At 68.9% G+C, this 110,851-nt stretch carries 111 protein-coding genes, 1 tRNA gene and 1 pseudogene (2 of these 113 running past the window's edge); 60 read left to right on the forward strand and 53 right to left on the reverse strand.

Translation table 11 applies throughout. The features are described 5' to 3' along the window. Positions 1 to 100, forward strand: the 3' portion of a protein-coding gene (locus DL990_RS24860; protein WP_125800060.1) for an ABC transporter ATP-binding protein. 662 nt of this gene lie to the left of the window's left edge; the window shows 100 of its 762 coding nt (coding positions 663-762); its start codon lies off the left edge, out of view; it ends in the stop codon at positions 98 to 100. A 10-nt stretch (positions 101 to 110) separates the two neighbouring features. Further along, on the forward strand, positions 111 to 872 hold the full coding sequence (locus DL990_RS24865) for an ABC transporter permease (protein WP_125800061.1): 762 nt from the start codon (positions 111 to 113) through the stop codon (positions 870 to 872). Positions 873 to 954: 82 nt separating this feature from the next. Here DL990_RS24865 and DL990_RS24870 read toward each other — a convergent pair whose 3' ends face one another. Beyond that, positions 955 to 1,953 carry a S9 family peptidase gene (locus tag DL990_RS24870; protein WP_233620557.1) on the reverse strand — a complete coding sequence of 333 codons (999 nt, stop codon included), beginning with the start codon at positions 1,951 to 1,953 and terminating at the stop codon, positions 955 to 957. 51 nt (positions 1,954 to 2,004) lie between these two features. Between DL990_RS24870 and DL990_RS24875 the strand changes: the two genes are divergently transcribed. Next, positions 2,005 to 2,544, forward strand: coding sequence for a helix-turn-helix domain-containing protein (locus DL990_RS24875; protein WP_125789143.1), 540 nt, complete (start codon positions 2,005 to 2,007; stop codon positions 2,542 to 2,544). A gap of 63 nt (positions 2,545 to 2,607) precedes the next feature. Further along, positions 2,608 to 2,730 carry a hypothetical protein gene (locus tag DL990_RS42205; RefSeq protein WP_255431390.1) on the forward strand — a complete coding sequence of 41 codons (123 nt, stop codon included), beginning with the start codon at positions 2,608 to 2,610 and terminating at the stop codon, positions 2,728 to 2,730. A 90-nt stretch (positions 2,731 to 2,820) separates the two neighbouring features. Here the strand turns inward: DL990_RS42205 and DL990_RS24880 are convergent. Next, a tRNA-Leu gene (locus DL990_RS24880) sits at positions 2,821 to 2,897 on the reverse strand. A 173-nt stretch (positions 2,898 to 3,070) separates the two neighbouring features. Here DL990_RS24880 and DL990_RS24885 point away from each other — a divergent pair. Further along, positions 3,071 to 3,682 carry an ANTAR domain-containing response regulator gene (locus tag DL990_RS24885; protein WP_005157321.1) on the forward strand — a complete coding sequence of 204 codons (612 nt, stop codon included), beginning with the start codon at positions 3,071 to 3,073 and terminating at the stop codon, positions 3,680 to 3,682. A 2-nt stretch (positions 3,683 to 3,684) separates the two neighbouring features. On the opposite strand, the gene DL990_RS24890 is transcribed toward DL990_RS24885, so the two are convergent. Continuing rightward, positions 3,685 to 4,227, reverse strand: a complete 543-nt coding sequence (locus tag DL990_RS24890; RefSeq protein WP_233620558.1) for a hypothetical protein — start codon at positions 4,225 to 4,227, stop codon at positions 3,685 to 3,687. 1,267 nt (positions 4,228 to 5,494) lie between these two features. On the opposite strand from DL990_RS24890, the gene DL990_RS24895 reads away from it, so the two are divergent. The 3 genes from DL990_RS24895 (at position 5,495) to DL990_RS24905 (ending at position 7,692) form a co-directional block, all read left to right on the forward strand. After that, a complete protein-coding gene (locus tag DL990_RS24895) occupies positions 5,495 to 5,803 on the forward strand; it encodes a hypothetical protein (RefSeq protein WP_125789144.1) in 309 nt (102 codons plus the stop codon). A 34-nt stretch (positions 5,804 to 5,837) separates the two neighbouring features. Continuing rightward, complete coding sequence (locus tag DL990_RS24900; protein ID WP_125800063.1) at positions 5,838 to 7,085, forward strand: nucleotide sugar dehydrogenase; 1,248 nt, start codon at positions 5,838 to 5,840, stop codon at positions 7,083 to 7,085. Between the two features lie 70 nt (positions 7,086 to 7,155). Next, entirely contained in the window at positions 7,156 to 7,692 is a 537-nt protein-coding gene (locus tag DL990_RS24905; protein ID WP_125789146.1) for an EF-hand domain-containing protein, read from the forward strand. Positions 7,693 to 7,741: 49 nt separating this feature from the next. Here DL990_RS24905 and DL990_RS24910 read toward each other — a convergent pair whose 3' ends face one another. Genes DL990_RS24910 through DL990_RS24935 form a run of 6 tightly spaced genes read right to left on the reverse strand, consistent with a single transcriptional unit; the run spans position 7,742 to position 13,116 of the window. Further along, positions 7,742 to 8,143, reverse strand: a complete 402-nt coding sequence (locus DL990_RS24910; RefSeq protein WP_125789147.1) for a hypothetical protein — start codon at positions 8,141 to 8,143, stop codon at positions 7,742 to 7,744. Next, positions 8,076 to 9,020 carry a Gfo/Idh/MocA family protein gene (locus DL990_RS24915; RefSeq protein WP_125800064.1) on the reverse strand — a complete coding sequence of 315 codons (945 nt, stop codon included), beginning with the start codon at positions 9,018 to 9,020 and terminating at the stop codon, positions 8,076 to 8,078. The genes DL990_RS24910 and DL990_RS24915 overlap by 68 nt, the downstream gene beginning before the upstream one ends. Further along, positions 9,017 to 10,066, reverse strand: coding sequence for an Ldh family oxidoreductase (locus DL990_RS24920; RefSeq protein ID WP_125800065.1), 1,050 nt, complete (start codon positions 10,064 to 10,066; stop codon positions 9,017 to 9,019). Before DL990_RS24920 ends, DL990_RS24915 begins: the two co-directional genes overlap by 4 nt. Beyond that, positions 10,063 to 11,283 carry a M20/M25/M40 family metallo-hydrolase gene (locus tag DL990_RS24925; RefSeq protein WP_125800066.1) on the reverse strand — a complete coding sequence of 407 codons (1,221 nt, stop codon included), beginning with the start codon at positions 11,281 to 11,283 and terminating at the stop codon, positions 10,063 to 10,065. Before DL990_RS24925 ends, DL990_RS24920 begins: the two co-directional genes overlap by 4 nt. Next, positions 11,280 to 12,098: a sugar phosphate isomerase/epimerase gene (locus DL990_RS24930; protein ID WP_125800067.1), complete on the reverse strand. Its 819-nt coding sequence runs from the start codon at positions 12,096 to 12,098 to the stop codon at positions 11,280 to 11,282. The genes DL990_RS24925 and DL990_RS24930 overlap by 4 nt, the downstream gene beginning before the upstream one ends. Beyond that, positions 12,088 to 13,116 (reverse strand): Gfo/Idh/MocA family oxidoreductase, encoded by a 1,029-nt coding sequence (locus DL990_RS24935; RefSeq protein ID WP_125800068.1) that lies wholly within the window; start codon positions 13,114 to 13,116, stop codon positions 12,088 to 12,090. Before DL990_RS24935 ends, DL990_RS24930 begins: the two co-directional genes overlap by 11 nt. A 249-nt stretch (positions 13,117 to 13,365) precedes the next feature. On the opposite strand from DL990_RS24935, the gene DL990_RS24940 reads away from it, so the two are divergent. The 9 genes from DL990_RS24940 to DL990_RS24980 are packed head-to-tail and all read left to right on the forward strand — an operon-like array spanning position 13,366 to position 23,500. Continuing rightward, complete coding sequence (locus DL990_RS24940) at positions 13,366 to 14,430, forward strand: DegT/DnrJ/EryC1/StrS aminotransferase family protein (protein WP_233620559.1); 1,065 nt, start codon at positions 13,366 to 13,368, stop codon at positions 14,428 to 14,430. Continuing rightward, a complete protein-coding gene (locus DL990_RS24945; protein ID WP_125789153.1) occupies positions 14,427 to 15,548 on the forward strand; it encodes a DegT/DnrJ/EryC1/StrS aminotransferase family protein in 1,122 nt (373 codons plus the stop codon). Before DL990_RS24940 ends, DL990_RS24945 begins: the two co-directional genes overlap by 4 nt. Continuing rightward, positions 15,548 to 16,189, forward strand: a complete 642-nt coding sequence (locus tag DL990_RS24950; protein ID WP_125789154.1) for a class I SAM-dependent methyltransferase — start codon at positions 15,548 to 15,550, stop codon at positions 16,187 to 16,189. Before DL990_RS24945 ends, DL990_RS24950 begins: the two co-directional genes overlap by 1 nt. Next, positions 16,186 to 17,109 (forward strand): UbiA family prenyltransferase, encoded by a 924-nt coding sequence (locus DL990_RS24955; RefSeq protein ID WP_125800069.1) that lies wholly within the window; start codon positions 16,186 to 16,188, stop codon positions 17,107 to 17,109. The genes DL990_RS24950 and DL990_RS24955 overlap by 4 nt, the downstream gene beginning before the upstream one ends. Then, positions 17,106 to 18,398 (forward strand): NAD(P)/FAD-dependent oxidoreductase, encoded by a 1,293-nt coding sequence (locus tag DL990_RS24960; protein ID WP_125800070.1) that lies wholly within the window; start codon positions 17,106 to 17,108, stop codon positions 18,396 to 18,398. The genes DL990_RS24955 and DL990_RS24960 overlap by 4 nt, the downstream gene beginning before the upstream one ends. Beyond that, entirely contained in the window at positions 18,395 to 19,888 is a 1,494-nt protein-coding gene (locus tag DL990_RS24965; RefSeq protein WP_233620560.1) for a class I adenylate-forming enzyme family protein, read from the forward strand. Before DL990_RS24960 ends, DL990_RS24965 begins: the two co-directional genes overlap by 4 nt. Then, complete coding sequence (locus tag DL990_RS24970) at positions 19,879 to 20,670, forward strand: class I SAM-dependent methyltransferase (RefSeq protein ID WP_125800071.1); 792 nt, start codon at positions 19,879 to 19,881, stop codon at positions 20,668 to 20,670. The genes DL990_RS24965 and DL990_RS24970 overlap by 10 nt, the downstream gene beginning before the upstream one ends. Continuing rightward, positions 20,667 to 22,040, forward strand: a complete 1,374-nt coding sequence (locus tag DL990_RS24975) for a CoA transferase (RefSeq protein WP_125800072.1) — start codon at positions 20,667 to 20,669, stop codon at positions 22,038 to 22,040. Before DL990_RS24970 ends, DL990_RS24975 begins: the two co-directional genes overlap by 4 nt. Then, entirely contained in the window at positions 22,037 to 23,500 is a 1,464-nt protein-coding gene (locus DL990_RS24980) for a class I adenylate-forming enzyme family protein (protein WP_125800073.1), read from the forward strand. The genes DL990_RS24975 and DL990_RS24980 overlap by 4 nt, the downstream gene beginning before the upstream one ends. 361 nt (positions 23,501 to 23,861) lie before the next feature. Here DL990_RS24980 and DL990_RS24985 read toward each other — a convergent pair whose 3' ends face one another. After that, a complete protein-coding gene (locus DL990_RS24985; RefSeq protein WP_125789160.1) occupies positions 23,862 to 24,518 on the reverse strand; it encodes a response regulator transcription factor in 657 nt (218 codons plus the stop codon). 34 nt (positions 24,519 to 24,552) lie between these two features. Continuing rightward, on the reverse strand, positions 24,553 to 25,665 hold the full coding sequence (locus DL990_RS24990) for a sensor histidine kinase (protein ID WP_125800074.1): 1,113 nt from the start codon (positions 25,663 to 25,665) through the stop codon (positions 24,553 to 24,555). Between the two features lie 193 nt (positions 25,666 to 25,858). Here DL990_RS24990 and DL990_RS24995 point away from each other — a divergent pair, with 193 nt between their 5' ends. Next, on the forward strand, positions 25,859 to 26,206 hold the full coding sequence (locus tag DL990_RS24995; RefSeq protein WP_125800075.1) for a DUF6223 family protein: 348 nt from the start codon (positions 25,859 to 25,861) through the stop codon (positions 26,204 to 26,206). 149 nt (positions 26,207 to 26,355) lie between these two features. Here DL990_RS24995 and DL990_RS25000 read toward each other — a convergent pair whose 3' ends face one another. After that, positions 26,356 to 27,000, reverse strand: coding sequence for a carbonic anhydrase (locus DL990_RS25000; protein ID WP_125800076.1), 645 nt, complete (start codon positions 26,998 to 27,000; stop codon positions 26,356 to 26,358). A 146-nt stretch (positions 27,001 to 27,146) separates the two neighbouring features. Continuing rightward, positions 27,147 to 27,596 carry a MarR family winged helix-turn-helix transcriptional regulator gene (locus DL990_RS25005; protein ID WP_125800077.1) on the reverse strand — a complete coding sequence of 150 codons (450 nt, stop codon included), beginning with the start codon at positions 27,594 to 27,596 and terminating at the stop codon, positions 27,147 to 27,149. 81 nt (positions 27,597 to 27,677) lie between these two features. On the opposite strand from DL990_RS25005, the gene DL990_RS25010 reads away from it, so the two are divergent. Continuing rightward, positions 27,678 to 28,148 (forward strand): cupin domain-containing protein, encoded by a 471-nt coding sequence (locus tag DL990_RS25010; protein WP_125800078.1) that lies wholly within the window; start codon positions 27,678 to 27,680, stop codon positions 28,146 to 28,148. Positions 28,149 to 28,221: 73 nt separating this feature from the next. Here the strand turns inward: DL990_RS25010 and DL990_RS25015 are convergent, their stop codons facing one another. Next, the gene (locus tag DL990_RS25015; protein ID WP_125800079.1) at positions 28,222 to 28,755 is read right to left on the reverse strand and encodes a hypothetical protein; all 534 of its coding nucleotides are present in this window, start codon (positions 28,753 to 28,755) and stop codon (positions 28,222 to 28,224) included. A 153-nt stretch (positions 28,756 to 28,908) separates the two neighbouring features. Between DL990_RS25015 and DL990_RS25020 the strand changes: the two genes are divergently transcribed. Further along, entirely contained in the window at positions 28,909 to 31,194 is a 2,286-nt protein-coding gene (locus tag DL990_RS25020) for a LuxR C-terminal-related transcriptional regulator (protein ID WP_125800080.1), read from the forward strand. Here the strand turns inward: DL990_RS25020 and DL990_RS25025 are convergent, their stop codons facing one another. The 3 genes from DL990_RS25025 to DL990_RS25035 form a co-directional block, all read right to left on the reverse strand. Beyond that, positions 31,195 to 32,052, reverse strand: coding sequence for a dienelactone hydrolase family protein (locus DL990_RS25025; RefSeq protein ID WP_125800081.1), 858 nt, complete (start codon positions 32,050 to 32,052; stop codon positions 31,195 to 31,197). A 184-nt stretch (positions 32,053 to 32,236) separates the two neighbouring features. After that, the gene (locus tag DL990_RS25030; protein ID WP_125789169.1) at positions 32,237 to 33,427 is read right to left on the reverse strand and encodes an oxygenase MpaB family protein; all 1,191 of its coding nucleotides are present in this window, start codon (positions 33,425 to 33,427) and stop codon (positions 32,237 to 32,239) included. A gap of 134 nt (positions 33,428 to 33,561) precedes the next feature. Further along, a complete protein-coding gene (locus tag DL990_RS25035) occupies positions 33,562 to 35,118 on the reverse strand; it encodes a long-chain-fatty-acid--CoA ligase (protein ID WP_125800082.1) in 1,557 nt (518 codons plus the stop codon). A 158-nt stretch (positions 35,119 to 35,276) separates the two neighbouring features. Here DL990_RS25035 and DL990_RS25040 point away from each other — a divergent pair, with 158 nt between their 5' ends. Beyond that, a complete protein-coding gene (locus DL990_RS25040) occupies positions 35,277 to 36,443 on the forward strand; it encodes a TetR/AcrR family transcriptional regulator (protein WP_370309106.1) in 1,167 nt (388 codons plus the stop codon). Between the two features lie 9 nt (positions 36,444 to 36,452). On the opposite strand, the gene DL990_RS25045 is transcribed toward DL990_RS25040, so the two are convergent. Further along, on the reverse strand, positions 36,453 to 37,214 hold the full coding sequence (locus DL990_RS25045) for an IclR family transcriptional regulator (RefSeq protein WP_125800083.1): 762 nt from the start codon (positions 37,212 to 37,214) through the stop codon (positions 36,453 to 36,455). A 55-nt stretch (positions 37,215 to 37,269) separates the two neighbouring features. On the opposite strand from DL990_RS25045, the gene DL990_RS25050 reads away from it, so the two are divergent. The 7 genes from DL990_RS25050 (at position 37,270) to DL990_RS25080 (ending at position 43,929) form a co-directional block, all read left to right on the forward strand. Next, entirely contained in the window at positions 37,270 to 38,250 is a 981-nt protein-coding gene (locus tag DL990_RS25050) for a 2-dehydro-3-deoxygalactonokinase (RefSeq protein WP_125800084.1), read from the forward strand. Further along, on the forward strand, positions 38,247 to 38,843 hold the full coding sequence (locus DL990_RS25055; protein WP_125800085.1) for a 2-dehydro-3-deoxy-6-phosphogalactonate aldolase: 597 nt from the start codon (positions 38,247 to 38,249) through the stop codon (positions 38,841 to 38,843). The genes DL990_RS25050 and DL990_RS25055 overlap by 4 nt, the downstream gene beginning before the upstream one ends. Before the next feature lie 11 nt (positions 38,844 to 38,854). Continuing rightward, a complete protein-coding gene (gene dgoD / locus DL990_RS25060; RefSeq protein ID WP_125789174.1) occupies positions 38,855 to 40,003 on the forward strand; it encodes a galactonate dehydratase in 1,149 nt (382 codons plus the stop codon). Positions 40,004 to 40,008: 5 nt separating this feature from the next. Further along, positions 40,009 to 41,328, forward strand: coding sequence for an MFS transporter (locus DL990_RS25065; protein WP_199746582.1), 1,320 nt, complete (start codon positions 40,009 to 40,011; stop codon positions 41,326 to 41,328). A 100-nt stretch (positions 41,329 to 41,428) separates the two neighbouring features. Then, positions 41,429 to 42,865 (forward strand): MFS transporter, encoded by a 1,437-nt coding sequence (locus DL990_RS25070; protein WP_125789176.1) that lies wholly within the window; start codon positions 41,429 to 41,431, stop codon positions 42,863 to 42,865. Positions 42,866 to 43,002: 137 nt separating this feature from the next. Next, complete coding sequence (locus DL990_RS25075; protein WP_125800087.1) at positions 43,003 to 43,473, forward strand: carboxymuconolactone decarboxylase family protein; 471 nt, start codon at positions 43,003 to 43,005, stop codon at positions 43,471 to 43,473. Between the two features lie 21 nt (positions 43,474 to 43,494). Continuing rightward, positions 43,495 to 43,929: an ester cyclase gene (locus DL990_RS25080; protein ID WP_125789178.1), complete on the forward strand. Its 435-nt coding sequence runs from the start codon at positions 43,495 to 43,497 to the stop codon at positions 43,927 to 43,929. A 3-nt stretch (positions 43,930 to 43,932) separates the two neighbouring features. Here the strand turns inward: DL990_RS25080 and sigJ are convergent, their stop codons facing one another. The 4 genes from sigJ to DL990_RS25100 all read right to left on the reverse strand — a co-directional run bounded on the left by sigJ (position 43,933) and on the right by DL990_RS25100 (position 48,266). Further along, positions 43,933 to 44,859: an RNA polymerase sigma factor SigJ gene (gene sigJ, locus DL990_RS25085; protein ID WP_125800088.1), complete on the reverse strand. Its 927-nt coding sequence runs from the start codon at positions 44,857 to 44,859 to the stop codon at positions 43,933 to 43,935. Between the two features lie 110 nt (positions 44,860 to 44,969). Further along, positions 44,970 to 45,788, reverse strand: coding sequence for a hypothetical protein (locus DL990_RS25090; protein ID WP_233620561.1), 819 nt, complete (start codon positions 45,786 to 45,788; stop codon positions 44,970 to 44,972). 1,189 nt (positions 45,789 to 46,977) lie between these two features. Then, complete coding sequence (locus DL990_RS25095; protein WP_125800089.1) at positions 46,978 to 47,553, reverse strand: ankyrin repeat domain-containing protein; 576 nt, start codon at positions 47,551 to 47,553, stop codon at positions 46,978 to 46,980. A gap of 167 nt (positions 47,554 to 47,720) precedes the next feature. Beyond that, positions 47,721 to 48,266 carry a heme-binding protein gene (locus tag DL990_RS25100; RefSeq protein WP_125800090.1) on the reverse strand — a complete coding sequence of 182 codons (546 nt, stop codon included), beginning with the start codon at positions 48,264 to 48,266 and terminating at the stop codon, positions 47,721 to 47,723. A 184-nt stretch (positions 48,267 to 48,450) separates the two neighbouring features. Between DL990_RS25100 and DL990_RS25105 the strand changes: the two genes are divergently transcribed. The 3 genes from DL990_RS25105 to DL990_RS25115 are packed head-to-tail and all read left to right on the forward strand — an operon-like array spanning position 48,451 to position 51,147. Continuing rightward, the gene (locus DL990_RS25105) at positions 48,451 to 49,638 is read left to right on the forward strand and encodes a sensor histidine kinase (protein ID WP_125800091.1); all 1,188 of its coding nucleotides are present in this window, start codon (positions 48,451 to 48,453) and stop codon (positions 49,636 to 49,638) included. After that, on the forward strand, positions 49,635 to 50,261 hold the full coding sequence (locus DL990_RS25110; RefSeq protein WP_125800092.1) for a response regulator transcription factor: 627 nt from the start codon (positions 49,635 to 49,637) through the stop codon (positions 50,259 to 50,261). The genes DL990_RS25105 and DL990_RS25110 overlap by 4 nt, the downstream gene beginning before the upstream one ends. Before the next feature lie 10 nt (positions 50,262 to 50,271). Continuing rightward, complete coding sequence (locus DL990_RS25115; RefSeq protein WP_125800093.1) at positions 50,272 to 51,147, forward strand: alpha/beta fold hydrolase; 876 nt, start codon at positions 50,272 to 50,274, stop codon at positions 51,145 to 51,147. Between the two features lie 15 nt (positions 51,148 to 51,162). Here the strand turns inward: DL990_RS25115 and ddaH are convergent, their stop codons facing one another. The 6 genes from ddaH to DL990_RS25145 all read right to left on the reverse strand — a co-directional run bounded on the left by ddaH (position 51,163) and on the right by DL990_RS25145 (position 55,488). Continuing rightward, the gene (ddaH, locus tag DL990_RS25120; protein WP_125787412.1) at positions 51,163 to 51,963 is read right to left on the reverse strand and encodes a dimethylargininase; all 801 of its coding nucleotides are present in this window, start codon (positions 51,961 to 51,963) and stop codon (positions 51,163 to 51,165) included. A gap of 22 nt (positions 51,964 to 51,985) precedes the next feature. Next, complete coding sequence (locus tag DL990_RS25125) at positions 51,986 to 52,648, reverse strand: DUF6875 domain-containing protein (protein WP_125787413.1); 663 nt, start codon at positions 52,646 to 52,648, stop codon at positions 51,986 to 51,988. Beyond that, positions 52,645 to 54,024 (reverse strand): FAD-binding oxidoreductase, encoded by a 1,380-nt coding sequence (locus DL990_RS25130; RefSeq protein ID WP_125800094.1) that lies wholly within the window; start codon positions 54,022 to 54,024, stop codon positions 52,645 to 52,647. Before DL990_RS25130 ends, DL990_RS25125 begins: the two co-directional genes overlap by 4 nt. Further along, the gene (locus DL990_RS25135; protein ID WP_125800095.1) at positions 54,024 to 54,347 is read right to left on the reverse strand and encodes a hypothetical protein; all 324 of its coding nucleotides are present in this window, start codon (positions 54,345 to 54,347) and stop codon (positions 54,024 to 54,026) included. Before DL990_RS25135 ends, DL990_RS25130 begins: the two co-directional genes overlap by 1 nt. Then, entirely contained in the window at positions 54,340 to 54,741 is a 402-nt protein-coding gene (locus DL990_RS25140) for a cupin domain-containing protein (RefSeq protein WP_199746583.1), read from the reverse strand. Before DL990_RS25140 ends, DL990_RS25135 begins: the two co-directional genes overlap by 8 nt. A 108-nt stretch (positions 54,742 to 54,849) precedes the next feature. Next, positions 54,850 to 55,488: a response regulator transcription factor gene (locus DL990_RS25145; RefSeq protein WP_233599043.1), complete on the reverse strand. Its 639-nt coding sequence runs from the start codon at positions 55,486 to 55,488 to the stop codon at positions 54,850 to 54,852. Positions 55,489 to 56,094: 606 nt separating this feature from the next. Here DL990_RS25145 and DL990_RS25150 point away from each other — a divergent pair. The 4 genes from DL990_RS25150 to DL990_RS25165 are packed head-to-tail and all read left to right on the forward strand — an operon-like array spanning position 56,095 to position 61,256. Next, positions 56,095 to 57,372 (forward strand): SidA/IucD/PvdA family monooxygenase, encoded by a 1,278-nt coding sequence (locus DL990_RS25150; RefSeq protein ID WP_125800096.1) that lies wholly within the window; start codon positions 56,095 to 56,097, stop codon positions 57,370 to 57,372. Continuing rightward, positions 57,372 to 58,898: a class I tRNA ligase family protein gene (locus tag DL990_RS25155; protein WP_125800097.1), complete on the forward strand. Its 1,527-nt coding sequence runs from the start codon at positions 57,372 to 57,374 to the stop codon at positions 58,896 to 58,898. The genes DL990_RS25150 and DL990_RS25155 overlap by 1 nt, the downstream gene beginning before the upstream one ends. After that, positions 58,898 to 59,932, forward strand: a complete 1,035-nt coding sequence (locus DL990_RS25160; protein WP_125787419.1) for an FAD-binding oxidoreductase — start codon at positions 58,898 to 58,900, stop codon at positions 59,930 to 59,932. Before DL990_RS25155 ends, DL990_RS25160 begins: the two co-directional genes overlap by 1 nt. Before the next feature lie 16 nt (positions 59,933 to 59,948). Beyond that, positions 59,949 to 61,256 (forward strand): NAD(P)/FAD-dependent oxidoreductase, encoded by a 1,308-nt coding sequence (locus DL990_RS25165; RefSeq protein ID WP_125800098.1) that lies wholly within the window; start codon positions 59,949 to 59,951, stop codon positions 61,254 to 61,256. A gap of 226 nt (positions 61,257 to 61,482) precedes the next feature. Here the strand turns inward: DL990_RS25165 and DL990_RS25170 are convergent, their stop codons facing one another. From DL990_RS25170 to DL990_RS25190, 5 genes are all read right to left on the reverse strand, one after another. Continuing rightward, complete coding sequence (locus DL990_RS25170; RefSeq protein WP_125800099.1) at positions 61,483 to 62,739, reverse strand: ATP-grasp domain-containing protein; 1,257 nt, start codon at positions 62,737 to 62,739, stop codon at positions 61,483 to 61,485. Further along, a complete protein-coding gene (locus DL990_RS25175) occupies positions 62,732 to 63,991 on the reverse strand; it encodes an acyl-CoA dehydrogenase family protein (RefSeq protein ID WP_125800100.1) in 1,260 nt (419 codons plus the stop codon). Before DL990_RS25175 ends, DL990_RS25170 begins: the two co-directional genes overlap by 8 nt. Beyond that, positions 63,988 to 65,304: an acetyl-CoA carboxylase biotin carboxylase subunit family protein gene (locus DL990_RS25180; protein WP_125800101.1), complete on the reverse strand. Its 1,317-nt coding sequence runs from the start codon at positions 65,302 to 65,304 to the stop codon at positions 63,988 to 63,990. The genes DL990_RS25175 and DL990_RS25180 overlap by 4 nt, the downstream gene beginning before the upstream one ends. Next, entirely contained in the window at positions 65,301 to 66,560 is a 1,260-nt protein-coding gene (locus DL990_RS25185; protein WP_125787424.1) for an MFS transporter, read from the reverse strand. Before DL990_RS25185 ends, DL990_RS25180 begins: the two co-directional genes overlap by 4 nt. A gap of 543 nt (positions 66,561 to 67,103) precedes the next feature. Then, positions 67,104 to 68,156: an aldo/keto reductase gene (locus DL990_RS25190; protein WP_125800102.1), complete on the reverse strand. Its 1,053-nt coding sequence runs from the start codon at positions 68,154 to 68,156 to the stop codon at positions 67,104 to 67,106. Between the two features lie 117 nt (positions 68,157 to 68,273). Here DL990_RS25190 and DL990_RS25195 point away from each other — a divergent pair, with 117 nt between their 5' ends. Continuing rightward, positions 68,274 to 69,113: a helix-turn-helix transcriptional regulator gene (locus DL990_RS25195; RefSeq protein WP_125787426.1), complete on the forward strand. Its 840-nt coding sequence runs from the start codon at positions 68,274 to 68,276 to the stop codon at positions 69,111 to 69,113. A 60-nt stretch (positions 69,114 to 69,173) separates the two neighbouring features. Here the strand turns inward: DL990_RS25195 and DL990_RS25200 are convergent, their stop codons facing one another. Then, complete coding sequence (locus DL990_RS25200; RefSeq protein WP_125800103.1) at positions 69,174 to 70,298, reverse strand: S1 family peptidase; 1,125 nt, start codon at positions 70,296 to 70,298, stop codon at positions 69,174 to 69,176. A gap of 208 nt (positions 70,299 to 70,506) precedes the next feature. On the opposite strand from DL990_RS25200, the gene DL990_RS25205 reads away from it, so the two are divergent. The 5 genes from DL990_RS25205 to DL990_RS25225 are packed head-to-tail and all read left to right on the forward strand — an operon-like array spanning position 70,507 to position 76,189. Further along, positions 70,507 to 72,156: a fatty acyl-AMP ligase gene (locus tag DL990_RS25205; protein WP_199746584.1), complete on the forward strand. Its 1,650-nt coding sequence runs from the start codon at positions 70,507 to 70,509 to the stop codon at positions 72,154 to 72,156. Continuing rightward, positions 72,149 to 72,412 (forward strand): acyl carrier protein, encoded by a 264-nt coding sequence (locus DL990_RS25210; protein WP_199746585.1) that lies wholly within the window; start codon positions 72,149 to 72,151, stop codon positions 72,410 to 72,412. The genes DL990_RS25205 and DL990_RS25210 overlap by 8 nt, the downstream gene beginning before the upstream one ends. A gap of 5 nt (positions 72,413 to 72,417) precedes the next feature. After that, positions 72,418 to 72,729, forward strand: coding sequence for a hypothetical protein (locus tag DL990_RS25215; protein WP_034311561.1), 312 nt, complete (start codon positions 72,418 to 72,420; stop codon positions 72,727 to 72,729). Then, a complete protein-coding gene (locus DL990_RS42325) occupies positions 72,729 to 75,767 on the forward strand; it encodes a WXG100 family type VII secretion target (RefSeq protein WP_125800105.1) in 3,039 nt (1,012 codons plus the stop codon). The genes DL990_RS25215 and DL990_RS42325 overlap by 1 nt, the downstream gene beginning before the upstream one ends. Before the next feature lie 20 nt (positions 75,768 to 75,787). Beyond that, a complete protein-coding gene (locus tag DL990_RS25225) occupies positions 75,788 to 76,189 on the forward strand; it encodes a hypothetical protein (RefSeq protein ID WP_125787430.1) in 402 nt (133 codons plus the stop codon). A 67-nt stretch (positions 76,190 to 76,256) separates the two neighbouring features. Here the strand turns inward: DL990_RS25225 and DL990_RS25230 are convergent, their stop codons facing one another. Next, positions 76,257 to 77,081 carry an arylamine N-acetyltransferase gene (locus DL990_RS25230; protein WP_125800106.1) on the reverse strand — a complete coding sequence of 275 codons (825 nt, stop codon included), beginning with the start codon at positions 77,079 to 77,081 and terminating at the stop codon, positions 76,257 to 76,259. Between the two features lie 79 nt (positions 77,082 to 77,160). On the opposite strand from DL990_RS25230, the gene DL990_RS25235 reads away from it, so the two are divergent. Continuing rightward, the gene (locus tag DL990_RS25235) at positions 77,161 to 77,754 is read left to right on the forward strand and encodes a TetR/AcrR family transcriptional regulator (RefSeq protein ID WP_125800107.1); all 594 of its coding nucleotides are present in this window, start codon (positions 77,161 to 77,163) and stop codon (positions 77,752 to 77,754) included. Between the two features lie 12 nt (positions 77,755 to 77,766). Here DL990_RS25235 and DL990_RS25240 read toward each other — a convergent pair whose 3' ends face one another. Together DL990_RS25240 and DL990_RS25245 are read right to left on the reverse strand one after the other, a co-directional pair. After that, the gene (locus DL990_RS25240; protein ID WP_233620562.1) at positions 77,767 to 78,828 is read right to left on the reverse strand and encodes a hypothetical protein; all 1,062 of its coding nucleotides are present in this window, start codon (positions 78,826 to 78,828) and stop codon (positions 77,767 to 77,769) included. Between the two features lie 81 nt (positions 78,829 to 78,909). Then, positions 78,910 to 79,866: a zinc-dependent alcohol dehydrogenase family protein gene (locus tag DL990_RS25245; protein ID WP_125800108.1), complete on the reverse strand. Its 957-nt coding sequence runs from the start codon at positions 79,864 to 79,866 to the stop codon at positions 78,910 to 78,912. Between the two features lie 76 nt (positions 79,867 to 79,942). On the opposite strand from DL990_RS25245, the gene DL990_RS25250 reads away from it, so the two are divergent. Then, positions 79,943 to 80,578, forward strand: a complete 636-nt coding sequence (locus tag DL990_RS25250; RefSeq protein WP_125800109.1) for a TetR/AcrR family transcriptional regulator — start codon at positions 79,943 to 79,945, stop codon at positions 80,576 to 80,578. A 1-nt stretch (position 80,579) separates the two neighbouring features. Here the strand turns inward: DL990_RS25250 and DL990_RS25255 are convergent, their stop codons facing one another. Beyond that, the gene (locus tag DL990_RS25255; protein ID WP_125800110.1) at positions 80,580 to 81,221 is read right to left on the reverse strand and encodes a TetR/AcrR family transcriptional regulator; all 642 of its coding nucleotides are present in this window, start codon (positions 81,219 to 81,221) and stop codon (positions 80,580 to 80,582) included. Between the two features lie 62 nt (positions 81,222 to 81,283). On the opposite strand from DL990_RS25255, the gene DL990_RS25260 reads away from it, so the two are divergent. Beyond that, on the forward strand, positions 81,284 to 81,646 hold the full coding sequence (locus tag DL990_RS25260) for a nitroreductase/quinone reductase family protein (protein WP_125787436.1): 363 nt from the start codon (positions 81,284 to 81,286) through the stop codon (positions 81,644 to 81,646). A 140-nt stretch (positions 81,647 to 81,786) separates the two neighbouring features. Here DL990_RS25260 and DL990_RS25265 read toward each other — a convergent pair whose 3' ends face one another. Further along, on the reverse strand, positions 81,787 to 82,701 hold the full coding sequence (locus DL990_RS25265) for a LysR family transcriptional regulator (RefSeq protein ID WP_125787437.1): 915 nt from the start codon (positions 82,699 to 82,701) through the stop codon (positions 81,787 to 81,789). A gap of 72 nt (positions 82,702 to 82,773) precedes the next feature. Between DL990_RS25265 and DL990_RS25270 the strand changes: the two genes are divergently transcribed. After that, positions 82,774 to 83,742, forward strand: a complete 969-nt coding sequence (locus DL990_RS25270; protein ID WP_125800111.1) for a DMT family transporter — start codon at positions 82,774 to 82,776, stop codon at positions 83,740 to 83,742. Here the strand turns inward: DL990_RS25270 and DL990_RS25275 are convergent. Together DL990_RS25275 and DL990_RS25280 are read right to left on the reverse strand one after the other, a co-directional pair. Next, entirely contained in the window at positions 83,656 to 84,129 is a 474-nt protein-coding gene (locus tag DL990_RS25275) for a universal stress protein (protein ID WP_125800112.1), read from the reverse strand. The two genes, DL990_RS25270 and DL990_RS25275, sit on opposite strands and share 87 nt — an antisense overlap. A gap of 7 nt (positions 84,130 to 84,136) precedes the next feature. Further along, complete coding sequence (locus DL990_RS25280; protein ID WP_125800113.1) at positions 84,137 to 85,714, reverse strand: MDR family MFS transporter; 1,578 nt, start codon at positions 85,712 to 85,714, stop codon at positions 84,137 to 84,139. Positions 85,715 to 85,794: 80 nt separating this feature from the next. Here DL990_RS25280 and DL990_RS25285 point away from each other — a divergent pair, with 80 nt between their 5' ends. Next, entirely contained in the window at positions 85,795 to 86,376 is a 582-nt protein-coding gene (locus DL990_RS25285; RefSeq protein ID WP_125787441.1) for a TetR/AcrR family transcriptional regulator, read from the forward strand. Here DL990_RS25285 and DL990_RS25290 read toward each other — a convergent pair. Next, positions 86,364 to 87,254, reverse strand: coding sequence for a LysR family transcriptional regulator (locus DL990_RS25290; protein ID WP_125800114.1), 891 nt, complete (start codon positions 87,252 to 87,254; stop codon positions 86,364 to 86,366). The genes DL990_RS25285 and DL990_RS25290 overlap by 13 nt on opposite strands. 100 nt (positions 87,255 to 87,354) lie before the next feature. On the opposite strand from DL990_RS25290, the gene DL990_RS25295 reads away from it, so the two are divergent. Beyond that, on the forward strand, positions 87,355 to 88,239 hold the full coding sequence (locus DL990_RS25295) for an NAD(P)H-binding protein (protein ID WP_125800115.1): 885 nt from the start codon (positions 87,355 to 87,357) through the stop codon (positions 88,237 to 88,239). Positions 88,240 to 88,316: 77 nt separating this feature from the next. Here DL990_RS25295 and DL990_RS42455 read toward each other — a convergent pair. From DL990_RS42455 to DL990_RS25315, 4 genes and pseudogenes are all read right to left on the reverse strand, one after another. Beyond that, a pseudogene (locus DL990_RS42455) lies at positions 88,317 to 88,505 on the reverse strand (glycosyltransferase); the annotation flags it as partial. 302 nt (positions 88,506 to 88,807) lie between these two features. Continuing rightward, a complete protein-coding gene (locus DL990_RS25305) occupies positions 88,808 to 89,473 on the reverse strand; it encodes a response regulator transcription factor (RefSeq protein ID WP_125787444.1) in 666 nt (221 codons plus the stop codon). Between the two features lie 239 nt (positions 89,474 to 89,712). Next, on the reverse strand, positions 89,713 to 90,360 hold the full coding sequence (locus tag DL990_RS25310) for a TetR/AcrR family transcriptional regulator (protein ID WP_125787445.1): 648 nt from the start codon (positions 90,358 to 90,360) through the stop codon (positions 89,713 to 89,715). A 53-nt stretch (positions 90,361 to 90,413) separates the two neighbouring features. Beyond that, positions 90,414 to 92,654, reverse strand: a complete 2,241-nt coding sequence (locus tag DL990_RS25315; RefSeq protein ID WP_199746586.1) for an NB-ARC domain-containing protein — start codon at positions 92,652 to 92,654, stop codon at positions 90,414 to 90,416. 93 nt (positions 92,655 to 92,747) lie between these two features. Between DL990_RS25315 and DL990_RS25320 the strand changes: the two genes are divergently transcribed. Continuing rightward, positions 92,748 to 93,392: a response regulator transcription factor gene (locus DL990_RS25320; protein WP_125800116.1), complete on the forward strand. Its 645-nt coding sequence runs from the start codon at positions 92,748 to 92,750 to the stop codon at positions 93,390 to 93,392. A gap of 9 nt (positions 93,393 to 93,401) precedes the next feature. On the opposite strand, the gene DL990_RS25325 is transcribed toward DL990_RS25320, so the two are convergent. Continuing rightward, positions 93,402 to 93,971, reverse strand: a complete 570-nt coding sequence (locus tag DL990_RS25325) for a LuxR C-terminal-related transcriptional regulator (RefSeq protein WP_125787544.1) — start codon at positions 93,969 to 93,971, stop codon at positions 93,402 to 93,404. 453 nt (positions 93,972 to 94,424) lie between these two features. Here DL990_RS25325 and DL990_RS25330 point away from each other — a divergent pair, with 453 nt between their 5' ends. From DL990_RS25330 to DL990_RS25355, 6 genes are all read left to right on the forward strand, one after another. Then, positions 94,425 to 94,952 carry a toxin-antitoxin system HicB family antitoxin gene (locus DL990_RS25330; protein ID WP_233620563.1) on the forward strand — a complete coding sequence of 176 codons (528 nt, stop codon included), beginning with the start codon at positions 94,425 to 94,427 and terminating at the stop codon, positions 94,950 to 94,952. 51 nt (positions 94,953 to 95,003) lie between these two features. After that, a complete protein-coding gene (locus tag DL990_RS25335; RefSeq protein ID WP_125787447.1) occupies positions 95,004 to 95,849 on the forward strand; it encodes a DUF4097 family beta strand repeat-containing protein in 846 nt (281 codons plus the stop codon). 32 nt (positions 95,850 to 95,881) lie between these two features. After that, positions 95,882 to 96,832, forward strand: coding sequence for an ATP-binding cassette domain-containing protein (locus DL990_RS25340; RefSeq protein WP_125787448.1), 951 nt, complete (start codon positions 95,882 to 95,884; stop codon positions 96,830 to 96,832). Further along, positions 96,829 to 97,620, forward strand: a complete 792-nt coding sequence (locus tag DL990_RS25345; RefSeq protein ID WP_125800117.1) for an ABC transporter permease — start codon at positions 96,829 to 96,831, stop codon at positions 97,618 to 97,620. The genes DL990_RS25340 and DL990_RS25345 overlap by 4 nt, the downstream gene beginning before the upstream one ends. A gap of 208 nt (positions 97,621 to 97,828) precedes the next feature. Continuing rightward, positions 97,829 to 99,082 carry an HNH endonuclease signature motif containing protein gene (locus tag DL990_RS25350; RefSeq protein WP_125800118.1) on the forward strand — a complete coding sequence of 418 codons (1,254 nt, stop codon included), beginning with the start codon at positions 97,829 to 97,831 and terminating at the stop codon, positions 99,080 to 99,082. A 389-nt stretch (positions 99,083 to 99,471) separates the two neighbouring features. Beyond that, complete coding sequence (locus tag DL990_RS25355) at positions 99,472 to 100,920, forward strand: alpha/beta hydrolase (protein WP_233620564.1); 1,449 nt, start codon at positions 99,472 to 99,474, stop codon at positions 100,918 to 100,920. On the opposite strand, the gene DL990_RS25360 is transcribed toward DL990_RS25355, so the two are convergent. The 3 genes from DL990_RS25360 to DL990_RS25370 are packed head-to-tail and all read right to left on the reverse strand — an operon-like array spanning position 100,875 to position 103,995. Next, a complete protein-coding gene (locus tag DL990_RS25360; protein ID WP_125800251.1) occupies positions 100,875 to 102,368 on the reverse strand; it encodes an alpha/beta hydrolase in 1,494 nt (497 codons plus the stop codon). The two genes, DL990_RS25355 and DL990_RS25360, sit on opposite strands and share 46 nt — an antisense overlap. Positions 102,369 to 102,370: 2 nt before the next feature. Next, positions 102,371 to 103,090: an ABC transporter permease gene (locus DL990_RS25365; protein WP_125787548.1), complete on the reverse strand. Its 720-nt coding sequence runs from the start codon at positions 103,088 to 103,090 to the stop codon at positions 102,371 to 102,373. 26 nt (positions 103,091 to 103,116) lie between these two features. Then, entirely contained in the window at positions 103,117 to 103,995 is an 879-nt protein-coding gene (locus tag DL990_RS25370; RefSeq protein WP_199746587.1) for an ABC transporter ATP-binding protein, read from the reverse strand. 119 nt (positions 103,996 to 104,114) lie between these two features. On the opposite strand from DL990_RS25370, the gene DL990_RS25375 reads away from it, so the two are divergent. Further along, entirely contained in the window at positions 104,115 to 105,218 is a 1,104-nt protein-coding gene (locus DL990_RS25375; RefSeq protein WP_125800253.1) for a sensor histidine kinase, read from the forward strand. Beyond that, positions 105,215 to 105,817: a response regulator transcription factor gene (locus DL990_RS25380; protein WP_125795204.1), complete on the forward strand. Its 603-nt coding sequence runs from the start codon at positions 105,215 to 105,217 to the stop codon at positions 105,815 to 105,817. The genes DL990_RS25375 and DL990_RS25380 overlap by 4 nt, the downstream gene beginning before the upstream one ends. On the opposite strand, the gene DL990_RS25385 is transcribed toward DL990_RS25380, so the two are convergent. Next, positions 105,814 to 106,386, reverse strand: a complete 573-nt coding sequence (locus DL990_RS25385; protein WP_125787452.1) for a helix-turn-helix domain-containing protein — start codon at positions 106,384 to 106,386, stop codon at positions 105,814 to 105,816. The two genes, DL990_RS25380 and DL990_RS25385, sit on opposite strands and share 4 nt — an antisense overlap. A 67-nt stretch (positions 106,387 to 106,453) precedes the next feature. Here DL990_RS25385 and DL990_RS25390 point away from each other — a divergent pair, with 67 nt between their 5' ends. The 4 genes from DL990_RS25390 to DL990_RS25405 all read left to right on the forward strand — a co-directional run bounded on the left by DL990_RS25390 (position 106,454) and on the right by DL990_RS25405 (position 109,335). Then, entirely contained in the window at positions 106,454 to 107,047 is a 594-nt protein-coding gene (locus DL990_RS25390; protein WP_125800119.1) for a bifunctional 2-polyprenyl-6-hydroxyphenol methylase/3-demethylubiquinol 3-O-methyltransferase UbiG, read from the forward strand. Further along, positions 107,044 to 107,508: a DinB family protein gene (locus DL990_RS25395; RefSeq protein ID WP_125800120.1), complete on the forward strand. Its 465-nt coding sequence runs from the start codon at positions 107,044 to 107,046 to the stop codon at positions 107,506 to 107,508. Before DL990_RS25390 ends, DL990_RS25395 begins: the two co-directional genes overlap by 4 nt. A gap of 13 nt (positions 107,509 to 107,521) precedes the next feature. Further along, positions 107,522 to 108,493, forward strand: coding sequence for an alpha/beta fold hydrolase (locus tag DL990_RS25400; protein WP_125800121.1), 972 nt, complete (start codon positions 107,522 to 107,524; stop codon positions 108,491 to 108,493). A gap of 362 nt (positions 108,494 to 108,855) precedes the next feature. Then, the gene (locus tag DL990_RS25405) at positions 108,856 to 109,335 is read left to right on the forward strand and encodes a DinB family protein (RefSeq protein ID WP_125787456.1); all 480 of its coding nucleotides are present in this window, start codon (positions 108,856 to 108,858) and stop codon (positions 109,333 to 109,335) included. Between the two features lie 50 nt (positions 109,336 to 109,385). Here the strand turns inward: DL990_RS25405 and DL990_RS25410 are convergent, their stop codons facing one another. Together DL990_RS25410 and DL990_RS25415 are read right to left on the reverse strand one after the other, a co-directional pair. After that, positions 109,386 to 110,546 (reverse strand): S1 family peptidase, encoded by a 1,161-nt coding sequence (locus DL990_RS25410; RefSeq protein ID WP_125800122.1) that lies wholly within the window; start codon positions 110,544 to 110,546, stop codon positions 109,386 to 109,388. Positions 110,547 to 110,764: 218 nt separating this feature from the next. Then, on the reverse strand, positions 110,765 to 110,851 hold the 3' portion of the coding sequence (locus tag DL990_RS25415; protein ID WP_125787458.1) for a TioE family transcriptional regulator. Its footprint extends 618 nt past the window's final position; the window shows 87 of its 705 coding nt (coding positions 619-705); its start codon lies off the right edge, out of view — the gene reads right to left on this strand; the stop codon is at positions 110,765 to 110,767.

A 110,851-nucleotide genomic window follows, 5' to 3' on the forward strand; every position in this document is an offset into this window, starting at 1 on the left:
CGAACTCAAGCGGCTGCTCCCACCCGCCAAGGTCGAATACGTCGAGAAACAGCCGTCCCTCGAGGACGTCTTCCTGACCATCGTCGGCGCGGACAAGTAAGGGGATGACGATGAACAAGCACCTCTTCGGCGACACCACCGTCCTGTTGGGACGATCACTGAAACACGTCACGCGCAGCGTGGACACCATCATCACGACCGCGATGATGCCCGTCGCCATGATGCTGATGTTCGTCTACGTGTTCGGAGGCGCGATCAGCACCGGGTCGGATTCGTACGTGAACTACATGCTGCCGGGGATCCTGCTGATCACGGTCGCGTCGGGTGTCGCCTACACCGCGCTCCGGCTCTTCACCGATATGAAAAGCGGGATCTTCGAACGTTTCCAGTCCTTGCCGATCGCACGCTCGGGTGTGCTGTGGGCGCACGTGCTGACGTCGCTCGTCGCCAACCTCCTCTCGCTCGTGATCGTCGTGGGCGTCGCCCTCCTCATGGGTTTCCGCTCAGGAGCGGGACCGTCGACCTGGCTCGCGGTCGCCGGCATCCTGCTCCTGTTCACGCTGGCGTTGACGTGGCTGGCCGTCATCCCGGGTCTCTCCGCGAAATCCGTGGACGGCGCGGGCGCGTTCTCCTACCCGCTCATCTTCCTGCCGTTCCTCAGTTCGGCATTCGTGCCCACCGCCACCATGCCCGGCCCGGTGCGCGCCTTCGCCGAACACCAACCGGTGACGTCGATCGTGAACGCCCTCCGCGTCCTGCTCACCGAGCGGCCGGTCGGCACCGATATCTGGATCGCCCTCGCCTGGTGCGCCGGTCTCCTCGCCGTCGCGTATGTCTTCGCTACGATCACCTACCGCCGCAAGATCTCCTGAGCAACCTCGACTCGAGCGGGCAAGCGGATGTTCCGTGGACCGTCGCGAAGGTATGCGCCCGGGTCGTGCGGATCGGCAGCGGTCAAAGACGAACGCGGGTAGTGAGCCAGTCGGCGATGTCGGCGACGACTTCGGGGTCCACGTGGTGTGGATGTGCGTAGTCCCCGGGCAGCGACGGTCCGGTGCCGGGGAAGAACATGTGATCGTCGGCGGCGTAGGTGCGGAATATGACGTCCGGCCGGTCGGCCAGACCGGCGCGCCATCCGGCCAGATCGCCGTCGATGGTCAGCTGGTAGTCACGCTCGCCTTGCATGAAGAGCATGGGTAGGTCCAGTGTCGCGGCGACTGACACCGGATCGTAGGCGCGCAGGTCCAGCCAATACTGTGCGGGCATTCCGAATGGCAGTTTCGCGGCGGGTGTGGCGGGCGAAAGATCCGGGCTGTCCACCAGTTTCGCGTGTTCGGTGGCCGCTTCGACGGTGGGCAGCAGCGCCGCGGTCGCCGGATCGGCCTTCGTCAGATATTCGATGACGCGCACCATCGACCATTGCATCGGCACCGTGTCCCCGGCGAGAACGACAAGACCGGCCACCCTTGGCCCGGCGGCGGCCACCCGAGGTGCGAACTTGCCGCCCATGCTGTGCCCGATCACGAAGACGTGATCACCGTCCACTGTCGACAGTCCGCGTAGCATCTCGATGCCCGCGACGGCATGGGGTACGTATTCTTCGGTCGGGGTGAAGTCCGGGGTGGCGGCGATCTGTTCGCGGTGCGTGTAGGTGACCTTGTCAAAACGCAAGACCGCCACGCCGCGACTGGCCAGACCCCAGGCGATGTCCTTCACGTTCTTGTTCGGCCCAGCGGTACCGTCCCGATCGAACGGTCCTCCGCCGGCGAGCAATACCGCAGCCGGGTGGGGGCCCGCGCCGCGAGGGACAGCGACTGTGCCGGGTACGGCGAAGGCGCCCGAACCCACGGTCACCGCATGTTCGTCGAACAGGTCCGGATCCGCATAGTCCGGTGACTGCCACGCCTCGAGGTCCGTATCGGTCGATTCGACTGACGCCACCTTGTCCTCCACTCCAACGTTCTCAACTTTGAGAAAGGTATCACGAATGAGAGCATAGGGGTCATGGATTCTCTGGAGCTGCTGGCGCACCCGGTGCGGCTGCGGATCGTGCACGCTCTGTCCGGCAAGCGGACTCTGACGACCGCGCAGCTGTGCGCACGCCTGCCCGACGTGTCGAAGGCGACCGTGTATCGGCATGTCGACCTGCTCGCCGGCGGGGGTGTTCTCGAGGTCGCCGCCGAGCACCGCGTGCGGGGCGCCGTGGAGCGGACCTACCGCCTGCGCCCAGAGCGCGCGACCATCGACGCCGACGCGGTGGCCGCGGCAAAACCCGAAGACCACCGCGAGGTCTTCGCCTTGGCCATGGTCACAATGCTCGCCGAATTCAACAGCTATCTCGATCGTGAAGACGCCGATCCGGTCGCCGATCTGGTCGGCTATCGGCAACACGCGGTGTGGCTCGATCGTGAGGAGGTCGAAAGCCTGATCGACGGCCTGCGCGCGGCGATCCTTCCGCACCTGAGCAACCCCGCCACCCCGGACCGTGCGCAGTATCTACTGAGTCCGATCCTGTTCCCGGCCGGCGGTCAGGCCGACACGTAGCCGCCGGCCGCCCCGCGTCGCAGGTCTCTTCGGAGCTGTCGGACAGTGCTACCTCACTTGGCGATGAACCTGACCGAAGCGCCAGAGCAGTACCTCAAGGCGCTCTTCGAGGCCGTCCAGCTCGCGATCGTGGTACACGACGACGGCGAGCGTGGCGATCAAGCTCCCGGCAGACCAGCTGCCTGAGATCGCTCAGGTGGCGGAGAGGATCACCGAGCCCATGAGTCCCCAAGAAGTCCCAGCCCAGCGGGCTGGATCTGCTTGTGGGGTAGTTGTTGGTGCCCCCGGTGAGATTCGAACTCACACTGGACGGGTTTTGAATCCGTTGCCTCTGCCAGTTGGGCTACGGGGGCGGTGTCCGGTGAACTTTACGGGATCACGGGAGCGCGCCGTTCGCCGGGCCCGGGAGTGTGACGACCGTCTGACGTGGTGAACGCCATCTAGCCGTCTGGATCGTTCCCGGTAGGCTTCAGGTTCGCGGACAGACCGCGAGCCGAACTGCCCGACGACCTTCAGGAGGACCCCGGTGACCGAGCAGGCTGCCGAGGCCAATGGTGCCGTCGCCGCACCCCAGCGGCGGGTGCTCGTGGCCGAAGACGAGGCCCTCATCCGTCTGGACCTCGTCGAGATGTTGCGCGAAGAGGGCTACGAGGTGGTCGGCGAGGCCGGTGATGGCGAGCAGGCCATCAACCTTGCCACCGAGTTGAAGCCCGATCTGGTGATTCTCGACGTCAAGATGCCCAAGCTCGACGGGATCGAGGCCGCTTCCAAGATCACCGGTGACCGGATCGCGCCGGTCGTCATCCTGACCGCGTTCAGTCAGCGTGACCTGGTCGAGCGGGCGAGGGACGCGGGCACGATGGCGTACCTGGTCAAACCGTTCGCGAAGCGCGACCTTGTGCCCGCGATCGAGTTGGCCGTGAGCCGGTTCGCCGAGCTCCAGGCCCTCGAGTCCGAGGTCGCGGGTCTCACGGACCGGCTCGAGACGCGCAAGGTCATCGACCGCGCCAAGGGGCTGCTGATGAGCCGTCAGGGTCTCACCGAGCCGGACGCGTTCCGGTGGATACAGCGCACCGCGATGGACCGCCGGACCACGATGAAGGCGGTGGCCGAGGCCGTCGTCGAGAGCATCGGCTGACGTCAGCTTTCGGTCTTGACGTACAGGCGCACGGTTCCGCCGCGGTGCGTGCGGAAATAGTTCTGGAGCTGTGCGCTGCTCGCGATGCAACCGGCGCTGGTGAAATCGTCGCCAGCCGTCCTCGGCAAGGCGACGGAACACTGCGCGAGATAGCTGAACTTGTCCGGCCACAGCACGAAGAAGGTCGCGCTTCCGGATCCCGTTCCGCCGTTGTTGCGGAACACGGCGCTCATCGAGCAGGCGTTGTCGTTGCACGGCCCGTTCCACTGCGACGAGCGCACTTGGAATTCCGGTCGGGCCGGCGGCGTCGTCCGGGTGGCTCGGGTGGTGGTCACGTCCGCCACGTCGGTGTTCGACACCGGTTCACGTGTCTTTTCCGGCTCGGTGGTCCGGGTCGTCCGCGGCGCGCTCGTCGCCGCCGCGAACGTCCGTGAAACCGGTGGCTCGCTGGTGGGGGGCGGGTCGAGGTCCTCGAACGGATTGAACCCGGTCAGCGTATTGACGGCCACGAAAATGGCCAATACCCCGCTGACCGCGCCGATCATGACGGCCCACTTCTTGTATTCGGGCTCGTCGTCGCTTTTCTTCGGTTCGTCCCCCGACATGGGCTCATCGTACGGGACCGCTCCGGCTCGAGGGAGGGCCGAATTCCGTCTCCCTGAGCTGTCCACCGAAGGCCGATTCGTCCCAGGGCGACGCATTGCCGCTGGTCAGCGCGCCGCTGTTTCATTCTCGTGTCCCGATCTTCGCCGTCCGCCTTGCCGTCGGACTGTCCGGTTGATGACGATGGATCCCATCGCGACTCTGATCGTGATAGGCGACTGGGAATCCGACGCAGGGGGTCGAATTCCGCGCCGGAAAATGCCGCGAAGTGCGGTATCGGACAATGAGACGGCGAGGGGAACGGAAATGCGCAAAGTGAAGCGAATCGCTGTTGTCGCGGCGCCGTTGCCCGCCGGGATCCTGATGGGCAAGCATCGTCGATGCCTTCTCCGGCAAGAGGCAGGGCTTCAAGTGAGAGGGCGGTCGCTCTCGGCCGGGAAACGAAGGCCGGTCACTTCATGTACTGGGGAAGGTGTGAAGGTCGAGTTTCCTCGGCTGAGCCGAGGCAAGGGGTCCTTCACGCGCCGCCGTTTGTGGCTGGTGGTGCGGCTGAGGCTCGTGACGGCCGTTCCAGGGTGGGTGAAGGGAACCTTGAGGGACTCTGGGTCCCTCAAGGAGTCCTTCACTGACCGGCTGCCACCCGGCTCACCCCAGAAGGTACCTAAACGCCCTTGTCAGAACGGCCCAACACTCACGATCCCGCTTGAAAACCGGACATATAGCCATCAAAGGGACATCAAGCTGCCAGGGAGTGTCCTTTGTGGACATTCAGGGCCTTGACTCACCCCTTTGAGTAAGCCGAACCGCCACTCAGCTCTGCCTCCCTCGGACGGTCGATGACACCCAGTTCGAATCATCAAGAGTGTCACCGGCCAGCGAATATTCGACTCTGCCGGACTCGGCCCTGAAGGTAGCGAAGGAGGCCTTCGCTACCCGCCGCTGTGTTCGTGACGTCAAATCGCCGCTCGGGCCCACAAAGGACGGTCCGGTCCGGTAGTTCTCCGTCGTCCGGGAAAGCATTCGCGCCACTCGTTCATGTGAACAGCGCACGTTCGAAGATCACGTAGAGAGCGCTTGAACCCGCCTCCGAATGATCCGTCCGGGTCGGCCGCAACCTGCGCGCGTGAAGATCCGTCGAGCAGCAAGTTTTACGCGGAGTGACTGTTAGCGTGCGGAGAGAAGTCATGATCTTGGATGTGGAGGCATTCGATGAATCGTCTTGTCATCGCCGCGTTGAGCGTGGCATCCGCCGGCGCTTTGCTGATCGTGCCGAGTCCGCCCGCGGAGGCCGCGGCAGGCAATGTGGTGGTCTTCTCCACCGAATTCCAGCGGCTGGACACCTTCAGGAATCCTGAGGGATGCAACAAACTTCCTCTCGCCGCCCATGTTCTGGCCAACCTGAGCTCTTCGGATCTGCTCATTCACGGCGATCCGTTCTGCCTGACGCCCGGCTTGCCGGTCAGAGCGGGATACGGCTCCCACGTCGCGGCGGGCAGCGGCTCTTTCTCGGTCAACTGATCGGTTCGCGTGACATCGAGACTGAGGGGGTCCCGTGTCTGTCGACGTTGTCGTTGTAGGAGTCGGCTACGTCGGGCTACCGCTGGCAGAGGCCGCCGCCTCGGCGGGGTTGTCGGTGGTCGGGTACGACACTTCGCCGCGGGTGGCGGCGGCGGTGGCCGCGGGCCGGTCACATGTGCCCGACGTGTCCGCGAGCCGATTGCGGTCCATGCGGGCGGGCGGTTTCACGGTGACGACCGATCCCGAGGTTCTCGGCGACGCGAAGACGATCGTGGTCTGCGTGCCGACCGGTCTGGATTCGGCGGGCGGGCCCGATCTCGGCGCCGTGCGAGCCGCGGCGGCGACGGTCGCCGAACAGCTGACACCGGGCACGCTGGTGGTGATCGAGTCGACGAGTTTTCCGGGCACCACCGACGAGATCGTCCGGCCCATCCTGGAGAAATACGGTCTGACCGCGGGAAAGGACTTCGCACTCGCCTATTCACCCGAGCGGGTCGACCCCGGAAACCGGCGCTTCGGCATCCGTAACACCCCGAAGGTGATCAGCGGCCAGACCCCGGCGTGCGCCAAGTACTGCGCCGAGTTCTACGGGCGGTTCGTCGACACGGTGGTGGTGGCGCGCGGCACCAGGGAAGCGGAGATGGCCAAGCTGCTGGAGAACACCTACCGCTACGTGAACATCGCGCTGGTCAACGAGATCGCGATCTTCTGCGACCGGATCGGCGTCGATGTATGGGACGTGCTGCACTGCGCCGCGACCAAGCCGTTCGGCTTCACGCCGTTCGTGCCGGGGCCGGGCGTGGGCGGGCACTGCATCCCGGTCGACCCCAAGTACCTGCTGGACAAGGCCGAGCGGGAAGGAGCCCTGCTCGGCGTCGTCCACGCGGCTCGCCTCGTGGACGACCAGATGCCGGAGCATGTGGTCGAACGGGTGACACGGCTGCTCGCCGAACAGGGAAAACCGTTGCGAGGCGCGAAAGTGCTCCTCCTCGGTGTCGCATACAAGGCCGACGTGCCGGACACCCGCGAGTCCGCCGCCATCCGGATCGCCGTCCGGTTGCGCGCGCTCGGGGCCGACCTGTCCTACCACGATCCGGTGGCCGTCACGGTGCCCGAACTGGGGCCGCCGGCGGCCGATCTCGACGAGGTGCTCCGTACCGCGGACGTCACCGTCCTGCTGGTGGCGCACCGTGCCTATGACCACGGTCGCCTGGCCTCGACGGCCAGGTTGCTGTTCGACGTGACGGGACAGGTTCCCGGAAAGGAGGTCGTCCGTCTTTGAACGTTCCGCCAGGGCGGAACGCCGGTACCGCGAATTCTTCCGAAGCTTCCGCGAAAAGGAGAGTGTACGAATGACCACGGCGGTCAAGAACGACAGGCTCAAGAAGCGTTTCGAGAAGTGGGACGTCAACGGCAACGGCAGGATCGAAAAGTCCGACTTCGAGGCCGAGGCCACCCGGATCGTCGACGCGTTCGGCGAGGACCCCGCGTCGCCACAGGCCCGCGCGGTGAAGGACTCGTTCCTGACGATGTACGAGTACCTGGCAGGCAAGGCGGGTGTCGGCCCGAACGGCTCGTTGAACGAGCAGCAGTTCACCCAGGTGATCGAAGCGCAGATCTTCCAGGAGGGCGACGCGGGATTCGCGCGCGTGGTCCGCCCGACCATCGCGGCGATCGTCGGCCTGTGCGACACCGACGGCGACGGCGAGGTCAACCAGAAGGAGTTCGCCAAGTGGCTGAACGCCATCGGTGTCGAAGCCTCGGCCGTGGCCCCCGCGTTCCGGGCCATCGACGTCAACGGCAACGGCACGCTGACGGTCGACGAACTCGTGCACGCGGTCCGTGACTACCATCTCGGCAAGAGCGACGTGCCACTGCTGGGCAAATGACGGTGACCTGACGGCGTGGTGGTGAGTGGCTCTCCGGCGCGGAGGCCGCTCACCACCGGCCGCGGAAGCAGACTTCCCGTTCCGGCTTCAGGCCGAGTTCCTCGCCGGTGACGGGCAGCGCGGTGTGGATGAGAATGTTGTAGTGGTTGGGAAAATGACAGCCGTCGAAGCCGAGGACGGTGCCGACGAGTTCGCCGCCGATCCACACCTCGTCGCCCCGGTCGATCACGCCGGCCCGTGCCATTTCGGCGAAGCCGAGGAAGCCGACGTGGTCGATGCGCGCCCCCGGCTCCGTGTCGTCGTGGCTGGTCGTGACGAGCTCGTGCACCTCGCCGACGCGGACGCACCGGCTGGCGAACGGTTCGAGACTCATTCCCCGGTCGTCACGGTGATGTACGAGCACCTTCACCACGGTGCCGGTGATCTCCCGTTTCGGCCCGTCTTCCCGCATCGTTCTCCCTCCGGTAACACTCGTCCACTATGGACAGTGCGTCGAGCCCGCTGTCGCGCCAAGCCCCGCCCTCGCGTACGGCCTCCGCGAACTCGCGCAGCAGTCCGGCGTACTCGTGCCACAGCGATTCCTTGAACTCCGGATACCCGGCGAGCAGATCGGCACGCAGGACGGTGCCGTCGGTCAGCCGGACCTCGACATCCTTGACCTCACCGGGAAAAGACCAGTCGAGTTCCACGACGGCGCCCTCCAGCACGAGTGTCGCCCGGCGGTCGACGCCATCCGCGTCACGGCTGATCCGGACGTCCCGCAGCACCATCGAACCCAGGAACAGCCGGACGAGGTCGAGGGCGTTCGGCCCGTTGTCCGCCACGCAGCCACCGCCGCACCGCGTCGCGTCGAGGTACCAGCGATCACCGCCGACGTGCTCTTCGATCCGCTCCAGATAGCGCACCGTCAGCGAAGCGATCGGTGGTCCGCCGACGAGCCGCTCGCGCAGGGCGAGCACGTTGCCGTTGTACCTGCGGTGGAAGGCGGTGAACAGCGCGACGTCCCGCCGCGCCGCCCTCGTCACGAGATCCTCGCCGTCGGCGAGCCTGGTGGCGATCGGCTTCTCCACGCACACCGGCAGGCCGGCGTCCAGCACGTCCCGGCAGACGGTGGCGTGGACGTCGTTGGGCGCGGTCACGATCACCGCGTCGAGCCCGCCGTCGGCGAGCATCTCGCGATGATCGCGATAGCCGGGCACAGCGCTTTTCGCGAGTTGGGCCGGGTCGAGATCGCAGACCGCGGCGAGCGCGAACTCCCGCGATCGCTCCAGCGCGGCGAGGTAGAACTTCGAGATGACCCCGAGTCCGACGACTCCGGCCCGGATCATCCGGGTGTCCTCTCCAGTGCCGCGCGGAGTTCCTCGTAGACCGCGTCGGGAACCGGCACACCGTGCTCGCGGAACCGGGCCGCGCGCTCGCCCTCGTGCCAGCCGGGGTAGGCGACCGGGGCGGCGGGATCACGCGTGGGCCAGCCACGCACGGCGGTGAAGAGCGCGGACGCGTCGGAGGCGAATCCGGAGCGCAGGACCTCCGGGGCGATCGCCAGCGCCAAGACCCCGATGTCGTCGTCTCGGTCCGCGTCTGCGGAGGTCGCGCCGAGCGTGGCGCCGGGCACCAGCGCGCCGAGCACCTCGACGAGCAGCCCGAGCCCGAATCCCTTGTACGCGCCCGTTTCGGGAGCGCCGCCCAGCCACTGCAGATGAGCCTCACCCCGGTCGAAGGCGGCGGGATCGGTCACCGGTGAACCGTCGTCGTCGGCGAGCCACCCAGGCGGGATCTCCCGGCCTTCACGCGCCGCGGCCCGGATCCGGCCGGTCGGGACGACGGTGGTGCTCATGTCGAGGACGAACGGATGCGCGCCACCGGCGGGACAGGCCAGCGCGAGCGGGTTCGTGCCGAGCATCGCGGCCGCGCCGCCCGGTGGCGGGGCGATGCGCTGCCCGCCGCCGTTCGACGCGATGAGGCCGATCATGCCGTGCGTGACGGCGCGCGCGGCGTGGTGACCGGCGCAGCCGATATGCGTGGCCCCGCGCAGCGACACCATGCCGACGCCGTGCCGTGAAGCCCTGGCGCACGCCAGCTCCATCGCCTGCGACGCCGACCACAACCCGAGCGTGCGGCGGGCGTCGGCGAGGACACACGCGCCGAGATCGGTCTCGACGACCATGTCCGCCTTCGGTTCCGCGCGTCCTCGGTCGAGCAGGGGCAAGTACAGCCGGGTCAGATTGACCAGGCCGTGCGAGGTCACCCCGGTCAGGTCGCCGTGGCACAACGCGGTGGCGGCGATCGCCGCCCGGTCCCCTGGGACCCCGCGGTCCACGAAGATCTTGGTGACCTGGGAAAGCAAGGCCGGATAGGGCACCAGCACGGTCACGCTCCTCCGTTCCGGCTGAACCGCACGACGATCTCGCGTACGAGCTCACTGAACCGGTCGAGTTCTTCGACATCGGCGTATTCCCCGCGCGAATGCGCGTTGTTGGCGCCCAGCGAACCGGGGCCGAGAACGGCCGTCCTGGCGCCGGGGACACCGGCGAGCCACAGGGCGTCGCAGGTGAACCCGGGTTCGTCGTCCGGCCAACGCGGAACGAACGCGTCCAGCAGCGAAATGTCCTGCACCGGCAAAGCGGGCAGATCGCGTTTCAGCCACCGCAGGCCGGTGATCGCCGCGGCGTCCGTCGCGGTGCGGGTGAGGGACGGTGACTCCCGGAACCGGGAAACGAACCCGGCGATGCCGGTGCGCAGCCCGTCCTCCAGGGCCGAAGTCATCTTCGCCGCTACTTCTTCGCAGTCGTAAGGAATGTTGAGCAGAAGCTCTCCGCTGCCGTACACCCTGTTGTGCAGCCGTCCGGTGTGCAGCCCGGCTACGCAGACCTGACCGTGCTTCGCCAGGTCGTCCGCGAGGTGCTGGGCGAGGAAGCCCAGCAGAACCGTCGCGTTGTGCCCCCGGTGCGGCTCGTCGTCGATGGCGTCTTCACCGTCCACCCGCACGCACGCGGTCATCGACGCCGAGCATCGGGGCAGGTATCGCAGCCCGGTCGGCTCGCAGAAGATGTTGAGAGCGCCGTGAAATCCCGCTTCGACGAGCGGGCGCGTGCCGAAGGTGCCCATCGCGCCGCCCTCCTCGCCGGACACGGCCTGGATGAGGACACCGGCATCCCGGCCGACCGCCGGATCCACCGCGAGGGCGGCCCGGACACCGGCGAGCAGCGCCACCGCGGGTCCTTTCGCGTCGATCGCGCCGCGGCCGGTGAACCTGGTGCCGTCGAACCCCGCCGGTTCGAACGGCGCCACCGTGTCGAGGTGCACGTTGAACATCACGGCGGGAGCGGCGGGGCCGATCCGCAGTGCGAGGCTCGGCTGGCAAGCGAGGAACCCGGGCCCAGCGTCGCGGACCGCCAGGGGAACACCAGGGCGGTCCAGCACCGACGGGTCCGGGGTGGCGAAACTCAGCACGTCGAAACCGATTTCGGTCGCGGCGTCGGCGTAGGCGCGCATCGCGTCCCAGAGCCGTACCTCGCCGGTGGTCTCGAGCGGACCGGCCGTCGGCAGGTCGAGCAGCCGTACCAGCAGGTCGCGATCCGCGGGGATCACTGGACCAGCCCGGCCATCGCGCGGCCCGCGGCGACGAACGACGACATCGCGTGGGGTGCCAGCACACCCTGTTCGTGCGGTTTGATCGCGAGATGCGGCTCCAACGACCACGCGCCCTGGTAGCCGTTGGCTCGGAGGAGCTTCACACAGTCGGCGACCCGCGCGGCGCCCTGACCGGGAAGGGTGAAGCCGCGCTCGTCCGCGTCCTTGATGTGCACGTGTTCGACGTGGACGGCGATGTCGGCGAGCAGGTCGAACCCGTCGTACCCGTGGGCGACGCCGTTTCCGGTGTCGAACAACAACTTCAGCGCCGGGCTCGCGACCTCGTCCAGCAGTTCGAGCATGCGCTCGGCCCTGGTCCCCGCCCAGCCCGAGCAGTTCTCGTGCAGCAGCGTCACCCCGTGCTTCTCGGCGCGTTCGGCGAGGACGGTGATCCGCGCGATGACCTGAGCGCGCCATCGGTGATCGCTCAGTCCGTCGTTGGGATAGGACATGATCCGGAGGTAGCGGGTGCCGATCGCCTTGGCTCGCCCGGCGAGCAGGTCGAGTTCGGCGAGGTCGTGCCGGAAATCGGTGCCGATCGGCCGGGCCCAGCCACCGATCCGGGACGCCAGGCAGACCACGCTCACCCCCTGGTCCGACAGGGTGGTCGCGACGGCGTCGAACCGTTCGTCGGAGAGGTCGGCGATGGCGTCGTTGTCGACGCTGCGCAGTTCGATCGCCTTCCACCCCAAGGTGTCGAGCACTGAGAGCTGGCCGCCGAGGTCCGCCGCCGCCTCGTCCGTGATGCCGGCGAGCACCGGGTCATCCGGCATGGGTGGCCACCGCGTCGGGTTCGGGACGCCTTGGCCGGGAGACCGGTTCCGCGCAGATGTTCTTGGCCACCGAAAGCAGCCGCACCACTTCGGTGGCGAAGGTGAACCCCTGGGTCTGTTCCCCGTCCAGCCGGAACTTCCGGTAGGCCTCGAACATCCACTCGGTCATCGCGTCGTCCCGCAGCACGACGTGCTCGGACCGGCCGTTCGAAGACAGTGTCAGCTGGGAGTGGTGGTCTTCGCCGCTCACCGCGAAATGCCCGACAGCGGTGCCCTGTTCGAATTCGACGGTGACCCGCCGCTCCCGCACCGGGGAAGTGAGGTCCGAACGGATCTCCGTGTGGATACCCGAATTGTGCCGGAGCCCGACCGCGGCCCCGCCCATCCGGGGGCCGACGTTGCCCTCGACTTCGAGATCGGATCCGGACGCGTGGGTGACCCGGGCGGCGCCCGCGAGCCGCAGCGCGAGCGCGACCCCGTGCGGCAGTTCGACGTCGAAGGCGGTCGGATGCCCGGGCCGGACCAGTGAACGGCGGAATCTCGGCTTGTTCTGGACGATGTCGATCGACTTCGCGGCGCCGAACCGGCCGTCGCGGATCAGCTCGACCAACCGTGCCGTGAGGGTGCTGGCGAGCCAGGGCTCGACGACCTCGACATGCAGCTTGTACTTGCGGCGCAGGCGGATGATGCGGGCGAGGTCGTCGATGTCGGCGGCGAGCGGTTTCTCCACGATCACCTTGCGGAAGCCCAACGTGGCGAGCTCGGTGAGCACCGTGAGACGTTCGGTCGGCGGTGTGCAGACATGGGCGACGGTGCCGTCGGGGTCGAGCCCGGTGGCCGCGGCGTCGATGGTCGGCGCGACCACGAGACCCGGCCGGGAGGCGACGTTCTGTCGCGGCTCGCACGCCGTGACGGGGCCGTCGTCGAAGAGCTGAGGGGTTCGTTCGCGGAGTTTGGCCAAGACCGGAAGATGCAGACCCGCGCCGGCGCGGCCGAGTCCCACAACGAATGAACGCACTGGTGAGTCTGCTCCTCGAGTTTCGCAATTCGAAATCCATTTCAAAACTGACATCACGAAGATCAAGTGTCAATGCTTCGGTCCCGGGTTGACCAGGAAGTGCGAATCTGCCGGGTGGCCGGATTTCCTCATCTACGCTCGGGAACGGTTCCTACGCCACCGGAGGTGGGTACGCTGTCGGTGTCTTTCCACAACCAATCGGCCACATTCGAGCGAACCTGGACCAGTACCAGGCGACATATTCTCGACGTGATCGAGAATGGCAAGTATTCGCACGGCCGCAAGGTGGCCGAGCTCGAAGCCGCGTTGGTGGCGTACACGGGCGCGAAGTTCGTCATCGGGGTGAACAGCGGAACGGACGCGCTCGTCCTCCTGCTACGGGCGGCGGGTCTGGAGTCCGGTGAGGAAGCGGTCGTCCCGGCCTTCTCTTTCGGCGCGACGGCGACCTCGGTCGTGCTCGCGGGCGGCACCCCGGTCTTCGCCGACATCGAGCCGGACGGCTACGGGATCGACCCGGCCGCGGTGGCCGACGCCGCGGGGGAGCGCACCCGGTTCGTCATGCCGACGCATCTGTTCTCGCAGTTCGCGGACATCGACGGGGTCCTCGACGTCGCGCGCCGCCTCGGGCTCACGGTGGTCGAGGACAGCGCGGAGGCCATCGGCATGCGGCACCGCGGCGCCCACGCGGGCCTGTTCGGCGCCGGCGGTGTGCTGTCCTTCTTCCCGACGAAGACGCTGGGCGCGCTCGGTGACGCGGGCGCGGTCCTCACCGACGACCCGCGGATCGCGGGGACCGTCGACGCGCTCCGCCACCACGGCCGGTTCGGTGCCACGATCGCCGACTTCCCCGCGATCTCGACGGCGACCGGGCTGCCCGGCGTGAACAGCAAGATGGACGACATCCAGGCTGCCGTCCTCCTCTCGAAGCTCACCGGGCTCGACGACGACATCACCCGGCGCGCGGAACTGGCTTCCCGGTACACCGAGGCGCTCTCGGACGTCGCCGGGGTGCGCAAGCTGCCGGTGGCGCGGCCGGACAGCGTGTTCTACGTGTACGTGGTCGAGGTGGACTCGCGGGACGACCTGGCGGCGCATCTGGCGGCGAAAGGCGTGCAGACCGAGGTGTACTACCCGACACCGCTTCATCTGCAACCCTGCTTCGCCGGACTGGGTTACCGGAAGGGTGAATTCCCGAACGCCGAGAATGCCTGCCGTCACACTCTCGCGTTACCGCTGTATCCGGATATGCCGACCGTCGATTGCGAGCGGGTCTGCGACTCGATCCGCGATTTCTTTCAGGGACGGCGAGGATGACGCTGCCGTTCTTCCCGACGGATCTCTTCGACGACGACCGCGAAGAACTTCTGGACATCGTCAGGATGGTCGGTCTCGCGCCGGAACAGAAATTCATTCTCGGAGTGCATACGGCCCGATTCGAGCAGGTCATCCGTGATTCGGTCGGTGCCGCGGACGCGATTGCCTGCGGAAGTGGAACCTCCGCGCTGATGCTGGTGCTGCGCGCGATGGACGTCGGCGCCGGGGACGAGGTGATCGTGCCCGCCTTCGGTTGCGCACCGCTCGCGGCCGCGCCCGCGCTGCTCGGCGCGACGCCGGTGTTCGCCGACATCGACCCGTGGACCATGGTCGTCGACCCCGCCGAGGTCGCCCACCTGATCACCCCGCGCACCAAGGTGATCATGCCGGCGCACATGTTCTCGGTCATGGCGGACATGCCCGCGTTGCGCCGGATCGCCACCGACGCGGGCGTGCGGCTGCTGGAGGATTCCGCCGTCGCGCAGGGAGGGACGCTCGCGGGCACTCCGGCCGGGCGGTGGGGCGACGCGGGGGTGTACTCGTTCGTGCAGGTCAAGACGTTCGGCATGCCGGGCGAGGGTGGAATGGTCGTCACAGACGACCGTGAGCTCGGTTCGGTGGTGCGGATGCTGCGCAACCACGGCCAGGACGGCAAGACCCGGTTCCGGTATCACCGTGTCGGGTACAACAGCCGGTTCGACGAGATCATGGCGGCGTTCCAGCTGTACCGGTTCCCGACCCTGTCCCAGCGGCTCGAACGCCGGGCGCGGATCGGCGAGTACTACACCGGACGCTTCGCCGAACTGGCCGGTTGCGGCGTGCTCGCGCCGCCTCCGGCCCGCGACGGCCGGTGTTACTACGTCTATTCGCTGCTGAGCGAGCGCCGGGACGAACTCCGGGATCACTTGGCGGCGCAAGGGATCGGCTCGCACGTGTACTACCCGGCGCCGTTGCCGCGGCAGCCCGCTTTCGCCCGCTACACCCGGCCGGGTGACACCTGGCCCGCGGCGGAATCGGCCGCGCGGCGCACGCTGGCCATCCCGATCTACCCGCATCTGACCGACGAGCAGGTGGAACGCATCGCGGACGCGGTGTGCCGATTCGCGAAGGAGTCGTGATGCAGCAGGTAACCCGGACCCCCGCGCCGAGTGAGGTCGCCGACGAGTGGCGCAGACGCGCGGAGCGCCCCGGGCTGGCCCGGGTCATGCGTGCCTCCCAGCCCGCCGAACTCGCGGCCGAAACGACCGCGCGCACCATCCGGCTCGTCACCGGCCTGCTGCGTTCACTCGGCGGGGTGGGGGCCGCGCTGGAGATCGGGTGCGGGATGGGCAGGCTCACCCCGGCGATCGCGGCGCAGGCCCGCACGGTGACGGCGATCGACATGACCCCGCGCATGCTCGCGCTGGCCAGGGAGAACTGCGCTCATCTGTCCACTGTGGACTTCGTGCGGACGACCGTCCAGCGGCTTCCCTGGCAGGACAGGCGATTCGACGCCGCCGTCTGCGTGTGGGTGCTGATGCACGTCCTGGACGACGACGAGATCGCCGAAGCGTGCCGGGCGATCGCCGCGGCGGCCCGGCATCTCGTCCTGGTGGAGTACGAGGAGGCCGACATCCCGGTCGGCAGGTTCTCGAGGTTGCGGACCGTGGAGGAGTACTTGGCCCTTCTTCCCGGCGCCCACCTGCTCGAACGGCGTGAGCTGCACTACGGTGGCGACCGGTCGTTCGCCGCGCTGATCGCGCTGGACGACCCGCGATGACCACCCTTGCCGTCACTCGCGGCAAAGCGTACTTCCGGCTCGCGAAGCTCGACATCGTCGACTACTACCTCGGTGTGGCCGTGGTGTGGACGCTGCTCGCGCCGGCGTCGAGATTCGACGCGAGTGTCCTGGCGTCGGTCGGGGTGTTCCTGCTCGGCGAGGTGTTCGTGATCGCGGCGATGGTCGCGCTGGACGACCTCACCGGTTACCGCGACGGCAGCGACATCACGAACTACTCCCCGGACGACCTCCGGCGCAAGCGATACCGCAAGCCACTGGTGGCGGGAACGCTGAACGAGGACCAGGTGCTGCGCTTCGCGTGGGCGACCGGCGTCGTCGGTGCGGCGTTGTGGCTCGCTGCCATCGCGATCGCTCCACACCGTCCTGTGTGGACCGTCGTGCTCATTGTCGTGACTTACGTCTTCTCGTTGCAGTACTCCTGGGGCGTGAAGCTCAGCTACCACGGCTTCCAGGAGTTCTTCATCGCGGCGCTCGGCTGGGCGCTGGTGCTGGCGCCGTACGGTCTCGCCTCCGGTGAGTTCACCGGATTCACCCTCGCCCAGGCGTTGCTGTTCGGGCTGGGGCCGCTGCTGTTCGGCGTCTACTCCAACACCAACGACGTCGACGGCGACCGGCGGGTCGGCAGGCCGACGTTCGCGGCCCTGACCTCCCCGCGGGGCAACATGTTCTTCGTGATCGCCGTTTCGGCGGCCGAGTTCGCGCTGATCCTCGCCGTACCCGCGCTCGGCGGCCCGTGGTGGTTCCCGCTCGCGCTGTCGCCCACGATCGTGGCGCGGATCCGGCAGGTGTGGCTCGGGTTCGCGCGGGACGACATCCTGCGGGCGCGAATGCTCGGCATCCGGATCCACCGGCTCACCGTGCTGACGCTGGTCGTGGTGAACCTGGTGGTGATCACGTGACCGACGTCGACGTGGCGGTGGTCGGCGCGGGCGTCGCCGGACTCACCACCGCGTACCGGCTCGGCCGGTCGGGGCGGGAAGCGCGGGTCTTCGAAGCGGCCGACGTGGTCGGCGGCCGGATGACGACGCTGCGCGAGGACGGCTACCTGATCGACACCTGTGCCGAGCAGATGGCCGAGCGGGGTTACGAGGCGACCTGGCGGCTGCTGGCGGAACTGGGCGTCGACGCCGCCGCGGCGCCCCGGATCGGCCGTGGCATCGCGATGTGGCGGGGCCGGGCACGGTCCGGCGTCGCGCAGCCGCGAGGACTGCTCACCGGAGCGGGGCTGTCCCTCCGGGCGCGGCTGGACGCGGCGCGCGTGATCCGGGGGAGCTTCGACACCGAACGTCCGGAGGCGTCCCGGCTGGGCGAGGCCACGGTCGCGGAGTTCGCCGCGCCGCATCATCCGGACCTGCTGGACTACCTGCTGCAGCCGGTGGTCTCCGGCTTCTTCGGCTGGGATCCGGCGCGTTCGGCTGCCGCGCCCCTGCTCGCCCTGCTGACCGCGGTGGGCCCGCCGCCGACCTGGCGGGCGTACCGCGACGGCATGGACACCCTCGCCCGCGCTCTCGCCGCGAAAACCGACGTCAGCACGGGGTTCCGTGTCGATCAGGTCGTCGATGACGGTTCCCCGGCGCGGATCCACAGCGGCACGCGCGAGATCACGGCGCGCGCGGTCGTGCTGGCCGTGCCCGCCCCGGTGGCCGCGCGGCTTCGCCCGCGGCACGGCTCGGACTTCCTCGACGCCTGCTCGTTCACCCCGGTCGTCAAGGCGCATCTGCTGCTCGATCGTCCGCTCGGTGGTCCCGACTACGCCTTGGTCGTGCCGACCGCGGAGAACGGCACGGTGTCCACGGTCATCTTCGACCATCTGAAACACCCCGGTCGCGCGCCGGAAGGCCGTGGACTGGTCACGCTCATGGCCCATCCGGCCGTGGTGCCGGATCTGCTCGACGCCTCCGACGAGGACGTGGCGAAGCGGTTGGCCGGTGCCGCCGAACCTCTCGTTCCCGGCCTGAATTCGGCGATCCGCCGCTCGATCGTCCGGCGGGTGCGGCACGCGGCGCCCGAAGCGACGCCTCGGGCGCTCGCCCTGCGAGCCTCGTTCGAGGCGGGTCTCGGCCGTGGCGTCGTCGACTACGCGGGTGACTGGGTGTTCCTGAGCCCGTGCAGCGAGGCGGCCGTCCGCTCCGGTATCCGGGCCGCTCGACGGCTCGCCACTCGTCCGGCGGAGGAAAGGGCCCGATGAAACCGCACGACATGGGCACGCTGTTCGACGAGTGCGCGCACACCCGGACGAGGGTCCACCTCGACCGGCCGTTCGACATCGCGCCGATGCACGGCACCGACTACACGGTCGCCGACCTCGCCGGGCTGGTGCGGGACGCCGCGGGGTGGCTTTCCGAAGCCGGTGTGGGGCCGGGGGACCGGGTGGCCATCGTCAAGCGCAACCACTGGGACTACGACCTGCTCGCCTGCGCCGCGGTGCGGATCGGGGCGGTCCCGGCGAAGCTGTCCGGCCTGCTGCCGGACGACACGGTGGAACTCCTGCTGAAACGCCTCGGCCCCGCGGTGCTCGTCACCGATCGCCCGGCCCCCGGCGCGGACCGGGTCCTGCGGATCGAGGAGTTCGCCGCCGCGTCGTCGCCCGCGCCGCACCGAAGGCACGACGACGAACCGCTGCTCATCTGCCACACCTCGGGGACGACCGGAACACCGAAACTGGTCGTCCACACGACGCGGACGATCATCGACCGGCTGGCGCGGCCGGAGTCGGTCCGCTGGCCCGTCCTCGGTCTCCGGCGTGACGACGTGCTGGGCAACGCCAGCGCGTACGCGCACGGCCGCACCTTCTGCTGGACGGCGTCGGCGCTGTGCCTCGCGCCACGGGAGATCGTGATCCTGAGCGATTCCTCTTCGGCGGCAAGGGTGTTCGGCCGTCGTCGGCCGACCGTCATCGAGGCACTCCCGTCGGCGTACGTGCGCTGGCGGCCGCTCGCGGGCACACCGGAGAACCCGTTCCGCCGGGTGCGGAGGTTCGTCAGCACCTACGACGCCGTGCATCCTCCGGTGATCAGGACGATGCTCCACGCGACTCGTCGAAAGCGTCCACTGTGGATGCAGGGCTGGGGTCAATCGGAGACGGGACCGCTCTCGTTCCGGTTCTTCACCAGACGTTCCGCGCATACGACCCGCGATCTCGGCAGGCCGTTGCCGGGCCTCGCCCGGCTCCGGGTCGTCGACCCGGAGACCGCCGAACCGGTGCCGCGGGGCACCGCCGGGCTGGTGCTCGCCCGCACTCGCGCCCGATGCGTGGCGTACGTGGGTGAACAGGACCGGTGGGCGGCCAAGGCCCACGGCCCGTGGTGGAACACCGGAGACCTCGGCGTGGTGAGCCGGACCGGCGCGGTGACCCTGCTGGATCGCGAGGTCGACAGCGTTCCCGGGATGAGCTGTCTCGCCGTGGAGGACCAGATCGAGGACCGCCTCCCGGCCATCGCCGAATGCGTGCTGCTTTCCGCGGCGGGACAGGCGCCGATCCCGGTCGTCGTGACCGACACCGGCCTCGATCCGGCGCGCTGGCGGGCCGCGGTACTCGACCTGCCGCCGCTGGGGGAGCCGGTGGTGCTCCCGTGGGACGAGGTCCCGAGAACAGGAACCGGGAAAGTGCGGCGACTGGAACTGCTGGCGCGGCTGACCGGGACGGCCGAAACGCATGGATCGGGAAGGTGGACGTGAGAACGGCTTACGTGTTCGACAACGACAATGGACACGCCATCGAACAGCATCGCTGTCTTTCCGAGGCGTACGACCCGGTCACGTTCGCACGGCTCGCGGAGACCGGCGTCGGAGACGGCTGGTCCTGTCTGGAGGTCGGCGCGGGTGGCAGCGGCGTCGCACAATGGCTCGCCGCCAGGGTGGCGCCGACCGGGTCGGTGCTGGCGACCGACATCAAGACCGGGCACCTCGCCTCCGGGCAGGGATTGACCGTGCTTCGGCACGACATCGTCCGGGATCCGTTGCCCCGTCGCGATTTCGACCTCATCCACGCCAGGCTGGTGTTGCAGCATCTGCCCGAGCGGGAGGCCGTGCTCCGCAAGCTGGCGCGTGCCCTCGAACCGGGCGGCTGGATGCAGATCGACGAGTTCGACATCTCCTACGGCCCGGTGCTGCTCGCGCCCGACGCGCGATCGGCGGAACTCTACGAGAAGTTCCTGGCGGCCAAGGAGAAGACGTTCACCATGGCGGGCGGGGACGGCACGTGGGGCCGCCGTGCCGCCGCGTCGATGGCCGCCGCGGGCCTGGTCGACGTCGATCCGGTGCCCGTGCTCTTCCCGTGGCGGGCGGGCTCACCCGGACTGAGGTTGCTCATCCACCACACCCATCACCTGCGGGACAAGCTGATCGCCGCCGGCCTGACCGACGACGAGCTCGCCGAGGTGCGCGCGGTCATGGCGGATCCGGGGTTCCGCGCGTCGTCGTGCGTCGTGTACTCCGTGCACGGCAGGCGCGCCGGATGAGCACCGCACTCGACACGGTGACCGTGGCGGGCCCCGTCGACCTGCCGCTGGCCGGTGAGCTCGACGTGCAAGCCGCCTGCGGGATCATGCACGTACACGGCCGGAGGTCCGGCGGGCCGGCCCGGCTGGGGCTCGACTACGCGTCCATCCTCGCGGCCGAACTCGCCGAACTGGGCGCCGTCGCGCTGAAGCTCGCCCACGGCCGGGGCATCCCGCTGCGCGGCGTGTCCACTTCACTGGCGCAGGCGGCTTTGCTGGCGATCTCGCAGTATCTCGCGGCGGCGACGACCGACGACGATCACCAGGAGCCGCTGATTCCCGGCGGGCCGCCCTTCCGTTCGGCCGACGGGGTCTTCTTCGAGATCGAGACCCTCGATCCGGCGGTGTGGCAGCGGTTCTGGCCGGGGCTCGGGGTCGACGAGCGAACGACTTCCCGTAGCTGGCTGCCGTTCATGCAGCGCTTCGCCACCGCGACCTGCCCCTTGCCGCCGCGGCTGACGGAAACTCTTGCCGCCCGGCCGATCGCCGACATCGAGGACGCCGCCGTCCTGTCCGGCATGACGCTGGTGCGAGTGGCGGACCGCCCGATCGAGATCTCACCCGCGTTCGTCGTGCGCGGCGAGGGCCGCGGGTACCGGCCGGTCCCGCCGGTGGAGCCACTTCCGTTGTCCGGTTTGCTCGTACTCGAATCCTGCCGCCGGGTCCAGGGTCCGTTGGCAGGGCACCTGCTCCGGCTGCTCGGCGCGACCGTGCTGAGGATCGAACCACCGGGCGGCGATCCGCTGCGGTGGGTCCCGCCGATCGCCGGGGGGACGTCGGCGAGGTTCCGCGCGCTCAACGACGGCAAGGAAGTCGTCGAGATCGACCTGAGCACCCCGGAAGGCGGGAACCACCTGCTCGAACTCGCCGTCGGCGCCGACGTGTTCCTGCACAACTGGGCGCCGGGCAAGGCCGGGCAATGGTCGCTGCGCGCCCTCGATCTGGCGCGCGCCCGGCCGGGGATCCTGTACGCCCACGCGTCGGGATGGGGCACCGAACTGGGCCCGGAACCCCCGGTGGGCACGGATTTCGTCGTGCAGGCCCACGCGGGGGTCCCTTCGTCGCTGATGACGATCGTCGACGTGTTCGGCGGGGTCGTCTGCGCACACGGGATCGTGACGGGACTGGCCCGTGGCGCCACCCGCGTCGACTCGTCGCTCCTGTCCGCGGCGGGCAGGCTCAACGCGGGCGCCCGGCGGTCCTGCGACCGCCCGTTGACCGTTCCGGTGTGCGACGACCTCGCCGCCCTCGCCGCGGATCCCCGCTTTTCCCGCGCGCTGATCCACGCCGACTGCGTACTCGTCGGATCGCCGTGGGAATTCAGGTCATGACCTGGCTGTCGGCGACCGGGGTGATCCTGCGTGACCTCGTGCCCGCCCGGCTGCGCCGCGAATGGGTCCGATGTGGACACTGCCCGGACCGCGAGCTGTACTCGTTGTTCCGTGACCGGGTTCGCGAGCATCCGCTTCGCACGGCGGTGATCGACGACGAGGGCGCGCTCGACTACACGACGCTGGACGCCGCGGTGCGGAAACTGGCGGCCCGGCTTTCGGTCGCCGGATGCGGTTCGACGGACATCGTCGCGGTGCGGGAACCCGACGGACGTGACGCGGTGATCGCCGAACTGGCCGTCCTCGCCCTCGGCGCCGTGGTCTTGCCGCTGCCCTCCGGCTCGGACAGCCTCCTCGACCGCGCGGGTGTCCGCTTCGTCATCGAGAACGGACGAGTGGAGGGCTCCTCGGATCCGCGCCGCGCGGCTCACCTCCGTCCGCACCCGGACGCTCCGGCCAGGATCCTGGTGTCGTCCGGCTCGGAGTCGGAACCGAAGATGGTCGCCTACTCGCACAACGCTTTCGCCGGCGGCCGGGCCAACTATCTCCGTGCCGTCCATGGCGGCACCACGGCGCCTCGCGACCTGGTCCTCGTCTCGCTGACCTCGGGATTCGGCTCGTTCGGAGTACCGGTGACGCTGTGCCGCGCCGGGGGCACACTGGTCTTGACACGCCGGTTCGAGGCGGGAGCGGCGCTCCGGCTGATCACCGAGCACCGTCCGACGCAGGTGTTCGCCGTACCCGCGATGTGGCGGCGCATGGCCGAGCACCCGCTGGACACAGTGGACACCTCCGGACTCGTGTCCATCGTGTCGAGCGGTGACACGCTGCCGCCTTCGACACGCGACGCCTGCCGTCGGCGGTTCGGCGTCCGGATGATCGACATCTACGGCTCGTCTGATGGCGTCAACTCCCATACGACGGAGCCGGAGAACGGTGTCGGCGTCCCGGATCCCGCCGTCTGCGAGATTCGCCTCGTCGACGGCGAGATCTGCGCACGAGGTCCCATGACACCGTTGTGCTACGTCGCCGCGCCGGAACTGGACGCCGCGAACCGGCTCGACGGGGGCTGGGTGCGGACGGGTGACAACGGCCGGTTCGACGACCAGGGCAGACTCCACGTCACCGGCAGGCGCAAACGCGTGGTGATCCGCGGCGGGTACACGATCAGCCCGGCCGAGGTCGAGCTCGCGATCGGGGACCATCCCGCGATCAGCGAGGTCGCCTGCGTCCCGGTACCGGACACCGGCCTGGGAGAACGGCTCTGCGCCTGCGTGACCGTCCGTGACGGACACTCGCCGACGTTGGCCGAGCTCACGGCGTTCCTCACCGCCGGAGGCCTCGCCGTCCGCAAACTGCCGGAACTCCTGCTCACCTTTCCCGAACTCCCGCTGGGCCGGACCGGCAAGGTCTGCCATCGCACGCTCGCCGGCCTCGCGGCCCGCCGCTGCCCGTCATGATTCGCCTGCCCGCTCCCGGGTACTCGAAGATCGGCAACGGAACCGACGAGACAGGAGCTGCCGTGCACAGCTCGTGAGTGGCGTTTCGGGTTCTGGTGCCTCGGTGGAGCCGATGGTGGTGAGAGGTGTCGACCGGATGGCGTGGCCTTGATCAAGCTCCGAGACCGGCACGCCCGCTCGACGATGTGGGAATCGGGACACTCGACGTCCCGATTCCCACATCGTCAACACAGGGAACCCTCGCACTGGTCAGATGGTCGAGTGATCCGAGCATGGAGGATCAGGGACGCTCACCGTCCCGACAGTTCTTCGCGCGACCGCACGGTCAGGGCCGGTATCCGCGCTTTCCGGTGTACACGGCCTAACCCGGTACGACCAGGCCGGATTCGTAGGCGAGCACCACGAGTTGCGCGCGGTCGCGGGCGTGGAGTTTGGTCATGGCGCGGTTGACGTGGGTTTTCGCGGTCAACGGGCTGATCACCATCCGGTCGGCGATCTCGTCGTTGGACAGGCCTTGCGCGACCAGGGCGACGGCTTCGCGTTCCCGGTTCGTCAGTTCCTTCAGTCCCTTTCCGGTGCCGGTGTGGGGCGGCCGGGTGACGTACCGGTCGATCAGCTTGCGGGTGATCGACGGCGCGAGCAGGGCGTCGCCGCGCGCGGCGACGCGTACGGCGTGAAGGAAGTCCTCGGGCTCGATGTCCTTGACGAGGAAGCCCGCCGCGCCCGCGCGAAGGGCGTTGAAGACGTACTCGTCCAGGCCGTAGTTGGTCAGGATGACGACGTGCACACCGGACAGAGCCGGGTCGGCGGCGATGCGCCGGGTCGCTTCGATGCCGTCGACGACGGGCATCTGGATGTCGATGAGCGCGATGTCGGGCAGGTGTTCCTTGGCGAGTGCCACGCCTTCGCGGCCGTCGGCGGCTTCGGCCACGACCTCGATGTCGTCCTCGACGTCGAGCAGCGCGCGGAACCCGCTGCGCAGGAGCGGCTGGTCGTCGACCAACAGGACGGTGATCACTGCGCCTCCTCGGGGAAAAGTACGTCGGCGCGGATCACGACGTCCGCTCCACGGGGAGTTCGGCCTGGACGGAGAAGCCGCCCGCGTTTCGCGGTCCGGCATGGAGCCTGCCGCCGAGAGCGGTGACCCGTTCACGCATCCCCAGCAGTCCGACACCGGGGATCGGCTCGGTGTCCGGGGTGGCCTTGCCGTCGTCGTCGACCTGGATGGCGACGGCACCCGGACGGTGATCGATCCGGACCGACGCGGTCGTGGCCCCGGCGTGCCGGGCGATGTTCGTCAAGGACTCCTGGACGATCCGGTACGCGGTGCGGTCCACCGCCGCGGGCAGGTCGTGCCGTTGTCCCTCGACGGTGAGCGTCGCGTCCAGCCCGGTCGCCTGTGCCCGTTCCACCAGGTCGGCGATCCGGTCGAGCCCGTGCGGAGGATTCGTCTCATCGTCACGCAGGGCTTCCAGGGTCGCCCGCAGCTCCCGGGTCGCTTCCCGGCCCGCCTCCCGGATCGCCAGCAACGATTCCGGCACCGGCTCACCCCGTTTGGCCGCGAGGTGGACGGCGACTTCGGCCTGCACCTTGATGACGGAGATCTGGTGGGTGAGGGAATCGTGCAGTTCCCGCGCGATGTGCAGCCGCTCCTCGTCGGCCCGGCGCCTCGCGGCCTCCTCGCGGGTGCGCTCGGCCTCGTCGGCCCGGCGTTCGGCCTGTCGCAGCGCCTCGCCCGCCGCGCCGGCGGCGATCAGCCAGGCCAGTTGGAGAGCGTCCCGGCTTTGAGTGAGTGCGTCACTCACGGCGGTGGCGTTGCCGGACACCAGGATCACCAGCGGCAACGCGCCGACCATGAGCAGCGACCCGGCCACGGCGACGATCCAGTGACCGGCCCGGACAGCGGCGTAGACGGCGACCAGATACGCGACGACGGGCACGGTGAAACCGAAGGCCTGGTATCCCAGCGCGCACACGCCGGTCACGGCCAGCACCATGAGCGGAGCCCTGCGGTGCGCGGCGAGCGCCAGGCCACCGGCTGCCAGCAGCACGTAGCCCAGCGGGTCGAGACTCGCGGAGGATCCGGACAGGGCCGTAATCAGCAGAACCGCCGTCACCCCGGCGGCGATCGCCCAGTCCCAGATCCCGATCCGGCCCCTGCTCATGCGTGCACACTAGCCAGCCGTCCGGCCGCGCGACTCCTCCGCGGGGACGATCCGCCGACTACCGCGCACGCGGTAGTTCCGGAGCTCCTACGGCGTCGGCGGCAGTCCGGATTGTCTGCGTCCACTGGACGACCGGAGGCAGGCAGACGGACACGATCGAGAGGCATCCAGTCATCGAGCGAAGGAGTGCCCCATGTCGGTCCACCAACTACTGGCCGCGAACGAAGCCACCGGCGCCTACCTGACCGCCGGCCGTCTCTGGTCGCTGGTGGCCGTGCTCGCCGGCGTGATCGGAGTGATCGCCGGCGGGCTCGCTCGCTTCCGTTCCGGCGGCACCCGGCGCGGAGCCGTCGTGGCCCTGACGGCGGGCCTGCTCGGTATGGCAGGCGGCGGTTTCGTGGTGGTCGCCGCCAAGGGTGGCCCTGGCACCGGCTACGGAATCGTCGGCGGCTTCATCGCACTGGCGATCGGACTGCTCGCCGCGGCCCTCGGCGTCTTCACCCTCAAACAGGCTGGGCAGGGGCCGGGCGAAGTCGCATAACCGCTGGTCAAGTGGGCGGTCGGTGCGGAGGCGAGCTTGTCACGGTGGGGTCGTGAGTGGCGATTCGGGTTAGAACCCGAATCGCCACTCACGACCCCGAATCATCAAGAGCGACACCGACCAACAGCTGTGCGACTTCGCCGGGACCCTCACACAGACTGGGCGTCCGCCGGTCGCTCGCTCAAACCACGGGTGGTGACGACGCGCGCGCTGCCGTCGGCCAGGTGGTAGGACAGTCCGACGACAGCGGTTTCCCCGGCGTCGATCTTGTCTGCGAGCAGCCGCGAACGGTCGACCAGGAGGTCGACGGTGTGCCGGATGTGCTCGTCGATGATCTCGTCGTCGCCGGTGAGCCCGGCGGCGCGGGCGGCGAGGACGCTCGGGGTGACCCGTTCGATGACGTCGCGGACGAAGCCGTTGGTGCCGAGTCCTTCGGTCAGCGCCGCGCGAGTCGCGGCGACGGCGCCACAGGAGTCATGGCCGAGCACGACGACCAGGGGACAGTCGAGGATGCTGACGGCGTATTCGATGCTGCCCAGCACCTCCGAACCGGCGACGTGCCCGGCGGTGCGGACGACGAACAGATCGCCGAGCCCCCGGTCGAAGATGATCTCGGCGGCGAGCCGCGAGTCGGAACAGCCGAAGAGGACAGCGAACGGACGCTGTCCCGGGGCTGTTTCGGCGCGGCGGGTGGCGTCCTGGTTCGGGTGCTCCGGGGTGCCGGCGATGAAACGCCGGTTACCGGCGAGCAGCAGGTCGAAGGCCTCGGAAGGGCTCGGCGGCGCGTCGCTCATGAAACGGAGATTACCGGCTGTCGCCAAGACCGGCTGAGCGTGTGGTCCGGCTCATATCGGCCGTTCCCGACACCGCCGCTGACGGCTTGGGTGGCTCCGGAGGCGGGGCAGGCGGGAAGGAGTTGAGGGGACTTCGCAGCCTCGCGTCACTGATCGAGCCGGCCGGCGACGGCGCGCATGGCGCGGCCGACGGCCTGGAGGTCTTCCGGCGCGATCACGTCCACGAAGTGTTCGCGGACCGTGCGGAGGTTGTCCGGTGCCGCGCGGCGCAGGGTCTCGTGGCCTTCGTCGGTGAGCCGGGCGCGCACGCCACGGCCGTCGTCGGCGGTCGATTCCCGCTGGACGAGGCCGCGGGTCTCCAGTCCGTTGACGCGATGCGAGAGCCGGCTGCGCGAGTAGTACGCCGATTTCGCGAGGTCCGCCATGCGCATCGACCTGTCGGTTGCTTCGGACAGTCGCACCAGGAGTTCGAACTCCGCCAGGGAAAGCCCGTGCTCCTCGCGCAGCCGCCGGTCGAGCAGGTCGATGAAGCGCACCGATCCTTCGATGAACGCCCGCCAGTCACGCTGCTGTTCCGTGTCGAGCCAGTTGGTCACGGCCACACCGTAACAGTTGACGCCTTCAATCACTTTGGTCTAGCTTTGGTTGAAGACTTCAACTAGATGGGGGCGAGCGCGATGGTGAACGAAGCCTGGGTCATGCAGGAGAAGGACGCGGAGGTCATCGAGAAGCCCGCGTTGTGGTTGCTGGCCGACGGCGAGCACACGGGCGGGTTCCTCGGCGCGAACCGATTGTCCCTGCGCGCCGGCGAACCCGGCACGAAACCGCACTATCACAAGAAATCCGCCGAAGCCTTCTACGTGCTGGAGGGAGCGTTGCGGATGCTGGTGGGCGCCGAGACGCTCACGGTCGAGCGGGGTGGCTACGTGGTGGTCCCGCCGGGTGTCCGTCACGCGTTCGCCGCGCCGCCGGACGTCGCCGCGGACGTCCTCATCACGCTGGCGCCCGGCGTCGAACGGTTCGGCTATTTCCGTGTCCTGCCCGAGATCCTGCGGGGGAACGTCGCACCGGAGGAGGTCGAGCGCATTCACGAACGGTATGACGTCCACTTCGTCGACGCGCCGGAATGGGACGAGCGCGTCCGCTAGCTTGAGTTTTGACCTGTTCGTCGTGGTCGAGGTGTGCGCGGCTTGGTGTTCTTGCGGCGTTTGGGCTAGCCGTTCAGTTCGACCGGACCAGGCGCGGGAACCCTGCCGCGTGGAGCCGACGGGTGGCTTCGTCGTCGATGCTGATCCTCCTGACCGAGCCGGCGCCCAGTCCGGTCATCACCATCGCGACGAGCATGAGGGGGGCCAGCACCGTGCGCACGAGCATGGCCCAGCAGGCCGCCGCGCCGATCCGGCCGCCGTCCTTGATCCGGACGAGCCGGGTCCCGGTGAGGGCGGCGCCGAGAAGGCGGCCATCGCCGAAGAACAGGCCATAAAGCACCGGAACGGCGATCAGCAGACCGAGCAGTGTCAGGAGCGCCGCCTCGTCGGGCACCGCGCTGTCGCGGGTGGCCACCGCGAACACGACGAAACCGATCACCGCGCTCAGCAGATAGACGGCGAAGTCCACGAACCAGGCCGCCAGTTCCGCCCATTCGCTTGCCGAGACATAGAGGGTCCCGTCGTCGAACGCGCCGAGTCGTTTCGCGACCTTCGGGCCGAGTACGCGTTCGACCTGCTCCTTGGCGACGTCCAGCCGTCCGGTCATGGCGTGCCCACCCGTCTCATGTCGTCGCCGCGTGCGCGGACACTATGCGGGAGAGCCCGGGCTGTGGTGTGAACAGCCCACAGTGACCGCTCGTTCCGGGATCCGCCCGTGCGGCGGACATGCTTCGATATGAGACCACGGGTGAGGAGGTCCATGGCGAGCGGAAGTGAGGTCCACCGGCGGCCACTGACGAGTTATGTCGGCCGCGCGGACGACGAGAACGAGGTACGACGGCTGCTCGGCGCGGGACGTTCGGTCACCTTGACCGGGGTGGGCGGCGTGGGCAAGACACGGTTGGCCGCTCAGGTGGCCAGTTCGCTCACCCGAGCCTTCCCGGGTGGCGTGGCGGTCGCCGGATTGGGGGAGTTGCGGGACGAACGGCTTGTCGCGCGCACGGTCGCCGACGGCCTGGGCCTGCACGACACGGCGGGGCGGACCGACCTGGAGGCGGTGGTGTCGTACCTGCGTCCCCGGCGGTCGTTGCTGGTGCTGGACAACTGCGAACATCTCCTCGCCGGAAGCGCCGACCTGGTGACGGCGTTACTGCGTGACTGTCCGGATCTCGTGGTCCTGGCCACCAGCCGTTGCTCGCTGGGGGTCCCCGGCGAGCACGTCCTGTCGATCCCGCCCCTGGCCGTACCCCACGAACAGAACACGACATCCCAGGAGGCACTCACGTTCGGCGCGGTGCGGCTGTTCGCGGAGCGTGCCGCCGTCGTCGTGCCCTCGTTCGAGGTCACCGAAAACAACGTCGCGGACGTCGTACGCCTGTGCCGTCGGCTCGACGGCCTGCCGCTGGCGATCGAGCTCGCGGCCGCCCGGATCCGCGTCCTGTCGCCGTCGCAGATCGCGGACCGGGTCGAGAACGACCCGGGTGTACTGGCCACCGGTCTCCGGGCGCCCGTCGAGCGGCATCGGACGCTGCGCGCCACCCTCGACTGGAGCCACTCCCTGTGTACCGCGACCGAGCGGATCGTCTGGGCGCGCTGTTCGGTGTTCGCCGGGCAGTTCGACCTGTCCGCGGCCGAGGACGTCTGTACCGGAGACGGCGGGCTGGACGCCATGGCCGTGCTCGACGCGGTGGACGGCCTGGTCGACAAATCGGTGCTCGCCCGCATCGACGGCACGGACAGGGTGCATTACCGGATGCTCCGGCTCATCCGTGAATACGGCGGCGGGCGGCTCGCCGATTCCGGTGACGAGCTCGCCATCGCGAGGAAGCATCGTGATCACTACGCCCGGCTGATCGAACAGGCCGCCGACACCTGGTTCGGACCGGGGCAGGACGAGGCGTACGAGCGCCTGATCGCGGCGCACGCCGACATCCGCGAGGCGCTGTCTTGGTCGCTCCGCGCCCCCGGGGAAGGCCCGGTGGCGCTGGAGATGGCCACCGGCGTGATCGAGTACTGGGTGGCCCGCGGCGCGGCCTGGGAACTGCGTGACTGGATCGATCGGGCACTCGACGCGGTCTCACCGGATACCCGGGGCCGGGCCCGTGGCCTGGCGATCGCGGCCCTTTGCGCCGCGCTGCACGCGGATCTGCCGCGTGCCAGGCGGCGGCTGATCGCCGCCGAGGCGATCGAGGACGATGAAGCCTTGCCGTACGTCGCCCACGCGCGTGCCTTCGTGCGGATGCTGTCCATCGAGCCGGACTCGATGACTCAAGCGGCGGAGGCCGTGCGGATCTTCGATGAGCGAGGGGATGTACGGCGCCAGATGCACCCGATGTTCCTTCAAGGGGTCGCACTGGCTTACCGGGGCGACCTTCCGGGAGCGCGGGCGTTGCTGGGTTCGATGCGCCTGCTGTGCGAGGAAGCGGGGGAGTTCCGGTATCGCTCCATGGCCCTGTTCGGTATGGGGGTCGCCGAGGTCTGCTTCGGCGGCGACCTCGACGACGGCGAACGCTTCATCCGTTCCGCGCTGGAGATCGACCTCCGCACGTCCGACGTGCTGTCCGCGGCGTACCGGGTGGACGGTCTGGCCTGGGTTTCCGCGCGGCGCGGGGAATGGGTCCGGGCGGCGGAGCTGTTCGGCACCGCCGCCACGCTCTGGGACCGCTGCAACGCCGTGCCCGACGTGGCCGTCACCGCGACCCACACGACGTTCTCCGAGGCCACCCGGAAAGCCTTGGGAGCCGAGAAGTTCGACGCCGCGTTCGCCGGAGGACGCCGGCGGAATCCGCACGATGCCCTGGCGGGCCCGCAGGCACGCCCGGAAGTCCCGTCCGACGGTCTCCCGCCGCTGACACCGCGCGAGTCGGAGATCGCGCGGCTGGTCGCGGCGGGGCTGAGCAACCGGGAGATCGCCGCGCGACTGGTCATCGCGCGGCGCACGGTGGAGACACATCTGCAGCACATCGCGCACAAGCTCGACTTCGCCAACCGGACGCAGCTGGCCGTCTGGGTCGAGCAGCGAGACGCCGCCCGTAGGACGCGGTGATCAGCCGATCGGGCAAGTTCCCCGGTACACGGCGATCTTCGGATCGTTCGCCGGAAGCGGGCACAGGAACCGGTCGTACCTGGTGTCTTCGTCCACGAAGCGTTTCAGCCACGAGATGCTGTACTTCGCGATGGTCACGTTCGGTTTCGTCGGCACCAGATGGCCTGCCCCGGCCAAAAGCACGTACGCCTTGTCCAACGACTCGGGGAGGCTTTGGTAAAAGGGGCGGGAATAGGTGCCGTCCGGCGCGATGAAGTCGTTCTGCGCACTGACGACGAAGGTGGGGACTTTCAGATCGGAGAACGTCGTGTTCGGGTTCCAGCCCGTCAATGGGATCGCCGCCTTCAACGCCGGTGCCTTCTGTGACGCGATCAAGGCACCACCGCCGCCCATCGAGTGTCCCATGACGGCGAGCCTGTCCCGGTCGACGCGGCTCTTGGCCTGACTCGTGTCGGTGACGTAACGCAGTGCCGCGAGCAGCTGCTCGGACCGGTTGTCCGGAGTGTCCCAGGTGCTCTTCGTCGAGAACGTGATGACGACGAAACCCTGGGAGGCCAGGCGCGGGCCGTACCACGCGATCGCCGCCTCGGATTCCAGGAAGCCGGGGGCGATCGCGATCGCGCCGAACGTGCCCTGGCGGGTGTCCGTCGGATAGTGGATCGTCCCGGCGCCGAAACCCTGTCCGGCCGGGACCTTCTCGGTGGCGATCTCGAACGATCCGCGGTCCGCTTCGATCGTGGCCGTGGTCGGCTCAGGGCCGCGGGCGTAAGGACTTTCCCCGGCGGCGGCCGGTACCGACACCAGTAGTGCGGTCACCGCGCCGACGACCGCGGCGGTCCACTGTGGTCCACGCTTCATTGCGCTTGTCCTCTCGGGAGAACCGTTCCGAGGATGGAACGGTTTCCCAGATATAGCGGGACCGCGGCCGGGCGCGCGTCGTGGAAACTACTGAGAGGTGACGGCCTCCTCGGGTCGCTTTCTCGAAAATGTCATGCGAAGAAGAATTCCGCGACGTGCGAGTGTCATGCCGGTGAGACCGGGTTCAGGCTCCTGGCCGGTTCCCGGTGGGGATCGTGATGCGGGTCGTCGTCGGTGAGGTCCCCTTGTTGAGGAACAGCATCGCCAGCGCGCGCACCAGTTGGTCGAACATGTAGAAGCCCGCGGGTATGACGGGGATCAGCCCTTCCCGGAACGCGATGTACGCGGGCCACGCGGTGCGGATGAGGGCGGCGGAAGCGTAGTCGCGGCGCAGTCCGAGCCAGTCGCCGATCGCGTCGCTCAGCACGTACCGCACGAACTCGTTGAGGAATCCGCGCGTGACGCCCAAATCGACCTGTGCGGTCAATCCGAGCAGGTCTTCGGCGAGTTCCTTGCCCTCGTGCGACGGGGCAAGGATCGGGGTGAGCACCTGCGCCGACTGCGCGTGCGCGGCGGCCCACGTCTGCGGGATGAACTCCTCCCGCACGCCGAGCAGATGGATCGCGACCTGCCACATGTGGAGGAAGGCGGCCTCGTCCGCGGCCGACATCGGGACCTTCCAATCGCGCAGCTTCTGGTGCACGAAGGTGCCGAGACTGTGGAAGGTGACCAGGATGTCGCCGTTGCTGATCGGGATCCGTTCGTCCGCGACGGCCTTCCAGTGCGCCGACTGCGGCAGCAGGTGCCGTACCGCGGCGTGCACCAGCCGCGTCTTGTTGGCGGTGACCACGAACTGGCCGTCGGGCTCGAAAGCGTTGAGGTCGCTCAGGTCGTAGCCGAAGGTGAAGGTCTTGGCGGCGCGGTCCTGCATGTCGGCCCCGCCCGCGGACCAGTAGACGGATTTGGCCTCGCGCGGGATGACCGTGCTCATGATGCCGCTGCCGAGCCCGTACAGCATGAACAGATAGGTGTCCTTGCGCCGGTTGAAATCGGCCGCGCGACGCAGCTTCGCGGGGTCGGCCCAGGACGGCAACTTGGTGACGCGCTGGAGGTAATCCGCCAGATCGGCGGGAAGGCCCCCGGGCAGCGGATCGTTGTTGTCCACCCACGGACCGATCGCGGTGTTGACCGCCGGAACCTGGCCGGCCTCGAGGACCGCCGCCATGATGCGGTCGATTTCGTCGTCCCACACCCACCAAGGGTCGGCGGCCGACCCGGTCCGGGTCTCGCCCCAGGCGGGGGCGACGCTCGCCGCGCCGACGAGGCCCAACGCGACGCCGAGGGACAGAACATTCCTCCTGCTGAGATCGCTCATTTACTTACCTAACTTCCTTGGTAGGTTCGGGACGCTTCCGTCGCGTCCGATGAGTGATTCCTGATTAACATAACGAAGCGGTCCGGTGGTCGGCAAGGGAGGCCCCGACCTGAATCGGTCCCCTTCGGCCGAGGTCAGACTCGTTTCTCGTCCAGATCGCGAAGGGCGCCCTTGAGTACTTTCCCGCCCGCGTTGCGGGGAAGTTCGGGTACCACCACGAGATCCTTGGGCAGCTTGAACGACGCGAGCCCGCCGTCGAGGAACGTGGTCAGTTCCCCCAGCGACAGTTCGGCCTCCGGCGGGGTGGTGACGAACGCGACCGGCACCTGGCCCCAGCGTTCGTCGGCCCTGCCGATCACGGCGACCTCCAGTACCGACGGATACGCGGAAATCGCGTTCTCCAGTTCGGCGCAGTAGATGTTCTCGCCACCGCTGATGATCATGTCCTTCTTGCGGTCGACCACCCAGACGAAGCCGTCTTCGTCCTGCGTCACCAGGTCGCCGGAGTGGAACCAGCCGCCCGCGAAGGCTTCCGCGGTCTCCTGCGGTTTGTTCCAGTAGCCCTTGGTCACGGTGGGGCCGCGGTAAACGATCTCGCCCACTTCTCCCGGTGCGACGTCGTTCATGTCGTCGTCCACGACGCGGTATTGGAGGGTCGGGATCGGCTTGCCGACGGAACCGAGCTTGCGCACCGAATCCTCGCCGCTGAGCACGCAGGTGATCGGGGAGGTTTCGGTCTGGCCGAACACGGCGACGTTGAGCGCGCCGGGGAACTTCTCGGCCATGGCCAGCAGGGTCGCCCGGCTCGCGGGCGCGGCGCCCCAGCTGATGATCCGCAGCTTCAGGTCCCGCGCGGCGATATCCGGCTGGGCGCAGATCTGGTCCCACTGCTGGGGAACGTTGAACACCACGGTGGCGCCCTCGCGTTCGTAGGCGTCGAGCACCGCTCGGGGGTCGAAGGCGCCCAGCGGGTGGATCACGACCACGCTGCCGACCAGGAAGTTCGCCACGATCGAACCGAGGCCCGCGATGTGGAAGAAGGGCGCGGTCAGGAAACCGACGTCGGAATCGTCGAAGATCTTCATCGCCCGGATGCAGGTGAGCGCCTGCAGCTGCATGTTCCGATGGGAGAGCAGCACGCCTTTCGGCCTGCCGGTGGTGCCCGAGGTGTACATGATCAGCGCCGTCGACTCCTCGCTGACGTCGGGCAGTTCCATCGGCTCCCGCGCGTTCAGGAATTCCTCGTACGCCGTGCGGCCCTCGTCCGGCTCGCCGACGACGAGCACCGTCCCGATCGCCGCGGCGCTCGGCGCGGCCGCGAGCAGGGGGAGCAGCCGCGAGTCGACGACGATGGCGGACGGCGTGCAGTCGGCGAGGATGTAGTCGAGTTCCGCGGGCGCGAGCCGGAAACTGAGCGGGACGGCCATGGCGCCCAGGCTGTTCGCCGCGAACACGGTTTCCACGAACCACGGGTGGTTCAGGGTCAGCGTGGCCACGCGATGGCCTTCGGCGACACCCTCTCCGGAGAGGGCGGCCGCCAAGCGCAACGACCGCTGCGACAGCTGTGCCCAGGTGGTCGTCTCCCCGAGGTGACGCAGGGCGGGCTTGTCCGGTCGCGTCATCGCGTGCGTGGCCGCGTGCGCCATCCAGTGGTGCCGGAAGGACGAGGCGGGAGCCGAAGCGGTCGACATGGCCATCCTCAGGTGTCGGAACGGTACTGGTCGCGAGGCCAGTATGCATGCCAAGCCGCCGGTTGAGAAGCGATAAGTTAATCGAGAATCACATCGTTGGCCGGTCGGCGCCGGGCGGTTCGGGCGGTGTTGATCCGGTTCGTGGTTGACTTCCCCGCATGGTGAGCGCCGACTCGACCGCGGCCGTCCGGCCCCGCAACCGCAAGCAACTGATCGTCGACGCGGCCGGTCGGATCTTCAGCGAACACGGGTACCACGCGGCTTCGATGGAGGAGATCGCCGCCGACGTGGGCATCACCGCGGCGGCCCTGTACCGGCACTTCCCGAACAAGTACGCGCTGTTCGCCGCGTGCGCGAACGTGATGGCGGACCGGCTCGCCGCCACCCTCGACGAGGTGCCGCCCGGCGCGCCGCTGGCGGACGTGCTCGCCGCCGTCACCCAGGGCACGGTGACCCACCGAGCGTCGAGTGGCCTGTACCGCTGGGAATCCCGGTATCTCGACAGCGACGACAGGCACGCGCTGGGGGAGAAGTTCGCGAGAGTCGTCGACCGGGTGACCGAGGCGGTGCGGCGGGAGTACCCGCTCCCCGACCCGGGACTGCGGGCGGTGGCCGCGCTCGGGGTGATCGGGTCCATCACGATGCACCGCACGTCGATCGCCCAGCGCCGCGTCGAAGAGGTACTGGTGGAGTCCGCCCTGCGGGTGGTCACGACCGACCCGACGGCGAGCGTCGCGGGCGCGGGCGCCGTCGAGCTGCCGTCCCGGCCCGTGCCACGCACACGGCGTTCGGAGATTCTCGCGGCCGCCATTCCGCTGTTCGAACGGGACGGCTTCGCCAACGTCACGAACGGACGGATCGCCGAAGCCGTGGGGCTGGTCCCGTCCGCGCTCTACCGGTATTTCCCCGGCAAGGCCGACATTCTCGCCGCCGCCTGTCTCCAGGCCGCGGGGATACTGGCCCAAGCGGTGGAACAGAACCTTCACGGGGTCGACGGTCCGCACGACGCCCTGCTCGCGCTGGCGCGGACCTATGTGGCCTACAGCTTCGAACACACCGCGCTCACCAGCGTCGCCAACGCCGAACTGGCGGGCCTGCCCGCGGCTCTGCAGCGGCCGTTGGTCAGCGCGCAGCGCGAGCACATCGCCGTCTGGGAACAGCAACTGCGGTCGGCGCGGCCGGAACTCGATCAGCGTCAGGCGAGGGTGCTCGTGCACGCAGGTTTCGGCGTGGTGGTCGAAGCAGGCCGGAGGGTGCGGTGGGAGGACGTCCCCGCCAACCGTGACGCCGTCAGCGCGCTGCTCGTGGGCGCGTTGGGAGTCTGACCCCGGCTGTCAGGGTTCGCGGTAGCCGAGGCCGGCGGAAACCTGTTGTGCCGCACGGCCGACGACGCGGTTCAGGCCGCGCATCCGGGCGGCGGGCATGTACGGCCGGGTCGCCGACACACTGATGGCACCGGCGATCGCGCCGGTGGCGTCCCGGATCGGCGCCGCGACGCAGCGGATCCCCGGCTCGTTGTCCTCAAGGTCCATCGCCACCCCGGACTCCGCGTACTCGCGCATCCGCGCCAGGAACGCGTCGAGGTCCTCAGGGTGTACCCGGCCCGGTTCCGCCGGGGTCTCGGCCAGGTACAGCTCCCGCCATTCCGGCGAGGAGTCCAGCAGGAGCGCCATGCCGACACCGGTGCGGGTCAAGGGCATCCGGTGCCCGATCCGGGAGCGCATCTCCGCGCCCCGTGAACCCGGCAGCTTGTCCAGGTACAGCACCGAATCCCCGTCTCGGACGGCGAGGTGCACCGTGTCCCGCAACTGGGCGGCCAGTTCCTCCAGTACCGGCCGGGCGACCACCGGCAGCGGACTTCCGTGCAGGGCCTGGAAACCCAATTCGATCAGGGTGGGACCGAGTGTGTACCCGTCCCGTCCGCTGCGCAGGTAGCCCTCGCTCACCAGCAGCTGGACGAGCCGATGCGCCGTGCTGCGGCCCAGCCCCGTGCGCTCGATCAGGGTGCGGAGATCGGTCGCGCCGCCCGCGACGGCGCGGATCACCGCGAGACCGCGGGCGAGGGTCTGGGTGCCGGGCGGCGCTGGTTCGGCCATGCCCGGATCCTACATATAGGGACGACGGTCGCATTATCGGGAACGCCGCCGCACGATGTCGCTCGTGACGGACATCGGACCCGCCTTGATCGCGCTCGACTGGGGGACCTCCGGTCAGCGTGCCTGGCTGCTCGGCAGGACCGGCGAGGTCCTGGCCGCCCGCGACACCGGGCGCGGACTGCTCACCACGACCGAGGACGTGGACCCGCGGGACCCGCGAGCCAGGGCCGCCGCCTACGAGTCGGCCTTCCGGGAGACCTGCGGCGACTGGCTCACGGCGTTCCCCGGGCTGCCGTCCATCGCCGCCGGCATGGTCGGCAGCGCGCAGGGCTGGGCCGACTCCGGCTATCGCACCGTCCCGGCGAAACCGGACTTCCCCTCGCTCGTCCCGGTGCCCCATCGCGACGGCGTGCTCCATCTCGTGCCGGGACTGCGGATCCCGTCCGGTGAGCACCCCGGCGACGTGATCCGCGGTGAGGAAACGCAACTGGCCGGCGTGCTGGAGGCGCTCGGCGAACCCGCCGGGCCGCTCACGGTGGTGCTGCCCGGTACGCACAGCAAATGGGTCCGTGTCGAGAACGGGCTCGTGACGGACTTCGCCACCGCGATGACCGGCGAACTGTACGGATTGCTGACCACGCACGGCATCCTCGCCCGCACGGCCGCCGGCCCGGTCCCCGACGACGAGGCGTTCTCGCGGGGTTTGGCTGCGGGGCGGCGTTCGCGAGGGCTCGCCACCGAGGCGTTCGGCGCGCGCCCGCTCGTGCTCGACGGCGTACTCGAACCGGCGTCGCTGCCGGACTACCTCTCGGGCGTGCTGATCGCCGACGAGGTTTCCCATCTGCTGTGTGACTCGGATACCCGCGTGGTGCTGTGCGGAGCGAGCGAACTTTGCCGTCGCTACGCCGCCGCACTCGCCGAAAGGGGAGTGGAGGCGACCGTGCTGTCCGAGGAGATCACCGCCAGGGGGCTGTGGCGGATCGCGACGGCCGCCGGACTGCTCGAAGACCGTCTCGAAAGGACAGTGAAGCCGTGACCGGTTTGATCGCGATCCTGCGCGGAGTGACCCCGGCCGAGGTCGTCGGCGTCGGCAGTGCTCTCCTCGACGCGGGCTTCCCCGCCATCGAAGTGCCACTGAATTCGCCGGAACCGTTCGAGAGCGTCCGCCTGCTCGCCGACGCGTTCGGGGAGCGGTGCGCGATCGGCGCGGGCACCGTGCTCACCACCGAAGACGTCGGGCGGGCGCGCGAGGCCGGCGCGCGGATGATCGTGGCGCCCAACGGTGACCCCGCGGTGATCTCCGCCGCCGTGGCCGCGGGCATGACGCCGTATCCCGGCGTGGCCACGCCCACCGAAGCGTTCGCCGCGCTGGCCGCGGGTGCCCGGCACCTCAAGCTGTTCCCCGCCGGCGCGGTCGGGATCGGGGGGATGAAGGCGTGGCGCGCGGTGCTGCCGCGCGAGGTCGAACTGCTGCCGGTCGGCGGCGTCGACGCGACGAACCTGGCGGCCTGGGCCGCCGCCGGTGCGGCCGGGGCGGGGCTGGGTTCCTGCCTCTACCGCCCGGGTGACAGCGCGGACGCGGTCGCCGTCCGTGCTCGCGAATTCTCCGAGATCTGGCACCAGGACTAAGGAAGAAACCGATGAAGATCGTGTCAATGACGACATATCAGGTGCCGCCCCGCTGGTCGTTCCTGAAGATCGAGACCGACGAGGGCGTCACCGGCTGGGGAGAACCGGTCCTGGAGGGCCGGGCCGCCTCCGTGGCCGCCGTCGTGGAGGAGCTTTCCGATTACCTGATCGGCAAGGATCCTTCGCGGATCGAGGATCTGTGGACGGTCCTCTACCGTGGCGGGTTCTATCGCGGCGGTGGTATCCACATGAGCGCGCTGGCCGGCATCGACCAGGCTTTGTGGGACATCAAGGGCAAGGCGCTCGGCATGCCGGTCCACGAACTGCTCGGCGGCCGCGTGCGCGATCGGATCAAGGTGTACTCGTGGATCGGCGGCGACCGTCCCGCCGAGACCGCTCGCGCGGCACGTGACGTGGTGGACCGCGGGTTCAGCGCGGTGAAGATGAACGGTACCGAGGAACTGTCCTATCTGGACACGTGGGACAAGGTCGATCGCTGCGTGGCCAACGTCGACGCCGTCCGCCGGGCGGTGGGCCCGAACGTCGGCATCGGGGTGGACTTCCACGGTCGCGTGCACAAGCCGATGGCCAAGGTCCTGCTGCGCGAACTGGAGCCGTACCGGCTGATGTTCGTCGAGGAACCGGTGCTGTCCGAGCACGTCGACGGCTTCGCCGACGTCCTCCGCAATTCGCCGATCCCCATCGCGCTCGGCGAACGGCTGTACTCGAGGTGGGATTTCAAGGCTGTCCTGGCCTCGGGCGCCGTCGACATCATCCAGCCGGATCCGTCGCACTGCGGCGGCATCACCGAAGCGCGCAAGATCGCGCACATGGCCGAGGCCTACGACGTCGGGCTGGCCCTGCACTGCCCGCTCGGCCCGATCGCGCTGGCGGCCTGCCTGCAGATCGACGCGGGCTGCTACAACGCCACGATCCAGGAACAGAGCCTCGGCATCCACTACAACACGAGCAACGACCTCCTCGACTACTTGGCCGATCCGTCGGTGTTCGCCTACGACGACGGGCAGGTCGCCATCCCCGGCGGGCCGGGTCTCGGCATCGAGATCAACGAGGAGTACGTCGCCGAACGGGCGGCCGAGGGACATCGCTGGCGGAATCCGGTGTGGCGGCACGCCGACGGCTCGTTCGCGGAATGGTGAGCGCGATGACCACCTCCATCCACACCGGACTCGCCACCCGTCCGTCCCGGTACCGGGTGCTCATCGCGGTGATGCTGTTCGTCACCGTCGTCATCAACTATCTGGACCGCTCGAACCTGTCGATCGCGATGCCCGCGATCGCCGGCGAACTCGAGCTGTCCAAAGCGGAACAGGGCCTGCTCCTGTCTGCCTTCGGCTGGACGTACGCCGCGTTGCAGCTTCCCGGCGGCTGGCTGGTCGACAAGATCCCGCCGCGGCTGCTCTATCCGGCCTGCCTGATCCTGTGGTCGCTCGCGACCTTGTTCATGGGGGTGTTCGGCGGGTTCGTGGCGCTGATCGCGTTGCGGCTGATGGTCGGTGTCTTCGAAGCGCCCGCCTATCCGATCAACAGCAAGATCGCGACCGTCTGGTTCCCGGAACGCGAACGTGCCACGGCGATCGGTTTCTACACCTCGGGCCAGTTCATCGGCCTTGCCCTGCTGACGCCCGTGCTGTCCTGGTTGCAGACCGCGCTGTCGTGGCATTGGGTGTTCATCGCCACCGGCCTGGTCGGCATCCTCTGGGCGGTGCTCTGGTACGCGAAGTACCGCGAGCCGCGCGACTCGCGGGCCAACGAGGCCGAGGTGGAGCTGATCCGCTCCGGCGGCGGCCTGGTGGACCTGCCGACCGAGCGGCCGGAGCGGGCGCGGATCACGCGCGCGGATCTGGCGACCGTGCTGGGCAGCCGGAAGCTGTGGGGAATCTACTTCGGACAGTTCTGCCTGACCTCGACGCTCTGGTTCTTCCTCACCTGGTTCCCGACGTATCTCGTCGAATACCGGGAGATGGACTACATCAAGTCCGGCTTCCTGGCGTCGTTGCCGTTCATCGCGGCACTGATCGGCGTGCTGGCTTCCGGTGTGCTGTCGGACTTCCTGGTCCGGCGCGGCACCTCGCTCGGAGTGGCGCGCAAAGGCCCGATCATCGCCGGGCTGCTGCTGAGCACCGTGATGGTCGGGGCCGGTTTCACCGACTCGACCACGCTGGTCATCGTGATCCTCTCGATCGCCTTCTTCGGAAACGGTCTCGCGTCGATCACCTGGTCGCTCGTCTCCGCGCTGGCGCCGCGACGGCTGCTCGGGCTGACCGGCGGGATGTTCAACTTCATCGGGAACCTGTCGTCGATCGCCACGCCGATCGTCATCGGCCTGATCGTCACCGATGACAGCTTCGCGCCCGGCTTCGCCTACATGACCGTGATCACGGTCGCCGGGATCCTGTCGTACGTCTTCCTGGTCGGCAAGGTCGAACGGGTCGCGGAGCGGGGTGTGACCAGCACTACATAGATACCCCCTAGGGGTACTTGTGCCACCTGCGTCCCGAGGCCTAGGTTCATCTTCGTCAGATACCCCCTAGGGGTAACTAGGTCTCGAAAGGACGGACGTCATGGCGGAGACAACCCCGGACCCACGACGGTGGTGGGCGCTGGGACTCATCGCGTTGGCCCAGTTCATGGTCATCATGGACACCTCGATCATCGGCGTCGCACTACCCGCCATGCAGCAGGACCTCGGGTTCTCCCCAGGGGATCTGTCGTGGGTGTTCAACGCCTACGTCATCGCGCTCGCCGGGCTGCTGCTGCTCGGCGGACGCCTGTCGGACCTGTTCGGCGCGCGGAAGATGTTCACCGCGGGCTGGGTGGTCACCCTCGGCGGCTCGGTGGTCGCCGCGGTCGCGGGCACCGCGTGGGTCGAACTTCTCGGGCGGGTGCTGCAGGGCGCGGGCGCGGCGCTGATCGCGCCGTCCGCGCTGACCCTGCTGATGATGCTGTTCGGCGCGCGTCCCCGTGAGCTGACGAAGGCGCTCGCACTCTACGGCGCGGCCGCTCCCGCCGGTGGTACCGCCGGGGTGTTCCTCGGCGGCGTGATCACCGAGTGGCTGTCGTGGCCGTGGATCTTCTGGCTTTACGTCCCGATTTCCCTGGTCGCGATCGTGGCGACGGGCAAGCTGATGCCGTCCGCCCCCGCCCGGCGTGGTTCGGTCGACCTGGCCGGCGCCGTCGCGGCGACCGCCGGCCTCGGGCTGACCGTGTTCGGCGTCGTGCGGGCACCGGAAGCGGGCTGGTCCGCGGCGGGCACCTGGGGTGCGCTGGCAGGCGGTATCGCGCTGCTCGCGGTGTTCGTGCTGATCCAGCGCAGGCGGGAAGTTCCGTTGGTGCGGCTGGGTATCTTCCGGACGCCGAACCTCGGTGGCGCGAACCTCGCGCAGTTCCTGCTCGGCGCGGCGTGGATCCCGATGTGGTACTTCCTCAACCTGTACCTGCAGCAGGTCCTCGGATACGGGGCCTTCGCCAGCGGCGCGGCGTTGCTGCCGATGACGGTGCTGATCGTGGTGCTGATGGTCGCGGTCGCGCCGCGGTTGATCGGCCGGTTCGGGCCGAAGAAGATGATCATCGGTGGCTTGTGGGCGCTCGCGGCGGGTCTGGTGTGGCTGTCGTTCGTCAGCCCGACCGGCAACTTCGTCGTCGATGTCCTGCCCGCGTCGCTGGTCGCGGCACTCGGCCAGGCGCTGGCGTTCATCCCGTCGCTGGGCACCGCGATCTCGAGCGCGAAGCCGGAGGAAGGCGGGCTCGCGTCGGGCATCGTGAACACCTCGTACCAGATCGGGTCGGCACTCGGTCTGGCCGCGATGACCGCGGTCGGCGTGTCCTTCGGCGCGGGGCGGATCGGTGACCCGATCGCGTTGACCGGCGGGTACTCGGCGGCGTTCCTCGGGGCCGCGGGCATCGCGATCGCGGGTGGCTTCCTTGCCATGGCCACCCTGCGCGCTCCGAAGCCCGCGCCCAGTGACGCCGGCGGAGGTGAACCGGCGGTGCTGCGATGACCGGCTGTATCCCCGTGTGGAGGGCGAGACCGTTCCAGGTCCGCCCTCCACACGGCGTTTCAGTGGCGCCGGGCTCACATTTCGCGGGGCTGCTTCGTCGGATGGGCAGAGCACCCCTTACGACAAAGGAGATCGCGATGAACGCCCGGCTCGACTATTTCGGCAACCCGGTCGGTGGCAAGTTTCTCAAGGCCCTCGTCTCGGCGAACAGGGCGCTGGTCGACTCGCCGCTGCCGCTCACGATCCAAGAGCTGGTACGGATGCGCGCGAGTCAGATCAACGGATGCGCGGTGTGCCTGGACATCCACACCAAGGAAGCCGCCGCCGCGGGCGAGACGGACGTGCGGATCAATCTGGTCGCGGCGTGGCGGGAGGCGACCGTCTTCACCGAGCCCGAGCGGGCCGCGCTGGAGCTGGCCGAGCAGGCCTGCCGGATGGCCGACGGCGGCGTCGTCACCGATGAGGCGTGGGCGAACGTCGCCAAAAATTTCGACGAGGACCAGCTCGCCGCGCTGGTGGGCGTGATCTCGCTGATCAACGCCTTCAACCGGTTGAACGCCATCGTCCAGAACCCCGCCGGGGACTACCGGGTCGGCCAGTTCGCCTGACCTCGATCGACGGGAGCGACCATGACCAGCACAGAGACAGCGCGCAATCGGGCGGCGTTCGCCCGTTTCCACGACGCGACCAACACCGGCAGCGTCCAGCTCATCGAGAAGACGATCGACGACGTCGTCGCTCCGGACCTGGTGTTCCACGCGCCGGTGCCGATGGACACGACAGGGGCGGAGGCGCTGAAACAAGTGTGGACGGTGCTGCTTCGCGCCTTCCCCGATCTTCGGGTCAAGGCCGAAGACGTGCTCGCCGACGGGGACAAGATCGTCTGCCGGAACACCGTCACCGGCACCCACCAAGGTGAGTTCCGTGGCCTGCCCGCCACCGGAAAGCAGGTCTCCTACGGCGAAATCTTCATCTTGCGGTTCGCCGGAGGGCGGATCACCGAGATCTGGGGTGTCGTCGACGTCCTCACCCAGCTGCGGCAACTCGGCGCCCTCCCGGCGTAGCGGTCACGCGTCCGTCCAAGGCCGGAGCTTCTCGGGATTCCGTACTCCCCAGATGTGCCGGATCCGGTCTTCGGCGACGTGGAACGCGAATACGGCGACGGTCAGCTCGGCCTGCCGGAGCACCAGGCCGGGCCGGCCGTTGACGGTCTGCTCCAGAAGTTCGAGGCCGGACGTCTTCTCCGCCACCGACATGAGATAGGACGCGACCTCCTCGCGGCCCTCGAAGGGGTGGAGCGCGGCACTGACGAGCCCGCCACCGTCGCCGACCGCCTTGACGTCGGGATCGAGGAGACCGATGAGCGCCTCGATGTCCTTGGCCTCCCAAGCCTTCTTGAAATCCTTGACGAGATCGGCCTGCCGGTCGACCGGGGCCGCGGAAACCCGGGTCGCCCGGATGCGACGGCGCGCCGAGGAAGCGAGCTGACGGCACGCGGCCGGGGTGCGGCCGACGATCTCCGCGACCTCGGCGAAGGCATAGCGGAACACGTCGTGCAGCACGAACGCGACCCGCTCGGCCGGGGTCAGCGATTCGAGTACGACGAGAAACGCCATGTTGATCGACTCGTCGAGGGTGATCCGGTCGGCGGGGTCGGTCGCCGGAGGTCGTCCGGTCGTCCATTCGACCCGCCCCGGCAACGGTTCGGGAAGCCATTCGCCGACGTAGCGTTCCCGTCGCGCGCGTGCCGAACCGAGGAGATCCAGGCAGATGCGGCTGGCGACCGTCGTCAGCCAGGCACCGGGGGACTCGATCGCGTCGCGCCGGGCGGGGGACAAGGCGTACCAGCGGGTGTAGGTCTCCTGCACCACGTCCTCGGCCTCGGACAGGGAACCGACCAGGCGATACGCGAGCCCGATCAGCTGACGCCGCTCACTCACGATCGCCTTCAGGCCCGGATCTTGTTCTTGTTCTTGTTCGGATGGCTGGTTCATGGGATTCGCCCCCCTGTTCGCGTGCGCTGTCCCGGGTACGACGAGACACCGCCGCCGGATGTGAGGTCCCCTCGCCTCCGGCGACGTCGTCAAGGTGGCGATCTCCGGACCTACGCGTTCGCCGTGCGGGGGAAGTCCTTGCGCTTGATCTTGGCCCGGCGCCCGTCCGGATGGTGGAAGACGACGCCTTCGGCCGTATGCCCCGGAGAGAACCGGCTGTCCAATGTGGCGAGGAAGTCCCGGAGTTCGTGGTAGCTGCGCGGTACTTCCGGCAAGGCAGGTGCCTGGAAGTCGAAGGGGACACACCGATGTTCTTTCAGCCCAAGGGGGTTGCCTTGGATGCGGGGACCGAGTGCCTCGCTCGGATGTTCCCCGTCCGGCCAAGCGGAGACGTCGGTGTTCCCCGCCGCCGCGAGGATCCACTTGTCGTCGGCGGATTCACTGTCGGTGTCGACGTACCAGCCGTCCACGATGCCCTGCTGTTTCTGCGCCTTGCTCGGATTGCGGCGCTTCTCGACCCGGACCACCTGACCCGCGCGCACGGTCAGCCGGACGTTGGTGCCGTCGAGCTTCTCGGTGCCGACCCCGGCGCCTTCGAAGACCCACGCGCACTCGGCGCGAGGTCTGTCGACGACGTGGAAGCGCTCATCGCGCTCGAAAAGCGTGGGGATCTTCTCCATGACGGTCTTCCCTTTCACGACTTGCCCGATGAGTTCCTCCGGAGTGATGGCGCCGACGGCCAGGCCGCCGGCGAGCGCCCGTATCAGCTCCGCTACCGGAACGTCGGCTTCGACCGCCACATGCTTCAGCGCCTTCTTCTCTTCCGGGGAGATCCAGGCGACCAGCCGCGACCATCCCTCGGGAGGAGTCCATCGGGCCAGCGCCGCAGGGTCCTTGCGCGGCCTGCCCCGTCCTCGTGCCTGCTCCACGGCTGAACCGTAGTCGGGCGCTAGGAGTTGTGTCAATTGGCATAACAGAAAATGCTTGAGGGGTGATTCGGGTGGTGGTGAGGGGGTAAGGCGAAGGTGGCGGGGTTGCGAAAGCCACTTTCGCAACGTCGGGGGGCAGGGGTGCGGTAGCGAAGAAGGGGGCCTTCGCTGCGCCGGTGCCTTCGCGGGACCCATGGTCGGGTTGTGTCGCGAAAGCCACTTTTGGGGCACCGCATTTGCTTACCCACTACTCGGGGCTCGCGCTCTGAGATCCCCGTGGTCGTCGTGTGGCCTTAGGCGTGACACGCGTGATTGGAAGCGGAACTCGCGTGATTGGACGCGGAACTCACGGCGGACCCGGTCACGGGCGAGATCGGCCTCCAATCACGCGAGTTCCGCGTTTGAACACGCGAGTTCCGCCTTCAATCACGCGCGACGTCCATCGGCCTGGTGGTGACATCACCTCACGACCCACCCGCAGGTCAGACGTAGGCACACAAATGAAGGCCTCCTTCGCGACGCCTGAGGTCCCGAAAGTGGCTTTCGCGACACCTGGGTGCCCCACGGTCGCGAGCGAATACCCGCGACCCGACACCCTTGCGCTACCTCTCAATAGCCGTCCTTGCCACTTGCGCCCCCGGCAAAACCGTGCGTGTAGGCATCGACCAGACGTTTCACCACTCGCCGGTCTTCCTTGTGGACATTCAAGGCACGGCCGGCTCCCACAGTCAGTCCAGAACCACACCAGGCAGGCCTCCCGCCTACCTCGAAACCATCGAAGAAGCCTTCACCGGACGCTCAGCTACGCCATTTTGGTCTTACCCCTCAGTAGCTGCCTTGGTGTGGTGACGCTGGGTGAGAGGTGTGTGGGAATGGGGACGTTGAGTGTCCCTATTTCCACACACCCCTTCACGACAGGACCCCCGACGGCCTGATCGGCCTGGCAGGGCGGGACCGTGTGGATTTCGGGTCGTCAGATGCCCCGAAATCCACACGGTCAGGGGCCTGGCGCGGGCGGGTCCTCGGGCCTGGCTTTTCGCGACACAGCCGCTTGGGTGCTTCGGGGCGGGCCGGTCGCTCCAGCGTCGCGCGCGGCGCTTCGGGGAACCGGGCGGGTTCCGAATGTCGCATCGGAGACGCTCAGCGTCTCTAGCGCGACATTCGGGCCCCCCGCCGCGCCGGACCGCGGTCAGTGGGCTCCCGCCTCTCGGAGGATCTCGGCGACGGTCGTCTGGCCCTTGGTCCTGGCGTGCGCGAGGGGAGTGACGCCCTGCTTGTCGGCGAGGTTCACGTCCGCTCCCGCGGCGACGAGTGCTCGGACCACTTCCTGGTGGCGCGGCCCGCCGTCGCCGAGGATGACCGCTTCCAGCAACGCGGTCCAGCCGAGGTCGTTCACCTGGTCGACGTCGATCCCGCTGCCCGCGACCAAGCGCACGTACTCGGCGTGCCCGCGTTCGGAGGCGGGGATCAGCGAGACGCCGCCGAATCGGTTGGTGATGGTCAGATCCGGCTTGGCCTCGAGCAGCACCTTCGCCATCGGGACGCTTCCGGTGACGCCGGTGACCAGCCACGGTGTGTCGTGCCGCTCGTCGAACGCGTCCGGGTCGGCGCCCGCTTTGACGAGGACTTCGGCGATCTCGACACGGTTCTCGGTGACGGCGACGAGCAACGGGGTCCGGCCGCGATCGTCCCGTGTCTCCAGGTCGGCGCCTGCGTCGACCGCCTGCCTGACGAGGTTCACGTCGGCTTCGAAGAGCTGACTCACGGGGACTCCTTGGCGCCGCGGCGTGGACGAAGAAGGCTGGGATGGAGAAGGCGTGGATGAGGCGGGCTGCGATGAAGCGGGCGGGGGCGGCGTGCTCGGTGCCTGGGGGGAGCAGGCACCGAGCACGAGGGCGGCGAGCAACGTCACGGCCGCCCGCTCACCGACCCTCAGCGAAGCTCCCCGATGGCGCGCAGGCCGGCCGTGGCGAACCGCTCGTCGAGGTCGCCGCTGGGCGCGCCGCCGACCCCGATCCCGGCGATCGGCGCGCCGTTCGCGGCGACCGGCACACCACCGGCGAGGAAGAGCGTGCCGGGGATGTCGCGGATGGTCGGACCGTCGCCCTGTGCGTTCTTGGACAGCGCCGAGGTGGGCTGTCCGAAGGAGACCGTGGTGAAGGCCTTGCGCTTGGCGGACTCCTCCGTCTGCGGTCCGGCGCCATCGCCCTTGAGCAGGACGCGGACGTCACCCGAGCGGTCCAGCACGGCGACCGTGACCCGCTGCCCCTCCTTCTCTGCGGCGTCCAGCGCGGCCTGCGCGGCACGGGTGGCGGCGTCGATGCCGAGCACGCCGGTCTGCACGACGGCCTGCGCCGCGGGCGGCTGCGGCTTGCGGTCCTGTGCTTGCGCCGCACCCAGGCCGGTGGCGAGCGCGACGGTCGCGAGACCGGCCGTCATACCCAGGACGAGGCGAGTGCGGGGGAGCGTGGCGTTCATCGGATTTCCTTTGCCGTGGGGGGTGTTCGTTCCCCTTCGACTTTCCCGGCTGGGCGGGCCGGGCGAATCGGGAGAGTGGATGTCGATCGGACGCCGTGTGATGGGTAGCGGCATCAACCGAACGATTGATGCGGGACACCCCGCCTCCCCGCATACGATCATCGGCGACGAAGGGAGGACCGAGTTGAAAGCGCATTTCGGGGCGGCCACGCGGCTGAACGCCGCCATGCACGCCGGGTTCTTCCTGCTGCTGGCCGCGTCGGTGGCCAGGTTCGTCGCGGCGCACGGGTCGAGCGGCGGCACACCGCTGATCCTCGCGCTCACCGGCGCGCTCGCGCTGGTCTACGCGGCCGGGGTGCTGAGCTGGGCCGTGCTCGACCGGTGGCGTCCGGCGTGGCTGGCCACGGTGATCGCGATCTGGCTCGCGCTGGTGGTGGCGGCGCCGAGTTTCGCCTGGTGCGCGGTGCCGTTGTTCTTCGTCGGCCTGCAGGTGCTGCGCCCGCGGATCGTGGTCGTGGTGGTCGTCCTGCTGACCGTCGCGACCATCCTCGCCCAGCTGAGGATCGCGACCGAATTCGACCCGAGCATCGTGCTCGCGCCCATCGCGGTCGCGCTGATGGCCACGATGACCTTCCTGCAACTCCACCGCGACCGGTTCCGGCTGGGGGAGGCCGTCAAACAACTCTTGGGTGCCAGGGTCGATCTGGCGCAGAGCCAGCGCCTCGCCGGGATGATGCACGAACGGGAGCGGCTGGCACGAGAGATCCACGACGCCCTCGCGCAGGGGCTCTCGAGTATGCGGATGCTGCTCCAGGCGGCGCAGCGGTCGTGGGACACGGACCCGGAACTGGCGAAGGGCTACGTGTCCCGCGCCGTCGACGCGGCGGGCGACACCCTCGGCGAGGCACGCCGGTTCGTCAAAGGCCTGGGGTCGCCGCGGCTCGACGCCACCGATCTCGGCGAGACCTTGAAAGACCTCGCCGAACAGATCGGGTTCGCCGCCATGCACGCGGTGCGCTTCGAGATCAGCGGAGACCCGTATCCGCTGGCACCACAGGTGGAGGCCGGCCTGCTCAGGGTCGCGCAGGGAGCACTCGCGAACGTGAGTGAACACGCGGGCGCGAGAGAAGCCGCCGTCACGCTGACCTACCTGGCCGACAAGGTCGTCCTCGACATCCGAGACGACGGTGTCGGCTTCGATCCGGCTTCCGCACGCGCGAGCGGAGACCGGGGGAACGGGCTGCGGATGATCAGTGAGCGGGTCGCCGAACTCGGTGGTGAGATGGTCGTCGAGAGCGCGCCGGGCGAGGGCACCGCGCTCGCCGTCGCCGTGCCCACCGTGTCCGCCATGCCTGCGGGGGAGGTCCCATGACGATCCGGGTGCTGATCGTCGACGACCATCCGGTGGTGCGGGCCGGGATCGCGGCCCTGCTCGCCGGGGAGCCCGGTTTCGACGTGATCGGCGAATGCGCGGGCGCCGACGAAGCAGTGCAGTTCGCCACTGCCGAGAAGCCGGACGTCGTGCTGATGGACCTGCAGCTCGGCGACGGCCCGGACGGGGTGGACGCCACCGAGCGCCTGACCGCCCTGCCGGATCCCCCGAAGGTGCTGGTGCTCACCACCTACGACGCCGAACTGGACATCACCAGGGCGGTGGCCGCCGGCGCCACCGGCTACCTGCTCAAGGCGGGACCGCCCGAGGATCTCTTCCGCGGCATCCACGCCGCCGCACGCGGCGAAACCGCCATGGCACCCCAGGTGGCGGCCCGGCTCTTCGGGCACATGCGGGCCCCGGCACCCGCGCTGAGCCCACGTGAGACCGAGATCGTGCAGCTGGTGGCGGAAGGATTGACCAACCGGCAGATCGCCGCGCGCCTGTTCATCTCCGAAGCAACCGTGAAGACACATCTGGTCCACATCTACGACAAACTCGGCGTCGACAGCCGTGCCGGTGCGGTGGCCGTCGCCACGGAACGGAGGATCATCCGCAACTGAAGGAGCACCCATGTTCCAGCCGCAGTTCGTGGACGTCGACGACGTCACGCTCCACCTCCAGGCCGGCGGTCCCGAAACCGGTCCGGCGGCGCTGTTCCTCCATGGCTGGCCCGACCTCTGGTTCACGTTCGAGCCGCAGATGACCGCGCTCGCCGAGCGGGGTTACCGGGTACTCGCGCCGGATCAGCGAGGCTACGGCCTGTCGTCCAAACCCGGCCTGGTCGCCGACTACCGGATGCCCGAGCTGGTCAAGGACATCGTGCTGCTCATCGAACGGCAGCGGACGGAGCCGGTGCACCTGGTCGGGCACGACTGGGGTGGGGCGGTGGCCTGGATGGTGGCGATCGAACGACCCGACCTGGTCCGGTCGCTGACCATCGTCAACTGCCCGCATCCGCATGTCTTCGCCGAGGCACTGATCCGCAAACCCGCCCAGCTGCTGCGGAGCTGGTACATGGTTGCGTTCCAGATCCCCGGCCTTGCCGAGGCGGTCCTCGGTGCCCGTGACGGCGCGGTTCTCGCGGCGATGCTGAAACACGGCGCCCGGCTGAGCGCCGCCGACGTCGACCGGCACCGCGCCGCCTGGCGCCGGTCAGGGGCGATCCAGCGGCCCTTGTTCTGGTACCGCGCGCTGTTCCGGACGATCTCGACGTTCGACCGCGCCGTGCGCGCCGAACTCGACCGGCCGGTCCACGTGCCGACCCAGATCATCTGGGGACGACGGGACGGCGCGTTCAGCACGCGTCTCGTCGAACCCAGTGCGGCCTTGTGCGACGAATCCGAAGTGCACTGGCTCGACGCGAGGCACTGGCCGCACCACGAAGAACCCGAGCGTGTCACCGAGTTGCTGGAAACCTGGTTCGCCAGGCACGCGGACCGGACCTGATCCGGCCGGAGTTCCTCATGGGGCGGCGGGGCGGAGTTCCAGCGTGCAGCATTTGACACTCCCGCCGCCCTTGAGCAGCTCCGAAAGATCGGCGCCGATCGGTTCGAAGCCGCGCTCGCGCAGCTGGGCGATCAGTCCCGTCGCGGCCTGCGGCAGGATGACGTGCCGCCCGTCGGAGACCGCGTTCAGGCCGAACGCCGCGGCGTCGGCGGCCGAAGCGGTGATGGCGTCCGGGTACAGCTCTTCGAGCCGCTGCCTGCTTTCTTCGGTGAAGGCCTGCGGGAAGTACATGATCAGGTCGTCGTCCAGGACGGTCAGGGCGGTGTCCAGATGGTAGTAACGCGGGTCGGTCAAGGTCAGCCCCACCACCGGCACCCCGAAGAACTCGGCGCCCTCGTCGTGTGCGCGGCGGTCGGTGCGGAAACCCGAACCCGCCAGGATCCGGGAGCCCGCGACGAGGAAGTCGCCTTCGCCCTCGTTGTGCCACCGGGCCTGCCGCACATCGCGGTAACCGTGCTCGGTGAACCAGTTCAGGTACGCAGCGGATTCCCGGCGACGGTGCCGGTGGTGGAAATGCGCGACCAGCACCTTGCCGTTCACCACGGTGGCACCGTTGGCCGCGTACACCATGTCCGGCAGACCCGGCACCGGATCGAGCAGGTCCACCCGGTGGCCCAGTTCGACGTAAAGGTCGCGCAGCCATTCCCACTGGGTGATCGCGAGCCGGGCGTCGGTGGGTTTGCCGGGATCCATCCACGGGTTGATCGAGTACTCGACGTCGAAGTACGCCGGCCGGACCATGAGGTAGTGCCGCATAAGTGTTTTCCCCCGGGGGTGATCAGGCTGTCTGCAAGGATTTCTTGGTGCCCACCAGCCTGCTGACCAGCTGGTCGCGGATGCGGGGCGGGATGTCCGGGGCGAACCGCCGGAGGTAGCTTTCGGCGTGCACCGCGTCGTCCATCAGGAACGGCAGGTCGAAGACGACCAGTTTCCGGATGGCCAGCAACGGCACCGGCGCGCGCAGCGCCTTGAACTTCTCGTTCCACAGGCCGGGCTGTTCGCAGACCGGATGGAACTGCCCGATCATCAGGCCGTCGTTGACGAACTTGTCCTTCGCCTCACGCTGCAGATCGTCCAGCCCTGTCGCGTCCTGATAGTCCAGTTGCGGCAGCACGAGGAGGATCGTCAGCAGTTCCCGGTCCGCGGGCGAGGTCCTGACGGAAAGCCTTTCATACCAAGAACGCAGGCTCTCGATCGCGTCGCGGACGTCGGTCTCGCCATTCGTGGTGGTCAGCGCCGCCAGATGGAATAGTCCTTTGTGGATCGATGGTTGCGTGTACGGGCACACCGGTCCGTTCCGGCCCAGTTCCGGATGCGGCGACACCAGGTAGCGGCCCGCCCAGGCCAGGATCTCCTGGGCGTAGGGCCGATGCTCCGCCGGCATCGCGCCGTTCTCGACCTCGGCCGCCGTCCAGATGAGGACCTTGTCGTCGCCGATCATGATCCGATGCTTTGCGAGAAGGTGAAGACGCCGTCGGGGTCGACCCGATCCTTGATCGCCTTCAGTCGTGGGTAGTTGACGCCGTAATAGGCGGTGCGCCAGTCTTCGAGATCCGGGTCGATGAAGTTCTGGAAGGCGCCGTCGGACACATACGGCGACAACGCGTCGGCCAGTTCCGCCAGCCAGCGGAGGTTGGCGTCGACCACGGCGGGCTCGTCGTTCTCGGCCCACGAAGTGTCCATGGACAGCAAGAAGAGCGCGTTCCGGTGGGCGAACGCGGTCTCCGTCGCGCCCACGCGGTTGATCGCGCCACCCCAGGAGAACAGGGCCGCGCCACCGCCGTCCGGGTTGCCGCTGGGGGGCAGGCGGTCGACGAACGACAGCATCGTGGCGATCGCCTCGTCGGGCAGTGGCTCGGTGACGATGTTGGTCCGTACCGAGAACGCGCCCTCCGCGGTCTCGTGCAGAAGGTCGTCCTTGGCCTCCCAGAAGGTCCGGTCCGCGAGATCCATGCGGATCGGCCGGGCGACGGACAGCACGGGGTCGAGGATCTCCCGCAACTCCTCGGCCGTGCCGAGATGCTGCCCGATGGCGGACACGACGGCGTCCGACTCGCCAGACTTGCTGACGCCGATCCGGACCGCGAATTCGTCCGGCGCCCGCCGCGCGACCTCCTGCAGCACCGAAAAGACCTTCGGCGCGTCGGCGCGGTCCCACAGCAGCAGGTAGCTGGCGCAGTCCGCCACCGGCCTCGCCTGGAAGGTGAAGGACACGTTGATCCCGAAGTTCCCGCCGCCGCCACCGCGGCAGGCCCAGAACAGGTCGGCGTTGTCGTCCGCGTCGCACCGCAGAACCCGCCCGTCCGCGGTCACCACCGTGGTCGCCACGAGCGCGTCCGCGGTCAGCCCGAACGCGCGGGAGGTGGCCCCGCACCCGCCGCCGAGGGTGAGTCCTGCGATACCGACGGAGGCTCCGTTGCCCAGCGCGAATGCCATTTCGCACGGCTGGATGGCGGCGTAGACGTCCGCCATCCGCGCGCCGCCCGCGACCGTCACGAGCCCTGTCGACCCGTCGGCGGTCACGGTGTTCATCGGGGAAAGGTCGATGACCAGGCCGGTGTTGACCGAATGGCCCGCGTAACTGTGCCCGCCACAACGGGCGACGACGTCGACGCCGGTGTCGCGCGCCCATTCGATGGCGGTTCGTACGTCGGCGGTGTTCGTCACGGAGACGACACCGCGTGGGGTGATTTCCGCGAACCGTTTGTTGAACGGCACGCTGGCGTCGCGGAACCCGGACTCTCCGGGGCGCCGCACGCGGCCTGCCACGGCGTGGTCGAGGCGTCGCCAGTCCGCGTCGGATGGGCTGCGGAACACTAGCTCACCTCGTCGAGGTAGGAGACGCCGGTGGCGGCGTGCGGGCCGTAGCGCTCCCACACCTCACGCAGGCGGAGGTGGCCGTCTTCGGTCATCTCCGGCGTGTTCACCGTGTGCCCGCAGATCACCTCACCGGTGGCGAGCACGAGGGTGTATCCCAGGTGCAGGGCCCCGTTCTCCCGCTGGGCGCCGGTGATCGACCCTCGCCGCACCTCGCCCCCGGCGAACTCGGACCAGACGACGACGCCTTCTTGCCGGTACACGGCGATCGCTTCGGCGTCGCCGCCCGCTTTGCGGAATTTCCGCCCGTCGTAATCAATCATGGGACTCGGCCCGGGAGATCTCGTGGGAGACGAACTCGTCCGACATCGACCGGTCCCACCAGATCGCGTAGTAGGAGAAGTCCTCGTCGTGATCGTTGACGAGGTTGTGTTCGATCCCCGGTTTCAGGAATACGAGGTCGCCGGCCACGAACTCGTGCCGCTTCTCGCCGGCGATCACCGCGGCCTTTCCGGTCATTCCGATGAAGATCTCGTGTTCGTGGTGGGCGTGGGACACCGATACGTCACCGGGGCGAAGGACACACCAAGCCCCTCGAAACGGTGCTGTCAAACCGTTCCATGGATAAAGCAGCTTCATCTCCAAGCCGTAGGCCCGCGTCAGGTTCTCGTGTTCCAGCCTGCGGATGTCCACGACGGCGAGGTCTTGGTCAGTCACATCCCACTCCGATCAGCATGCTTTTCCATCTCCGGCGTTCGGTGCTGATCGAGGCTATGTTCGGCCGTCTTCCCGGAGATAGGGGAACTATTCCCGATTACCGGTGAATCAGCCGCGGCCGAGACCCGCGTCCCGCGCCAGCACGATCGCCTGTGCCCGGTCGGCCACTCCGAGTTTGCCGAAGACCGCGGAAACACGATTGCTGATGGTCTTCTGCGCAAGCGCCAGTTCGCGGGCGATGGCGCCGTTCGATTTTCCCGCGGCGACGCGGTCGAGCACTTCCCGTTCTCTGGTCGTCAGCTGGGGAAAGGGGTACGGCTCCGGTCCGCCCGCCGACCGCATCAAGGCGCTGAACCGGCAGGCGATCGCCTTGCCGACGATCGCCTCGCCCGCGGCCACGACCTGAACGCCGCGGACGACCTGGTCCAGATCGGTGCCCTTGATCAGATATCCGCGCGCGCCCGCCTGGAGCGCCGATCTGATGGCGGAGTCGTCGTCGGCCGTGCTCAGCACCAGGATCCGGGTGTCCGGTGCGACGCGGGACACCCGGCTCACCACGTCGATGGCCGCGGCCTCGCCGAGCTGAGGGTCGACGACCAGTACGTCCGGCCGGTGCCGGAAGGTTTCCGCGATCGTGGCGTTCGCCGTGGCCGCTTCACCGATGACGACGATGCCGTCGACGAGTTCGAGCGCGGAGCGGACCCGGTAGCGAACGGCCGGTTGGCTGTCGGCGAGGAATACCGTCACCCATTCGGTGTCGGTATTTTCTTCACCCCTGTTTTGTTCGGGCAACAGGCGCGCGGTGCGCCGCTGGTCATGGAGTTCCGCCGGCCACAAACGGGCGGTGTTACCGACACTGACGTGATTGTTCATCATTTTCCCCTATGCCTGCCGCTACTGAGCCTGCCTGATCGGCTCCGTTCGGTGAAGTGCGATGAAGGTGCCTGCTCGACCGTGCCGGGGATGGGGCTCGCCGGCCGCGAGAAGAGTCTATGCACTAGGTATCGAACGGATCCATACGACCGTTATGGACAATTGATCGCAATCAATTTTTTCGCTGGTGCGGACCTGGTCGGTCAAGAGGGAAGAAGCGGCGTGCTTTCGGTACTCGGCCGAATGCGGCAACGTGCCGCTACCTTATGGGGCAGACGGCGGAGCCTCTTGGGGTAGCGGAGAGGCCGGCCAGGTGGTCTCCCGGAAAAGGGGGAATTTATCCCTATCGCCGGGCGGTCTTTTGTGCAGAAGCGGATGACCTTGCCGAGATTCCCGGTTCGGCGGGAAAAGCGACCCTGTTGCCGGGGAAATGTCGATCCTTAGTGTCGGCAACCTATTCTGGACGAACGGGGTGTATCTGTGACTGAAATACAGGTGGGTTTGCTGGCGATCGGTGCCGGACCGGCGAACCTGGCGCTCGCGGTGGCCATCGAGGAGTCCGGGAATCCGGAGCTCGCCGAGCAGACGCTGCTGCTGGAGCAGAGCCCGGACATCAAATGGCAACGCGATCTGCTGATGCCGTGGGCACGCAGCCAGGTCTCCTTCCTCAAGGATCTGGTGACCCTGCGCAACCCGCGCAGCAAGTTCTCGTTCCTCAACTTCCTGTACCAGGAGAATCGGCTCGACGAGTTCGTCAACCTGGGCACCTTCCACCCGTTCCGCTGGGAGTTCTCCGACTACCTGCAGTGGGTCGCGAAGTCGCTGGACAAGGTCCGCATCCGGTACGACGCCAGGGTCCAGCGCATCGAACCCGTACGCGGCACCGACGGATCGATCACCGGCTGGACCGCGACGCTCGCCGGAGGGGACACGATCCACTGCCGCGATCTCGTCGTGGGCGGCGGCCGGGACGCGAACGTGCCGGACGTCTTCGCCGACCTTCCGGCCGACCGGATCATCCACAGTGCCCAGTACCGGCGCCGGATCGCGGAGCTGCCGCCGGACGCCCCGCTGCGCGCCGTCGTGGTGGGCGGGGCGCAGATCGCGGCCGAGATGTTCATGGCACTGCACGACAATCTGCCCAACAGCACCCGCACCATGATCGTGCGTTCGATCGGCCCGCAGAACTACCAGACCAGCAAATTCGTCAACGAGCTGTTCTTCCCGTCGTTCGTCGACCGCTTCTACGACAGCCCGGCCGACATCCGGGAGCAGATGCTGGACGAGATGCGCCTGACCAACTACGCCGGGGCGGCCCCGCCGTTCCTCGACCACATGTACACCACGCTCTACCAGCAGCGCGGTCTCGGCGTGCAGCGTTCGCACGTGCGCACCCTGACCGAGGTGGTCGGCGCCAGGATCGAAGACGACGAGATCGTCCTCGATCTGCGTGATCGGACCAGCGGCAAGGTTGAGGCGTTGCAGTGCGATCTGGTGCTCCTCGGCACCGGCTACGACCAGCGGATGCCCGCGATGGTGCGCGACCTGGCCGACAGCGTCGGCCTCGCGGAGATCTCGGTCAGCCGTTGCTACCGGGTCGATCTCGGCGATTCCGCTTGGGGCGCGGTGTATCTGCAGGGCGTCAACGAGGCGACGCACGGTATCGCCGACTCGCTGATCAGCGTGCTGGCCCATCGTTCCCGTGACATCGTCGGCGATCTGCTCGCGCGCCGCGGCGCCGAGTCGAGGACCGCCTGATGAACCGGCTGGTGGTGATCTCGCCGGCCCCGACGGCGAACGGCGATCTGCACCTCGGCCATCTCGCCGGACCGTTCCTTGCCGCCGACGTCTGCGCCCGGTACGCCCGCGCGACCGGCACGGAAGCCCTCTACGGCACCGGCATGCACTTCACCCAGAACTACATCGTCACCGCTGCCGCGCGGCTCGGCGTGGCACCGGAAGACCTGCGGGAACGCTCCGCGGAGCAGGTGCGGCAGACGTTGGCCGCGATGGGGATCGAGGTCGACGGGTTCGGCTGCATCGGTGACAGGTTCACCAAACTCGTCATGGACTTCTACGATCGCCTGCACGGGATGGGCAGGCTCGAGCTGCGGACCGTGCGTTTCCCGTTCCTGCCGAGCACCGGCGAGTACCTGATGGACGCCTACGTCAGCGGCGGCTGCCCGTTCTGCCTCGCCGACGGGTACGCCGGGATCTGCGAGAGCTGCGGGCTGCCGGTCGCCCCGGGTGACCTGATCGAGCCGCGTTCGACGCTGCGCCCGGACGAGAAGTTGGAGTACCGGGAGGCGGACATCCTCGTCTTCCCGGTGGAGCGGTACCGCGCGGAACTGGAGGCGTACTTCGCCCGGATCCCGATGCGGCCCGGGATGGCGCGGCTCATCGAGTCCGCGATGGCGGGGCCGCTGCCGGACTTCCCGATCACCCAGCCGACGTCGTGGGGTATCCCGGCGCCGTTCCCCGAGGTGCCAGGGCAGGTCATCTATCCGCATATGGAGGGCATGCCGTGGAGCATGTTCACCACCGCGCTGGCCGCCGAGAAACGCGGCGCGGTGCTGACCGCGGACGACGAGCTGTGGCGGGAGGACTCCGGTTCGACCGTGGTGTACTTCCTCGGCCTGGACGCGACGTACCCGTTCGCGGTCGTGGGCACGGCGATGCTCACCGCGCTCGGCGGCCATGTGCTGCCGGCGCAGTACGTCACCAACGAGTTCTACGAGCTGGCCAACGAGAAGTTCTCCACCAGCCGCGGACATGTGGTGTCCGGCCGCGAACTGGCCGCCGAGGTGCCGCGCGATCTCATCCGCTTCCATCTCTGCGCCACCAGCCCCGAATACCAGCGCACCGACTTCACCCACGAGGCGCTGCTCCGGGTCAGCGAGACCCGGTTGACCGGGCCGTGGAACCGGATCGCGGCGGTGGTCGACGAGTGGGTGGACCGTGGCCCGCTGCCCGTCTCCACCGACGCGCGGCGGACGGCGAAGCGGATGACCGAGCGGTTCACCGACGGCTACGGGCTCGAGCGGTTCAGCCTGACCGCCGTCGCGTCGACGCTCGCCGAGCAGCTGGGACGGCTGGACCGGCTGGCCGCCGCGACGACCGCCGAGACCGCGGGCGACCTCTGCCACCAGGTGAACGTGTTCCTGCGCTGTGCCGCTCCGATCCTGATCGATCTCGCCGCGGCCGCGCTGCCCGACACGACGTTGCCAGGGCAGGTGGACGCGGACACGGTCGTCGCCGAGAAGTTGCCGCGGCTGGCCGTCTGATGGCCTCGGTCGCCGTCGTCGGCGCGGGCGTGACCGGATTGGTGACCGCGATCGGCTGCGCGCGGGCGGGCCACCGCGTCACCGTGTTCGACCGCGGTCCCGTCCCGAATCCCGCGTCGGCGTCGTCCGACCAGCACCGCGCCCTGCGGGTGCTGCGTCCGGACGACGTCGACGGGACCCTGCGGATGGCCGAGGCCCGCCGTCGGTGGCTGGAGCTGGAATCGTTGCTGCGGACGGAGATCTTCCGGCCGGTCGGCGTGGTCACCGCGGGCGTCCCGGACGAGCTCGCGTCGATGTTCGACACGGCGAGCCGCGCCGGGCTGCCCGCGGTCGCCGTGTCGCCGGACGCCTTGGCGCCCGTGGTGTTCCCCGCCGGGACCGCCGGGGTGCTCGACGTGGGTGCCGGCGTGCTGCTGGCGGAACGGTTCCTGCGCGCGGCGGCCGAATGGCTCGCCGCGCATCCCGCGGTGACCTTGCGGCCGCGATGCGCCGTCGTCGATGTCGACGAGCATCGGGTGTCCGCGGCCGACGGGACCGTGGTGGACGCGGATCTCGTGCTGGTCGCGGCGGGACCGGGGAACACCGAACTGGTCGAGCGGCCCGTCACGCTGTACCGGCAGACCATGGTCTACCTGCGGCCGCCGCGGGAGCTGGCTGGCTGGTGGACGTCGGCCCCCGGCGTCGGCCGGATCGGTGCGGCCCGCACGGCCTGGCTCCTGCCACCCGGCGGGGGCACCCTGCTCAAGATCAGTTCGGACGCGGTGTGCCGGGAGGTCGCGGCCACCACGGAGCGGGAACGCGGACCGTGGGCGGATCGGCTGCTCGCCGAGCCGATCCTCGCCGGCGCCGCGGACTACGCCGTCGTCGCCGTGCGGGACTGCCACTACGCGGCCGATCCCGTCGGCGGCGGCCCGATGCTCGTCCGGATCCGCCCGTCGGTGTGGGCCCGTCCCGCCTGCGGTGGCACCGGATTCGCCACCGCGCCGCTCGTCGCCGAGGAGATCCTCGGCGCTGTCATGGAGGTCAAGGCTTGAACAAGGGGAGTGCATAGTGGAGTTCACGATTGTGGGCGCCGGGATGGCGGGCGCGTTCCTGGCGCTTTCGCTGGGTAGGCAAGGGCATACGGTGACGGTGTACGACCGCAGGCCGGATCCTCGCGAGACCGCCAGCGCCGCCACGTCCATGAACCTCGGGCTTTCCCGGCGTGGCCTGGCGGCGCTGGATCGCCTGGGGTTGTCGGACGAGGTGAGACGGCTCGTGGTGCCGATGCGCGGGCGGATGCTGCACAACCCCGATGGCGGGCTGCGGTTCTCGGCCTACGGCGAAGGCGGCATCCTGGCCATCCAGCGCCAGGACCTGAGCGCGGTCCTCGTGGACGCGGCCAGCCGGGTGCCCGGGGTGCGGTTCGTTTTCGACACGCGGTGCACCGGCATGGACCGTGACCTGCCCTCGGTGTCCTTTGTAGACCCCGACGGGCGGGCGCTCGTGGTGAAGCCGGATGTCGTGGTGGGTGCGGACGGCGCGTTCTCGGCCGTCCGCCGCTCCATGCACCACGAACAGCGCGCGGAGTTCTCGCAGCGCTACCTCGAATGGGGCTGGCGGGAACTCCACATCCCGGCGGCCGCGGACGGCGGCCATCGCATGGCCGACGACGTCTTCCATCTGTGGCCTCGCGGCGACATCATGATGTTCGCCCACCCCAACCGCGACGGTTCCTTCACCTGTTCCTGTGTCCTGCCGTTCCGCGGCCCCCACGGTTTCGACTCGCTGAAGACGGCTGAGGACGTGGAATCCTTGTTCCGCCGCCATTTCCCCGACGTCCTGTCGCTGGTCCCCGACCTCGGCGAGGAGTTCCTGCGGAGGCCCACCTTCAATCTCGTCACCGTCAGCACGGCCCCGTGGATCCACGAGGGGAAGGTGGTGCTGATCGGGGACGCTTGCCACGCCGTCTATCCGTTCCTGGCCCAGGGCATGAACTCGGCCTTCGAGGACGCGTTGGAACTGACGGACAGTCTCTCCCTCCACCCGGGCGACACGACGGCGGCGCTGACGAGGTACTACACCCGCCGCAAGCCGAACACCGACGCGCTGGCGGACATGTCCCACCGCAACTTCGCCGAACTCCGCGACACCGTGCGCTCGCCGGCGGTCCGCCTGGAACGCGCCTGCGACACCGTGCTGGAGAAAGTTCTCCGGCACCGCTGGATGCCGCTGCACGCGATGATCACCAACACCACCGTTCCGTACGCCAAGGCCTTGCGGCGGGCTACCCGCCAGCACCGGATCCTGAAGTACTCGGGTGCCGCGGTCGTCGCGGCCGGTGCCGCCGCCGCGGCCGCCCGCCGACTCCGCCGCTGACCGTCCACAGTGGAAGCGCGTGAAGGCCCCCTTCCCTCGGCTCAGCCGAGGGAAGGGGGCCTTCACGCGCTCAAGTTGTGACCCGGTCGCGGGGACGTTTTCCGTTCCGTGAAGGGCCCCTTGAGGGACCCAGAGTCCCTCAAGGGGCCCTTCACGGAACGACGATCCGGAGCCGGCAGAAGGCCCCCGACCGGACACTCGTCCGAGCGCCGGGCCGCGCCGAGTCTCAAGGCTCCGGGGTGACCTCGATACGGATCAGGCCCGCGGCCTTTTCCGCGCGCTGCAACGCTTCGGCGGGGCTGTCCGCGACGGCCATCACCAACCCCGTCCGGTCCCACGAGCTGCGCAGCCCGGTGAACCGGTGGCCAGGCTCGACCTGGATGTCCACCAGGAACACGCCTTCCACCTGCCGGGCCTGATCGAGCCCGAGGACGGCGTCGATCACGCCCGGCTCCATCGGGACGAACCGGACGGCGGCGCCGCCCTTGGCGAGGCGAGGCAACTCGGGCAGCATCTCGCCGCGCATCATCGCCACGTAGGAACGCAACAGCTCCATCGAGTAGGCGCGGTCGATGACCTCCATGATCCCGTCACCGGCGATCCGGCCGGCGCATTCCACCAGATACGGCCGTCCGTCGGAGACGATCCACTCGCAGTGCAGGATGCCGTCGGCGAATCCGACCGCCTCGACGACCTGACAGGTCAGTTCCGCGAGCTCCTCGGTGAGGTCGCCGGGAATGTCGGCGGGCACGATATGGGCCAGCTCCACCGGCCGCGGGCCGGGATAGAGCTGTTTGCCGGTGACGTTGGCGAACAGCTGCCGCCCGTCGCGGACGAGCATCTCGACGCTGTACTCGGGGCCTGGCACGTACCGCTCGACCAGCATGGACAGTTCCATCGGCCGGTCGGGGACGAAGATGCCCTCGTCCTGTTCGACACAGCTCGCCCATGCCCCCTCGACCTCGCCAGGGTCACGGATGATCTGCGTGCCGACCGCGGCCTGCCGGTTCGCCGGTTTGAGCACCACCGGGCCGGGATGGGCGCGCAGGAACGCCAGCACGTCCTCCGGAGAGGTCACGGTGGCGCTCTCCGGATTGGCCAGCCCGGCGGCCGCGCTGACCTTCCGCAGCATCGCCTTGTCCCGCAGGATCTGCGCGGCACCCAGGGTCGCGCCCGGCAGGCCGTAACGTTCGGCGAGCCGGGCGGCGAACGGGGTGGCGTACTCGATCAGCGGGATCACCGCGGCCGGGTCCAGGTCCGGATGGGCGACGTAGAACTCGTCGGCCGAACCGGGCCGGGCGTGTTCCCAGCCGATCAGTGCACCGACCAGGGGAGACCCGGCGAGCCTCGTGCGCAGGTCCCGTTTGCGGATGACGTCCGGCTCCTCGACGAGGATGACCGAACCGCCGGGTTCGGTGCCGGTCAGTGCCATCAGCACTGGCGTCACGAACCCGACGATCAGGATGGGCCGCTGCTCACGCATCGGACTCGGTCTTGGGCTTGTCGACGATGCCGAGCATGAACCGCATGGACGGCTTGGCACCGACCAGATGCGCGCCGACCGTCTGGGTGACGCGGTCCCGCGCGGTCGGGTGCATGGCCATGGTCATCGAGTCGCGCAGCCACCGGTTCATCGGGTCGCCCGACCGGATGGCCGCGGTGCCGAGCAGATCACAGAGCCGCTGCACGACCCGCTTCGACATCTGGAAGGCCTGCCAGCCGGTCAGCGCCGGAGCGACCCGCTCGTCGGGCGTGAGATCGTCCAGCGTGCCGGTGCCGTCGGCGGTGACCTCCCATTGGCGCTGCAGCGCCTGGTAAACGCCGGCCCGTGTCGTGCTGTAGTCGGCCTCGCATTCGGCAAGGGTGATCTGGATGCGCTCGTTGTCCTTCCAGGCCACGCCGCTCATCCGCCACGGCGAGCCCTTCAGCATGTCGACCCGTTCCATGGTGAGGCCGCGGACGTAGTCCAGCGCAGCCCTCGCCACGCCGAGCGGGACGCCGCACATGCTGCGCTGGATCACGTCCGGCTGTACCAGCGGTCCATTGGGGACCTGCGGGTTGTCGAAAGTCAGGGTGTGGTTCTCCGGTACGAAGACGTCCGTGATCGTGTAGTCGCTGCTGCCGGAGCCGCACAGGCCGAGGGTGTACCAGTTGTCGACCGATTCGATCTGGTCGCCGGGCACCATGAACAGCCGCGACTCGTGCGGGTTGCTGCCGTCCGGGCTGGCGTAGGGCTCACCGTTCTCGAACACCATGGCCCCGGAGGCCACCCAGTCGGCGTGGGTCGAGCCGCTGCCGAAACTCCAGCGTCCGGTGAGCCGGTAGCCGCCGGGGACACGTTCCGCGTGCCCCGTCACGGGGAGCACACCGGCGGAGTGCATGTCGATGCTGGTGAACATCCGGCGGGCTTCGTCCTGGTCGAGGAAGTTGGCGTGCAACCCGATGTCCGAGCCGAGTTTGGCGCACCAGCCGACGGACGCGTCGCCGTACGAAAGCGCTTCGATCACCTCGGTCTGTTCCATCGAGGTCATCTCGGGGCCGCCCCAGTCCCGGCTGAAACCGATCCGGAAGACACCGGCGTCGCGCAGCAACTCGACCACGTCCGCGGGCAGGCTCCGGTTCTTTTCGATCTCCGCCGCCCGCTCGCGCAGGATCGGTGCGAGCGCCTTCGCGTTCGCGAGGATCTGAGCGCCGGTCAGCGGCCTGTCGGTGCGGACGGGTTCGGTCATGGTCATGCGGAAACTCCCTCGTGTTCGTCGACGTCGAGCAGCCCGGCGGGCATCTCGAACGCGGTACCGGGTGCTGGTGGGTTCACCGGATCGGCGTCGACCCGCACCAGTGCGGCCGCCGCGTCCAGTCGCCGGGCGCAGGTGTCCCGGTCATCGGCTTCGCACACCACGAACGAATGCCGGGCGATGTAGCCGCCGGGTGGCAGCCGCAGGGTGGTCCCCGGGTCGACCATCGGCGACGCGACGACCAGGCCCGGCGCTTCGGCGGGGACCGTGACTTCGTGGACCAGGCAGTCGTGAGCCGGGTAGCCGAACCGGATCCCGGCGACCGCGTGCCGGGTCGGGGCGATGACCGGCCGTCGCCCGGTCGCCACGGCGAACAGGATCTCGCCGGGGTCGAGACCGGTGGCGGTCCGGCCGAGGAACGGGATCAGGTCACCGCCGAGACGCCCGTTGATCTCGATGATCAGCGGGCCGCGGTCGGTCAGCCGGACCTCGGAATGGGTGATGCCGTCCTCCACGCCGAGCGCGCGATGCGCCCGCGCCAGGACGTCCATCAGTTCGGTGTCGTGCAGCAGCGGATCGCCGGCGTCGACGACGTGCCCGATCTCCTCGAAGTACGGCTGGTCGCCGGTTTCCTTGCGGGCCACGAACATCGGCAGGTATTCGCCCTTGTACACGGCCGCGTCGATGCTGATCTCGGGCCCGGCGACGTAGCCCTCCACGATCGCGCCGCCGCCGTAGCGGCTCTGGTCGACGGTGGCGGCGCCCATGGCGACCCCGAACGCGGCGTCCACTTCGGACTCGTCGGCGGCGTACACCACGCCGATGCTCGCGCCCATCGCCCTCGGCTTGAGCACCACCGGGTACCCGATCCGGGCGGCCTCGGCGCGGGCCTCGTCGAGACCGGTGGTCAAGGCGTATCCCGGCTGCGGCAACCCTTCCGCGGTCAGCACGGTGCGGGTGCGGTTCTTGTCGCGGCAACCGCGGACGCCGTCGACGCTCAACCCGGGGACCCCGAGTTCGGCGGCGAGCTCACCCGCGGCGAGCACGACCGGCTCGTCCCAGCACATCAGGCCGGCGATCCGGTGCCGTCCGGCGACCTCACGGGCGGCGGCGAGCATCTCGTCCGCGTCGAACACGTCCGTGTGGACGATCTCGTCGAAATACGCGTGCTGCCAAGTGGGTTTGAGATTGTTCAGCAGCACCAGGCCGAGTCCGGCCTCACGGGCGCACCGATGGATGGACGAGACCAGGTACTCGCGGTACAACTTCAGGCCGCTGCCGATGATCAGCAGGACACCGTTGGATTCGTTCATGGTCGCTCTCCCACGACTTCCGGCTCGGGTTCGGCCACCTTTTCCGCCACGGGTGGTTGTTTGAGGCCGTAGATGTGCATCGATCCGGCGATGACGGACAGCACCGCGCAGAAGCCCCAGAACCCCGGGCCGCCGAATTCGCTCCAGAGAAACAGCCCCAGTACCGGCCCGATCGTCGCGGCCACCCCGGACAACGTCTCCTTCGTCGCGATGTAGCGGCTTCTCAGCTCCACCGGGAAAGTCGCCGGATGGGAGGCTGTGCTCGGTCCGTGGATCATCAGCCCGGACACCGCCAGCAAGGCACCGGCGATCACGAAGAACTGATGCTGCGCGATCAGCCCGTAGAGCGCGAATCCCAGCGCGCTCACCAGGTTGCCGAACAGACCGGCGAGATTCTTCGGGATCCGGACGATGTAGGTGGTGATCTTCAGTTCACAGGTGATCAGCACGACCGAGGAGATCACCAGCACCGTGCTGTACAGCCCCACCGGATACCCGGCGTCGACGATGTTCAACGGCAGCACCGCGACCCAGCCGGCGTAGATCATCATGCCGAACAGGCCCGCCACCAGATAGCACAGGAACCGGGTGTCCCGGATCATCGTCGCGTACACCGCGCGGGCGCTCAGCGCGGGAGGAGCGTCTGCTTTGGACTCTTGCGGGGTATTGCTTCCCTTCGGCAGCAACACGAACGCCAGCAACGCCCACAGTGCCGCCGTCATCCCGTCCAGCCAGAACAGCAGATCCCAGTTCACCTGGATGACCACGGCGGCGATCAGCGGCGCCACGGCCGCGCCGATGTTCAGCGCGATGCGCATCATCGAAAAGCCCATGACCTTGTGCTCTTCCGGCATGTACTCCGCGAGTAGCACCGCGGCCGCCGGCCGGTACGCCTGGATCGCCAGCCCGGACAGCGCGACCGCCGTGACCAGTGCCCAAGGCGTGCCCCGGACCAGCGGGATCGACGCGACGAGCGGTGCCGCGCACGTCATCACCGTCACGATCGTCGCGCGGCCACCGAACCGGTGGGTCAGCTCGCCGCCGAGCATGGCGCCGAAGATCGCCCCGACGCTGTACGCGGCGAGGCAGACCCCGGCGAAACCGACCGAGGTGCCCCGGAACGTCAGGTACAGGATCAGGAACGTCTGGACGAACGCGCCCAGCTGGTTGACCAGCACGCCGCCGAGCAGATACCTGACGGGGGCCGGGGTCGACCGCAGTACCGCGAAGACGCCGGTCCTCGTGGCGCCGGTCATGCGGACCCGCCCGCCTTCGCCCGGCCGCCGATCGCCGATACGTCGACTTCTCGCTCAGTCACACATCCTCCAGAGTCGGATACCCGCGGTGGTTCACGAGACTTACCGGCGCGGGTCGGAGTCCATGGGGGGTGCCGACGTGGCCGACCGGTGACCGAAGGCTAATTTCGGATCTTTCCCGGCAGGTAGGGGAACTGTTCCCGTCGGTTCGGGAATCTGGCGCGCGGCGGGGTCGTGAGTGGCGATGACGGTTATTGAGGGGTAAGGCAATCACGGCGTGCCGCAGCCTCGTTCAGTGCTCCCGACGTAGCTCGGCCCCGCCTCCGACGTTGCGAAAGCCACTTTCGCAACACTGAAGGTTGCGAAAGTGGCTTTCGCAACACGCCACGATCGTCCTACCGCTCAGTAGAACCCGAATCGCCACTCACGACCCCCTGAGAACGCTCACCGGTCCGTGAAGGCCTCCTTGCCTACCCTGAAGGTAGGGAAGGGGCCCCTCACTACCCGCCGATGTTGTCCCTGGTGGCGCCGAGACCCGTGAAGTCAGCGGCGCGGTTCGATCGTCATGTCGCCGCGCGTCAGCGCGAGGGTCGTGTCACGGGCGAGCAGGTCGTGCGGGAAGCCGAGTTCGATCGCGCTCGCCGCGTCGAGGCGGGCCAATTGCGAGGTCGTGAACTCGACGTCCAGCGCGCCGAGGTTGTCCTCCAGCTGGGCGGGGGTGCGGGCGCCGATGATCGGTGCCGTCACGCCCGGGTTCCGCAGGGTCCACGCGAGCCCGATCTGGGCGGGTGTGCGGCCGAGTTCCGCGGCGACCTCCTTCACGACGTCCACGATCGCGAGGTTGCGTTCGGTGAGCGTGCCCAGGGCGAGGTTGAAGTTCTTGCGGGTGCCGTCCTCGGCCGGGGCCAAGTCGTCGCGGTCGTACTTCCCGGTGAGCACGCCGCCCGCCAGTGGCGACCAGGGGACCACCCCCAGCCCCATCTCGCGTGCCATGGGGATCAGGTCGCGTTCCCCGGTGCGCTCGATCAGGTTGTACTCGATCTGCAGCGCGACCAGCGGCGACCAGCCGCGCAGGTCGGAGATCGCCTGCATCCGCGACACCTCCCAGGCCGGTGCGTTGGAGATCGCCACGTACAGGACCTTGCCCTGGCGGACCAGATCGTCCATACCGCGCAGGATCTCCTCGACCGGTGTCGTGAAATCCCACAGGTGCAGGTAAAGCAGGTCGATGTAGTCCGTGTTCAGCTGCCGCAGGCTGGCTTCCACCGACGCGAACAGGCTCTTGCGCTGGCCGCCGCCGGAATTCGGGTCGCCGGGGCGGCGCAGTGTCGTGTATTTGGTCGCCAGCACGAGGCTTTCGCGGTTGTCTCGCGCGAATTCGCCCAGCAGCCGCTCGGAGCTGCCGTCCGTGTAGGTGTTGGCGGTGTCGATGAAGTTGCCGCCGCGATCGACGTAGTGATCGAACAGCTTGCGTGCCTCGTCCCGCCCGGCGCCCCAGCCCCATTCGGTGCCGAAGGTCGCCGCGCCCAGCGCCAGCGGGGAGACCCGCAGCCCGGACCGGCCCAGCAGCCGGTAGGTGTCGAGGGTGAGTGACATCGTGTCCTCCTGTACTCGTGATCCGTGGTCGAAGACGAGTCTGCGACCGCCGCGAGCAGGGGTTAAGGGAGAGGACTTCCTGGGAACAGCGGTCCCACCCTCGCTGTTGGACCGGGCATGACGACCTCCACCGTGGACACGACACAGGAGCTGGCCGCGTTCCTGCGGACCCGGCGCGAACGCCTGGACCCGGATGCGTTCGGGCTGCCGTCGCGCCGCCGGTCCCGGCGGACCCCGGGGCTGCGCCGCGAGGAGGTCGCCGAACTGGCCGGGGTCAGCATCGACTACATCGTGCGGTTGGAGCAGGCTCGCGGGCTGCGGCCCTCGGCGGACGTCGTGGAGGCGCTGGCCAGTGCATTGCGCCTGGCCCCCGACGAACGCGCCTACCTCTTCGACCTGGCCCGGCAGCGTCCCCGCAACGACGGCAAGCTCGCGACCACCGCGGCGCCGCCGCTGGCCCGGCTGGTCGCCGACCTGTCACCGCTGCCCGCCATGCTGATGAACCACCGTTACGACATCCTGGCCTGGAACGACGAAATGGCGAGGCTCCTGGTGGATTTCGATACCTTGCCGCCCTCGCAGCGCAATTCGATGTGGCTGTGCCTCAAACATCCCGAGATCCGCGAGTTCTACGCGGACCGTGAACGTCTCGTCCGGGAGGGGATCGCCCACCTGCGCGCCGCGTGGGCCGCGCATCCGGACGATCAGGCCCTGACCGAGCTCATCGCCGAATTCACCGCCGACGAGGAATTCGCGAGGTTGTGGGCCGAACGTGACGTGAAGGTCAACGGCCGCGGGCGCAAGGTGATGCGGCATCCCGAGGCCGGCGAGCTCGAACTGCACTACGAGGTGCTCACGCCACTGCAGGATTCGGATCAGCTGCTGGTGATCTACCGCGCGCTGGCCGAAGAGAGCCGCTCGGCGCTGGACCGGTTGTTCGCCACCTCACGTCGGTGAGGCGGGCGCAGGCGTGGCCTTCCACCGCCGAAACGGTGAAAGGCCACGGGTGGTGTGACGTCAGGCGGTGACGAGCGACAGGCCGTAGGTCTGCAGGATCTCGTTCACCGGCTGGAACCAGGTTTCGCCGCCGGAACCGCAGTTGCCCCAGCCGCCGGAGGTGACGCCCTGCGCCTGGTCGCCGGTGATGAAGGAGCCACCGGAATCGCCGGGTTCCGCGCAGACGTTGGTGCGGGTCATCTGGTGCACCGCGCCCTGCGAGTAGTTGACCGTCTCGTTGTGCCCCAGCACGGTGCCGCAGTGCCAGTGCGTGGTCGAACCGGACCGGCACACCGAGGTGCCGACCGGCGCGACCCACGATCCGCGGACGAGCGCGTCGCTCACCGTGCCCCAGCCGAGTACGACCGGTGCGGTCCACCAGCCGTTGCCGATCCGGATGAACGCGTAGTCGTTGCCGGGGAAGGAAGAACCGGCGAAGCTGCCCATGGCCGAGCCGTCCCAGCCGACGACCGGACTGCCGTTGCCGCCGCAGTGGCCGGCGCTGACGAATCCGCCGTGGACGGAGAAGCCGATCGAGCAGCGGGTGTTCCCGTTGATGTAGTACGGGTCACCGCCGACGGTGCCGGCCGCGAACGGTTCGGCCTTGGGGGCGGTGACCACCGTGACCGGACCGGATTTCCTTGCCCTGGCGAGGAATTCGTCGACGTCGGAGCCGTGTGCGCCCGGGCGGACGGCGACCACGACACTGCCGCTGCGCGGGTCGGCACGCCAGCCGCTGACGGCGGCGGGGGCGGGCCGGGTCTTGGTCGAGGAGTCGATCTCGGCCTTCGCCGCGTCGAGCCGGGCCGCGCTGATCGCGACCGCGGTGGGTTCGGCACCGGCTTGCCGGACGGCGGCGGCCGCCGCGGGATCGGTCACGCCGACGACGAGTGCGCCGCGTGCCGGGTCGAACCAGGCGCCGCCGAACGCCGCGCCGGCGGCCCGCTGGGCCCCGGGCAGCACCCGGGAGGCGGTCATTTCCTGGGTGAGCCGGGTCGAGGCCTGCGCGGCGGTGAGCCCCAGGTCCCGCTGCATGGCGGCGATCAGTCCGGGGGAAGCCTGCGCGATCGGGGCGAGGGCGGCGGAAGTGAGACTCGCGGTCAGGACGGCGGCGCCGCCGATTGCCAGGGCGATTCTTCGACGCATGGTCTAGTCCTCCAAGGCCGGGGGAAAGAAACACACTGCCCGCCGAGTGTGCGGCCGAGGTCGGCGAAAGGGCGAGGAATGTCCGGTCTTCTGTCCGGAATTCACAAGAGCGAATGCCGGCGGATCGCGCCGAGGATCGTCTACTTAGGACGGTCGGTCACGCGGGCCGTCCGAGCGCCCTCCCGGCGGTTCCAGTACGTTGCCGGATATGACCGCGTCGCCGGAGGATGTGCCGGAACAGGTGCTGCGCACCTCGATCGTCGAGCGGCTGTTCGCTCGCGAAGCCGACCCGCGCCCGCTGTTCACGCATCAGGACCACGGCGCCGGTCTGGACCATACGGTCACCTGGACGGAGTTCGTCTCCCGGGTGCGAGTGGTCGCCGGGGCACTGCGCCGGGTCACACGGCCGGGTGATCGCGCCGCCGTGCTCACCGGTCAGGACCTGAATTACCCGTTGGCGTTCTTCGGGGCGCTCGCCGCCGGCCTCGTGGCCGTACCGTTGATGGCTCCGGGCAGCCCTGCCCAGCGAGGCAGGCTCACCGGTGTGCTGGCGGACTGCGACGCGAAGGTGTGGCTGACCTCCGCTGCCGCAGCCGTGAAGGTGCGCGAGGCCGGGACACCTGAGCAGCTGATCGTGGTCGACGAGGTCTCCGGACCGGGCATCGATCCGCTCCCTGTCGCCCCTGAGAGTCCCGCCTACCTGCAGTACACGTCCGGGTCGACCCGGGAGCCCGCCGGTGCCGTCATCCCGCACCGGGCGGTCGCCGCGGCGTGCTGGCAGGCGAGTCGCGCCTACGCCGTCGACGAGGGTACGACCTGCGCCGGCTGGATCCCGTTCTTCCACGACATGGGCCTGATCCAGCTGCTCTGCCTGCCGGTTCACGCGGGAGCGCGATCGGTGTTCATGTCGCCCGCCGAATTCGTGCACCGGCCCGTGAGATGGCTCCGCCAGCTCGCCGATCACCCGGCCGTGTTCACCGCCGCGCCGAACTTCGCCTTCGACCTGGCCGTCGAAGCCGCCGGCGAGGCCGGTGACGAGCTCGACCTCTCCGGCGTCCGGGTCGCGCTCAACGGCGCCGAGCCGGTCCGGCCGCGTACGGTCGCGCGTTTCCAAGAAGCCTTCGGCCCGCGCGGATTCCGGCCGGAAGCGCATCGTCCGTCCTATGGCCTGGCCGAGGCCACTGTGTACGTCGCGAGCGCGGGCGCCGAAGGACCACGGGGCGCGGTGTTCGACAGGGAGGCCCTCGCGCAGGGCCGGGCGATCGAGGTGCCCGAGGGCCAGGAGCTCGTCTCGGTCGGCCGTCCGCTCGGACAGCGGGTCCGGATCGTCCGCGACGGGGTGGCGCGGCCCGACGGCCTCGCCGGGGAGATCTGGATCCACGGACCGAACGTCGCCGCGGGATACTGGGGCCCGGTCGTCGCCGGCGCGTTCGCGGGCGAACTCGACGGCCTCGGCGGCTGGCTGCGCACCGGTGACCTCGGCGTGTTCCACCGCGGCGACCTCTACATCACCGGCAGGCTCAAGGACCTCATCGTCATCGACGGCCGCAATTTCCATCCGCAGGACATCGAAGCGGTGGCCGGGGAAGCGCATCCGGCGATCCGCCGCGATCGTGTCGCCGCCTTCGGAATCTCGGACGAAATGGGCGAAGGGGCGATGTTGGTAGCCGAATGGGCAAAGAACGCCGAAGCCGATGTCAAAGAAGTCACCAGAGTGGTATTGCGCGCGGTGTCACGGGAACATGATCTGACGTTGCGATCGGTCCGTCTGGTTCCCTCCGGTGACCTTCCGCGCACTTCCAGTGGCAAGGTCGCGCGTGCGGCGGCGAGGGCGCGTTATAGTCGGCCCCGTGGGTGATCACCGCGCGGAGGTCGTGAAGGTCGTCAGCGAGACTTTTCGGCTTGATCCCGCCGAAATCGAGTTCGACGCACCACTCGAAGAGCTGGGCATCGACTCCAAGGGACGGATAAGACTCCTGTCGGCGCTGGAGATCTACCACGACGTGAGAATTGATCTGGACCAGCTGGACCGGTTCACCGACATCGGGTCGGTGGCCGAAGTCCTCGCAGAGGCACTCGGCGGTAATGCCGGTGGATCCGACGAAAGGCGCTGAAAAGAATGAGCGGGGGCTTCACCGCGGCGACCGATGCGCTTTCATCGGCGTCGAAGAACATCGGAAAGCTGACCGAGCAGTTGCTCGAGGACAATCCGGATCTGTCGAGTACGCCGGTGAACGCGGCGGGCTTCGGCCAGGCTCACGGCGACCACGCGAAGAAGTACACCGACGGGGTGGCGGCGTTGTGGGCGTCGGTCCAGGGGTACAGCACCACGCTCGGCTCGTTCGGCACGAACCTCGGCACCGCCGGCACCGCCTACGGCACCAATGAGGACGAGCAGAAGAACAAGATCACCGAGACGGGGATGCGCTAGTGGCCACCGAAACCACCTGGACCGACGTCAAAGCCGTCCTCGACGACCCGGCCGTTCCCGCCGAGAAGAAGACCCAGCTCATCGGCTCGTGGATGCGGACGCATCCGGCGCCTCCGCCGTGGACGGCGGACCAGGAGCCGGAGGAGATCAAGCAGAAGCGCAAGGAAGCCGAGAAGTACGCGGCGTCCTACAACGCTCACCCGCTCCTGCCGTATGACGACGACATCGACAAGGTCTACAAGGACGCGAAAGGCGCGGGCGACCAGGCCAGCTTCAACCGGAACGCGGAGAAGAAGGCCGTCGACGACGGCAACAAAAAGCTCGACGACACCAAGGAACCCACCGCGGAGGGTGCCGGGACCAAGACGTCGGACGAGATCTTCGACGCCGCTGTGCCCGCGCTCAAGGTCTTCGAGACCTTCGGCTCGCTGCTGGCGAAGCTCCCGGAAGACTGCCGGGGCACCACCCGCGCGCTCGACTTCGAGAAGGACATCAAGAAGCCCTTCGACGAGCAGCGCGGCATCAGCTTCAAGAACTTCGTCGACGACGCCGCCCACTTCAAGACCGGTTCGAAGACCATCGACAAGGCCATGGACGACACCGGCTCCCAGCTGAACACCCTTTACGGGACCTGGACCGGAAACGCCGCGGACGCCTCGTCGGAGAACTACAACGAGAAGATCCTCCCCAAGGCCAAGAAGCTCTCCCAGACGCTGAACAGCGCGAGCGAAGCCACACTGCACACCACCGCCACGGTGTTCAAACTGTGCAAGGGCAAGGCCGACACGGTCATCGACCTCTACAAGGAGATCGTCGGCAAAGCGGACTTCCCGATGGCGCAGAAGGTCATCGCCATCGCCGCCGGTGAGAAGAGCGGCAAGGAGGACCTCGGCGCGATCGCGGGCTGGATGGACGTCAACTTCGGCTCCAACCTGGTCCAGCAGTTGAACAACGACGGCTGCTGCGACGACGACGAGTTCAAGAAGGCGGGCCAGAACCTCGCCAAGCAGTGGATCCAGCGGCAGTTCATTCCCGAGATGTGGACCATCATCTACGAGGGCTTCGCCAAGTCCTGCAAGGAAACCAAGGATTTCGTCAACCAGGCCTACGACGAGCTCGACAAGGTCATGGGCAAGGTCAAGAACGAGTTCGAAGGCGCCGGCGCGGGCGGTGCCGGTGGCGCGGGCGGTCCCGGTGGCACGGGTGGCGGACCCGGCGGCACGGGCGGTGGTCCCGGTGGCGGCGCCCCGGACTTCACCGGTGGACAGGGCGGTCCGGGAGGGGGCCCTGGCGGCGGTCCCGGCGGTGGTCCGGGTACCGGTGGCGGTCCAGGTACCGGCGGTGGGCCCGGTGGTGGTCCGGGCAACGCCCCGGACTTCACCGGCGGCTCCGGCGGCGGACCGGGTGGCGGCCCTGGCGGCGGCCCGGAAGGCGGCTCGGGCAGCGGTCCGGGTGGCGGCTCGGGCCCGAGTGGGTCGGGGCCGGGCGGTTCCGGTCCGGGCGGTCAGGTCAAGCCTCCGCCGGTCCCCGAGGTGAACATTCCGGAGGGCGGCACGGGCGGAACGCCGGGCGGCTCCGGCGGTGGCCCCGGTGGCGGCCTCGGCGGTGGGCCGGAGGCGAACAAGGACCAGACGTCGCCCTCGGGCTCGGCTCCGCCGCCGTCGAACGGCGACGAGCAGAAGGCCGCGGCCGAAGAGGCGAAGAAGCAGGCCGCCGCGGCGGCCGAAAACGCGAAGAAGCAGGCTTCCGAAGCGCTGGGCAAGCTGGGTGACGGTCCCACCGGTGCCGACCTGGGCGGTTCCGGCGGCTCCGGTCCTGGTGGCGGCACCGGCGGTGGCCCGGGTGGCGGCGGGGGCAACACGGACGCCGCCGCCGAGGCCAAGGCCGCGGCCGAGAAGGCCACTGAGGACGCGAAGAAGCAGGCGTCCGACGCGCTGAACAAGATGGGCGATGCCCCTGGCGGCCTTGGCGATAGTGACTCGAAGGACACCGATTCCAAGGCTGCCGACGAGAAGGCCGCGGAAGAGGCGAAGAAGAAGGCCTCCGACGCCTTGGACAAGCTCGACGACGAGCTGCCCGGTAAAGACGGCGACAAGCTCACCGGCGACAAACCAGGCGAGGACGGCGACAAGGCCGAGGACGGCGAACGCGAGACTCTCAAGGTCAAGCAGGGCGACACGACCTTCGAGATGACCGAGCCGGACAAAGACGGCGAGTTGGAGATCAAGGTCGGCGATGGTTCCGGGCCCGCCAAGGACTTCAAGCTCGATTGGACCGGCGACGGCGACGAGTCCAAGCTGGGCTCCGCTCCCGGGTCGGACGACGGCAAGCCGGACAAGGACGACGTTCACCGCCCGGGTCCGGACGGCAAGATCCACATCCAGGACGGCGATCTGAAGATCACCGCCGAACGTCCCGACGGACCGTCCGGGCCGACGGTCGTCACCGTCGACGACGGCACCGGTAAGCCGACCACGTACACGCTCGGCGAGGAGAAATCCCTCGCGGAGAAGGCCGCGCAGCCGCTCACTCCCGTCACCGGCACGACGCAGCCCGAGCCCCGTCCGGCGTTCACCCCGCACCAGGGTGGCGGCGGAACGGTGCCCGACGGCATCGCCGCCGGTGACGTCAGCGGCGGTGGTTCCGGCGGCGGCGGGGGTGGTGGCGCTTCGTCGCCTTCGATGCCTGCAGTGTCTTCAATGCCTTTCGAAACCGCGAGCCCCGCGACGGGCCAGTCGTTGTCCGAGGGCCTGCACACCGGCGGTGGTGCGACGACCCATCAGCCGCAACCCGTGGCTTCGGGTGCGCCGTCGGCCCCGATGGGCGGGCCGGGCGGACAGTCGTTCGGCGGTGGCGCGATGCCACCGATGGGCGGCATGGGCGCCGGTGGAGCGGGCGGTGCGGGCGGCGACCAGGAACGGAGCAACCGCGCGTACCGGATCGAGGGCGAGGTGTTCGACCAGATCAACGAACCCACCGGCCGGATCACCGGCTCGCTGCTGGACGATGAGGATCAGTCGGTCACCCGTAAGCGGTGAGCCGGGGCAGGGGAGAACAGATGAGCGCCGATGACACCACCGGTATGAAGGCGACCCTGGATGGTCTCGTCCGCGAGCAGGCGGAGCGCCGGGCGCTGCGGGATCAGCGCGCCGGCGAGATCAAGGCCGGCGCGCAGGAATTCATGACCAAACAGGTCCAAACCGCCCAGCGCTACGTCGAGCACCGGCGGGAATTGGGGCAGCGCAAGACGAAGTCCGGCTGGAGCACCGACCGGTCGCACGCGGAGCCGGGCGCCGGGTCGGCGTTCGGAGACGACCCGGTGGACATGGCGGCTCCGTTCGCTTCGGAGGCGCCACCCGCCCACACCGGGCGGGACACCCCCCGGCGCGCTCCCCGCGCACGCCCGGCACCGGCGGACGACGAGGACGACGCCTTCCTCAACAATCGTTGGCGCGACTGAGGTCGTGAGTGGTATGGGTGGTGATTCGGGACCCGGCCTGCTCCCGAATCACCACTGACAAGCCCGGTCAGGCTCGTGCGGCGTTCGCCTGGATGGCCAGCCAGACCTCGTGCTGCTCTTCGGTCTTGGCCCACAGTGCCGCCGGCTCGTCAGCGCTGAAGTCCTCCAGCGGGATCCGGAATTCCCGCAGTGTCTCGGCGAATTCGTCGAGAGTGGACAGTGTGCGGCGGTCGCCGTCGCCACGCTTGACCGTGCGGGCGCGAAGGGCCAGCTCGCGGCCGTCGCGATGATGTTGTGCCACGAGCACCCTGGCGAGCGCGGAGTCCGGCGAGGTGTTTCGGGCCCGTTCGGCGAACTCGGTGATCTCGCGGGGTGTGGTGCGGAAGTCGGACGAGTCGATCGTGCCGCCCGGATGGTGGTGCATCCGCCAGGTTCCGGCGTCGAGGCGTTCCATCCGGAACGCCAGTTCTCCTTGCCAGTGTGTGCCTTCCCGTAACGGCAGCGGCTCGAGGAAAGCGTCCCCGATCCCGGTGTCGGCGAGCCAGGATTCGCCGTCGACGTCGACCAGCAGGGCGATGTGGTTGCCCCATTGACCCTCGCCACGGGTCGCGCGCAGGACGGCGCCTTCCACGATGGTCACGGTGAACCCGGCGGCCCGCAGCAGAAGTGCGAGCGCGCCGTTCATTTCGTAGCAGAGCCCGCCGCGGCCGCGGCGGGCGAACTTGTCGATCAGCGCGTCCGGGGTGAGCAGGATCGGCCTGCCCAGCTGGACGTCGAAGTTCTCGTACGGGACCCGCAGCCGCCACGCCCGGTGCAGCTTCCGCAGCGTGGCGAGATCCGGCCGGACGGGGTCGCGGTACTCCAGCCGGTCCAGGAAAGCGTCGATGGTCATGGGCCTCTCCTCAAGTAGTAAGACTCACTCTAAAATTAGAGTAGCTCTAATTTTGGTCCGGCTCCAGTATGCTCTCGGCATGAGCGAACCGGTGGGCTTGCGGGAGCGGAAGAAGTGGCGCACCCGGAAGGCGTTGATCGAGACGGCGTACCGGCTCTTCGAGCGGCAGGGCTACGACCGGACGACCACCGCCGAGATCGCCGCGGCCGCCGAGGTGTCGACCGCGACGTTCTTCAATCACTTCGCGACGAAGGAAGACCTGGTCCTCACCGACGACGGCGAGCACATCCTGCGAGCGGGGCTGGACGTCCTCGCGGCGCGCGAGGCGGGCGAGGCGGCGCCTCGGCTTCTGCGGCGCGCGATGCTCAGGATGCTCGCCGAGGCGGGGGCGGGGCCGCGCGATCCGGCGGCCGAGCCGGAGCGGATCCGGCTGGACCTGATCACGTCGGTGCCGTCGTTGCGCGCGACGATGCTGCGGCGCGCGTTCGACGCTCAGCAGCGGCTTTCGGCCGCGCTGTGCCAAGCCTGCGAGGGCGAACTCGACGAGATCGACGCCGCGGCGGTCGTCGGCGCGGTCACCGGCGCGGTTTTCGCCGCCGGGCGAACGGCCCTTCGCCTCGGGACGCCGCTCGACGAGGCGATGCGGCGCGCGATCGACCTCGCGACCGCTTGACGCACCGTCGAATCATGTGCGGTGCCAGGCGATCCCGCGATAGGTGGAGGTGTCCTCGGCGAAGCCGTAGCCGATGACGACGGTGCCGTTCGCGTTGATGTGCTGGGCCACGATCGCCGTGATGCCGCGAGGCGACGGGAGCGGGAACGGTGTCGCGTCGGCGTCCCAGCGGACCGGGCGCACCGTTCCCTCGCTCCCGGATTCGCCGACGACCGTCCCGGCTTCGTCGATGTCGAAACACATGCTGGCGAGGTCCTGCGGCAGGGGACGGAGCACGGTGGGCCGTCCGTCACGATCCCAGCGCGCGCAGGTGCCGTGCCGGTCCGGCGTCACGCCCCAGCCGATCGTGACACCGTGTCCGGTGATCCGGACGACCTGTCCCGCGCGGAACTCCGGTTCCCCGGTCAGCAGGACAGTGCCTCCGTCCCGGTTCCACACGACCCCGTCGCCGAGGATGGCGCCGGCGTCGGTGATACCGCAGGCCGTCGTACGGCGGGGCGGGGGCAGTTTGCTGATCTTCCCCGAGGGCGTCCAGCGCACCGCGGTCCTGAGCCCAGTGCCGTTCTTGGCCGATCCGACGACCTCGTCCAACCCGTTCAGGTCGTGGCCCTGGGTCTCGCCTCCGCCCGGCAGGGTGCCGAGTTCGACGGCTTCGCCGCCGGGCTCCCAGCGCAAGGCTCGCCAGTGGTAGCCCGGCCACATCGCGTTCCCCAGTATCGAGCCGCGTTCGTTCACCCGGCACGCCGTACCGGAGACCATTCCGGCGGCGAGTTCGAGCGCGTGCACCCGGCCGTCGGGCAGCCAGCACACCGGCCGGAGGTGTTCGCCGAGGTAGAGCGAGCCCGCGATGACGCCCGCGGCGTTGACACTGACCGCCCGGCCGCCGGAAAAGCCGTCGAGGATCGGCAAGAGAGTCGGACTTCCGTCGCGATCCCAGCGCACCGGCCGCGACCCCGACTCGCCCACGATCGTCCCGGCGTCGTTCACGCAGTACGCGCCGGTGCCCTCGCCGTCGGAGAGCGGCCGCAGGCCGACAGCCGTGAAGCAGGCTCCCTCGGTCATCGGATCGGGCACGAGTGGGCAGCCTAGTGCGAGCGCGCACGCAATGGGGGAAAGTGCACTGACCGGGTGACGTGCACTCCACAAAGGACAGGACTACGGCGTCAGCACGATCCTGCCGAACACTTCGCCGTCGTCCATCTTCCGGTGCGCCAGCACGGCTTTCTCCAGCGGAAGCACCTCGTGCACCATCGGGCGCAGCTCACCACGGGCCGCCGCGGCGAACTGCTCCGCCTCCACCGCGCGCCGATCCGCCTCCGGGATCGAATCCGCGCTGAAGGCCGCGAAGGAGAGGGACTTCCGGAACGTCGCCATCAGCTTCGTGCCGAAGTCCGCCGGTGGCATGCCCGCCACCACGCCGACGAGCACCATCCGGCCGTTCGGATTCAGCCTGTCGAAGAAGGAAGGCATGTCCGCACCGGACACGATGTCGATGATCACGTCGTAACCCGCGGGGCCGTGCCCGCCACCGGAACGGTCGAGCACGTGGGTCGCGCCCAGTTCGCGCAGGCGGTCGCCGCGTTCGGCCGAGGACGTCGTGACCGCGACGGCGCTCGCGCCACCGGCCGCCGCGAGTTGCACCGTCATGATCCCGATGCTGCCCGCCGCCCCGCGCACCAGTACGGACTCGCCGTCGGCGAAATGGGCATGGGCGAGACCGAAATGGGCCACCATGCCGGAGGTCCCGAGTGCCACCGCGTCCGTGGCGGACAGGTCGCCGGGGAGGGGCAGGACCTTCTCGACCGGGAGGGCCGTCTGCTCGACGTAGCCGCCGCCCTCACCGGTGAACGCCCAGACGCGCCGCCCGGCCCAGGCCGGATCGACCCCGGTGCCGACCGCGCTGACGGTGCCCGCCACCTCGTTGCCGGGAACATGTCCTTCCCGGAAGCCGAAACCCGAGAGGGCCCCGCTCCGGATCACGGTGTCGACGCCGCCGACGCCGATCGCTTCCACCCTGATCAGCACTTCACCCGCGGCGGGAACGGGGGAGGGTAGCTCGATCACGGCAAGGCCCTCGGGGGCGCCGAACTTCCGGATCTCGACTGCTCGCATCTTCGTCTCCTGGTCGTTGATCACCGGCGGCCGACGCTAACGGACGCCCCCGTCCGTTTTGGCTAAAGTGAGAGTGGTGACCAGTCGTTTGTCTCGGATCCCGCGCTCGGATGCCCTGGACAACCGGGAACGCATCCTCGAAGCGGCTCGCGCGTTGTTCGCCGCCGAAGGGTTGAACGTGCCGATGCGGGAGGTCGCGCGCCGCGCCGAAGTCGGTCCCGCCACGCTGTACCGCCACTTCCCGACCAAGGAGATCCTGGCGACGGAGGCCTTCGCCGACCAGATGAGGATGTGCCACGTCGTCGTCGACGAGGGGCTCGCCGATCCGGATCCTTGGTGCGGCTTGTGTTCCGTGATCGAGAAGATCTGCGAGCTGCACTCGCGTGACCGGGGTTTCACCGCGGCCTTCGTGTCGGCTTTTCCCAAAGCGGTGGATTTCACCGCGGACCGCGATTACGCGCTCAAGGCGATCGCCGAGTTGGCCTGCCGGGCCAAGGACACCGGGAAACTCCGCTCCGACTTCGTGCTCGACGATCTGATCCTCATGCTCATGGCCAACAACGGGATCCAGGCCGCGTCGCCCGCCGCGCAGGTCGCCGCGTCCCGGCGGTTCGCCGCGCTGGTGATCCAGTCCTTCCAGGCCGTGCCGGAACAGGTGCCGCTGCCGCCGGTCGCGCGGCTGGCCCTCGTGATGCCGGGAAAGACCCTTTGAATCATTTCCGGCGGGCTTCGAGTCCGTCCAGGATGAGCTCCAGCCCGAAGGCGAATTCGCTCGTGTGGTCGTAGCCGGGTCGCATCGCGTGGCCGGAGATCACCTCGGCCAGATAAGGGAACTTGTCTCTCGGCAGGTTCTCCAGGATGTCGTCCGCCACCTTCGCGAGGTCGTCGCTCGCCGGAAGACTCGACTCCTGCAACACGTATCCGCCGATGTAGCTGTCGATGAGCGAGACGGCGTGCACTGCCATCGGGAGCGTGAATCCCGCCCGTCGGAAGACCCCCAGGACCGCGTCGTGGTGGCGCAGCGTCGCCGGCCCGGGATTGCGGCGGGAGTCCAGGAGGCCGAGAGCCCAGCTGTGCCGCGACAGGACCGCGCGTGCGGACGAAGCGCGTGCGCGGATCGCGTCGCGCCAATCGCCGTCTTCGGGGCCGGGCAGCTCGATCGCCGCGAACACCGCGTCGACGACGCCGTCGAGGATCGCGTCCTTGTTCGGCACGTGGTGGTACAGCGACATGGCCTCCACGCCCAGGTGCTGCGCCACCCGCCGCATTGTCATCGCCTCGACGCCGCCGCGATCGGCGACCTCGATCGCGGCTCGTAGTACGCGTTCTTTGGTGAGTGATCGGCGAGGCGGCACCTTGACAACCTTACAGGTGTAAGTCAGCCTTACGGGTGTAAGGCCATCGAGAGGAGAACCCGATGCCGATGCCGAGATGGTGGGGACACGTCAACAAACGGGTGTTCAATCCCCGCGCGATCGCCGGCGGGAAGTACCCGGTGCTGATCCACGTCGGCCGCGCCTCGGGGAAGACCCACCACACACCGCTCGACGCGCACCCCGTCGACGGCGGCTACCTGTTCGTCCCGGTGTACGGCCCGGACGCGGACTGGGTGCGGAACATCCTGGCGGCGCGCGAGGCGCGGCTTCGGATCGACGGGCGGGAAGTGGAACTCGTCGGCCCTCGGCTCGTCGGCGAGGACGAGTTCCCCGGCGGTGTGAGCCGCCCGCCGAAACTGCTCCGCGTCACCGAATTCCTGCGGATGGACCTCCGGAGCCGGTGATCGCTGTTCCCGGTCTCGAAATCCGCATTGGGAACCTGGCAGAGAACCGGAATCGCCACTCGGGGTCCTGGAGCGACCAGCCCTCAACGACACAGAGCCATCCGCAGGAACACGCGGAACCTGAGGGAGAACGCGCGACCTCAGCCGCCCCAAGTACGGGCTGCCTCCACCATGGCCCTGACGCATTCGGCGACCGCGGGCCGGGTTTCCCCCTGGGGCTGCACGGCGTAGAGCTGCCGGTGCAGGACGGGTTCGAGCGGCGCGCACACCACGGTCGGCGGCGCGATCGTGGTGGCCATACTCGGCACCAGCGTGACGGCGCCGAGCCCGGCGACGACGGCGAACTGGGTGCCGAATCCGCTGACCGTATGCCGCACCACCGGTTCGATGCCGCGTTCTCGCAGGGTGTGACGGATCCAGGCGTTCGCCAGGGTGGGGCGGGCCCAGGCGACCCAGATCTCGTCCGCGAGGTCTTCGGCGCGCACCGAGTCCGCGTCCGCCAGGTGGTGTCCGGCCGGGAGCACGATCATCGCCGAGTCGTCGCGCAGGACGGTCCAGCGGGTGTCCGGTGGCCGGGTGAGCGGCAGGTTCTCCCAGCTCTCGACGACCACGACGTCGAAGACGCCGTCGGCGAGGGCGGGAAGCGCCACTTCCGGTTCGACCTCGTGCAGCCGCGCCTCGATGCCGGGGTGGCGGACGGCGAGACCGGTGAGCGCGGGCGCGATGAACGTGTGCACCCCGGACGGGATGGCGCCGATCTCGACGACACCGGTCGTCGCCCCGGTGAGGGAGTCCAGATCGGCGCGGGCGGCGCGGAGTTCGGCGAGAACCCGGTCCGAGCGCTGCGCGAGCAGCAGTCCCGCCGGGGTGAGCCGGACACCGCGGCCGTGCCGGACGAGGAGCGCGGTGCCCGCCTCCCGTTCCAGTTTCATCAGCTGCTGGGAGATCGCCGACGGCGTCACGTGCAGCAGTTCGGCCGCGGCGGCGAGCGATCCCCGCCGCCACACCGCGTGCAGCATCCGCAGCCGTTCCACATTGGACAGATCACCACTCATTAGCCGAGCTTAACCCCGGCGGTAAGAGGATCTCGCTGGTCCTCTCCGCCGTCGTGCGATCGAATCGAAGTCATGCGACACACCGGAATTCTCGCCGATCCGCGCGTGCAAGGAGTACTCGGAGCCCTCTCGATCGCCCTGTCCGCCCCGCTCGTCGCGCTGTCCGGCGTCAGTTCGACGACGGCGACGTTCTTCCGCTGCCTGTTCGCCTTGCCGATCCTCGTGCTGCTGGCTCGATCCCGGGAGCGAGGACACCGTCCGTCGCCTGCCGCGCGGCGGCGCCACGTACTGGCCGGTGTCCTGCTCGGGATCGACATGGTGCTGTGGAGCGAGGCGATCCTCGCCGTCGGCGCGGGGGTCGCCACGGCGCTGGTCAACGTCCAGGTGGTCTTGGTCCCGCTGGCCGGGCTGCTGTGGTTCGGTGAGCGGCCGTCGCGGTCGTTCTGGCTGTCGATCCCGGTGATGCTGGCGGGGACGGCGCTGGCCGGGGGACTGGCCGACGGCGGTGCCGCGGGCAGCGATCCCTGGTACGGCACGGCCATGGCCGTGCTGGCGGGCGTGGCCTACGCCGGTTACCTGATCCTGTTGCGCCGCGCCGGAACCGAAGGCGGCGGTCGCACGACGATGCTCGCCACCGCGACCGCGGCTTCCGCGAGCGTGGGTGGCCTTTCGGGTCTGTTCGCGGGAAACCTCGACGTCGCGCCACCGGCTTCGGCGTTGCTGTGGTTGTTCGTGCTGGCCGTGACCGGCCAGGTGCTCGGCTGGCTCCTGATCGGGAAGGCGCTGTCCGCCCTGCCCGCGAGCGGCGGGTCCGCCGTGCTGATGCTGCAACCCGCCGCCGCGATCCTGTTCGGGGCCGCCCTGCTCGGCCAGTGGCCGACACCGTTGCAACTGGCGGGCTGTGCGCTCGTCGTCGTCGCGGTGGGTGTCGTGTCGCTACTGGGCAGCCGGTCGTCAGGGAACCACCAGCACCGGCCAGTGCCCGGTCCTGATGAGCTTGGTCGCGACGGAGCCCGCGAACCGGTGGCCCGCCTTCTGTGACGCGCCGACCACCACGGTGTCGACCTGGCCGCGGTCGGCGGTGTCGCGAAGCGCGGTGTACGGGTCGCCGAAGGTCTTCAGGAAACTGACCGGCACTTCCAGTTCCTCGGCCGTCGCGCGGATCTGCTCGCGAAGTTCGGCGTAGAGCTGCTGTGCGGTGTCGTGCTCCACCGTCGCCGCGACCGCCGGTCCGAGCGCCGGGCGGCAGACGAAGGCGACGATCAGCCTGCCGCTCTCACGCCGCGCCATGCCGAACGCGAACGCCGCCGCCCGCATCGCCGTGTCGGAGCCGTCGACCCCGGCCAGGATGGCCCGCCCCGTGTGGTGCCGGGGCGGGCCGAAACGCTCCACAGTGGACTCGAAGGCCCTGGCTGCGTTCCCGTTCATCGCGCGCCTACCTGGTGACCCGGTCGGACGCCGGGGCTTCCGTCTTCGGCTCCACGTCGAGGGTGGTGCGCAGGGTGAGCGGCTTGAGCAGCAGCGCCGCGAGCACGCCCACGACGCCAACCGCCGCGGAGATCAGGAAGATGTGCGCGGTCGCGTCGCCGTACACGGTGTGCACGATCGTCTGGACCTCCGGCGGCAGCGCCTTGAGGTTCAGCGCGCTGACGCTTCCCGTCGACGCCTGGCCTTCCGGGACGTGCAAGGCGGTCGACAGGTCGGCGGTGACCCGGTTCGCGAGCACCGCGCCCAGCACCGAGACGCCGATGGTGCCGCCGAGCGACCGGAAGAACGTGACCGAGGCGCTGGCCGCGCCCAGATCCCGCAGCGGCACGGTGTTCTGCACGGCGAGCACGAGGTTCTGCATCGTCATGCCGACACCGACGCCGACCACCGCCATCGCGATGCCGACCAGCCACAGCGGCGAGGCGTGGTCGACCGTGGCCAGGCCGAGGAAGCCGATCACCAGGGTGATCGTGCCCGCCACGATGTACGGCTTCATCCGTCCGGTGCGGCTGATCAGGCGCCCGGAGACGGTCGAGGAGACGAGCACGCCCGCCATCAGCGGAATGGTCAGCAGACCGGCTTCGGTGGGGGAGTAGCCGCGGCCGACCTGGAAGTACTGGCCGAGGAACACCGCGCCGCCGAACATCGCCATCCCGACGGCGAGGCTCGCGACGATCGCCAGCGCGGGGGTGCGCTGGGTGATGATGTGCAGCGGGACGATGGGTTCGCGGACCTTCCGTTCCACCAGCACGGCGAGCACGAGGAGCACGACGCCGCCCACCACCATGAGGGCCGTCTGCCACGAGAGCCAGTCGAAGGTGTTCCCCACGAACGAGACCCAGATCAGCAGCACACTCACGCCCGCGGCGATGAGACCCGCGCCGAGGTAGTCCACCTGGACGTCCTCCCGGCGGACGGTCTCCAGCTTCAGGGTCCGCTGCAGCACGATGAACGCCGCCACCGCGATCGGCACGCCGACGAAGAAGCACCACCGCCAGCCCAGCCACGGCACGTCCACGATCAGCCCGCCGAGCAGCGGGCCGCCGACGGTGGCGACCGCCATGACCGCGCCGAGGTAACCGTTGTAGCGGCCGCGTTCACGCGGCGGGATGATCGCCGCGATCACGACCTGGACCAGGGCCTGCAGGCCGCCGACACCGATGCCCTGGAACGCGCGGGCGGCGATGAGCTGGCCCGTGTTCTGGCTCAACCCGCTGATCATCGACCCGATCACGAAGATCACGATCGCGACCTGCACCAGCGTCTTCTTGTTGAACAGGTCGGCGAGCTTGCCCCAGATCGGGGTGGTGGCCGTCGCCGCCAGCAGGGTGGCCGTGACCACCCACGTGTACTGCGTCTGTGTGCCGTTCAGCGAGCCGATGATCAACGGCAGGGCGGTCGACACGACCGTCGAGCTGATCATCGCCACGAGCAGCGCGAGCAGCAGTCCGGACAGCGACTCGAGCACCTGCCGGTGTCCCATCGCCCCCGGTGGTGCCTCCGCCGTCGTTCCCTCGGTCTTCATGGCGTCCTTTCGAGCGGCAATGTTGCTCACTGTGCAAACTTGCACAGTGAGAACTTTATTCCCCTCGCTACGCTGTCCTGGTGGACACCCTCGACACGCTCCGCACCCGCAAGAAGGCGGCGACGCGGCAATCACTGCACGAGGCCGCGCTCCGGCTGGCGATGGAGCACGGTCTGGACGGTGTGACCGTCGAGGACATCGCCGACGCGGTGGGCGTGTCCCGGCGGACCTTCTCGAACTACTTCGCGAACAAAGAGGACGCGATCCTGCACGCCGACCGCGAGCGCACCGGGCTCCTGGTGTCGCTCGTCGAAGGCAGGCCGTCCGGTGAGAAGCCGTGGCAGGCGCTGCGCGCGGCGTGCCGGGAGCTGTATCGGGCGCATCCCGTCCCCGACCGTGAGTGGGGGGCGCAGCTACGGCTGCTGCGACGGCATCCGTCGCTGCTCGCGCGGCAGGCCGGTGACCGGTTCGCCCTCGAACGCGACCTGATCGCGGTGCTGCTCGCCAGGGGGCACGGCCTCGATCAGGAGCTGGCCAGGCTCACCGCGGCGACCTTCCTCGCCACCTTGCGGACCGGGAACGTGCTGTGGCTGGAAGGCCCGGAGGATCAGCCGCTGCCCGAGGTCGTGGACCGGTTGCTCGGCCGCGTTCAGCTCCGCTGAGCGAGGGTGTTCGCGGACGTCACCACCGAGACGGCCGAGCGGACGAAGGCGGCGACGGCCGGTGACCGGGAGTCCTGCGGCCACATGACGGTGAGGGTCACCGGCTCCAGGTCGTCGACGGCCAGATACGCGATTCCCGTGCGGCGGTAGCGATCCGCCACCGAAACGGGCAGGAAACAGACGATGCTGCCCAGTTCGACCAGTTTGAGGATCTGCGTCAGATCCGAGACGGGACCGTGGGGCACCGCGGTGCCGGGCGGAGCGATCGAGGGGCCTTGGTCGGCGGCGGCGCCGTCGGGAAGGAGCCGGCCTTTCAGATCCGCGAGGGTCAGCCGTGACCTCGCCGCCAGCGGATCGTTGGCCGCCAGTGCCACCAGCCGGGGTTCGGTCAGCAATGGCTCGAAGTCCAGGCCGCGCGCGTCGAAGGGGGAGGGGACGAGCGCTACATCCGCTCGCCCGTCCCGGAGCTGCGTCGGTTGTTCCCCGCGGCCGCCGAGGATCAGCTCGATCGGCAGGGTGCCGTCCTCGGCCTCGTATGTTTCGATGATCTTCGGCAGACACCCGGCGTCATGGTCGGCCTTCAGCGCCAGCCGCAGCCGGGGATCGGGGCGGCCCGCCTGCCGCGCCCGCCGTTCCGCCGCTGCGACCGCTTCGAGCGCGTTCTTGGCGTCCCGCAGGAATCCTTCACCCGCTCCGGTCAGCGTGACCTGGCGGGTGGTGCGTTCGAACAGCCGGACGCCCAGCCGTCGTTCGAGCTCCCGGATCGCCCTCGAAAGCGGCGGCTGCGCCATCGAAAGGCGCTCGGCCGCGCGTCCGAAGTGAAGCTCCTCCGCGACCGCCACGAAGTATCTGAGCTGCCGCGTTTCCAGGTCACTCATATCCCCAGGGTATCAATGGCGACCGAGGCGGTCCTTCGGTCCGGCGGCCGTCCCGGCTTGACTGGGTGACGTCGAAATCCCCCATCACCTCGGAGTCTTCATGATCGTCGTCACCGCGCCGACCGGACAGATCGGCAGCCGGGTGCTCGCCACCCTCCTCGAAAGTGGTGAGCCGATCCGCGTGATCGCCCGCGATCCCGCCCGGCTCCCCGAGCACGTCCGAGCGCGCGTCGAAGTGGTCCAGGGCTCGCACGGCGACGCCGACGTCGTCGACGAAGCCTTCGCCGGTACCGACACCGTGTTCTGGCTGGTCGCCGCGGATCCCCGTGCCGAGAGTCTCGAGGCGGCCTATCTGGACTTCACCCGGCCGGCCTGCGAGGCCGTCAAGAAGCACGGCGTGGCGCGAGTGGTCGGCATTTCAGCCCTCGGCCGTGGCTTCGCGGAGAACGCCGGATACCTGTCGGCGTCGCTCGCCATGGACGACCTGATCGCCGGCACAGGTGTGCGTTACCGGGCGCTGACCATGCCCACGTTCATGGACAACCTGTTGTGGCAGGCCGAAGCGATCGGCAAGCACGGCGTCTTCTTCGGGCCGCTCTCAGGCGACCGCAAGGCACCGACCTGCGCCACCCGCGACATCGCCGCGGTCGCGGCCGGAGTGCTGCTCGACCGGTCTTGGCACGGCGTCGCCGAGGTTCCGGTACTCGGCCCGGAAGACCTGTCCCAGAACGAAATCGCGGAGATCATGTCCGACGTGCTCGGGCGGCCGGTGCGCTACCAGCAGGTCTCCATGGACGCCTTCCGTGCGACACAACGGGAACACGGCTGGTCCGAGGCGACGGCCCAGGGCATGGTCGACATGATGGCCGCCAAGGAGGCGGGCATCGACACCGCCGCACCGCGAACGCCAGAGGCCACCACGCCGACGACCTTCCGCCAGTGGTGCGAGGAGGTCCTCAAGCCGGCTGTCGGTCCGGTGAACTGACGCCCCCGGAGCAGTTTCGCGGCCACTGTCGCCCCGTCGGTCCGGATAGCGTCCGCCACACCGATTCCCAGCTCCGCCACCTGCTCGGCCCAGTACGGCTGGTTCGCGATCCGGGGGACGACCACCTGGGGCGTGCCAGACAGTGAGGCCGTCGTCGTGGTGCCCGCGCCGCCGTGGTGCACGACGGCGGCCGCCCGGTGGAAGGGCGCCTGCTGATTGACTTCGCCGACGACGAAACAGTCGTCGGCGTCGTCGATCGAGGCCACGCCGGCGGTTCACCGGATTCGAGGACTCCTCCAGATCGTCCGGGAGCGGACGGTCGTCGGGCCGGATCCACGCTCCCGTCGGTTGTCCGTCTCGCCTTTCGGGGACGGCGTGCCCGGCCGGAGCCCGGGGCGAGCTTCAGCGACGTCACCCCACGTCGTCGGCAAACACGCATTTCGCGACTCCCCATTTCGCGATTCCCGTCCTTCGGCGCGCAATTCTGCGGAATGACCATGGTCTTGCCGCAAGCCCCATGTCCGCTACAAGTTGAAGGGGGAGATGCGTCCACTTTGGACGGACCTTTTCAGATGGAGCCGGTGCGCAACGCGAAGGCGACGGCGTGTGTGCGGTTGTGCAGGCCGTAGCGCGACATCACCCGGTGGAGGACGTTCTTCACCGTGCTCTCCGAATAGGCGAGTTTGATCGCGATCTCTTCCGTGCCATGGCCATCCGCCAGCAGGCGGAGCACTTCGCGTTCGCGGTCGGACAATCCGGACAAGGCGAGACCGTTGGGGATCAGCAGGTCTTCCTGTATCCGATCGAGCTGGGAGAGCAGGCTGCCCTGCAAACGCGGCGGCAGGGCGCCGGCGCCCTGGCTGACCGCGAGAATCGTCCGCACCAGATGCTCGCCGTCGAGATCGAGCCGCGGCAGCAGAGCGGCCATGCCGCATTCGATCGCCGTCATCAGGACCTGGACCGGGAAATGGTCGGTGACGATCACGCATCTCGGTGGCGCCGGGAGTGACGACGCGGCGCGAACCTGGCGCAGGAAAGTGAAGACCCCGTCGCCGATCGAATCCCCGACCGTCACGATCACTTCGGCCGGTCCGAGGTCGGTTTCGGCAAGCACGTCCAGCCGTTCGTCGGCGCCGAGGATGCTCGTCGTGCCCAGCCCGGCCAGTAGATCCGGCGCATGCACGGCGACTCTGACGCGATCGGTCCTCCTGCTGAGCTTCTCCCCGTGAATCATGATCGAAGTCCCCATCCGAAGCACTCGGAAACCCTGAAGCGGGCAGGCGGACCGGCCGCCGCCCGTCGGGTGTGCGGGCGGTCGATCCGCGATGTGAGTAGTTCTTGCTTTACTTAGAAGCTATAACCTTCCAATGTTGCATGTCAACCGCCGAAGGAAGGCGGCAACGTCACAGGACAAGACGCCCGGAAGGCGGGAAAGGTTCAGTGCGCACGCGATCGGACTCGGGCGAAGGCCGGTCACCGGGTCGTGAGGTCGTCCAGTTCGTCCGCGATCAACAGGCCGGGATCGAATTTCATACCGGTGAAATGGCCGGCGAGTTCGAGTGAGAGCACGCCGTGCAGGCGGGTCCAGAAGGCGAGCGCTCGATGCAGGGTCGCGGACGGGGCCGGATCGTCGCCCGCCCAGTCGCGGTGGCCGTCCAGATGCTCGTCGAACGGGGTTGCCGGCTTGTCGACGGTGATCCCGCGGGACGCTTCGAGCAGCACGGTCATGACTTCGTGCGAAATGGCGGTGGTGTCGTCGGGCGCGTGGTAGCCGGGAACGGGTGTGCCGTAGATGAGGAAGTAGCGCTGCGGGTCGCTCCGGGCCCAGTCCCGGATGGTGACGGCGAGCCCGGCCAGGTCGGCACCGGCGTCGAACGCCGCGCGGACGGTGTCGGCCAGGCTTCGGTAGGCGTCGCGGATCAGCGCGGTGATGAGGTCGTCGCGGCTGGCGAAGTACCGGTACAGGGCGGGACCGCTCATCCCCACCTGTTTGGCGATCGCGTTGAGCGACAGCGCGGGCACGCCGGCGGCGGCGATCTGCTCCCACGCGTGCTGCTTGATCTCCGCGCGCACCTGGTCGCGGTAGCGCTCCCGCGGGCTCTGCCCGTCCGCGTCCGTCATCGGCCCTCCCGCTCCGTCGGCCCGCAGCTTAGTCGGCGCTTCTCCGCGAGTGGTCACTCGGGCAGCAGCGCCAGTTCGCCCAAAGCCTGCTCCCGCCGGGCGGTGAACGACGGCTCGGGGGACAGCTCGACGGCCAGGGTGAGGCACTCCCTGGCCTCCTCGAAAGCACCCGCTTCCCGCCAGGCCCGCCCTTCGCGGAACGCGCAGATCGCCTCCATCGCGTCGAAACCGCCTTCCCACGAGAGCCACCGGCTGGTGCGGTAGTAGCCTGCCGCTTCCCGCCATTCGGCGAGATCGCCGAGTACGTCACCGATGGCGCGCAGGGACAAGGCCTTCAACATCCGGCGGAGGCCGGGATAGGTGTCGGCCGCCAGCCGTTCGGCGTCGGCGAGCACGCCACGGTGGACGGCGAGCGCTTCGGCGTGCTTCCCCGCCGCGAGCAACGCGTATCCGTAGACGTTCCGTGCCGAGCTTTGCCCGTCCCAGAACGGTAATTCGTCCGCCAGCTCGTAGCCGCGTTTCGCGAATTCGAACGCTTCGGCGTCCTCCCCGACGTACCGAAGTACCTGGCCGAGGTAGATCGACGCCCAGGTCTGCTCGGTGCGGTCGCCGATCCGGACGGCGATGTCCAGCGCGCGTCGGTGCGCCTCGACGGCACCTTCGGCGTCGTCGAGGCAGACACTGCAGGCCCAGCCGACGAAGTTGAGCAGTTTCGCCTCGTCCCCGGCGTTGCCGAGCGCCCTCGCCGCGTCCGCGCCGAGGGAGAAGATCTCCCACCACGGCCGCTGGGAACTCCGCCCGTCGGAGTACCAGTGCAGCGCGATGGCGAGATCGCCGACCTCCCGGTGCCAGCCCTTCCGTGCCGCGACCCGGTGCGCGGCGATCCAGTTCCCGGCCTCGATGTCCAGCCAGCGCGCGCTTTCGTCCCGTGAACCGAACCGGCCGGTTTCCGGGGCCCGCGGGTAGAACAGCCTGGCCGCCTCGGCGGCCTTGCCGAGCAGATGGGCGAGCACGATGTCCCGCGCGGCAGGGTCTTCCTCCGCCTCGAACCGTTCCTCGGCGAACAGGCGGATCAGGTCGTGGAACTGGTGCCGTTCCGGATCCGCCGTGGCCTGCAGGAGACTGGCGTCGACGAGTTCGCCGTCGTGATCGCGGACGTCGGCGGGGGCCGCGCCGGACACGACGCCCGCGAGTTCGAGGCCGAAGTCGGCGCCCGGCACGGTCGCCAGAAGCCGGAACAGCCGCCGCGCTCCGGCCGAGACCGCGCGATAGGACAGGTCGAACGCCGAGCGCAGTTGCAGATCTCCCGCCGCGAGCGCGCGCAGCCGGGTGCCTTCGTCACGCAACCGGTCGGCCAGGTGGGCCAGCGACCACTGCGGCCGGGTCGCGAGCCGGTTGCCCGCGATCCGGACGGCGAGCGGAAGGAAGCCGCACAGTTCGACGAGTTCCCGCGCCTCCGCCTGCTCCGCATCGACCCGGTCGGCGCCGATGATCCTGGCGAGCAGACCGGTCGCGCCGCCGTCCGAAAGCGGTTCGAGCCCCAGCCACCGGGCGCCTTCGAGCCCGGCGAGCGTGCGGCGGCAGGTGATCAGGGTGAGGGAGCCCGGCCCGGCGACCAGCAGCGGCCGGAGCTGCGCCTCGTCGGCGGCGTTATCGAGCAGCAGCAGGACTTTCCGGCCTTCGAGCAGCATCCGCAGCAGCGCCGACCGGTCGTCTTCGGAGGCGGGTACCTGCCCCGGCGCTACGTCCAGTGCGCGCAGCAGCCGGTCGAGCGCGGCACGGGCGCTCAGCGGTTCTTCGTCCATCCCGCGCAGATCCATCGCGAAGACCCCGTCCGGGTAGTCCGCGCGCCAGAGATCCGCCGCGGTCACCGCGAGCGCGGTCTTCCCGACCCCGGCCTGTCCGACGATCGCGACCACGCCACCACCCTCGGCGGCCTTGGCGGACAGTTGCGCCAGTTCGCTTTCGCGGCCGGACAGATCCGGCGGCGGCGTGGGCAGCGCGCAGGTCGCCGCGACCTGGGCGGCCAGCGCCGGGTTCCGGCGGCGTCCCTGTTTGGCGACGGTCAGGAAGAACTCCCGGTCACCGCCGGTGAGGCCGAGCGCGTCGGCCAGTACCTCGGCGGAGCGCTGCTGAGCGGCTCGCGCGCGGCCGCGCTCCAGCTCGCGCAGGGCACGGACGCTGATCCCGGAGGCCTCCGCCAGCCGTCCCTGTGTCCAGCCCGCGGCCCGCCGGTGTTCGAGCAGCAGCTTGCCGAACACCGACCGCGTCTCGCTCGCCTCCACCGGTTCCACCGCGGTCCATTCAACCGGCAGGCTTCCGCCGTCGAAAAGCTGCCCCCTGCTTCCGCTTGTCCCGGCTTCGCCGCGGCCGGTTACCTGGAACCCATGTCGACGATCATGACGACGCCCGTCCGCCCGGTCGCCCGGACCGAAGGGCGCCGGGAGATCCTGGTCGCCGTGCACGACGACGGCCCGCTCGTCCGCGCGGGCCTGCGCAGCGCGCTCGGGGACGGCCCCGGCATCACGTTGCGGGACGACCCGGCGCAGGCCGACGTCCTCGTCGCGGTCGCGGGGGACGAGCCGCGCCGGATCCCCGCCGGATCCACCCGGCTGGTGCTGGTGGCCGATCGGCCCAATCAGGCCGAACTGTGGGCCGCGGTGGAACGCGGGCTCGCCGTGGTCGTCGCGCGCTCCGAGGCGACGCCGGGACGGCTGCTGCGCGCGGTCGCCGACGCCCACGCCGGCCGGGGCGATCTGCCCGCCGATCAGCTCGGCAGCCTGCTGCGGGGGATTTCGCGGCTGCACAAGGAAGTTCTCCAGCCGCGTGAGCTCACCCTCAGTGGCCTTTCGCCGCGCGAGACCGAAGTGCTCCGGCTGCTCGCGGACGGGTTCGACACCGGTGAGATCGCCCGGCGCGTGGCCTACTCCGACCGCACCGTGAAGAACATCCTGCACGGCCTGCTCAGCCGGTTCGGTTTGCGCAACCGCACCCACGTCGTGGCGTACGCGCTCCGCGAAGGCCTCATCTGACGAACGGCTTCAGATCACCCCTTCGCGGATCGCGTACGCCACCGCGTGCGACCGGTTCCGCAGGCGCAGCCGGTCGGTGACCGCGTAGATGACGTTCTTCACCGTTCGTTCCGAATAGGACAGTTCGGTGGCGATTTCCTGGGTGTCGAATCCGTCGGCCATCAGCCGGAGGACGTCGATCTCCCGCGACGAGAGCGCCGATCCGGCGGGCCCGCTCGGCGCGAGCAGTTCCCGGTGGAGCCGCTCGGCGTGTTCGGTCAGCCTGCCGAGCAGAGCCGACGGCGGGGTCACGGTGCCCGACGCGGCGACACGGACGCTGTCGGCCACCCGGGAATCGGTCATCGCCGACCTCGGCAGGATGGCGACCACCCGGCACGCCACCGCGGCCGCGAGCCCGCCTTCCTCGATCAGATCGGTCACCAGCACGATCGGCTTGCCGAGTTCGACGGCGACCTCGCGCAACGCGGCGACCGCGTCGGCCGAAAGCCGGTCGAAAGCCGCGACGACGACATCGGTTTCGTCCCGTGCCCGGCCGTCGACCACCGCCACGGACGCGCGGGTGTCGAGGAGGTCGGCCATTCCGGCCTTCGTGATGGGGTCCAGGGCGCAGACGCTCACCCGAACTGCTCGCATGTGTTCCTCTTCTGTCGCGGACGGCCCGCTGTCCACTGTGGATCTTCGATTTGTCAAGGTCCGCCGGTACAGAAAGCGTTGCCCGCATGAGCGAGCACACCTCTTGTACGGTGGAAACCGGGTGGCGGCCCGCCTCGGTGACCCCCACACCTGATGGCGGGTCGCTCCCTTTTCCCGCGCGGCTCGCGGCGATTCTCGCCCGCCGTGCCGGCCCCGGCAACGCAATCGGCCGCGTCCTGCTTCCCGCGCCAGCCGAGAATGGCCGAATGGGCATCCCCTTGCCGTGACCATGACCGCCGACCCAAGAATTATGCCTCCGACCTGCGTAAACGCCACTTTGGCGCAAGATGGCGCCATCTGACACTTGCCATGGCGCCATCGTGGTGCCATGATGGCATCATGGATTTGACGCCCTTTGTGGACACCGTTCGCCGGGAGCTCGCCGTCGCCGCCGAGGCGGGGGGAGCGGAGGCGAGCGCGCTCGCCGAACGCCTGACCGCGCCGCTCGCGTCGGCCATCCGGCTGGCGCTGCTGGACGCGTTGTCCGCGGCGTCGGACGAGATCACCCGTGACCTCGCGCCCGGTTCGGTCGAAGTGCGGCTGCGCGCCGGGGAAGCCAGCTTCGCCGTCACGCTTCCCGCGGCCGAGCAGGACGGGCCGATCGCGGTCGCGGCGCCGGAAGCCCCGGCGCCTCCGCAGCCGCCGCTGCCGGACGAAGAAGGAGCCACCGCCCGGATCAACTTCCGGCTTCCGGAGCACCTCAAGGCACGCGTCGAGGAAGCCGCCGCCGCACAAGGCCGTTCGGTCAACGCGTGGCTCGTGCGGGCCGCGTCCGCCGCGCTCCAGCCGTCGGAACGGGCCACCCCGCCCGCTCCGGTGAGCGGCGGTCACCGGGGCACACAGCGTTACACGGGCTGGGTCAGCTAGACCCCGCTCACCAGCACAAACATCGATCACACCACCTCTGAGGGGACAACCATGCCTACTTTCGCCACCCCGGAACCCATTCTCGCGGACCTCGAGCCGGTCGTCGGCAACGTCCGCATCGTCGCCGGCGACCGCACCGAAACGGTCGTCGAAGTCGCCCCGCTCGACGAGAACAACGCCTCCGACGTCGACGCCGCGAAGCGGACCGTCGTCGAATTCTCCGGCGGCACCCTGACGGTCCGCGCGCCGAAGATGCGCCTGCTCGACTTCAGCAACCGGACGAGGTCGATCGACGTCACCATCGAACTGCCCGCCGGCTCCCGGGTCCAGGGGAGCACCGGCCTCGGCGACCTGACCGCGACCGGGCCGCTCGGTACCTGCCGCTACAAATCCGGAACCGGGCACATCCAGCTCGACCACACAGGTGAGCTGAAACTGCACTCCGCGTCCGGGAACATCGTCGTCGAGCGCGTCGACGGCAACGCCGACATCAGCACGAGCTCCGGCCGCGTGCACGTCGGCGGGATCACGGGCACCGCGGTGGTCAAGAACTCCAACGGGTCCACCACGATCGGCGCCGCCGGTGACTCGATCCGCCTCCGTTCGGCCAACGGCGACATCACCGTGGAAAGCGCCGAACGCGGCGTCGAAGCCAAGACCGCCAACGGTTCGGTCCGCGTGCTCGACGCCGCCAGGGGGACGCTCACGCTCGGAACGTCGTTGGGGGACATCGAGATCGGCATCCGCGAGGGCAGTGCGGCCTGGCTCGACGTGAACACCAACTTCGGCCGGGTCCTCAACGACATGACCGCCGCCACCGCGCCCGGCGACGCGACCGACAAGGTCGAAATCCACGCCGGCACCGCCGTCGGCGACATCATCGTGCACCGTTCCTGACCAACCGGTCCTTACACTTCAGGGGAATCCACATGAGACACCCGGCCATTTCCGCGACCGGACTGCGCAAGTCCTACGGCGACAAGGTCGTCCTGGACGGCATCGACCTGCACGTCCCGACCGGCACCGTCTTCTCCTTGCTCGGCCCCAACGGCGCGGGCAAGACCACCACCGTCAACATCCTGTCCACTTTGGTCGGTCCGGACGGCGGCGCCGCGACCATCGCCGGAGCCGACCTGGCCACCGATCCGGACGGGGTCCGTTCCGTCATCGGCCTCACCGGCCAGTTCTCCGCGGTCGACAACCTCCTCACCGGTGAGGAAAACCTGTTCCTCATGGCGGATCTGCACCATCTGCCCCGCCGCGAGGGACGCAAACGCGCCGCCGAACTCCTGGAACGGTTCGAGCTGACCGACGCCGCGAAGAAGACGCCGGCCACCTTCTCCGGTGGCATGCGCCGGAAACTCGATCTGGCGATGACGTTGATCGGTGACCCCAAGGTCATCTTCCTCGACGAGCCGACCACCGGCCTCGACCCGCGCAGCCGCCGCACGATGTGGCAGATCATCCGGGACCTCGTCGACAGCGGTGTGACGATCTTCCTCACCACGCAATACCTCGAGGAGGCCGACCAGCTCGCCGACCGCGTCGCCGTGCTCGACGGCGGCCGGATCGTGGCACTGGGCACCCCCGATGAACTGAAGCGTCGCGTGCCCGGCGGGCACATGCAGCTGAAATTCCCCGACGCCGTCTCGCTGCGCGACGCGACCCGCGTACTTCAAGTGTCCACTTCGGACGAAGAAGCCCTGGTGCTCCGCGTGCCGACCGACGGCTCCGTCACCGCCCTTCGCGCCGTGCTGGACCGGCTCGACGCCGAAGCGGTCTCCGTCGACAGCCTCACCGTGCACACCCCCGACCTCGACGATGTGTTCCTCAGCCTCACCGGTCACCGGACCGAAGCGACCAAGGAGATGGCCCGATGACCGCCCTGTCCCTCTCGATGCGCGACTCGGCGACCATGCTGCGGCGCAACATCCGGCATATGCAACGCTATCCGTCGCTCACCATCATGCTGATCGGGCAGCCGATCGTGTTCCTGCTGCTGTTCGTCTACGTCTTCGGCGGCACCCTCGGGAACGGTCTCGGCGGCGGCGGAGGCGGCAGAGCCGAATATGTCGGCTACGTCACGCCCGCCATCCTGCTCGTCACCGTGTGCAGCGCCGCCCTCGGCACCGCCATCTCGGTGGCGACGGACATGACCGAGGGCATCATCGCCCGGTTCCGCACGATGGCGATCAGCAAAGCGTCGGTCCTGACCGGCCACGTCGTCGGCGCACTCATCCAGACGGCGTTCGCCCTCGCCGTGGTCTTCGGTGTCACACTGCTCATCGGCTTCTCGCCGACCGCGGGCGTCGGCGAATGGTTCGCCGCAGTCGGCATGCTGTTGCTGCTGACCATCGCGCTCACCTGGCTGTCGGTCGCGCTCGGCCTGGCGGCCAAGAGCGTGGAGACGGCCAGCAACACGCCCATGATCTTCATGCTGCTTCCCTTCCTCGGCAGCGGTTTCGTGCCCACCGACTCCATGCCCGCCTGGCTGCGCTGGTTCGCCGACTATCAGCCGTTCACGCCGGTCATCGAGACCATCCGCGGCCTGCTGCTCGGCACCCCGATCGGCAGCAGCGGCTGGCTCGCGGTCGGGTGGTGCGTGCTGCTTTCGGTCGTCGGGTACGTGTGGTCGAAGTCCTTGTTCGCGAAGGAACGCGACCGCTGAGAGGTCGACTGGGGGTCGCCCCGGGCCGGAACGTTGGTGTTCCGGTCCGGGGCGTTGGTCTTTTGGCGGTCTTTGGTGGTCGGTCTTGCGTGACCACGCAACGCGAGTTTGTTTTCTCGGCGCCATCACCCTTCAGTGTTGTTCGTTCGATTTCATTGTCGCTTAAAATTACGAACGCCTGTTCGATTGCTTGCGGTATTATTGAGGGGTGTCCGAGACTTTCCTTCCTGAGTTGCCGCAGGAACTGTGGCGCGCCGGCAAGCTGGAGCTTGCCCATGGCGTGCAACAGTCTTTGCAGGTGATTCGGATGGCCACCGCCGGTCTGGGGCGATTCTTGGCGGAGATCGAGTCTCGTGGCGTCAAAGACCTGTACGGCTATGGTCGTACAGCCAACTGGTTCGCCGATATCGCGGGACTATCGGTCGGTGAGGCGCGTGCGGTGGTGAACCGGGCCGTCGCCCTGAACCCCACTCGTGCTTTGGATGGCACTGAGGTTCCTGCTGCCGCACCGGCTACTGCTGCGGTGGCGGAGGAGGGGTTGGTCGGGGATGAGCGGATCGATCAGATCCTGGAGATCTTGAAGAAGCTCCCGGCCGACACTTCCACCGAGGACCGGGCCAGTGCCGAGAAGATCCTCGCCGACCTCGCCCGCGACGCCGGACCCCGCCAGCTCGCGGACGCCGAAGTGAACCTCCTGGCCTGGCTGGATCCGGACGGCAATGAGCCGAAGGATCCCGAACCTACTGAGCCGCGCCGGGAGATCACGCTGGAGCGCCGTAAGGACGGGTTCTGGAAACTCACCGGCCTTCTCGATGACGAGACCGGTGCCCGCACCGCGGCCGCCCTGGAGGCGTATGCGCAACCGCGGCCGGTGGACGAGTTCGGCCAGGTGGATCTGCGGATGAAGTGCGAACGGATGGGTGATGCGTGGGTCGACATCCTGGACTTGGCGATCGCCTGCCCGGACCAGCCCGGGACCAGCGGCTACCGCACCCTGCTGCACGTCACCATCGGACTCGACGCACTCAAGTCCGGCCTGGGTAGCGCGTGCGTGGACTTTGTCGGGACGATGAGCGCCCGCGAGGCCCGCCTCGCGGCCTGCGACTGCCTGATGCTGCCGGTTGTCATGAGTGCGGCTGGTGAGCCGCTGGATGTGGGGCGGTTGCGACGGTTCGTCACTCCCGGCCAGCGCCGCGCGTTGAACATCCGGGATGGCGGCTGCGCGTTCCCCGGCTGTCATCGGCGGCCGAAGAACTGCCACGCCCACCATATTCGTCACTGGGCTGATGGAGGTTCTACGGATCTTCGGAATCTGGTGCTGCTGTGCGGTTTCCACCACCGGCTGATCCACCACGGTGATTGGGAAGTCCGGATGGCGGCCGATGGGTTACCGGAGTTCATCCCACCCCAATACCGAGATCCGCTCCGAAAACCCCGGCGCAACACCCTCCACCACGTGTGACCCGAGGAGCCCGCCAGCCACACCGGCGACGGGCCCCTCGCCATGCCCAGCGGACTTGAAGTACATGAAGGGGTCCTTCGGTGCCACCGAGATTTCCCGTTCCGTGAAGGCCCCCTTGAGAGACCCAGAGTCCCTCAAGGAGTCCTTCACGGAACGACGGCCAGGAGCCGGCAGAAGGCCCCGACCGGACCGGTCACAGCACGACTGTGTGGATCTCGGGTCATCCAACGCACCAAAATCCACACAGTCCCCCCAGCCAGAGAACGACGCGTAGCGATCCCCCGAAGAACCCCCCCAGCGGGCTAGACGCATCCGACTCCAGACGGACGCCCGCACACGGGTCCCGCTCCTAGCCTGAAACCCACGAATTCGACAGCAAGGAGCCCGGGTTGCCCAAGAAAACAGCCATCGTGGCGGCCCTCGTCCTGGCCGCCGCCCTGACACCGGCAACACCCGCCGCCGCACTGACGCCGTCGATCACCTGGCACGGCTGCACGACCGGTCCTGGCGACAGCCTCGGCGCCGAACTGGACAAGGCCGGTGCGCAATGTGGCGACGTCGTCGTGCCGGTCGACTACCGGCGGCCGCGGGGCCGGGAGATCACCGTCGCGCTGGCACGGATCAAGGCCACCGATCCCGCGCGCCGCCGCGGCGCGGTGCTGCTCAATCCGGGCGGGCCGGGTGGTCCGGTGATGGAGTTGGTGCTGGCCGGGGCGTCGATGCCGGAGATCGCGGCGGAGTACGACCTCGTCGGCATGGATCCCCGGTTCGTCGGGCGTAGTTCGCCTCTGCGGTGTGCTTGGAACACCGATACGTTCACGCGTTCGGCCGGGCCGGACGTCAGGTCGTTCGGCGAGAGTGTCGCTTTCGCGAAAGAGTTGGCGCGCGGGTGTTCTGGCAATGATCACGAGCTTCTGCGGGCCGCCTCCACCCGGAACACCGCCCGGGACATGGACGTCGTGCGTGCCGCGCTCGGCGAACGGAAGATCTCCTACATCGGCGCCTCCTATGGGACCTACCTCGGCGCGGTGTACCTCCAGATGTTCGGCGCGCGGGCCGATCGGTTCGTGCTCGATTCGTCGGTCGATCCCGAGGTGTTCGGGCCGGGTCTGCTCCGCCCGACCGCCCCGGCGCTCGACGCGGCGTCGAGGAACTGGGCGAAGTCCGCCGCGGGACAAGGACTGGGCGAGCAGACCTTGCGGGACATCGCCAGGGCGGCGGAGCGGCGGCCGTTCAAGGTCGGGAAGTACACAGTGGACGGTCATATGGTGCCGTATCTGTTCTTCGCGGGCCTCTATGACGACCGGCCCGCGTCGCAGGCCGAGTTCGCCACCACCGTGCGGACACTCCGCGATGCGGCGGCGGGTCTTCCCGTCACGCCTTCGGCCGCGTTGAACGCGCTCCTCGACGGCCTGACGACCGGATCCGGCGCCGCCACCGACCGGGCCGGGACGCCGGTCGTCTGCGCGGATCGCGCGGCTTCCCGTGCCCCGGCGACGTACTACCGGGACATCCAGGCGCATCGGGCCGCCGAGCCGCTGTTCGGCCCGCTGGCCCGCAACATCACGCCCTGCGCGTTCTGGCCCGTGGCTCCCGTCGAACACGCCACCCGGATCCGCAACAGTTCACCGGCCTTGCTCCTCGGCTCGACCGGCGACCCCGCGACGCCCTACGCGGGGCAACTCGCCATGCGCAGGGCGCTCGCCGGATCGCGCCTGGTGACGGTGGAAGGCGCGTACCGCCACTCGGTGTTCCTGAAGGGCGACGCGTGCGTCGACACGGCGGTGCGGGACTACTTGCTGAGCGGAGCGCTCCCCGCGGACCGGACCTGCCGCTGACTCCCGCAGGCGAGATCGTGCCGTGGCCGCGCGCCGGTGACCAGGAAGTCCGTCGCGAGGTCGTTGGCGCACTCGTTGTCCTTGAACAGGTACGCCAGATGCCCGCCCTGGTCGACGGTGACCATCCTGGCGCGGTCGCCGAAGGCCTCACGCAGTTTCCGCGCTCCCGCCAGCGGCGTGGCCGGGTCGCGGAGGTTCTGCACGATCAGCACGTTCGACGGGCCGCGGCCGGTGATCTTCACCGGCGGTTCGATCGGCTCCGACGGCCAGAACGCGCACGGCGTGATGTTCGCGGCCGCCGCACCGAACAGCGGATGGCGGAACCGGTCGATCGTGACGTTGCGCCGGTACGTCCCGACGTCCTCCGGCCAGTCGGAGTCGTTGCAGATCACGTGCAGCTGGCTCGCGATGTAGTTGTCCGCCGGGTAAGCCGTGCCGGTGGACGACTGCCCGGAGGTGGCGGGCGGTACGGGTTTCCCGGTGTCGAGCGCGCGCCAGGTCTCGGCCAGATGCGGCAAGCTCTTGTCGTAGTAGAGATCGGCGAAGGTGATGTGGCGGAACACCTGGCCGTTGTAGCCGTCCGGGCTCGGCGTCCTGTCCAGCCGCGCGGCGAGTTCGAAGTACTTCGCCGTCACCTGTGCCGGCGTCCGGCCCAAGCCGTATTCGGGTTTCGAGGCGGCGAACTTCGCGAAGTCGGGGAAGCGGTCTTCGACACCCTGTCCGAACAATCGCGAGAAGGAGGCGTCCCAGCCGCCGGGTCCGGTCGCGCTGTCGATCAGGAACCGGTCGCTGCGCTCCGGGAACAACGTGGTGTACACCGAACCGAGGTAGGTGCCGTACGAGATGCCGAAGTAGTTCACCTTCCGCTCGCCGAGCGCCTCGCGGACCCGGTCCAGGTCACGGGCGGTGTTGGCGGTGGTCATGTACGGCAGGAGCGGCGCGGTGGCCGAGGAACCGCATTTCGCGGCGACGGCGGCGACCCGCTGGGCCTCGGTCGTCACGTCGGCTGAGTCGCGCGCGTACCTCGGGATGTTGGTCGGATGCTCCGCGAGCGACAGCCCGCAGGTCACCGGTGTGCTGTTGTGGACGCCTCGCGGGTCCATCCCGATCACGTCGTAGCTGTCGAGCACCTCCTGCGGGATGTCGAGCTTCTTGAGGGTGGCTGGATAGGCCAGTCCTTCGCCGCCGGGGCCGCCGGTGTTGGTCAGCAGCACGCCGCGGCGCTTTTCCGGCTTGGTGCTCGCGAGCCGCGAGATCGCGATCTCGATGGTCTTCCCACCGGGGTCGCGGTAGTCCAGCGGTACCTCGATGGTGCCGCACTCCAGTCCGAGACCCGACGCTTCTTCCGGGCACGGCCCCCATTTCGGCGGGGGAGCCGCGGACGCGACGGCGGGGGTCGCCGCGGTCACCAAGGCGGCCGCGAGTACAAGAGGCAGGGCTTTGCGCATGCTCATCGGCGCGGCTCCCAGCGGAAGAGCTTCGAAGCCAGGACGACGGCGACGACGACCCAGGCCAGTGTCGGGGCGAGCAGGAGCAGCGAGTCGGCGACCGCGACGCCGCCGTTCCAGGCGTTGACGGCGAGTTCGGTGGCCGAGCCCCCGGGCAGCAGCCGCTTGAGCAGGGGCAGCTCGTCGGTGCCGGAGATGCCGACCCAGGTCGCCACGCCGAGGACGCCGAGACTGACCGGCAGGGTGGTGACCTGGGCGTGCTCGGGGGAGTTGGTCAGGCCCGCGGTGGCCAGGCCGAGGCCGATCATCATGGCGACGGTGGCGAGCACCGCCACCACCAGCAGGGCGATGTTCGCGGGCCTTCCGGTGACCACGCCCAGCACGGTCATGATCACGGCCACCTGGACGAGCGCGATCACGGTGACCGGCAGCACCAGCCCGACCAGGATGGAGCCGTCACCGGCAGCGGTGGAGCGCAACCGTTTGAGGAACAGGTTCTGCCGTCGCGAGGCGAGCGTGGTCACCGAGCTGGCGTAGAGACCGAAAGCGCAGACGGTGAACATCACGATCGCCGCGATGTAACCGAGACTGCCGATCTTGGCGAAGGTTTCGTGCTGGTGGATGAAGAACGCGGAGACGGCGACGGGCATCACGAAGCTGGTGATCAGGACAGAGCGGTTCCGGAAGATCTGGATCAGCTCGCCACGGGCTATCGAAAGCATCATTCTAGTCCTTTGTGGAGGGTCGGCTAGTCGTTGTCGATGGCGCGGAACACGTCGTCGAGCCGGGTCGGTCCCGCTTCGAGGTCCTGCAGGTCGATCGCGTGGTCCTGCGCCCACCGCAACAGGACGTGCAGGTCCTTCTGCAGGCCGTGGGTCTCGATGACGAACTTCCCGTCGGTCTCACGCCTGCCTTGCAGAGGCAGCGCCGGAGCCGACGGCGGCAGCGAGAACCGGATCACGGCGGGCAGCGTCCGCGTCAGTTCGGAGACCGTGCCCTCCTGGTGGAAGGTCCCGCGGTGCATCAGCCCGATGCGGTCCGCGCGCTGCTGCGCCTCTTCCAGGTAATGCGTGGTGAGTACGATCGTCGAACCGTCCTCGCGCAGTTTGTCGACGGCGTCCCACAGCGCGTCCCGCGATTGGATGTCCAAACCGGTCGTCGGCTCGTCCAGGAACACCAGTCGCGGCGAGCCGTACACCGCGGTCGCGAAGTCGAGCCGCCGCTTCTCGCCACCGGAAAGCTGCGACACTTTCGTGTCGGCCTTGCGGGTCAGGTCCACGATGCCGAGTACCCGTTCGAGCCGGTCCGTGCGCCGGGTCAGCGTCCCGATCAGGCGGACCGACTCCTTGACCGTCAGATCCGGGGAGAAACCGCTCTCCTGCAACATGATCCCCATCTCGGGGCGGACGGCGGCGCGGTCACGCGGGCTCTTGCCCAGCACCCGGACCGTGCCGGAGGTCGGTGTCCGGTGTCCTTCCAGGGTTTCGAGGGTCGAGGTCTTCCCCGCCCCGTTCGTGCCCAGCAAGGCATAGAATTCGCCTCGCCGGACCTGGAAGGACAGATCCTTCACGGCGTGGAAGTCGCCGTATTTCAAGTTCAGCCGCTCAACGTCGATCACTGGTGTCATACCCGGATCTCACCCGCTGAGGCGCGGCCAGGGCAGTGCCCTCACGTCACCACCGACCCATGACGTGGTGTCACTGGTGCCCGCCGTCGCGGAGGGCCGATACTGGTCCCATGTCTGATGTGGACACCGAGCCGGCGCAGGGAAAGCTGCGCAGGCTCAACCTCACCATGTTCTTCCCGCTGCTCGCCGTCGGCGGGGCGGTCGTGGTGGCGTCGGACGCGCGGACCTGGTGGCAGGCGGTCGTCCTCGGGGCGAGCGTGCTGGCGGCCATGGTCGCCTTCGTGCGGTGGGCGGCGGGGGAGGTCCTGCGGGTCGCGATCCCGTGCCTGGTCGTCACGGCGGCCGTGTGGCCGTTCTCGGTGCTGGTGGCCGGCGGCAGTTCGGCGTTCTTCGGCGTCTTCCTCGTGGGCTCGCTCGTCGTCCCCCAGCTTCCCCGCCATCGGGTCGCGGCGGGTGTCGCGCTCATCGTGTACATCGCGGGCGTGGGCGCCATGCGGCTCCTGGTCTCCCACGAGGACGTCACCGGTGAGCTGGTCAGCTTCGTCTTCGTCCCGGCCGCGATCACCGCCGTCGTGCTCGGCCTCATGTTCCCCAACAAGCGGTTCTACGACGTCGTGAAGGAACTCGAGGAGTCGCGCGAGCGGGAGGCGGAATTGGCCGTGATCCGCGAACGTGTCCGGTTCGCCGGCGATCTGCACGACATCCAGGGGCACACGCTGCACGTGGTGAAGCTGAAGACCGCGCTCGCCAGGAAGCTGGTGGACATCGACGCCGAACGGGCCAAACAGGAACTGGGGGAGATCCACGCGCTCGTGGCCGACACGATCACCCAGACGAAGGAACTCGCCTATGCCCAGCGACGGCTCAACCTGTCCGCCGAACTGGAGAACGCGAGGAACCTCTTCGAGGCCGCGGGGATCCGCGTGCGCGTCAACCGGGAGGCGGACGTCGATCCGGAGGCCGGAAGGCTGCTCGGCCAGGTACTGCGGGAGACCACGACCAATATCCTCCGCCACGCGCAGGCGACCCGAGTGCGGATCACCCTGTCGGAATGGAGCATCGGTATCGTCAACGACGGCGCCCAGCGAGGGCCACTGCCCGAACTCCGGGGGCTCGCCGCGCTCCGGCAACGCGTCGCCGCGGACGGCGGCGAACTGACGGTGGAACAGGAAGACGGGCAGTTCGTGACGGCCGCGTCCTTCCCGGCCCGGGAGGAAACATGACCACGGTGGTGCTCGCCGACGACGAAGCCCTGCTGCGCAAGGCCATGGCCGCGTTGCTCCCGCTCGAAGGCGAGATCACCGTCCTGGCCGAAGCGGAGAACGGCGAGCAGGCCGTCGAGGCCACCCTGCGGCACGAGCCCGACGTCCTCGTCATCGACCTCGAAATGCCCGGCGTGGACGGCCTCGGCGCGGTCGCGGAGATCCGCCGCACCCGGCCGAACCAGGTCATCCTCATGCTGACCAGGCACGCGAAACCCGGCGTGCTCCGCAAAGCACTCAAACTCGGGGTGCAGGGCTTCGTCAGCAAGGCGGCCGAACCGTCGCACATCACCTTCGTCATCGCCGCCCTGCACCAGGGCAAACGCTGGATCGACCCGGACGTCTCCGCGCTCGCCGTCGTCGACGACTGCCCGCTGACCGAGCGGGAACTGGAGGTGCTGCGGGTGACCGGCGAAGGCTATTCCGTCGCCGAGATCGCCGCCCGGCTCCACCTCGCGCAGGGCACGGTGCGGAACTATCTCTCGAACGCCATGCAGAAGACCCAGACGCAGACCCGGCACCAGGCGGCCAGGTACGCCCGAGAGCACGACTGGCTCTAGCGTGGCCGGACGTGGGCGCGCTCGCCCTGCGGTCCGAACAGGACGAGGGTTTCGACGGCGTGACCGTCGGCCGAGCCGAGCCAATGCGGCAGCGCGGTGTCGAACTCGGCGGCCTCGCCGGGCGGCAGCACCAGGTCACGGTCGCCGACCACCAGTCGCAACCGTCCATTGAGGACATACACCCATTCGTAGCCGCCGTGCGTCTTCGGGCTGGGTTCCGCCGGTTCGTCGCGGCTGGGGATGAGCATCTTGAACGCCTGCACCCCGCCGGCGCGCCGGGTGAGCGGCAGGAACGTCATGCCGTGGCGGTGGATCGGCCGCAAATGGATGCGCGGGTCGCCGGTACGGGGAGCGCCGACCAGGTCGTCGAGCGGCACGCCGTGCACGCGGGCCAGCGGGAGCAGCAGTTCCAGGGTTGGCCGTCGTCCGCCGCTTTCCAGCCGTGACAACGTGCTTTCCGAGATCCCGGTCGCCACCGACAGTTCGGCCAGAGTCAGGCCACGGTGTTTGCGCAGGGCGCGCAACCGGGGACCCACCGAGTCCAGTACTTCGTCCGTCTCGTCCGCCATGCCGTCGATCTTGCCAGGTCGGCAAGTTTTCGTGCCAATTCGGCTGCGCTGAGGCGAAGGTGTGGTCATGAACGCGACGGAATTCTGGGACGAACTCCACGAACGGCGTGCCGCCGGAACACCGAAGGTGAACGCGAGGCTGCCCGAGATCGCCGGTCCGCTGGCCCCGGGCACCGCGCTCGACCTGGGCTGCGGAGGCGGGGGCGACGCGTTGTGGCTGGCCGCCCGAGGCTGGCGGGTGACCGCGGTCGACATCTCCGGAGCGGCCGTGCGCGCGCTCCGGGAACGCGGCGGGCCGATCACGGCGCTCCGGGTCGATCTCGCCGAAGACTTCCCCGACGGCACTTTCGATCTGGTGTCCGCGCAGTACTTCCACACTCCTTTCGCACTCGATCGTGCCCGTGTCCTGCGCGCCGCCGCGGGCGCGGTGAATCCCGGCGGGCGGCTGGTCGTCGTCGATCACGGCTCCGCCGCGCCCTGGTCGTGGGACCAGGACGCCGAGTACCCCACTCCGGGTGACGTGGCGGCCGAACTGGATCTCGACCAGGCGGAATGGTCGATCGAGCGCGCGGAGTCGACAGAACGCCAGGCCACCGGCCCGGAAGGCCGGACCGCGACCGTCATCGACCACGTCCTCATCCTCCGGAGGGCCGGGCGGTGAGCCGCAAACGCGACGCCGGGCCGCCTTCGACGGGCCCCGGCGAGAAGGACGTGCTCGCCGGGTTCCTCGACTATCTGCGTTCCGCGGTCGCGGCGAAGGCCGAAGGAGTACCGGAAGAGCAAGCACGCACTCCGGGCGTGCCGTCGGGGACGAACCTGCTGGGCCTGGTCAACCACCTGACCCAAGTGGAACGGCATTGGCTGCTCGGCCACCGCGTCGCCGATTGGAAGGCGACGTTCCATCCGGGCCCGGACGACACGGCGGCGTCGATTCTCGCCGCCTACCGGGAAACCATCGCCGAGGCGAACGCCGAAATCGCGTCATGGGACGACCTCGCCGCGGCGGGGCCACGCCGGGGATCGCGGCGCTGGACGCTGACCCATCTGATCGAGGAAACCGCACGGCACGCGGGACACGCCGACATCCTGCGCGAACTGATCGACGGCGCCACCGGGCGCTGAAACGGAGACTTCCATGCTTCACCGAGCCGCCGCGTTCGTCGTGGCCCTCGTCCTGTTGACCGCGTGTGGTTCGCCCTCGGCCGCCGCTCCGCCCCACGAGAACATCACCCGCGGCGACGCGGCTTTCGCGCGGCAGTTCCGCCACGAGTTCGCCGACGTCGACGGGGTGAAGATGCACTACGTCACCGGCGGCAAGGGAGCCCCGCTCGTCCTGCTGCACGGCTGGCCGCAGACCTGGTACGGCTGGCACCGTGTCATGCCCGCGCTGGCCGAGCACTTCACGGTGTACGCCCTCGACCTGCCCGGTCTCGGCGACAGCGCCGGCGCGCCGCCCGGTTACGACAAGGCCACCTTGGCCCGCTACGTCCACGGTCTCGTCGCCGGACGGCTGGGCCTGCGCGACGCCCGGATCGTCGGCCACGACCTCGGCGCCGCGGTGGCGTTCCAGTACGCCGCGCAGTTCCCCGGCGACCTCACCAAGCTCGCGTATCTCGACCTGCCGTTGCCGGGTCCCGCGCTCGACGCGGCGGCCTACCGGAACCTGAGCTGGCACATTGCCTTCCACTCGCAGAAGACGGTTCCCGAAGCCGTCGTCGGCGACGACGTGCGCGAGTACCTGTCCCTGTTCTATCCCCAGGTCGCCTACTCGGGGACCGCGTTCGGCGGTCCCGGGGCGCCGTCGCCCTTCGACGAAGCCGAGATCGACGAGTACGCCCGCACCTACACCCGGCCGGAGGTCCTGCACGGCGGCTTCGAGCTGTATCGCACGCTCGGCCAGGACGCGACCGCGAACACCGTCGCGAAACCCATCACCACGCCCACCCTGCTGATGACCGCCGAAGGACTGCTCGAACCGCAGAAGGCCACCCTGGCGCCCCGTGTCACGAACCTGGCCCGCGCGGTCGACGTGCCGCGGGCGGGACATTGGCTCGCCGAGGAGAATCCGGAGTTCGTGAGCGCCGAACTGGTCAAGTTCCTGAAGTAGGGAGGGGTAAGGCAAAGGTGTCGGGTCGCGGGGGTTTCGTGGCCTGTCACCTTTGCCTTGCCCCTCAATAGAACCGCACCAATCACTCACGACCCTGTCGAAATCCGTACATACATACACCAAATGGAAATCCGACTGTCGGATAGCGTCCTTTGTGGACATACAGGGTTCGGGCTCATCCCGGTCAGCTGCCGCTCCGGGTCGCCGAAGATGTCCAGCTCGACTCACCACGGGCGAGACTGACCAGCGGCTATGCGGCGGGGAGGGGTGTGAAGGTCGAGTTTCCTCGGTTGAGCCGAGGGAAGGGGGCCTTCACGCGCGGCTGTGGCTGGTGGGATGCTTCGCCCGTGTCCTCTTCACCGATGCCTTCGTTGGACGTCCTCAACCATCCTCTCCGCGAACAGTTCGAGGTGTTCCTCGACGAGCATCGCCGGGTGCTCGACGACTGCCTGGAGGGGGTGACCGAGGAGCAGGCGCGCCGGTCGCTCGTTCCCTCCCGCACGACTCTGCTCGGTCTCGTGAAGCACGCGACCTTCGTGGAAAAGGTGTGGTTCGACGAAGCCGTCACCTGCCGCCCGCGGACCGAGATCGGCCTCCCCGCCACCCCTGACGAATCGTTCGTCCTCGACGAGGAGGACACGATCGCCACCGTGCGGCAGGCGTATCGCGAAGCCTGCGAGGCGTCGCGCAAGGCGGCTGCGGCCCTCGATCTGGACGACCTGCTCCTTGGGAACCGGCGTGGTCCGCTTCCGCTGCGGTGGGTGTACCTGCACATGCTGCGTGAACTCGCCCAGCACGGCGGCCACGCGGACATCCTGCGGGAGCAGATCCTGAACGCGTGACAACGCCCGATGGCGGGGAGCAGGCGCTCCCCGCCATCGGGCGTTTTTCGTCAGGAACGGGTCAGCGTGACCCCGTACTTGTTCGCCGCGTCCACGACCGGCTGGTAGTACGAGTACGAACCGGTGGCGTTGGCACCCTGGTTGTAGCCGCAGTCGTGCCCGTCGGCGGGGCCGCCGGAGGTCATGCCCTGCGCGGTGTTGCCCGCGATGTAGGCGCCGCCGCTGTCGCCGCCCTCGGTGCAGACGGTCGACTTCGCCAGCCCGGAGGTGGCGACGCTTTCGCCGCTGTAACGGACGGTCTGGTTGTAGGCGGTGATCTTGCCGCAGGTCCAGCCGGTGGTGTTGCCCGCCTTGCACAGCGTGGTGCCGACCGGCGCCTTCGAGCTGCCGGTGATCCGCACCGTGGTGCCCTTGCGGGTGTCCACGTAGCCGCGGCCGGTGTCCTCGGCGTCGATGTCCATCAGGCCCATGTCGGCCGACGGGAACTGGGTGGCGACGCCCCGTCCGATGTGGACGCCGTTGCGGTTCAGGATGTCCGGGTTGCCTTCGACGCAGTGCCCGGCGGTGAGCAGCACGTTGTTGCCGTTGCTCGTGGTGCCGGGGAAGCCGAGCGAGCAGTTGGTGCCGGGGACGAGGTCCATGATCTGGCCGGCGATGACGTCGGCCTGCGTGGTGTTGCCGTTGGCGACACCGGTCTGGACCGCCACGCCGGGCAGCGCCGTGAGGCGGCGGACGAGCGCGCTGTCGGCACCCGGCTGCACGGTGACGACGACCTTGTCGGCCGCGAGTTCCGGACCCCACGCCTGCACCTGGCCGACGTCCTTGCCGATCACCTTGCCGACGGTGGCGGACAGGGCGTTCAGCGCGTTCTCGCCACGGGCGCCGGTGCGCGGGGTCAGCCCGGCAGAGCGGACCGCCTCGGCGGATCCGGCGTCGGCGGCGTTCACCACAAGGGCGCCGGCGTCGTCGAAGTACGCGCCGTCGGTGTGGAGACCGCGTGTTCTGATGCTCTCGAGCGAGGCGATCAGGTTCTTCTCGTGGTCCAGCTTCTGCGCGGCCTGAAGCGGGCTGACGCGCAGCTGGGCGGCGAGGGTCTCCAGCATCGTCTGGTCGTAGGCGGTGACCGGTGCGGCGGTCGCCGGGACGGCGAAAGCGCCGATTCCGGCGCAGACGCTCAGCAGGGTGAGCATGACGGGTCCGCGAATTCGCATGCGAATTTCCTTCGATAAGGAGGGGACGACGAACCGCCGGAATATGGTTTAAAAGGCAGGGACCGGGCGGTTCATCTCGACGTCACGCACAGTACGAGCGCCCGTCTTCCTCGCCGTAGCGCCGAAAGTAGGTTCCGCGATCACGGTCCTACTTTCGTAGGCAAAAGCGTGAATAGCCGTGTATTCAATCGCGCGGAAGTGTCATTGTCCGAAAAGTGTCAGCAGTCGAGGTAGGTGTTCAGCGCGGCTGCGCCGGAGAGCAGGGCCCGGCCCCTCGCCGAGAGCCGCGAGTGCCAGTCGCTCAG

Source organism: Amycolatopsis sp. WAC 01416, assembly GCF_003947485.1.
Lineage (GTDB): Bacteria > Actinomycetota > Actinomycetes > Mycobacteriales > Pseudonocardiaceae > Amycolatopsis.

Excerpts from the sequence above, each read along its gene's own strand:
- DL990_RS25175 (WP_125800100.1), bottom strand. The coding sequence starts at position 63,991 with ATGACCATGACCGAACCCGTCCGCACCGACAGGCCGCTGACCGGCGCT.
- DL990_RS24950 (WP_125789154.1), top strand. The coding sequence starts at position 15,548 with ATGCAGCAGGTAACCCGGACCCCCGCGCCGAGTGAGGTCGCCGACGAG.
- DL990_RS25125 (WP_125787413.1), bottom strand. The coding sequence starts at position 52,648 with ATGATCGGCGACGACAAGGTCCTCATCTGGACGGCGGCCGAGGTCGAG.
- DL990_RS25020 (WP_125800080.1), top strand. The coding sequence starts at position 28,909 with ATGGCGAGCGGAAGTGAGGTCCACCGGCGGCCACTGACGAGTTATGTC.
- DL990_RS24990 (WP_125800074.1), bottom strand. The coding sequence starts at position 25,665 with ATGAGCAGGGGCCGGATCGGGATCTGGGACTGGGCGATCGCCGCCGGG.
- DL990_RS25335 (WP_125787447.1), top strand. The coding sequence starts at position 95,004 with ATGCCTACTTTCGCCACCCCGGAACCCATTCTCGCGGACCTCGAGCCG.
- DL990_RS24930 (WP_125800067.1), bottom strand. The coding sequence starts at position 12,098 with ATGCCGGATGACCCGGTGCTCGCCGGCATCACGGACGAGGCGGCGGCG.
- dgoD (WP_125789174.1), top strand. The coding sequence starts at position 38,855 with ATGAAGATCGTGTCAATGACGACATATCAGGTGCCGCCCCGCTGGTCG.
- DL990_RS25385 (WP_125787452.1), bottom strand. The coding sequence starts at position 106,386 with ATGGCGGACGAGACGGACGAAGTACTGGACTCGGTGGGTCCCCGGTTG.
- DL990_RS25155 (WP_125800097.1), top strand. The coding sequence starts at position 57,372 with ATGAACCGGCTGGTGGTGATCTCGCCGGCCCCGACGGCGAACGGCGAT.
- DL990_RS25080 (WP_125789178.1), top strand. The coding sequence starts at position 43,495 with ATGACCAGCACAGAGACAGCGCGCAATCGGGCGGCGTTCGCCCGTTTC.
- DL990_RS24915 (WP_125800064.1), bottom strand. The coding sequence starts at position 9,020 with ATGATCCGGGCCGGAGTCGTCGGACTCGGGGTCATCTCGAAGTTCTAC.
- DL990_RS24890 (WP_233620558.1), bottom strand. The coding sequence starts at position 4,227 with ATGATCGGCGCGGTCAGCGGGGTATTGGCCATTTTCGTGGCCGTCAAT.
- DL990_RS25075 (WP_125800087.1), top strand. The coding sequence starts at position 43,003 with ATGAACGCCCGGCTCGACTATTTCGGCAACCCGGTCGGTGGCAAGTTT.
- DL990_RS25190 (WP_125800102.1), bottom strand. The coding sequence starts at position 68,156 with ATGTCACTCACCCTCGACACCTACCGGCTGCTGGGCCGGTCCGGGCTG.
- DL990_RS24905 (WP_125789146.1), top strand. The coding sequence starts at position 7,156 with ATGACCACGGCGGTCAAGAACGACAGGCTCAAGAAGCGTTTCGAGAAG.
- DL990_RS25100 (WP_125800090.1), bottom strand. The coding sequence starts at position 48,266 with ATGAACGCCACGCTCCCCCGCACTCGCCTCGTCCTGGGTATGACGGCC.
- DL990_RS24965 (WP_233620560.1), top strand. The coding sequence starts at position 18,395 with ATGAAACCGCACGACATGGGCACGCTGTTCGACGAGTGCGCGCACACC.
- DL990_RS24975 (WP_125800072.1), top strand. The coding sequence starts at position 20,667 with ATGAGCACCGCACTCGACACGGTGACCGTGGCGGGCCCCGTCGACCTG.
- DL990_RS25230 (WP_125800106.1), bottom strand. The coding sequence starts at position 77,081 with ATGACCATCGACGCTTTCCTGGACCGGCTGGAGTACCGCGACCCCGTC.
- DL990_RS25270 (WP_125800111.1), top strand. The coding sequence starts at position 82,774 with ATGCGACACACCGGAATTCTCGCCGATCCGCGCGTGCAAGGAGTACTC.
- DL990_RS25265 (WP_125787437.1), bottom strand. The coding sequence starts at position 82,701 with ATGAGTGGTGATCTGTCCAATGTGGAACGGCTGCGGATGCTGCACGCG.
- DL990_RS24955 (WP_125800069.1), top strand. The coding sequence starts at position 16,186 with ATGACCACCCTTGCCGTCACTCGCGGCAAAGCGTACTTCCGGCTCGCG.
- DL990_RS25380 (WP_125795204.1), top strand. The coding sequence starts at position 105,215 with ATGACCACGGTGGTGCTCGCCGACGACGAAGCCCTGCTGCGCAAGGCC.
- DL990_RS25180 (WP_125800101.1), bottom strand. The coding sequence starts at position 65,304 with ATGAACGAATCCAACGGTGTCCTGCTGATCATCGGCAGCGGCCTGAAG.
- DL990_RS24895 (WP_125789144.1), top strand. The coding sequence starts at position 5,495 with ATGAATCGTCTTGTCATCGCCGCGTTGAGCGTGGCATCCGCCGGCGCT.
- DL990_RS25390 (WP_125800119.1), top strand. The coding sequence starts at position 106,454 with ATGAACGCGACGGAATTCTGGGACGAACTCCACGAACGGCGTGCCGCC.
- DL990_RS25110 (WP_125800092.1), top strand. The coding sequence starts at position 49,635 with ATGACGATCCGGGTGCTGATCGTCGACGACCATCCGGTGGTGCGGGCC.
- DL990_RS25310 (WP_125787445.1), bottom strand. The coding sequence starts at position 90,360 with ATGACGGACGCGGACGGGCAGAGCCCGCGGGAGCGCTACCGCGACCAG.
- DL990_RS25225 (WP_125787430.1), top strand. The coding sequence starts at position 75,788 with ATGAGCGCCGATGACACCACCGGTATGAAGGCGACCCTGGATGGTCTC.
- sigJ (WP_125800088.1), bottom strand. The coding sequence starts at position 44,859 with ATGAACCAGCCATCCGAACAAGAACAAGAACAAGATCCGGGCCTGAAG.
- DL990_RS25365 (WP_125787548.1), bottom strand. The coding sequence starts at position 103,090 with ATGCTTTCGATAGCCCGTGGCGAGCTGATCCAGATCTTCCGGAACCGC.
- DL990_RS25200 (WP_125800103.1), bottom strand. The coding sequence starts at position 70,298 with ATGCGTCGAAGAATCGCCCTGGCAATCGGCGGCGCCGCCGTCCTGACC.
- DL990_RS25170 (WP_125800099.1), bottom strand. The coding sequence starts at position 62,739 with ATGCGTGAGCAGCGGCCCATCCTGATCGTCGGGTTCGTGACGCCAGTG.
- DL990_RS25290 (WP_125800114.1), bottom strand. The coding sequence starts at position 87,254 with ATGAGTGACCTGGAAACGCGGCAGCTCAGATACTTCGTGGCGGTCGCG.
- DL990_RS25160 (WP_125787419.1), top strand. The coding sequence starts at position 58,898 with ATGGCCTCGGTCGCCGTCGTCGGCGCGGGCGTGACCGGATTGGTGACC.
- DL990_RS25135 (WP_125800095.1), bottom strand. The coding sequence starts at position 54,347 with ATGATTGATTACGACGGGCGGAAATTCCGCAAAGCGGGCGGCGACGCC.
- DL990_RS25025 (WP_125800081.1), bottom strand. The coding sequence starts at position 32,052 with ATGAAGCGTGGACCACAGTGGACCGCCGCGGTCGTCGGCGCGGTGACC.
- DL990_RS25295 (WP_125800115.1), top strand. The coding sequence starts at position 87,355 with ATGATCGTCGTCACCGCGCCGACCGGACAGATCGGCAGCCGGGTGCTC.
- DL990_RS25330 (WP_233620563.1), top strand. The coding sequence starts at position 94,425 with ATGGATTTGACGCCCTTTGTGGACACCGTTCGCCGGGAGCTCGCCGTC.
- DL990_RS24945 (WP_125789153.1), top strand. The coding sequence starts at position 14,427 with ATGACGCTGCCGTTCTTCCCGACGGATCTCTTCGACGACGACCGCGAA.
- DL990_RS25040 (WP_370309106.1), top strand. The coding sequence starts at position 35,277 with ATGGTGAGCGCCGACTCGACCGCGGCCGTCCGGCCCCGCAACCGCAAG.
- DL990_RS25370 (WP_199746587.1), bottom strand. The coding sequence starts at position 103,995 with ATGACACCAGTGATCGACGTTGAGCGGCTGAACTTGAAATACGGCGAC.
- DL990_RS25245 (WP_125800108.1), bottom strand. The coding sequence starts at position 79,866 with ATGCGAGCAGTCGAGATCCGGAAGTTCGGCGCCCCCGAGGGCCTTGCC.
- DL990_RS25185 (WP_125787424.1), bottom strand. The coding sequence starts at position 66,560 with ATGACCGGCGCCACGAGGACCGGCGTCTTCGCGGTACTGCGGTCGACC.
- DL990_RS25215 (WP_034311561.1), top strand. The coding sequence starts at position 72,418 with ATGAGCGGGGGCTTCACCGCGGCGACCGATGCGCTTTCATCGGCGTCG.
- DL990_RS25360 (WP_125800251.1), bottom strand. The coding sequence starts at position 102,368 with ATGCGCAAAGCCCTGCCTCTTGTACTCGCGGCCGCCTTGGTGACCGCG.
- DL990_RS25320 (WP_125800116.1), top strand. The coding sequence starts at position 92,748 with ATGTCGACGATCATGACGACGCCCGTCCGCCCGGTCGCCCGGACCGAA.
- DL990_RS42205 (WP_255431390.1), top strand. The coding sequence starts at position 2,608 with ATGAACCTGACCGAAGCGCCAGAGCAGTACCTCAAGGCGCTCTTCGAG.
- DL990_RS25235 (WP_125800107.1), top strand. The coding sequence starts at position 77,161 with ATGAGCGAACCGGTGGGCTTGCGGGAGCGGAAGAAGTGGCGCACCCGG.
- DL990_RS25400 (WP_125800121.1), top strand. The coding sequence starts at position 107,522 with ATGCTTCACCGAGCCGCCGCGTTCGTCGTGGCCCTCGTCCTGTTGACC.
- DL990_RS25050 (WP_125800084.1), top strand. The coding sequence starts at position 37,270 with ATGTCGCTCGTGACGGACATCGGACCCGCCTTGATCGCGCTCGACTGG.
- DL990_RS25070 (WP_125789176.1), top strand. The coding sequence starts at position 41,429 with ATGGCGGAGACAACCCCGGACCCACGACGGTGGTGGGCGCTGGGACTC.
- DL990_RS24865 (WP_125800061.1), top strand. The coding sequence starts at position 111 with ATGAACAAGCACCTCTTCGGCGACACCACCGTCCTGTTGGGACGATCA.
- DL990_RS25000 (WP_125800076.1), bottom strand. The coding sequence starts at position 27,000 with ATGAGCGACGCGCCGCCGAGCCCTTCCGAGGCCTTCGACCTGCTGCTC.
- DL990_RS25195 (WP_125787426.1), top strand. The coding sequence starts at position 68,274 with ATGACGACCTCCACCGTGGACACGACACAGGAGCTGGCCGCGTTCCTG.
- DL990_RS25305 (WP_125787444.1), bottom strand. The coding sequence starts at position 89,473 with ATGATTCACGGGGAGAAGCTCAGCAGGAGGACCGATCGCGTCAGAGTC.
- DL990_RS25280 (WP_125800113.1), bottom strand. The coding sequence starts at position 85,714 with ATGAAGACCGAGGGAACGACGGCGGAGGCACCACCGGGGGCGATGGGA.
- DL990_RS25325 (WP_125787544.1), bottom strand. The coding sequence starts at position 93,971 with ATGGCCGACCTCCTCGACACCCGCGCGTCCGTGGCGGTGGTCGACGGC.
- DL990_RS25345 (WP_125800117.1), top strand. The coding sequence starts at position 96,829 with ATGACCGCCCTGTCCCTCTCGATGCGCGACTCGGCGACCATGCTGCGG.
- DL990_RS25010 (WP_125800078.1), top strand. The coding sequence starts at position 27,678 with ATGGTGAACGAAGCCTGGGTCATGCAGGAGAAGGACGCGGAGGTCATC.
- DL990_RS25405 (WP_125787456.1), top strand. The coding sequence starts at position 108,856 with ATGCCTTCGTTGGACGTCCTCAACCATCCTCTCCGCGAACAGTTCGAG.
- DL990_RS25260 (WP_125787436.1), top strand. The coding sequence starts at position 81,284 with ATGCCGATGCCGAGATGGTGGGGACACGTCAACAAACGGGTGTTCAAT.
- DL990_RS25030 (WP_125789169.1), bottom strand. The coding sequence starts at position 33,427 with ATGAGCGATCTCAGCAGGAGGAATGTTCTGTCCCTCGGCGTCGCGTTG.
- DL990_RS25410 (WP_125800122.1), bottom strand. The coding sequence starts at position 110,546 with ATGCGAATTCGCGGACCCGTCATGCTCACCCTGCTGAGCGTCTGCGCC.
- DL990_RS24980 (WP_125800073.1), top strand. The coding sequence starts at position 22,037 with ATGACCTGGCTGTCGGCGACCGGGGTGATCCTGCGTGACCTCGTGCCC.
- ddaH (WP_125787412.1), bottom strand. The coding sequence starts at position 51,963 with ATGCGGCACTACCTCATGGTCCGGCCGGCGTACTTCGACGTCGAGTAC.
- DL990_RS25340 (WP_125787448.1), top strand. The coding sequence starts at position 95,882 with ATGAGACACCCGGCCATTTCCGCGACCGGACTGCGCAAGTCCTACGGC.
- DL990_RS25065 (WP_199746582.1), top strand. The coding sequence starts at position 40,009 with ATGACCACCTCCATCCACACCGGACTCGCCACCCGTCCGTCCCGGTAC.
- DL990_RS25115 (WP_125800093.1), top strand. The coding sequence starts at position 50,272 with ATGTTCCAGCCGCAGTTCGTGGACGTCGACGACGTCACGCTCCACCTC.
- DL990_RS25205 (WP_199746584.1), top strand. The coding sequence starts at position 70,507 with ATGACCGCGTCGCCGGAGGATGTGCCGGAACAGGTGCTGCGCACCTCG.
- DL990_RS25015 (WP_125800079.1), bottom strand. The coding sequence starts at position 28,755 with ATGACCGGACGGCTGGACGTCGCCAAGGAGCAGGTCGAACGCGTACTC.
- DL990_RS24995 (WP_125800075.1), top strand. The coding sequence starts at position 25,859 with ATGTCGGTCCACCAACTACTGGCCGCGAACGAAGCCACCGGCGCCTAC.
- DL990_RS25275 (WP_125800112.1), bottom strand. The coding sequence starts at position 84,129 with ATGAACGGGAACGCAGCCAGGGCCTTCGAGTCCACTGTGGAGCGTTTC.
- DL990_RS25045 (WP_125800083.1), bottom strand. The coding sequence starts at position 37,214 with ATGGCCGAACCAGCGCCGCCCGGCACCCAGACCCTCGCCCGCGGTCTC.
- DL990_RS24910 (WP_125789147.1), bottom strand. The coding sequence starts at position 8,143 with ATGCGGGAAGACGGGCCGAAACGGGAGATCACCGGCACCGTGGTGAAG.
- DL990_RS24875 (WP_125789143.1), top strand. The coding sequence starts at position 2,005 with ATGGATTCTCTGGAGCTGCTGGCGCACCCGGTGCGGCTGCGGATCGTG.
- DL990_RS25035 (WP_125800082.1), bottom strand. The coding sequence starts at position 35,118 with ATGTCGACCGCTTCGGCTCCCGCCTCGTCCTTCCGGCACCACTGGATG.